Source organism: Thermogemmatispora tikiterensis, assembly GCF_003268475.1.
Classification (GTDB): domain Bacteria; phylum Chloroflexota; class Ktedonobacteria; order Ktedonobacterales; family Ktedonobacteraceae; genus Thermogemmatispora; species Thermogemmatispora tikiterensis.
In genome coordinates this window covers 1,704,417-1,819,759 of the sequence record NZ_MCIF01000002.1, presented here as the reverse complement: position 1 = coordinate 1,819,759, position 115,343 = coordinate 1,704,417, and the positions used below count along the sequence as shown (strand labels likewise).

Sequence of the window (115,343 nt, the reverse complement as noted above, 5' to 3'; positions counted from 1 at the left end):
CCAGAAAAGGCGCTCACCCTCGTAGCTCTCTAGAAAAGCCTGCTCACAGGCAGTCAGCGCAGCCCGAGCCGTACAATGCCCGTAGATGATGCGCGGCAGCAGGCTGTGATAGATGACGATCGTCTGAATGACCCCTTCGAGATGCTGCCGGAAAGCTGGCAACGAGAGCCGCTCCTCGCCCAGATAGAGACTGGCGCTGAAACGCACCTCACCATCTTCCAGATCCAGACCGAAGCGTCCGAGCGGCAGCGTATAGTTCAGGCTCATCAGCGCCTCCAGGCAGCTCCGGCGCCGCCGCTGCGGCAGAATACTGAGATGAGGCACAATAAAGAGCAGTCTTCTTCCCAGCGGTGGACCGGCCTGCAAGATGATCAGCAGTTGCCACTGCCCCAACTCGTCGTGAAAAACTAACTCAGCCACTCCCTGGCGCTCGTCCACGCTGGCGACGCGCAGTCCTAGCCGCGTGAGATAGCTCACCACATCGGTAATGCGAAAGTCTTCACTCACTGGTCTGCTCCTTCTCGTTCGCTGCCCACCTGTCGCCGCTCCTCTCCGCTTCACCTCAGAACAAGCAGGCTCTGTCTTTCTGTATGGAGTATAGCAACGCCCTGCATCGGTAGTTCTCACCTTCTCGCTATACTGGAAACGGAGAGCACCTCCTCACCGTCGTTTCCCAGAGACGTTACTCTCGCTGGAGCGGCGGCGTCTCTCTCTCCAGAGCATCCTGTGCACAGCCGCCAGACCGCCGCAGCGCGGCCTGTCCAGGAATGAGAGGAGGGACGGAGGTGGGTGAGAGAATCGGCGGCCTTCTCAGCGTTCTCTCTAGAGAGCGTAGAGACAGCAAGAAGAGTGTCGTGAGATTAGTGAAGGAAGAAGGCAGGAACGCAGAATCATGAGTCAGCAAGCGATCACCAATATCCAGAGCGACTCTAATTTCGAGGCACGGGTGCAGCGTGGAGCCGAGAATGCTCTTAATTGTATGGGGGTGGCGGCCACCGATCGGCTCTTTATCTTGACCGACTATGAACGCGGGGCGATCGCCCGCCGGGTGGCGGCGGCGGCTCTTGATCGTCATGCCGCTGTCAGCGTGCACTTTCTGGAGCACTACGGCAAACGGCCCCTGACAGGCTTTCCCGAGAGCCTGCGCCAGGACCTGCAACAGTTTCATCCCACTGTCACCTTCTACATTGCTACAACTCGCCCTGGCGAGATCGGTTTCCGCATTCCCTTGCTGCCCTTTTTGACCCAGGAGCTACGTGTCCGGCATGGTCACATGCCAGGCATCGATGAGCGTCTGATGGCCGAAGGCATGTGCGCCGACTACGATCAGGTCTATGAGATCACCAACAAGGTCTATGAGATCGTGCGCCAGGCCGAGCGCATCCACGTGACCTCAGCCAAAGGCAGCGATCTGAGCGCGACCTTCCATAAGCACTGGAAGTGGATTCCCTGTCACGGACGCTATCACGAGCAAGGGCAATGGGGCAACCTGCCCGAAGGTGAGGTCTTTACTGCCCCTGCCGATGTCAACGGCGTGGTGGTCTGCGACGTCCTCGGTGACTTCTTCTCCGCCAGGTATGGCGTCCTCAAGCATCCTGTGCGCATCACCATCAAAAATGGCTATGCCACCGAGGTCACCAGCGAAGATACCGCGGTTGCCAAGGAGCTGCGCGATTATCTCTTCTCCGTTCCCAACGGCAACCGCGTGGGGGAGTTCGCCATTGGCACCCTCATCAGCCTCAAGCAGCCGGTTGGCAATCTGCTCCAGGATGAGAAGATTCCCGGCTTGCATATTGCCTTTGGTAATCCGTATCCAGAGTATACCGGGGCTGACTGGGATGCCCGCATTCACGTCGATGTCGTGCCGACAACCTGCACCATCGAGGTCGATGGACGTCTGATTATGCGCGATGGTGAGTTCTGCCTCTAGAGGAGGCGACTCGCGTGCCCTGGTCTGGGGCCTGGGCTGGACTGCCTGGAGAATCTCAGCAGATCCGATCCAGGCCGCCCCCTGTCTTCCCGCTCTCGCCTTGCCACCTCGGCAGAGCTACTGGTCTAGCGAGCGAGAAGCGACAAAGACAGGTAAAAGCCCCAGGCATGACTTGCCCGCCTCGCGCCGATGGCCTGGCCGCCGCCAGCGAGGCAGTGGCGAAGAAAAGAGGTGCTGCGAAGTGTTGCACAGCAGGGGTCAGGAGCTACTCGGAAAGACCCTCGGGGGCTATGTGCTCGAAAAGCTGCTTGGCTACGGCGGAAGCAGCGCCGTGTATCTAGCTCGCTGCAATGACTCAACAACCCCTTCCACCCCCGTGGCCCTGAAAGTCTTTCTACCTCGCACCCATCTGACGAGGACGGCCTACCTCGAACTCCAGCGCCGCTTCCTGCAAGAAGCCCAGGCGGCCAGCCGCTTGCAGCACCCGCACATTGTGCCTATCTACGCCTGGGGCGAGGAGGCCGGCCTCGCCTATCTGGTCATGCCTTATCTGGCTGGCGGCACCCTGGCCCACTACGTACGTCGCCACGGCCCTCTCCCCCTAGAGGAGGCCGCCACCTATGTGGAACAGATCGCTTCCGCCCTGGACTACGCTCATCAGCACGGCTACATCCACTGCGACGTCAAGCCTGCGAACATTCTACTCAACGAGCAAGGGCGCGTCTTCCTCTGTGACTTCGGCATTGCTCGCCTGCTACAGGACGCGTTAGCGAACGAGGGCCAGGTTGAGGAATCGCCAGCCAGCGAGCAGGCTGCCGCCATGTCTATCCCTATGGGCACGCCGGATTACCTGGCCCCCGAGCAAGCCCTCAATGAGCCAGTTGATCACCGCGCTGACATCTATGCTCTTGGCGCTACCCTCTTCTATCTGCTGGCAGGACGTCCCCCTTTCCAGGCCGATTCCCCCATTGCACTGGCCTTGCTACACGTCCACGAGCCACCGCCAGCCCTATGCGAGCTTGATCCACGTATCCCGCCCCAGGTCGACTATGTGCTGCGTAAGGCCCTGGCCAAGTTCCCCGAGGAGCGCTTTGCCTCCGCCCGGCTCTTGAGCGAGGCCTTCCAGCAGGCGATTGCTGGCCCAGAGACACCTGCCCGTCTCCGCCTGAGCATACATGGCCTGCTCCTACCGGCCTGGCTCCCTTTCCCACTCGTTCGGCGCCTGGAAGCGCTGCCCATTCCCTCCAGCTTTAGCGGCAGATGGAAGATCCTGCTGCTGACCCTGCTTTTGCTGCTCCTGCTCTGCTCCAGCTCGCTTGCTTACGCCCTGCATGCCGCCCGCACAAGACCAGGCAACGGCGCCAGCGCCAGCCTGTCAACCTCTGACTTCTCTCCCCCTCAGCCCACGGTGGCCCTCACCGCTCCCGTCGACCAACTGCTGACTGGAGCCAGCGATTGGCCTCATAGCTCTAGCGCCTTCTTTGCCGATGGAGAGTATTATCTCCTCAATACCAGTCCGGGAACCAGCGCTCTTGCGCTCTACGCCCGCCATCATTTTGACGATTTTCACCTGGCCGTCAACGTGCGCCAGGTGCGTGGCTCCCACGACGACGCCGACTACTATGGCGTGGTCTTCCGAGCCAGTAGCGACCAGCAACGCTACTACGTTTTTGCCGTTGCCAGCTGGGGTGGTGGCTCATATGCCGTCTGGCGCTATAGCGGACGCTGGACGACGCTGGCTGAAGGGCCAGCTCCCAGCTTGCTGATCGGGCCGGGGACCGTCAATACCCTCGAGGTCGATGCTCATGGCCCCCTCTTACGCTTCTTCATCAACGGACAGGAACTCTCTTCTACACCGCTGCACGATTCTGCTCCTTCTGCCCCTGTCAACGGCAGCATTGGCCTCTACGTGGAAGAAGAGGGCAGCGAAATCGCCTGCTCACAACTCTATATTGGGCCTGCTCGATTCTAAACCCAGACTGGCCCCGACGCCGGTGGATGGCTCTGCTTGTATGCTCGGTTGCTGACCTGCCCGCTTCCCTTTCCGCGCCTGGCACAGGCAGTGCTCGCCCTCCCTCGCCTCGTCCCACGGACAAGGTGCTGCTCGTCGCATTCCAGACGGAAAATAGAGTATAATTCGAAAGGATCGTCTTGAAGGCGTTGCGTGTCGATGGAGCCACCTCTGCCGGACCTGTCGCTTTGAAGACCAAAGGATCACGTATGAAAGGTCGTTCAGCCCTTTATCGTCCCACTCTTGGCGTAGAGGAAGAATTTCAGCTTGTTGAGCGCTGTAGTGGTCAACTGTGCGGTGCCATCGAGCGCGTCCTGGAGCAAGGTCAAACCCTCTTTGGCGAGCAGATCAAGCCCGAAATGCATGCCTCAACGGTCGAGATTATCAGCCCGGTCTGTGCCGATATCGCCGCCGTCCGACAAGAGCTGTGCGAGTTGCGCCGGCGTCTCATCGAGGTTCTGGCCAAAGAAGACCTGGTACCCGTCAGCGCGGGCACCCATCCCACGGCTCGCTGGCAGGACCAGCAGCGTACCGAACGCGAGCGTTACATAGAGCTGGAAGAAGAGGAGCAGGACGTAGGCCGTTCGCTGCTCATCTTTGGCCTGCACATCCATGTCGGGATTCCCGACCGTGAGGTGGCCATTGCTGTCATGAACCAAGCTCGCCTCTGGCTGCCCCATCTGCTGGCGCTCTCCGCCAACTCGCCCTTCTGGGCAGGCAGACTGACTGGCATCAAATCTTACCGCTCCGTCGTCTGGAAACGCTGCAACCGCAGTGGCCTGCCTGAAGTCCTGCCCAGCCTGGCCCACTTTGAACGCTATGTCGACGACCTCATCGAAGTCGGTGCCATCGACAATGGCAAGCGCATCTGGTGGGACATCCGCCTCCATCCCTTCTTTGACACCCTTGAATTCCGCATCTGTGATATGCCAGCCACCCTGGAAGATACTATCGCCCTGGCCGCTCTCTGCCAGGCCCTCGTGGCCAAGCTCTACCTCCTCTACCTGCAGGGAGTCACCACTGTCGTCCTGCCGCGCCTCTACCTCGAAGAAAACAAATGGTTAGCCATGCGCGATGGACTGGACGCCACCTACTTCGATTTCCCCAATCACCGCCGCCTGAGCATGCGCGAGGCCATCAGCGAACTCCTTGACTTCGTCGCCGACGTGGCCGAGGAGCTGGGTAGCCAGCGGGAAATGGCCTATCTGCGTGCCCTCTTAGCTGATCCCCGTGGAACCGGCGCCGATCGCCAGATCGCCATCTATCGCCAGACCGGCTCCATTGACCAGGTCATCCGGCTCCTGATCGAACAAACCACCCAGGGCGTGCTCGAAGTGGCCTGAACCCACCCAGAGGCAGACAGCCGGTGAACGAGCAACCCAACCACTCGCTCGCTCACCGACTGTCTGCCCTGGCCCTCTCCCTGCCACGTACCATGAGGCCCAGAAATCCTATCCCAGCGGTATGGCCTACGAAGGCCGCTTAGGAAAGAGCGTCTGCAGCAGCATTTCCGCCGTCGGCTTCACCTCCACGTCTGGGAAGGCGTAGCTCAGCTCCTCCAGGCTTCGATAGCCAAAGAGCAGCTGCAGAAAAACCAGGGGTGGAAAGGCCGCCGCAGCCTGCTCGTAGTCGTAAGCCCGCTCCACCTGCCGCACCGCCTCCAGGCTGCCCGCCTGAAAATGCAGCAGCAGCTCATGACCATAGAAGTGCAGGCTCAAGCTGCCGCTGTAGCCAGCCAGTGGCGACTGAGCCAGCCGGCGCTCCAGCACCGGGGCCACTCGACGCAAAAAGGCCGCCAGATCGGCAACACGTACGTACCAGGCAAAGCTACGGCTGCTCCTCACCGCGAGCGGCTCGCCATAGCAATTGGTCAGGCGCAGCAGCGCTGCACGAATCGGGTGCTCTATGGGCAGATAGAGGCGCAGATAATCGATCTCTGCAGGAGCTCGTCGCACTGGCATCTGCTGGCCCCGTGCCAGAATCGCCCGCAGCACAGAGGGCAAGAGCTGAAACAGATCGACCCCAGACACCATCTCAAAGCAGTGCGTCACCGGCACCTCCGAGCGCCAGCGCATCGTCGGCATCACCAGGAAGCCCAGAAAACTCTCGCTCTCACTCTCTATGACCTGAATGTGCCAGTGCTCGCCCGTGCGGCAGCCCTGCTGATGCAGCACGTGATAGCGCCACCACGCCTCACCAATCGGCGTCGTCACCGCCAGCTCTCCCCGCTGCCGGTGAGCCTCATAGAGCGCCATAATCGCTGGCAGGTCCTCCAGCGTTGCATCGCGCAGCTGCACTGGCTCCCGCTCGTTTCCGGGTGCAGGCGGAATCAGCACCACCGGAAAGCTCAAGTAGCCTGCGAGATCCAGGGCATACTCGTAACCGAACTGGCGGTAGAAGTAGGGAATACCCGTAATGGCCTGCACCAGTGCGCCCTCGGCCTCGCTGCGTGCATGGAGTAGTCCAAACAGCGCGCGTATCAGACCACGATGGCGATAGGCAGGATCGGTCACCACCAGCTCAGGGCGTCCTACAAGCAAACGAGCACCCTCATAATCCCAGAACTGACGCCAGAGGCAGGCACAGGCCACCACGCGATCGCGGCTGCTCCGCGTGTCCTCTACCAGCGCAAAGTCGTGGCTGCCCATCAGCGGGTGTTCACCACTGAGTAGCTCGCGCACGTGCCAGGCCAGCGGCTGATTGAGCGGATCAGCCGGCCTGTTGAGAAAGACCTCGCATTCCAGGCGTGCCAGCTCCTCGGCATCCTCGGGGCGCGACCAGCGCAATCGCAGGCCATCGCCCAGGTCGCGCACATATTGCGGATCGGCGAGAGGTGAGTTGGTGAAAGGCATGAGCGAAGCTCCTTTCTCCGTTGAAGCGTAGTAGATGATCAAAAAAGACAAAAAAAGCCCTGCCTCTTGCGTTGGCCTTGGGAGCTGGGCCGCGACCAGCGCAGACCTTGCGTCTGCAGGCCGCTGGCGAAAGCGGTTGCTCTCCAGGAGAAAGAGAAAAGCAGACGCTGGACGGGTTCAACGATGAGGTGGACAGCAGGAAGCAGAGAAAGCGAGCAGCTTTGGCTGCCTGAGGGGGGAGAGAGCTGAGCTGGCCACCGTGGGATGAATCGCCTGCCTCTGAGCAGGTCGAAGCGAGGGCTGTCCCTTCATCACCAGGGGCCTCCTTTCAAGATCAAACAACGAGCAAGCCTACACCGGACCGGAGAAGTATAGTCAATGCAAGGCTCGTTGTCAAGCAAGCGGAGAAGACGCAACGGAGAGTAACTTCTCTGCCATCCAGGCAAAGCATCACTTAGGGTCTCTGTGGGTCGTAGCTCCAGCGAGCGAAGATGGCCGTTGACAGCAAGCGTTGAGCGCTCTCCTCCACCAGCACCATCTCGCCAGTTGTAATCGTGCCGCCATACCCACGCATCATCTCCGCCAGAGCGTAGTAGAGACTGAGGGCCGAAGCGCGGATCGCATACGTAGTCAGCACCACAAAGAGCGGTTCCTCGCTCAGCAGAGAGCGGCAGGTTGCCAACAGTGTTGGAAGCGACTCCTGGAGTTTCCAGACCTCGCCGCGTGGGCCACGACCGAACTTTGGCGGATCGATAATCACCCCATCGTAGCGCGAGCCGCGGCGCACCTCGCGCTGAACGAACTTCAACGCATCATCCACGATCCAGCGAATCGGGCGGGAACTCAAGCCAGAGAGGGCCTGATTGGCGCGGGCCCACTCCAGAACCTTCTTCGAGGCATCGACATGAGTCACGCTGGCCCCAGCGCTGGCGGCGGCCAGAGAAGCCAGACCCGTATAGCCGAAGAGATTCAGCACCCGTACCGGGCGCCGAGGGGCTACAGCGCGCACCAGGTCTGCCAGCCAATTCCAATGGCTGGCCTGCTCAGGAAAGACCCCCAGATGACGGAAGGGCGTCGGAGCGGCCCAGAAGCTCAGATCTTTATAGCGCACCATCCAGCGCGGCTCAAGAGGATGACGGAACTGCCAGCGCCCATGCTGCTCTTGCTCCTCTGACAGTGGGGCGCCGCTCACGAAAATAGCGTCGGCCTTTTCCCAGAGCTTGCGTGGCAAAGCAGGCTGCCAGAGGGCCTGTGGCTCAGGACGCACAAAGCGGTAGGGGCCAAGACGTTCCAGGCGGGCTCCTGCCCCGCTATCCAAGAGCGCATAATCCTGCCACTCTCCTGGGGTGAGCAAGAGCAGCGAAGGCCGCTCCGCAGGCCTTGAATTCAGCTGATCTAGAAGCTGACCCATGCCAATACTCTAAAGGATCACAGCCGTTTTGGCAAGATGTGAGTTGCGCCTCGTAAATCTCAACTGACCATAACCATCATTGTCTTCACCCGAAGCTTCGGGTTGGCTGTGCTCTGCTAGAGGGCTGCGGCGGCTCTGCCGTTGGTGAGCATTCTGGCTGCAGCGCGGGCAAACCCTCCTCTGCGCGCACTGCCCTCCACCCTGCAGGAAACGCACTGTGAGGCAGCTGTGAGAGAGAGCCAGACCAATGCTGCGAAGAGCGGCGCAGGCGCGGAAAAGCAGTGATCTGGAATTGACATCGAGTTGCCAACCTTCTATACTGAACTAGGCTACAATCGGTGCCTGTCCATTGAGCATAGCAATCGTCGGCAAAACAACGGCAGCCCTATGGGCAGGCTCAAAGCAACGACTGGAAAGTCAGACTTGTGGCGGCGCCGACCCCACACCGGGCGGTCCCATTGCCAGAGAGAGTCAGCAAAGCAACGAGGCGCCCGCGCTCTCTGAATGGACTGAGAAGCTCAGGGGGGCGCTGACCGCGAGCTCGAGAAGACACGCGGGGCCTGATTGCTTGCTTGCTGACTGCCAAACCTTCTTGCTGCGAGGAAGACGCATAGGCCCCGGCTTGGATCAAGCTCATCTCAGAGGAAAAGGAGGCGGCGCTGTTCCCCCTTCCTGCTTACAGGCCGAGCGTGCTATGGCGTAGGCAGGGGTTGATGCGCCGGAATGTTGGATGCCCTACGTGATCACTCAGCCGTGCATTGGCGTGAAGGATGCTTCTTGTGTTGATGTCTGCCCGGTAGATTGCATTCATCCAACACCGAACGAAGAGGGGTTTGAGGAGAGCGAGCAGCTCTACATCAATCCCGATGAGTGCATCGACTGCGGCGCCTGTGAGCCGGCATGCCCGGTCAACGCTATCTTTGAAGAGTCGGCGGTGCCTGACGAGTGGAGGCATTTTATCAAAATCAATGCCGAATTCTTCAAGAGGTAGAGGGGCCGAGCCGAGGAGGCAAAAGGAAGGAAGCGGAGCGTGCTGGTCGCCTGGCAACGTCAGGGGCGGGCAGACCATCGATCTGCTTGAGGGACTGAAAGGGCTGTGATATAATGCAGGTGCATGTATCATCGAGGAGAAAAGAACTTTTATTGAGGGAGCTGCCCCTATGCCAGTAACGAGGCGCAGACGCGCGAATCCACCAGAGCAACCGGAGAACGACAACCATAACCATGTGGCGGAGCAAGGAGAGGAGGTTGCAGCCGAGCCACTGACAACGGAGCAGGCTCCCATTGTACCGCTGGATGGTGAGCAGGCATCGGCAGCGCCTCCCCGCCAGGGAGCACAAGCTCCCACGCAGTCCGGAGAGGCTATCTCGCTGCCGTTCCCGCCCAGTGAAGCACTCGCCACACCCGCCGGCCCAGGAACTCCACCGGTGGCCAATGGTGAACGTCCGCCAAGCGAGCGGCAAGGCCCCGACTATCTCCCTGCCGTGCCTGCGGAAGGGGGCCGTCGTACGGCTCGTGAGTACTTCCGCCGACCGGCAGCGGCGATTCCCACCAGTGCCCCTGGTCCAGTGGCAACCTTCCAACAACCGTCACCTCCGGCCCCATCCCATGAGATTACCTTGCCGCTGGGCAACCTCTTGCATCTGGCCTATAATCCCAGCTATACCGGAGCCGAAGAGGCGCGCAGCCAGCTGCTGCGCCGCCTGGAAAGCGAAAGTAAGGCTGGTGGACGCGCCCGCTGTTGGAACTGCGGTTCCCTGGCTGTCGTCTACGATCGCTGGGAGACACGCAGCAAGGCCTTCGGCGAGGTTGGTGTGGCCTATTGCGAGATCTGTGGCGTCTGGAGTGTCATGTAAGCCAGTGAGTCGCCGCAGGTGGTGAGGTGGGCGCTGGCTGTCCCTGCCCTGCCCACCTTATCTTGTCTTACCCTGTGCCGCCGCGCCGGCCCAGGCCGATACTCCCGGCTGACCCTCACTGAAGGGGCACAGATCGGGCAGGCAAGTGTCTGGCCTGACTCTGTACTGAGGTGCTAACCAGCCAGCCAGCCAGCCAGTCGCGTATGGAGGTCAGCAGCTGGCTTTCCTCTGCTGTTTGGTAGAGCCGAGTGCGAATAAGAATGGATAGCCAGCTGATCAAAAGCGTAGACAGAGCGGAAGGAATCCCCCAGCTTGGTGAGAGATCACCTTGCCTGGAGCTTCGGCCTGGGGCAAGTTGTGTCAGCGCCATAGCAGTGATGGGTGAGCAAGAGGACAGACAGGCGGAACCAGAAAGGAGGGGTGGAAATAGGAGGGAAGGAAGAGCCTAACGCCCAATCCGTCGCCTGCCAGGCCATACGCTGGCCCTGGGCGAGCGCCCTGGCTTCACGGGGGGAGATGGGCGAGAGGAAGGAAGGATTGATGGATGGAACCGGTTCGGCTCAGCTGGCTTCTCCCGGCTGCTAGTCCGGCAGCTTATCGGTATACCTGCTTCCTCTCCCCTACAGTCAGGTGTTTTTCTCAGGCTCCTATTCCGCACTGATCTGAAGGAGTGAGGGATTTATGCCGACGAGTCAGGATCAGGAGAACGAGACACTGCGTCGCTGCCCTCGCTGTGGGGGTCTTCTCTACAAGCCTCTGGGTAGCAGTTTCTATTGGCATGCCGATAGTAACCATCCACCTTGCGATATCACCAATATCGCCGAATCCTCCTTCAAGCCGCGCAGTGCAGAGGCCGAGAACCCGGCAGAGGGGCGTGAGTCCTCGAAATAAATCCGCCCTGCCGGGCGTTTCCTTTTCTAGAAAAGATCCGCGCTGAGCCTGAAGACAAGGGAGAAGAAGGAGAAGGCAGAGAGCAAAGGAGGGAGGGAGTGTACAACTTCAGGCCCACGGCTGCGTAATATCTTGATGAAGGAGGAAGCAAGAAACGGCAGCGGCTCTGGCGAGCGCCGCGCAGCAAGACTGTGTCCCAGGCGCATCGCATCGGAGCCGAGTGGCAGCGGAAGCAGCTTGTTTCCCTGAGTGAGGTGAAGCATGTATAATCCACGCTATAATTCGCCGTTTGGTATGGGAGGAGAGCGCAATAACTGGCTTGGCTCCTATCCTTACCAGACGATTCCTTACGTCAATGAACGGGCGGGGAGCCTGGTTAGCAAGGTCATGTTGCTGCTGGCCATCTCCTTCCTGGTGGCCTGTATCGGTACCTTTGTCGGTATCTCCTTCTTTGCTCAGGTTGCCGGCTTGGGGGCCTACCTGCTAGTTGCCTTGGGTGGCCTGGTCGTCCTCTTTATCCTGCAGCTGGCGATCAATGTGCATGGGTTGAATCTCTTCCTGCTCTACCTGTTCACCTTCCTGGAAGGGATGTCATTGGCACCCCTGGTGATGGCCCTCACCGGGGCCGGTATGGGGAATATTCTCGGTGAGGCCTTCTTGATTACGGCGTTGTCCTCGTTGGGGCTAGCCGCCTATGCCTGGACCACGCGCCGTGACTTCTCTGGCCTGGGGAAGTACCTCTTCTTCGGCCTGATTCTCTTGCTGGTGGCGGGCATCATTGGCCTCTTCTTGCCCGGCCTCTTCGGCACGGGCCTGGGTGGCCTGCTGATTTCCATTGTCGGCATCGCGATCTTCGGCGGCTATGTGCTCTACTATGTACAGCGTGCCAAGTATCTGGCCGATACCCTACCTAACGCCATCATGCTCACCGTCGCCATCTTTGTGACGGTGATGAACCTCTTCCTCTACATCCTGCGCTTCCTCATGATCCTGCAAGGAGGAAGCCGCAGCAATCGCTAACAAAGACAGGAGGCGCAAAGACGGCCATGGCAAGCGCTTGCCTGGATGATAGATGAGGGTCGGGCAAAGCGAAGCAGGCCGACTGACTGGTGACGGTCGGGCAATGAGGCAAAACAAAGTCGATCCGACCCGGTTGACTGTGTCGAGGTGATGGCCCTATCTCGACCTGCTCACCAGGCGAGCAGTGAAACTGGGAAGATGGAAGGAGGGAGAGGAGCAGAAAGGAGATGGCTCTGGCTTGGCTCAGCTCAGCAGCCATCGGCTCGGTCAGTGCGGCAACAGGACTCTTGTCACAATCAAGGCCCTGGCTATTGCGAGAGCCTCACGCCGCTGAGTATAATCAAACGGTGGCCTGGCTCTCTGGAATAAGGGCAGTGCTGCCATTGTTGTTCTAACTGAAAGCCTTTGAGGCTATCTTTGCTTCCCTCAAAAGGCAAGAAAGAAACCCATTTCCATTCCAGGGAAAGAGAGTCACGCGAATGGCTGAGCGTTCCAATCTGTTTCATATCAGCGATAGCGACTTCGAGGCGCGGGTGCTTAAGTCTCCGACGCCGGTGATCGTCGATTTCTGGGCAACCTGGTGTCCCCCCTGTCGCGCCCTCGCTCCTACTTATGAGAAGTTGAGCGACGAGTATCAGGGGAAGCTGGCCTTTGCTAAGATGGATATCGACGAGAACCAGATCACACCCATGCGTCTGCAAATCCAGGCCGTCCCAACGCTGATTGTCTTCAAAGATGGTCGAGAGGTAGCCCGCTTGGTGGGTCCTCATCCGCTGCGCCTGAAGAGCGAGATCGATCGCATCCTGGCTCAGGTCAGCGTCGCCTGATCCTCTTGCTAAGCGGGTAAAGGGAGAAAGTAAGAGGCAGTGTCGAAGGAGAAGTGCGACGATGAAGGCTGTTTCAGAAACCGCCCGTCTGACTCGCACTTCTCCATGTATGTCCCCCTCTCGACGCTTTTCGGCTTTTATGATATATTCTTCTCATCATCCTGACTGCCTAAGAGGTAGAATCCTGTTGTCTGGACATAGGGGGGACTGTATATTATGCCAATGTTGGAACGTTCGAACCCGCTGCCGCTCTATTACCAGCTCAAAGAGGTGCTCAAGCAGCAGATCCGCGCCGGGCATCTAGCCCCACATACCGCTATCCCGTCCGAGCCGGAGCTGGTGGCGCGCTACCGCGTCAGTCGCGCAACGGTGCGGCAGGCTCTGACCGAACTCGTCCATGAGGGCCTGTTGTATCGTCAACATGGCAAAGGGACCTTTGTCTGTGAGCCGCGCGTGCAGCAGACGCTCAGTGAACTGACCAGCCTGAGCGAAGATATCCGCCGCCGTGGCAAGCGCCCTGGTGGATTGCTGCTCGTGAGCGAGCTGGTTCGCGGCTCTGAAACGGTGCGCGAGCGCCTGCGCCTCCTCGATGAAGAGCAGGCGATTCGTCTGGTGCGTGTACGGACTGCCGATGAGGTGCCGATCGCTTACGAGGTCGATTATCTGCCATATCCGCGGGCCACGGGCATCTACCAGCGGGCCAGGGAACTGGGTGAAGGCTCACTCTATAGTATGATGGCCTCAGAGGGCCTGACCCCCTATATCGCCGAGCAGAATGTGAAAGCCGCCCTGCCTTCGGCGCGTGAGGCCGAACTCCTTCGCATTCCCCCGGACGAACCCGGCTTGCGCGTCACGTGCACCACTTTCGATCAAACCGGCTCACCTATCGCCTATAGTGAAGTGTTCTATCCCGGATCGCGTTATGAATATATGGTAACATTGCGTGTCGCCAAGTCCTGAATGAGCTGTCGCTGGCTTTGGCGATCACCTGCCTGTGGAGGTGGTTGGTGAGCGAATTCTGCTGCAACTCTCGCATCTAGAGAGAGCGGGGCGAGCGCCCTGCTTTCCTCGCCTGCCTCGCTCGGTGCTGGCTAACGAAACAGCGCGCACCCGCTGTCAGCTGTCCTGTGTTGACTGCCTGACTACCCTGAAAGACGATCTGCACACAGAGCGGGCCGGCCTTGTCTGGCTGAGCGTACTGCATGGGCGTACTGCAGAGGAGCGTACTAGCTCCGGTGCCAGAAAGGCTGGCCTGCCTTGTTTAAGAAAGCCTGCTCCTTATCATCATATACACGTGTTGATCTGCTTTTGCTAAGATACTGCTGATTCTCCTGTCTGGACTTTCTTCTCTTCGCCTGGCCTCCAGGAACAGACTAGAAGAAGCCCTGGCAGCATGTTATACTAGGCCGGGACGTGCTTTTGCGTAGAGCCTTACGCTGTTGACCACTGTTAGTCAAGCACACTCTGATGAGCAATTAAGAAGGGTAGCTACTGATGGAAGACATACCAGAAAGAGAAGGGGCTGCTGAGTCGGGGGCTGCTGCTCAGAACGGCACGGCGGATGTTCGCCGTCGTGAGGAGCAGGAGTGGACCGATCGCGGCAACGAGGCGGCGCGCGCCGGCGACTATGAGCAGGCGGTGGCCGCTTTTGAGCGAGCGGTGGCGGCCAATCCCGACAGTGCCCGCTCGCGTTACAACCTTGCCTTAGCACAGCAATATCTCGGTGATCGAGAGCTGGCCATTGCTGGCTATCGACGCGCCATCGATCTTGATCCTGGTCTGATTGAGGCCTATGTTAACCTGGGCCATCTCTATAGCGAGCTGGGCCTCTATGAGGAGGCTATCGAGACCTTCCAGCAGGCTCTGGAGATCGATCCTGAGAACGATGAACTCTATGTCAGTCTGGGCGATGCCTACCGCCTCCAAAACCTCTATCAGGATGCGGTACAGGCCTATCGGCAGGCGCTCATCCTCAATCCTGATCATCCTCTGGCCTCTGCGAACCTGCGCGACGTACGTGGGCGCATCAATGACCAGCTACGTCGGCTCATGGCTCAGGAGGCGGAGATCGATGAGAACCCTGCTGATCCCGCGCGCTACGGTGAGCTGGCCTCCATCTACCTCGATATGCGGCGCTACGATGAGGCCCTCTCGGTCGCTAACCAGATGCTGGCCCTGGCACCCGACGATCGAGCGGCTTACGATGTGTTGGCCCAGGTCTATGAGCAGATGGGCGAGCGTGATCAAGCTGCCCAAACCTATGAGCGTATTGTGGGCCTGGCCCCAGAAGACGCTACTGCCTGGGAACGGCTTGCGTACTGGCGCTCACTGCAAGGGCAGACGGAGGCCGCGCTGCAGGCCTATCGTCGCGCCCTGGAACTTGATCCTCAGCTTCAGAGTGCCCGCTTCGGCCTGGCAGAGACCTGTATGGAAGCTGAGCGCTATGAGGAGGCTGCCAGCGCCTATCAGGAGCTGATCGCTGCCGCCGATAATCTGCAGGAGGAAGAGCTGGCAGCGGCCTATGCCGGCCTCGCCGATGCCTACAACGCTCTGGGCCGCTATGAAGAAGCCATCGCAACGGCCAGCGACCTTCTCCGGCGCTTCGAAGATGACGCAGAGGGATACTATCAGCTGGCTACTGCCTACGACGCCCTCGGACGCTATCAGGAGGCCATCGAGAACTACGAGAATGCCATCGAATCCGACCCCCTCAATGCCGACTACTACAACGATCTGGCTGATACCTATCGCGAAGTCAAACGCTACAATGAGGCGGTTGAGATGGCCCGACAGGCCATAGCTCTGGACCCCTCGCTGGTGCTGGCTTATGAGACCCTGGCTCAGATCTACCAGGAGATGGGGCGACCCGACGAGGCACGCGAAATCCTTGCCCAGGCAAGCGAGCTGCGTCAGGCCAGTGAGGCTCTCTAGCCCCTGGCTGGTCTCGTTCTTCCCTCACTCAGCACCATTCAGACAGGCAGGAAGGGAGAGAAGCGGCGCGATGCGGCACGGTGCAGCGCGGTGCAACGCGCCGCCCATTACAACGGACCCGTTCCCTGGGGAACGGGTGGCTCCGGTCTGCTGCGCCCGCGGTTCGCTGCGCTGCTATGGTTCCAGGCGACCTTTGATCGTCTCGGCGAAGCTCTCCAGGTCATCCAGGCGCTGTCGGATGTGGTCATAGAGCAGATCACGGTTCAGCGTGCTGGGATCGCGGATAAGGGCATCGCGCAGATTTGTCAGAACTTCCAGGCGATAGGCGAGCGTCTTGGGTATCAGCTGCTGGGCCGCCACGATGCTCAGTAGTTCATGGTAGTCCTCGGGTCGGCGCAGGCCGAAAGAGGCGACCAGGATGCTGCAGATCTGCAGGCAGGCTTCAATGGCAAGCTGAAGGTAGCGCTCTGCCAGGCCATAGATGCGGTAATCGCTGGTGAACTCCTCGCGCTGCGTCTCCCCCAGACCGCGCAAAATGCCGATAGCCTCGCTCAGCTGCTGCAGGTGACGCTGTACCAGGTCCTTATCTATCGGCAGCAGTTGCTGCTGCAAGCGGCGGCTCAGGGCCTGATTCTGAATTTCGTCGAAGCGCTTGAAGTCCAGATAGTCCATGACTGCCTTGGTCTCAAACATAATGCGCCGCTTCTCATCGCGGCTGTAGAGAACCTGGCCGTACTTGATCACTTGCAGCTTGAGCAGCAACGAGGCCTGATTCAGGATCATGACATCAATATTCTCGGTCTCCAGGCGCCGGGCCAGCTCGCTGAAAAAGTAAAGCTGATAGTCGAGGAACTGATCCGAGCGCACCTGGTCCATCAGGAGAATGGCAATATCGATATCGCTCAGTTCCCCAAAGGTCGTGCGTCCCTTCAGTACGCCTGTCAGATACGCGGCATTGACGGGATTCTGGGCGAAGAATTGGTGAAGCTGTGCCTGCTTCTCAAAGAGATTCATCAGCAGCCTCCGATCAAACTCCTTGAGGACTGTCGGGAGACAGTAGCAGAAGGCTTCAAGGAGTATCCCCCATCCGTTGAGAGACCGGGGGTGCTTTTCAGCCAGTCCTTTGCCTGCATGCAACAGTCTGGTCAGAAGAGAGGCGCTTTCCTCTCTCTTCTATTGTTATGTAATATTCTACCATAGAAATGAGCCTGGGATGGCCTCCTGACCTCTGCGCCCCTGCTCAGCTGACAGAGAAGAGAAACCGGCTTGCCCCACCCACTGATGGTGATGGGCTGCTCCTGATCTCGCCCTCCTCGACAGGAAGGAATGAAGGCGGAGTCGGTGGAGATGATCAGCAGCGCGAAAGGATCAGGAACATGCTTCCTGATTAGCTGACTGGTCTAAAACTGGTCTTGGAGCTGGTTATCCAGGCATGGAGCAGGATCACGCCCAGGCCAGCCTGGGCCAGCTCCCTCCGCTCTGGGCCTGTCGACGTGCACCGCCGTTCAACTCAGCTTAGCCTTCTACCCAGGCTTCTCCGTCGAGGCTGACCTCTTTCTTCCAGATTGGAACGGTGGTCTTGAGCGTGTCAATGATGTAGCGGCAGGCTTCAAAGGCTTCGGCGCGGTGTGGCGTTGCGACCACGATAATCACGCTGGCCTCGCCAATCTCTACCCGGCCAAGGCGGTGAGCGACTGCTACCCGCTCTGCCCCCCAGCGTTGGCGGGCCTCCTCCACAATGCGCCGAATCTGCTGCTCGGCCATCTCGGGGTAGGCATCGTACTCCAGATAGCGGATCTGTTTGCCGCGTGCGTGATTGCGCACCACTCCCTCAAAAATGACAATGCCGCCAACCTCGGGCGCGGCCACCGCGGCCAGCAGCGCCTCGCGATTCAGCGGCTCGCGCGTAATCTGAATCACCGGCTCCATAGGCCCATCCTGCCAGGTAGAAACTCTCCCCCTGTCCGGGGGTGGGTTGGCTGCTTGCTGGCAGCCTCAGGCTGCCCCACCCCCGAGCGGTGGAATAAAGACCAGCTCATCGTCTTCCTGCAGCACCCGGTCCGCGGGGACATATTCGCGATTCACTGCGCACAGCGAGCGCTCCAGGATTGGCTGCAAGCGGGAATGGCGAGCGCTAAGCAAGGCCCGTGCTCCAGCGACGTCCGTCCCCTCGGGCACCGTCAGAGTCTCGGCGTCCTGACCCACGATCTCGCGTAATCCCGCAAAGTAGCGTACACGAATCTTCATGCCAAGAGTATATCACGCTGTTCGCGCGACTGTACAGCCAGGCACAGCTGTTCAGCTCAGCTTTGAGCGGCGGCACGCCTCATGATGAATTCGGCCAGCGTTCGCACCGCGACCCCCGTGGCGCCCTTCTCTTGATAAGGCTTGGGGCTGTCCACAAAGCTCGTGCCGGCGATGTCCAGATGCGCCCAGGCCGCCGAACCGGCGAAGTGTTCCAAGACCTTGGCGGCAGTAATCGAGGAGGCGGGACGCCCCCCTGTCTGCTTGATATCTGCCACCTCACTCTTAATCTGCTCGCCGTACTCATCGTCCAGTGGGAGACGCCACAGCTTCTCTCCCACAGCCTCGCCCGCGGCAATGAGTTCTTCGCTCAAACGCGTATCATTGCTGAAGAGACCTGTGTAGACATGTCCCAGGGCCACCACGATACCGCCGGTGAGCGTTGCGACATCGATGATCGGGGTCAGTCCCTCGCGCGCAGCGTAGGACATGGCATCGGCCAGGATGAGCCTTCCCTCTGCGTCCGTGTTGACGATTTCAATGGTCTTGCCGTTCATGATGCGCAAGATATCGCCTGGCCGGTAAGAGTGCCCATCAGGCATATTTTCGCTGGTGGGAACGAGGACCGTCACATTCAGGGCTGGTTTAAGGCGAGCGATTGCCTGGATCGCCCCCAGCACGGCAGCGGCTCCGGCCATATCTCCCTTCATGGTCACCATACCGTCAGCGCTTTTCAAGGAGAGGCCGCCGCTATCGAAAGTGATCCCTTTACCGACCAGTGCCAGGCCACCAGCCTGCTCTGGCGCGCCGCGATAGCGCAGAATAGCCAGGTAGGGCGGTTCACTGCTCCCACGCGAGACAGCCAGCAAGCCCCCCATGCCCAGCTCTTCCATCTGGGGGCGCTCCAGCACCTCACAGGCCAGGCCCCATGTTTCGGCCATGCTGCGGGCGCGGCGCACCAGCTCGCCGGGCGTCAGAATATTGGGAGGCTCGTTAACCAGATCGCGCGCGAAGTTGGTCGCCTCGGCCAAAATGCGACCCCGCTGCAGGGCGGCCTCAAGCGTGCTGCTATCGTAAGCTGCCTGCGCTGGCCCAACCTGTAACAGCAGCTCGCGGATAGCCGGTTCATACTCGCTGCCTCCATTGCTACGATAGCGACTGAAGCGGTAGAGTCCGAGAAGGAAGCCTTCCACCTGGGCTTGCAGGGCCGCCAGCGTTGTCAATGCCTGTGGCGAGCCTGGTTCGGGCTGAAGGCTGATTACATCGATGGCCAGAACCACACGCCGCGCGCCTTTCTCCTGGAGCTGGCGAGCCAGGGTTGCGCAGGCTCGCCGCAGGGTACGCGTTGCATCGCGCTCCAGATCGCCAAGCCCGAGCACAATCACACGCCTGGCGGCTAACTTGCCCGGCGTATAGAAAGTCGTAATCTCCCCGCTGTGGCCTTTGATCTCGCCGCGGGCGCAGCTTTCCTGCAGCAGGCCCTCCAGGCGGGCATCCACCAGTTGGCCAGGGGCACTCAGGCGGGCCTGCTCGCTCCCACGGGGACGACCCGCACTGACCACGAGTGCCTCGCAGGCAATCTCTGTGACAGGCTCATTAGTCAGTCGAAGATCGAGTTCTACAGTCTCCACAATCTCACTGGCTCCTTTGCGCAAAAGTCATCATCTTATGAGGTCCAAGAACCTAGCAAGCGCTCAACCAGATCCAACAACTGACGCGGCTTAAAGGGCTTCAATAAGTACTCATCGTAGCCACCGGGACCCGAGCCGCGGGCCTCATCGGGAGGGTAGGCCGTGACAGCCACGATTGGCACTCTCTCCATGCCCGGGCGGGAGCGGATCAATTGAGCCGTGCGTTGCCCATCGAGGACGGGCATCAGCAGGTCCGTGAGGATCAAATCGACCTGCACCCGGTCCAGCAAGTCCAGCGCTTCGCGGCCATGCGTCACTGAAAGGCAGCGGTAGCCGCGGGAAGAGAGGACCTTCTCTAGCAGAAGGCGGTCAGAAGGATCGTTCTCGATAATCAGAATTGTGGCCTCACGTCCTGTGGAAGATGCACCGGTATCCATCGTCATCGACCGTCACTGTCATCCTAGATGCTTGTCTTGGAGAAACGAGAGGTGGCTGGCATGGGCAGAGCAGACAGCATTGACCTGACTGGCTCGTTCGGACTCATGAGCGGCTCTGGAGCTTCGGGCTAGCTGCCAGGGGAAGCACAAAGGAAAAAATCGAGCCACGCCCCGGCATACTTTCCACGAAGACCTCACCACCCTGCAGTTCGACGAGCTTGCGGGCAATTGTCAGGCCCAGGCCAGTGCCTCCAAACTTGCGCGCTGTGCTACTATCGGCTTGGCGGAATGCCTCGAAGATGTATTCCAGCGCTGCCGGCGAGATACCGATCCCGCTATCATGCACAGCAATACGCAGCATATCATAGCGTTCCAGGAGACTGCAACGGATGGTAATGCCACCGCGCTCGGTGAACTTAATGGCGTTGGAGACCATATTGACCAATACCTGGCGCAGACGGTAGCTATCGGCCAGAACTCGCGGCAACTCCTCGGGCAGCTCCAGCTGCAAGGTCAGGTCGCGAGCGAAAGCCAATGGCCTCAGTTGATCCACCACCTCGCGCAAGCAGCCCTCAATAGCCAATGGCTCAAGGCGCACCTCCAGGCGATCAGCCTCGATCTTTGAGAGATCAAGCATGTCATCGACCAGGTGCGACAGATCCTCGGCCCGGCGGATCATAAAGCGGATATGCTCTTCTTGCTCCGGCGTCAGCGCTCCCTCGACAAAGCCATCTACCAGCAATGAGCCATAGCTGATAATACTGTGCAGGGGAGCGCGTAGCTCATGGGTGACCGTGGCCAGGAACTGTGACTTCAACTGATTCGCGCGTTCCAGAGCGACATTCTTCTCCTTGACCTCGGCGAAGAGCAGGGCATCCTGGATGGCCATCGCTGCCTGGATGGCCGCCGTACTCAACAGGAAGGTATCGCGCTGAGTCAGTTGATAGGGGCGCTCGGAGTAGAGCATAATCGCCCCGATCGTCTCGTCTTGCAACAGGAGGGGTGTGGCGATCACCGCCCCATAGCCAGCCTCTAGCGCCAGCCGGGCCCAGCGCTCCTGACGCTCCTGGTAGATAGCCTGCACGTCCTCTCCATAGGCGATTTTCTGTTTCTGCATGGCCATACGAGCAAGCAACAGGTCCAGCTCACGGAGCGCCTCATGAGGGATGCGAGGATGAGGAGGCTCCACACGAGCAACGGCGGCCTGCAGGCGTGGTGGACGGATCACTCGCCGCCGGGGGGCTGGGGGCATCGGACGTGGTAGCGCCGCCATTTTCGTGGTAGCTGCCAGCGTGATATCAGCGCGTGGGTCTGTATAGACGCGTACCTGACCCTGGCGCGACGTCTCGCCAGTCAAAGGCTCGGTGCGCGGGGGGTCGTTGCTCCACAAAGCCACCGCCCACGGGGCAGGCTGATCCCGCCCATAGAGCAAGAGCGAGACCTGGCGCACCTGCATAATGACCCCGAGGCGAGAAACGATCTCGGCCAGGAGGTGCTCCAGGTTGAGCGTTGAAATCAGAGCATCGCTCATACTCAGCAGGTCGCTCAGCTGCCGTGTCAACAAGCGACTTTCAGCATCCTGATGCGCCAGGGCCGAGGCGAGCTGCTGAAAAGCCTGAGAGAGCGCTCCTAACTCGTCGCCCGGAGATAAAGTCGATGGAGGCCCTGACGACGTAGCGGAAGGTGTGCGGGGAGGCAGCGAGAGCGGCAGGCGCAGACTCTGCTCTACCCGGCTCAGCAGCTCAGAGAGGGGGCGATTGACGAGCTGGCGAACGGCAATGCTGAGGAGCAGGAAGCCAGGGGCGCAGGTAAAGAGCAGCAAAGAAGCAAGTGCCAGCCAGACATGGGGGAAAGCCGTCTGATGAGCTGAGAAATAAGAGAGCAGAGGCCAGCTCAGAGCCAGGAACAGGCTCAGGCAAAGGAGGCAGATCAACCCCGCCGCCAGAATCAGTTTAGCGCCCAAAGAATGCACCATTGCACGCATGCGAGCACAAGCCTCAGCAATAGATAAGGGGAGGGCGGGATCCGATTCGTCCTCCCCTCCACGTACCGCGCTGGCAAAAGAGCTGGTGCTGGCCTGGCCAACCCCAGCGACATGGGCAGCGCGGCGAGGTGGGCAGTCAGCTCCGCTGAAAGGAGGCTATAGCACCCCACGAATCAGAAGGACGTCCAGGCCGGCAAGGCCATGAGTGGCCTTGCTCTGCTTCTTTTGCTGACCGTCACTTGCGGGTGGACCTACCTGGCCACGCTCCGCCATCCTTTCAGGCTCCTTTATTATAACGGATGAGAGGGAGCCTGTGTTAGCGGGGTGACCGCTGTGCCAGCTCTGGCTGGGGCGGTATCATCCTCGATATGTTCCACATAGCCGCTGCGAAGCAAGCGAGCCACAGTACAGGCCACATCTTGCTCATCGCGGTGGACGAGACGAGCGATCTCGCTCAGGCTTCGTTTCCCATTCAGCAGCAGAAAGACCAGGCGTTCGCGGCGATCGAGCTGAGAAATAATTTCGGGCCTGGCCGCCTCGGGAAGCGCGCGAAAATAGACATCTGAATGCAGCTCACCTCGCATCGCCGTATCCGTGGCAGCGGTGCGCTCCAGCCTCGGGGAAGAAGCAGCGGCAGGCGAGGTCAGCAAGATCGGTGCGGCGCGTGTCGCGGCATGCTTCAAATATTTACTGAGACCCCAAGCTCGTAGCATGACATCCCTCCTAACCTATTCAGTTCGCACTGCGAATCCGCCCCTGGTTCTTGAGAAGTGCCTGGGACCCACCACTACTACATTATACTCGTGGCGCCTAAGAAGGTTGGTTGGCGCAGGTTGCAGCGGAGGACAGTGAGAAGAAGGAGGCAAGCGACGGAAAGAGAGGCGAGCGAGGGCTGCCGGTGATGCCGCAGGGCAGGATGACGCAGGGAAACAGGTGGACGAAGAGAGCATCCCGCCATGAATAGCGCCAACAGTGAGAGCAGCGGCAGGGCAGGGGATGCCAGCAATGGCCAAGGGGACAGAAAGGCGAAAACATCGTGTGGAGTGATGCGCCCTTCCCTGCCTGGCTGACAGTGCCGGATCATCACCTTCCTGCGGCGGAGTTACTTAGAGCCGGCCCCTCGCTCTAACGCCTTATAGTGTTCCCGGAACGACTGACGCGCGCGCGACAGATACATCTTCACACCGCTCTCGGCGATGTTGAGGGCCTGAGCGATCTCACTGTAGGAGAACCCTTCCTGAGTATAGAGCAGCAAGGCGGCCCGATATTGCTGGGGCATACGTCGCAGGGCGGCGCGCACCAGCTCGGTCGTCGTATAGACCTCCTGTGGATCAGCGCTCTCCACATCGGCTGGCTCGTGTTCGAGGTCCTGCCAGGGAAGCCAGGCGATCAGCTTCTTACGACGCAGGGCGTCATAAGCCGTGTTGGTCGCAATACGATAGAGCCAGGCCGACACCTTGAGATTGCTGTCCATCTTCGGCAGAGCGCGGAACGCCTTCAGGAAGGTATCCTGAGTCAGGTCATCTGCCTGCTCGCGATCGCCTACCAGATGGTACACATAATTATAAATAGATGTTTTATACTCGTCGTAGATCTGATCGAAAGACCAGGTCCTCTCTTTCGTTTCCGCCCTAGCCATGCGCGACATCCCTTCGATGTTGACTATAGCTAGAATCTCGTTGTCCCTCGCTCATAGCCAGAGCCTGCCAGGGCAGGGTCAAGCATGGGGGAGGAACGGGAAACCTACACCTTAGTAGCATTGCGCTATTCACACTGCTGCTCTCGTATGCTGTTTATCATGTTAGCATATTGAGCGGGTTCGTTGAAAACGGTTCTGTTTATGTTAGTACTATTTGGGGGGCGGCCTCTTTTGCCAGCGAGGGGCAATTATGATACCATAACAGCAGCAGGAATCAGCCATTGGAAGAGGGTCCAATCTCCACAAAGCTAGCTAACGAAGGAAGGAAGAGAAGAGAGCATGTCGACGGTTGCAGGGGGGCTGGAGCACGAATCTGAGCCGGTGCAGCGTGTCCGTCCTCTCTGGTGGCAGGAAGATGAGCGCGGCTGTGCCCTGATGTTACTGGACCAGACGCTCTTGCCGCAGCAGGTAGTGTACAGTCGCCTGGAAGATGAGCGGCAGGTAGCAGAGGCAATCAAAGCCTTGAAGGTGCGGGGCGCGCCTGCCATTGGCATGGCGGCGGCCTTTGGCCTGGTCTTAGCGTTCAGGCGTCTGCTGGCAGAGCGGGGGGACGAGGTCAGTCTCGCCGAGGTTCTGGCCAGACTTGAGGAGGCGGGAGTCTTGCTTGCTGCCACCCGTCCCACCGCGGTCAATCTCAGCTGGGCCATTCGCCGTTTGCTAGGATGTGCTCGGCAGCTGGCCGGGGCTGGGTGCCGTCCTGGGGATTTGGGGCGCCGGCTCTTGGAAGAGGCGCAGGCCATTGCAGCTGAAGACCGGGCGGCCTGTCTGCGCATGGGCCGCTATGGCGAGGCTCTGATTGCTGATGGAGATCAGCTGCTGACCCATTGTAACACGGGAATTCTGGCCACTGCGGGCTGGGGCACGGCTCTGGCGCCGATGTATCTGGCCCATCGGGCGGGCAAGCGCATTCATGTCTTTGTCGACGAAACGCGCCCGGTGCTCCAGGGGGCGCGCCTCACTGCCTGGGAGCTGCAGCAGGAAGGTGTGCCTTTCACACTGATCACCGACAATATGGCTGGCTATTTCATGCGTCGGGGCCGGATCGCCGCCGTCTTTGTGGGAGCTGACCGCATTGCAGCCAACGGCGATGTCGCCAATAAGATTGGAACCTACAGTCTGGCAGTACTGGCTCAAGCGCATGGTATTCCTTTCTACGTGGTCGCTCCTTGTTCTACGATCGATCTTGATTTGCCTTCCGGGGAGGAGATTCCTATCGAGCAGCGTGACCCGCGTGAGGTCACGGCCATCCGTGGGATCTCCATCGCTCCCGACGGTATCTCTGTAGCCAATCCGGCCTTTGATGTGACCCCTCATACATATATAAGTGCTATTATTACCGAGAGAGGGGTTGCGCGCGCTCCGTACAGCGTAGCCCTGCGCGGCCTCTGTGCAGATGACCATCATCCTATCGAGAAGCAGGCAGAGAGGTAATGGAGACAGACGTTGTGCAGGCTGTGGCCCAGCATGCTGAGGAGACGCTGGGCAAGGAAGGTTTTCGCTACGTCAGCGCCGTTGTGGCAAACTGTAAGATGCTTGCGCTAGATCTGGAGGCTCGGGGGGATGAGGAGGCCGCTCATTTGGATATGGAGGCGCTGACGATCGCCGCCTATCTGCATGATATCTCGACGGCCACCTATGGCTTTCAGGACCACCATATCAAGTCCGCTGAGCTGGCCGTCGATTTCTTGCGCGAGTTGGATGTCCCCGAGGAGCGCATTCGCAAGGTGGAACAGATCATTCTGGCCCATACAACGGTGGTGCCCGCCGAGCAGCGTCGCAAGGTTCCTCTGGAGACGCGCATCCTCTACGACGCCGATAAGCTGGGGCGCCTCAGTGGGCTGGCCGTGGTGACTTCGCTCATCGAGTTCGGCGCGCGCTATCCCAATCGAGCGGTGACCAGTGAGGTGCTGGCGGCGATCCTGCGCCACATTGAGGAGCGCTTTGTGGAGCTGTACCAGTCGCTCAATACGGCCCCGGCCCGCGAGCTGGCCCGTGATAAGTTCGGTAAGACCCTGGCCTTCCTGGATGGGGTCATTGAGCATCTGAGCGGGGCCACACCTGTCTGAGCGACGCTTGCCCGCTCTTTCTAATTGGGGCTGACTGGTGGACGAGCACCACAGCAGGTTTCTCTCTCCGCCGCTAGCTTGCCGGTGTACTCGTGCTCGTCAGCCAAAGACTGATTTCTTTCTCGCATGGAGGTTGTGAGGACGTGTCGTCGTCTATCCTCGTTGTCGGCTCGGTGGCCCTGGATACGGTTGAGACTCCCTTCGCCAGAGTCGAAGAGGTGCTCGGGGGGGCCGCTTCTTATTTCTCAACGGCGGCTTCCCTCTATAGCCCAGTCAACCTGGTGGCGGTCGTCGGCACTGATTTCCCCCAGGAATATTTGGAGTTTTTCCGCCGCCGGGCCATCAATCTCGCCGGCTTGCAGGTGCGCCAGGGTCGCACTTTCCGCTGGTTCGGTCGCTACCATCTCGATATGAACGTGCGCGACACGCTTGATACACAGCTTGGCGTGTACGCTGATTTCCATGCGGTCATTCCCCCTGAATACCGCGATAGCTCACTGCTCTTCCTGGCTAACATCCAGCCCGGCCTGCAGCAGGAGGTGCTGGATGCCATGCCGCGAGTCCGTCTCTCTGTCTTGGACTCGATGGATCTCTGGATCAATACGGCGCGTCCTCAGCTCACAGAAGTAATGAAGCGCGTCGATATCATGCTGATGAGCGAGGAGGAGTTGCGCCTCTACACCGGTTGCTCAAGCGTGGTGGCCGGAACCCGCCAGCTTTTCAGCCTGGGCCTGAAGTACGTGATTGTGAAGCAGGGCAGCTATGGCGCCTTACTTTTTGGTCAGGATGGTAGCTATTTTAGCGCCCCCGCCTATCCTCTGGAGGAGGTGGTAGATCCAACCGGTGCCGGCGACGCCTTCGCCGGGGGCTTGTTGGGCTACCTGTCAACGGTAGAGCCGGAGCCAGATGGCCACTATCGCTTTGAGGACCTGAAGCGCGCGGTGGTGCACGGCAATATCCTCGGTTCGTTTGTCTGCGAGGATTTCAGTATCCGTCGCCTGCAGCAGTTGACGCTGGCAGATATCGCCGCCCGCTATCAGACGCTGGTGGCCTGCTCGCACTTTGATCCCAACTGGTTACCTTCGCGCTCGTCGGAGACCTCCACCGCAGGCTGAGTAGAAGGCTATGCCCCGCCTGCAGGGGTGAGCCGTGGCCTGAGCTGACTAGAAGCTAGCTGCAGCTCGCAGGCGGCTGCAGGAGCGAAGAAGCAACTTTCACAAGATTACTAACTAAACTACAGGAGAAGAAGGGAAAGAGGGTCTATGACCACATCGACACAGGGAGATGTTAAGGACCGCTCGCTGGCCCCGCGCGGAAAGGAGCGCATCGAATGGGCCGCGAGGGATATGCCCGTGCTGCGCCTCATCCGCGAGCGCTTTAGCCGGGAGCAGCCGCTGAAAGGTATCCGCATGGCGGGCTGCCTGCATATCACCACAGAGACGGCCAATCTGGCCCTGACGCTGCAGGCTGGGGGGGCTGATCTGGTGCTCTGCGCCTCTAATCCGCTGTCGACGCAGGATGACGTGGCCGCGGCCCTAGTCTGCGAATATGGGATTCCGACCTTTGCCATTAAGGGCGAGGATGAGGAGACCTACTATCGTCATATCCATGCGGCTCTTGATCATCGCCCGCAATTGACGATGGACGATGGTTGCGACCTGGTCTCAACCCTCCATAGCAGCCGCCGCGAGCTGCTCGGGCAGGTCATTGGGGGAATGGAGGAGACGACGACCGGGGTGATCCGCCTGCGCAGTATGGAGAAGCAGGGAGTGCTCAAGTACCCGGTGCTGGCTGTCAACGAGTCGAATACGAAGCATCTCTTTGACAATCGCTACGGTACGGGGCAGAGCACGCTCGATGGCATCATTCGGGCGACCAATCTGCTCCTGGCCGGGCGGACGATTGTCGTCCTGGGTTACGGCTGGTGTGGGCGCGGCGTAGCTGCGCGTGCGCGCGGCCTGGGGGCCAACGTTGTAGTCACGGAGGTCGACCCAATTCGCGCGCTGGAGGCGGTAATGGATGGCTTCCGCGTGCTGCCCTCTCTGGAGGCGGCCACCATTGGCGATATCTTTATCACTGTGACGGGCAACCTCAATGTAATCGACCGTCCTCACCTCGAACGTCTCAAGGACGGGGCCGTGCTGGCCAATTCTGGTCATTTCAATGACGAGATCAATATTCCCGAGCTGGAGAAGCTGGCCGTGCGTAAGCGGCGTCTCCGCGATTTCGTCGATGAGTATACCTATGCCGACGGGCGCCAGGTCTATTTGCTTGGTGAAGGACGCCTGATCAATCTGGCTGCCGCTGAGGGCCATCCGGCCAGCGTCATGGATATGAGCTTTGCCAACCAGGCCCTGGGGGCCGAGTATATGCTCAAGCATGCCAGCGAGCTGCAGCCGCGGGTCTATACGCTGCCGTTGGAGATCGACCAGGATATCGCGCGCCTCAAGCTGAAAGCTATGAACGTCGCCATCGATACGCTGACGTCCGAGCAGCAATCGTATCTCAATTCCTGGGAGGCGGGTACCTAAGCCTGAGCCATTGGGGCGGGGCCTCGGGCCTTCTGGCCCGCTCTCTTGACAGTCAGCAGCATTCTTCGATATACTGAGAAAAACCCGACCTGTTCTGGACAGAAGGCATCAGCATCTGTGGTGCCTTGTCCAGCGTCCGCTTACTAGACAGCACACCTACAATTGAATACGTTCGCGTGAGATCTGCTCTCATCCAGAGAGGTGGAGGGAAACGGCCCGATGAAGCCCGGCAACCCATCTGCCGCCGTGGCCACTGCCCGCGCAGCAGGAAGGGTGCCAATTCCGGCGGAACGTTCCGCAAGATGAGGGGGATAAGCAAGGTGACGTTGCTAGACCCCTGCTTGCCAGGGGTCTTTTTGTGCCTTACGCACCGCTGCAACCACTGCATCGATCCCCACATCGCTTGTCTCCTTAAGGAAGTGTGTGTGCATGACCTGCTCGATTAGCAGGCAGATAAAGAGAAAAAGAAGCGGCAGAGAGTGCCAGTTTTCTCGTCAGGAGGAATGTGTTCGGTGAGCAATACCATGAGCAGCTTCATGAGCAGCCCAAAGTTGTTCTTTACCAGCGAATCGGTGACCGAGGGGCATCCCGACAAGCTGTGCGACCAGATTTCGGATGCCATCCTTGACGCCATTCTGGCCCAGGACCCTCTGGCCCGAGTCGCCTGCGAGGCGGCGACCACTACCGGTCTGGTCCTGATCGCCGGTGAGATCACGACCTCTGCCTGGGTTGATATGCCCGCAGTGGTGCGCAAGACGATCGAGCAGGTTGGCTATGTTAATGCCGAATATGGTTTTGACTATCGCACCTGTGGTGTGGTGACCTCCATTGGCAAGCAGTCCCCTGATATCGATCTGGGGGTAAGTCGTTCGGCTGAGGTCAAGAGCGGCCTGGTGTTGACCGATGATGAGCTGGAGCAGATTGGCGCCGGCGACCAGGGGATGATGATCGGCTTTGCCTGCAATGAGACGCCCGAGCTGATGCCGTTGCCGATCAGTCTGGCTCACAAGTTGACCCATCAGCTGGCGCAGGTGCGCCGACGCTCGTGGGCTGGTGATGGGCCGATGCCCTATCTACGGCCCGATGGCAAGAGCCAGGTCACTGTCCAGTATGCGTATGGACGTCCAGTTCGCGTTGATACGGTCGTGGTCTCGACTCAGCATGCTGAGTACGTCGATCAGGAGCAGATTCGCCAGGATGTCCTGGAGTATGTGATCAAGCCCGTCATTCCGTCTCATCTGCTCGATGAGCGGACGCGCATTCTGGTCAATCCTACGGGCCGTTTTGTGATTGGGGGACCGATGGGCGATGCTGGTCTGACGGGGCGCAAGATTATTGTCGATACATACGGCGGTATGGCGCGTCACGGTGGCGGCGCCTTCAGCGGTAAAGATCCCACTAAGGTTGATCGCTCTGCGGCCTACATGGCCCGCTATATTGCGAAAAATCTGGTAGCTGCCGGTCTGGCGGATCGTCTGGAACTGCAGATCTCCTATGCCATCGGGGTGGCGCGTCCCCTCTCGCTCTTTGTCGATACCTTTGGCACTGGGCGGGTCTCGAACGAGGAGTTGGTCCGGCTCATTAATGAGCATTTTGATCTTCGCCCGGCGGCTATTATTCAGAAGCTGAATCTGCGCCGTCCGATTTATCGCCCCACGGCGGCCTACGGGCACTTCGGACGTACCGATATCGACGCTCCCTGGGAGGCGCTCGATATGGTGCCAGCTTTGCGCCGGAGCGTAGGCGCCAGTGTCGAAGATGGATCGGCAGCCTCGCAGCAGCCGCCACAGTCGCGCGCTGGTGAGGCTGCGGAGATTAACTGAAGGCAGCCTTGTCACGGCTGATCTGGGTCTACAAGCTCACTTGTCTGGAGGGGGCGGTGCAGTGGGGCCTGTGGGGAGCAAGCTCGCGTGGCTCCGTCTTGTCCACCGGCTGTGGCAGCAGAGGAGAGGTCGCGAACGAGCAAGGGGAGGAACGCGCGTGCTTACTTTTCCCCACAATCTGCCTCGGCTGTGATTGCCCCCTTGCTTCTCTCTTCTGCCTGGTCTTCTTTCTCTCTCTCTCCTCTGGTCTGGCAGCTTGCTCCCCTGAGCCTGGGTGGCCTCACAAGCAGATGCTTGCCAGCAGGCTATCGCCTCCTGTCCTGCTTTGTGCTATGATGTATGCCACATGGCTTCTGGCCTGACCCTTTGGCAAATCATAGTAACCCTGAAAGGAAAGTGAGTCGCTGCGATGGACTTTTCGCTCAACGAGGAGCAGCTTGCCATTCGCCATACCTGTCGTGAGTTCGCCGAGCAGGAGATCAAGCCGCGTGCGGAAGAGATGGATCGCACGGGGGAGTTCCCCTACGACCTGATCCGTAAGATGGGCGAGCTGGGGCTGTTGGGGCTGCCGTTTCCCGAGGAATATGGTGGGGCAGGAGCTGATTTCCTCTCGTATTGTATTGCGATCGAGGAGATCGCCCGTGGCGATGCCGCAGTGGCGATTACTATGGAGGCCCACACCTCGCTGGGGGCCATGCCTTTCTATCTCTTTGGGACGAAAGAGCAGAAGGAGCGCTACCTGCCGCCGTTAGCGAGCGGTCAGCAGCTGTGGGCCTTTGGGATGACTGAGCCAGAAGCCGGCTCCGATGCCGGCAATCCCCGTACACGCGCTGTCCTGCGTGATGGCCACTGGCATATCAACGGCTCCAAGGCTTTCATTACCAACGCCGGCACCGACATCAGTGGCGGTGTGACCATTACGGCAGTTACTGGGACGCGGCCCGATGGTCGCAGTGAGATCACCAATCTCATTGTGCCGCGTGGTACCCCCGGCTACATCATTGGCAATCCCTATCGTAAAATGGGCTGGCGAGCCTCCGATACGCGTCCCCTCACCTTTGAAGATTGTCAGGTGCCCGAGGAAAATGTGCTGGGCCAGCGCGGCGAGGGTTTCAAGCAGTTCATGCAGATTCTCGATGGGGGCCGGGTGGCCATTGCGGCCCTCTCGGTCGGTCTGGCTCAAGCCTGCCTGGATGAGGCGCTTAGCTATGCCAAGCAGCGCCGGCAGTTTGGTCAGCCGATTAGCAAGTTTCAGGCCATTCAGATGAAGCTGGCCGACATGGCGATGGAGATTGAGCTGGCTCGGCTGATGTACTATAAGGCAGCCTGGTTACAGATGCAAGGGAAGCCCTATAGCGCTGAGGCCTCCATGGCCAAGCTCTTTGCTTCTGAGACCGCCAAGCGTGCGGCTGATCAGGCGGTGCAGATCCACGGTGGTTACGGCTTCATGGACGAGTACCCGGTTTCACGCTATTGGCGGAACGTCAAGGTCAACGAAATTGGAGAAGGGACCAGCGAGGTGCAACGCCTGATCATTGCCAAGCACCTCGGTTGCTGAGTCAACGAGGGAGGACCTGTCTCAGAGGAAGACGGCGCCTCCCTCACTTGCCGCGAGTCTCTGCAGACGCTTTCCGCTCGCTGTCAGCGTCGATCTGGCCAGGAGGACGGAGAACTACTCGTCTACTCAGGCTCTGATCGCCCGGTAGCCGGCTTTGTCTTGAATCTTCTCCTGTTCTGTCGCTCTGCTCAGACTCAGACAGGCTCACTCGTGGCCGCTGCCGCTGGCAGTGAGCGGCCAGTTGAACATGCGGATTGTGGCCAGTGGGCTTATAGACGCCGGTCCACGACTGGTTGATGGGTTAGGGGCATCGCTCCAGACAGCGCTGTTGCCATTGACGGCCACAAATGCGGCGCCGTTAAGCACCGACCCGACCTGGACAAAGGAGTTTGACTCGACGTCGAACATGCCATAGGTATTGTTGTCGTCCTGCCAGAGGACGAAGGTGGCACCGCCCTGCAGGGCCGAGACATGGCTGATGGTGTTCAGCTGACTAAAGGTGTCATCCGAGGCCGGCCCTAGCGAGAGCATATAGAGCGAGCCACTGATCAGGAAATCCAGCGAGGGCGGGTAGATGCTGGCGTTGGCCACCGGCGTGACACTGGAGTTGAGCGGCAGAGTTGAGGCCGTCGATTGTGAGGCCGGCTGCGGGCTGGGACTGGCCGCTGGTGTCGGTGTGGCCAGGGCGGAGGTGCCATCTAGCCCATCGTTTGTATTCAGCATGAAGAAGGTATGGCCTACTACCACGGGACGGAACGAGGTGCCATCAGCCCGGAAGAGCCAGGTCTGTGGCTGCGTGTGCGGCAGCCAGCGGCCCCGTGTGGGAGCACTTACTTCGATCTCTTGTCGCGTCCAGATGTTGCTGTGCAGGAGGCCGGCGCTGTCGAGCCACTCATCGGCCCAGAAGATGTCACTGCCATCAGCGGTGGCAGTCGGCGAGGTATAGATGTGCCCAGCTGGGGCGGAAGCCAGCTCGCTACGGCTGGCAACCTGACCGTTCTCCTGCAGGCTGTAGAGCCAGAGGTGAGAAAGCCCGTGCTGGTCAAGGGAGGCCACCAGCAGGCCGTTCTCCAGAAACCAGATGCCTGGTACCGGGGTGTGCACGATGCCCGCGGCCAGCGCAGGGTTAAAGATCCCGCTTAAGAGCTGCTGCGCGTGCAGCGACTCAGGGCCGGTTGCCGGGTCAACCACGGCGTAGAAGAGCTTCCAGGATCGCAGTCCCTCCGTTGCAGCATCGCGCGGCAAGCCGTTGTGCTGATTCTTCTTGGCCGAAGGTGCGACTGGCGTCTCTGCGGCTGGCGGATCATACTGGAGCCAGACGAGACGATTGTGGGAGCTGCCCAGGACGATCAGCGGACTGCTTTGGGCGCTGGGCAGCAACGGCTGACTGAGCTGAGTCTGGCGGTCCAGGCGCAAAAGCATCCAGCCAGCGGGCGTGCTATCGTTGAAAGCGCTATAGTAGACGGCGTTGCCATCGGCGGCAGCGCTGACGACATTATGGTAGATGGTAGCACTAGCGTAGCGCATCATCACCACATTCGTGGGATGATTGATGGCAGCCGGTGGGGGGATCGAGCCGGAAGAATGCTGAGCTAACAGTAGCACAGAGGTCAGGCCGCCGGTGAGTAGAGCCAGCAAGAAGGTAGCGGCCACAGCCAGAGCGGCTAGCTGAGGCATGGGCGGGCGCCGCTGCACTCGCGGCGCTGTCTGGATAACTGGCAGTGGGCCAGTTTTGGCCGTTGAGAGCGTTGCCAACGGGTCGCGCCCCGCCTCCTGCTCTAGTTGCTCCTGCATATAGGGTTTCAGGAAATCGGGGGGGGGGCGGCGTACCAGGCAGACCACGCCTCAGAAAACGTGCATGCTCAGCGGCCAAGGCCCGCATCAGCCGCTCACGCATCTCAGGGGGCGGCTCGATGGCAGGCAGACGCTGCAGGCGGGCGCCGACCAGTGTGAAGTCTGCCTGCGTCTGCCGGCAGTCTGGACAGGACTCCAGATGCTGCTCCAGCTCCTGTATGGTGGCCCACGTCTCTTCATTTTGAAGCAATGGCTGGGCCTTGGCTTCTTTCAAATCGCGATAAACCGCGAGAAGACCCCGCGCCTCTGTGCAGTTCACTCTTCCCCCACCTCTTGTCGATACAGGGTAATAAAGCGCTCTCTTGCACGCATCAGCCGCATTTTTACTGCTGAAGGACTGATATTGAGCATTTCTGCTATTTCTGCACATGAGAAGCCATGATATTCATAGAGCCAGAGGCAGACGGCGTACTTTGGAGGCAGTTGCCTCATCACGCGCTCGACCACCTCGTGCTCAGCGACGCGGCTTTCAAAGCGACCGCCATCATAGCTTCCCCGCTCATAGAGCATAGTAGCGGCGCCTGGGCGCCCCTCGCTGCCGTCCTCGCTGCCGGAGAAACCCTCACCCGTTGTACTGCCGGTCTCTGAGAGTACGCCGGCGCCGATGCCCCGGTCGTCGTTAAAGAGCGACAGAGGCAACCAGGAAATCAGGCGGCGGCGGCGGAGCGCATCGATGGCCGTATTTTCGGCGATATGATAGAGCCAGGAAGAGAGGGCGCCGGGGCGGACCACGGTGCCGGCCAGCAAGGCGCGGTAAGCTTTGACAAAGACGTCCTGGGCCAGATCGTAAGCCTGTTCCCGGTTCCCGATCATATGATAGATGAAATTCGTAATTGGCGTTTGATAGCGTTGAAAGATCGCCTCGAAGTCCGCCACATCCACGCTGCGGGCCTCGCCCTGGCTCGTCGTTGCTGCCTGGAGGGGGAGGGCCTGAGCGCTTGTCTCAGCCTCCTCGTCCGGCTCCGCCATATCCGTATCTTCCTCGGGTGAGTCGAGCTGAGTGGCCTGTTCCTCTTCAGGCAGGGCCATCTCTGGCTGATTCCCACGAGTGGCATCCAGGATAGAGCGCCAGCCACCGTTCGTAGTGTAGAGACGGATAGAGGTATCCATTGGTTACATCAACCTTAGTGTTTCAGGAGATCGTGCTGGATGCGCACATGTATCATACTGCTCTCTTGCGAATTCGAATACAGCATAGCATATAGTTGTCATCGCTGCTATGAGGTAGGTGACAGTCACTGGACGAATTTTCTCACGGCCTTCCTCGGCTCAACGAACAACGGTACAGCATACAGTATAGCATACTCAGGCGAACTGAAGCAGGATGGGTCATGGCAGCACTCGCAGAAGTGCGTGAAGGCTGTTCCGCCTTGCCTTGAGGCGCTCTTTCTGCTACGATAATAAAACCATGACTGTGACAGCTCTTGAGGCAGCCGCGCACGGTTGGGGGATCATCGGACATGAGCATGCCCTGGAGCGCCTGCGACGGGCCTTGGCCTCGCAGCAAGTGCGCCATGCCTATCTGTTTACTGGCCCTGATCAGATTGGGAAGACGCTCTTAGCACAGCGCTTTGCTCAAGCCTTGCTGTGTATGGGTGGCCCTGATCCGCGACAGGCCCCGCTCAATCCCTGTCAGCGTTGTCTGGCCTGCCGGAAGGTGCTGCATGGCAATCATCCCGATGTCCATGTAGTCGCTCGTCCTCCCGACAAGCAATTCATTCTCATTGATCAGATCCGCGCTCTGCAATCTGAGGCGGCCCGGCACGCTCTGGAGGGTCGCTATAAGATCTTCCTGATTTTGGGTGCACATGAGATGAATTCCCAGGCGGCCAACTGCCTACTGAAGACGTTGGAAGAGCCGGAGCCAGGGGTAGTCTTGTTGCTGACCGCTCCTGAGCGAGGCTTGCTCCTGCCGACCATCCTCTCGCGTGTGCAGCATATCCCGCTCCACCTGTTGAGCACTGCTCAGATCCGTCAGGCTCTGGAAAGCTACTGGGAGGTCGAGCCGGCGGAGGCTGAGCTGATTGCTGCCCTGGCTTCAGGGCGTATGGGCTGGGCCGTACGGGCTGTAGAAGATGAGCAGCTGCTCGTGGAGCGGCGTGAACAGCTGGAACTGCTGGCGCGCTTGCCCGGGCAGGGGCGGGCAGAGCGCTTTGCGATCGCCCAGCGACTGAGTGGGGAGCCTGAGCGGCTGCGCCAGCTGTTGGAGTTGTGGCTGCTCTGGTGGCGCGATGTCTTACTGATGGCCAGTGGGGGACAGGATCTGATTGTCAATGTTGATATGCGTGAGCTGCTCCAAAAGCAGACAGCTCTGCTTGGTGCTGCTGGCGCACGTCACATGATTTATGCAATCTTGCGAACTCTAGAGGCGCTCGACCAGAATGTGAACCCGCGGGCCGCGCTGGAGGTGCTTATGCTCGATCTCCCCTTGCTGAGTCGTGTCTGAGCGCCGCACCTACCTCAATTCGCGTGCTCTGCGAGCCTGTACAAGCTGACTGGTGACCTTAATCGGCAACGAGGCCTGTGCCCCTTGTTGAGGGAAGGAGCAAAGAAAGCCATGCAGAAGTCGTTCCAACATCTGCTTGTCGACCAGGCAGAGGGCGTGCTGACGATTGCTTTTAATCGTCCTGAAGTACGTAACGCTTTCAATGATCGCATGCTCGAAGAACTGGCTGCGGTCCTGGAGGAGGCTGCCGCCGATGCCGCTGTGCGCTGTGTCGTACTGACTGGGGCCGGAGGAGCTTTTGGTTCCGGTCAGGACCTGCGCGCCTTTGAAGCGCGGGCCGCGGGCGAGCGCCGAGGCCGTGTGAGCGAGCATCTACAGAAGTACCATCGTGTGATCCGCTGCATCCGCGAGATGCAGAAACCGGTGATTGCCGCTGTACGTGGTGTGGCGGCGGGGGCTTCTTGTAGTCTGGCGCTGGCTTGTGATCTGCGCATTGCCTCGGAAAATGCCCGCTTTCTGCAGGCCTTTGCGCGCATCGGCTTGATCCCTGATGCGGGGGGAGGCTTCTTCCTGACGCGCCTGGTTGGGCTTGGCAAGGCGCTGGAGCTGGCGATGCTGGCCGACGAGGTCGCTGGGCCTGAAGCTGAGCGCCTCGGGCTGGTCAATCGCTGTGTGCCCGATGCTGAGTTCGAGGAGGCCACGCGGGCCCTGGCCCGCCGGCTGGCGCAGGGGCCAACTCGGGCCTATGGGCTGATCAAGCAGCTGCTCAATACGGCGGCGAACAGCGATCTGGAGACGGTGCTGCGTCTGGAGGGCGAGCTGCAGGAGATCGCTATTGAGACCGCAGATCATCGTGAGGGCGTGGCGGCCTTCCGTGAGAAGCGCCCGCCGCGCTATAGCGGACAGTAGGCTCGCGGCCCGTACCGGGTGGGCTGTGGGGATAAATGTGAGGTCTTCTCGTTCGTTGGTCTGCTGTGCGTATCGATTCGCTACCTTACAATAATGCCCAAACACAGGGGCCCGCGCGCCGTCGCTGGCTGCAAGAGCATGCACCGCAGCACCTGGAGCAGTGTGCTACCCTGATGCTGGAAGCTCTGGGGCGACGCTCGCCGGCTCTTTCGCAGGGCATTGCCGTACTGGGGGCAGGAGCCTGCACCGAAGTCCCACTGGAGAAGCTCGCGCGCGCGGCGGATGAGGTGGTCCTTGTCGACCTGGATCGAACGGCTCTGCTGCAGGCGCGGGCTGGGTTGCCTGCTGCCTCCTTGCAAGCCCGGGTGCAGTTGCTGACCTGTGACCTGACTGGAGGCGTCAGCGCCCTGCTGCAGGAGCGGTTGCGCCTGCTCCCCTGGCGTAAATTGGTGCAGGGGGAGGCCTCAGCGCTCTGGGACCGTCTGGCTGCCGTTCTGGATGACTGTCCTGTGCCCGACCCGCCCCAGATTGAGGGCCTCCCGCGTGCGACCTTTGGTCTGGCCATCAGCTCGCTGGTGCTCTCCCAGCTCTTCAGTTATCCCTTGCTTGATCTCCTCGACACCGTGCAGCAGCGAGCCGCGCGCCATCTGGGAACGCAGGAGCGTCATCGCCGCTATCAGGAGGCTGCCCAGCACTTCCGCCTGCGGGTCATTGCGGCCCATTTGCACCTCTTGCGCGACCTGGTCGAGCCGGGTGGGCTGATCGTCCTGCTCAGCGACGTGCGGGGCTTCCTCTTTAAAGAGGGTGAGATGAGTCAAGGAGGGCCGGTACGGCGTGAGTTACCGCTGGTCCCCTACGCCTTCTTTGATCTGGTGCGCCAGACTTTTACGGTGCTGGCCGAACGGCGCTGGGAGTGGCTGAGTGATCTGCCGACCGCTGAGCGACCGGGCCGCGGCTACGAGGTGGTCGGCTATCTGGCCGTGGTCCCTGCAACTTGAGCGCTCCTGGTCTTCCCAGGAGCGCTACGCACAGCCAACAGCCGCCGGCGCGCTTCATGCCGGTGGCCGGTGAGGCTGCTGGCTGCGAGCAAAGGAGACGCAGTCAGGACAATCAGGACTGCGCGGCAACTCCGCGCTGAAGAGACACATCCTCGAGGGCGCGATCGAGGCGTTGGGCGGCCTCATCGATATCGGCTCGTGTTAAGATGAGTGGTGGCACCATACGCAGAGTGGCGTTCCCCAGGTTATTCAGCAGCAGACCATGCTTAAGAGCCTGATCGACGATCGCCGGCGCCAGATCGTATTTAACCTCCACGGCGCGCATCAGGCCGATGCCGCGCGGATTCGCAATAAAATCGTACTTCTGGCAGAGGGCCTGTAGTTTCTCGTGCCAGTACTCGCCCATGCGCGCGGCATTCTCGACCAGGCGCTCCTCCTGGATGGTCTTCAGTGTGGCTAAAGCGGCAGCACAGGCCAGGGGATTCCCCCCGAACGTCGAGCCGTGGTCACCGGGCACGAACAAATCAGTGCGGCGCCCGGTCAGCATGGCACCAATCGGCACGCCGCCGGCCAGGCCCTTAGCCAGCGTAATGATATCGGGCATCACGCCGTAGTGCTCGAAACCAAAGAACTTGCCCGTTCGTCCCATGCCTGCCTGGACCTCGTCGCAGATCATCACCAGATTCTGCTCGTCGCACCAGCGGCGTACACCCTGCAGAAACTCCCTGGTGGCTGGCCAGATCCCGCCCTCACCCTGGACCGACTCCAGCAAGATCCCGACCGTCTTCTCGCTGGTTGCTGCCTTGAGAGCATCGAGATCGTTGAAGGGGACCTGCTTAAAGCCATCTGGCAGGGGCTTCCAGGTCTCCTGATAATGGGCTTGGCCAGTGGCTGCCGTTGTGGCCAGCGTGCGCCCGTGAAAGCTGCGCTCCATGCTAATGATTTCATAGGCGCCGTTGCGATGCAGGCGGCCAAACTTCCGGGCCAGCTTGATAGCTCCCTCATTGGCCTCCGCGCCGCTGTTGCTAAAGAACGAGCGCATCCCGCCGCTGAGCAGAGCCAGCTGCTCGGCCAGCTCGATCTGACGCGTATTGTAGTACAGGTTAGAGACATGGATCAGTTGCGCTGCCTGCTCCTGGACGGCCTGCACCACCGCAGGATGGCAGTGCCCAAGGACATTCACCGCGATCCCAGCTACAAAGTCCAGATACTCGCGTCCCTCTGTATCCCAGACGCGAATGCCCTGGCCACGGATAAACGTTACCGGCTGGCGTTTGAAAGTGGCCTGGTAGTATTTCTGCTCAAGCGCGATCCAGTCGCGTTTCAACATAGGTGTCGTCATCGGTCAAGCTCCTTATTCTGCCGCGGACCTGCTGCTGTTGGCGAGCGAGCGGACGCGCTGGCGAGTTAACGCGTATAGAGTGTATTCTCATCAATATAACCGTGGGTCAGGTCGCAACCCCAGGCTGTGGCCTCTGCCTCTCCCAGGTGCAGATCAATCGTAATGGTTACCTCGCTGGCGGCCATCACGGAGCGGGCCGCCGCTTCATCGTAAGAGGCGGCTCCTCCCTGCTGCACCACCTGGACAGGACCGATAAAAATATCGAAACGATCGGGGTCAAGCGTACAGCCGCTGGCGCCGAGAGCGGCGACAATTCGCCCCCAGTTAGGGTCGCCTCCAGCCAGAGCGCACTGCCAGAGAGGAGAAAGCGTGATGCCGCGGGCCGCCTTGATCGCATCGGCTCGGTCGCGCGCGCCGCGCACGTGGACCGTCATCAGCTTGGTCGCGCCCTCCCCGTCACGGGCGATCTCACGGGCCAGATAGGTGGTCACGCGACGCAGCGCCTCGCGGAAGCGTCCAGCCTCGGGATGGGCCCCATTGAGCGGCGTGTTACCCGCCAGGCCATTGGCAAGGAGCAGACAGGTATCGTTCGTCGACATATCGCCGTCGACAGAGATCATATTGAACGAGTCCGCTACGGCGGCCCGCAGCTCTTCTTGTAACCAGGCTTGCTCGACAGCGACATCAGTTGTCAAATAGCAGAGCATGGTCGCCATATTTGGGTAGATCATCCCGGCGCCCTTGGTTGCTCCACCCAGACGCACGGTGTGGCCCTCGATCTCGAATTCCAGAGCGATGCGCTTGTGGCGTGTATCGGTCGTCAGAATGGCCTCGGCGAAATCGTTGCCGCTGTCGCTACTCAGCTCAATAGCCGTGATGCCCCGCTCAATCTTCTCCATAGGCAATTGCCGGCCAATGATACCCGTCGAAGAGCAGAGCACCAGCTCCTTCGGGATACCTAAGCGAGCGGCGGCCAGCTCGGACATGCGATAGGCATTGCGCAGACCCTGCTCGCCGGTGGCGCAGTTTGCATTGCCGCTGTTGACCACCACCGCCTGAGCCTTACCGCCGCGCAGATACTCCCGGCAGAGCAGCACAGGGGCGGCGGGGGTGCGGCTCGTTGTAAAGGTACCGGCGGCGACGCAAGGGACATCCGAGGCCAGGATCGCCAGGTCTTTGATCGCCGCATCGGATTTGATACCGCAGGCAACAGCTCCTGCGCGGAAGCCGCGCGGAGCAGTGACACAGAGGTCTACCTCACGGAATTGCTCAGTCAATGGTCGTCCCTCCTGATACAGCTAGAGCTGGCGGCTCGGCAGCTTGCTTGTTGCCAGAGTGAGCCGCCGCGCCTTTCCCCGGATAGGTAACGGGGCTGAGGGAGATGCGAAGGACCCTTTCCCTGCTGCTCTTCCCTCTAGCTAGACAACACTCCGCGTTCCCCCAGCAGGGGGAGACGTTCCTGCCCGGTTAATAGTGGTGAAAGAGGATCTTGAGCAAAAAAAGAAAACCGGCGGCAGCCAGACACCGGCTCTGGATAGAGGCCGCGCTTGTCGCACGCTGATCACCGCGGAGGCCAGCCTCCTGGCCGGCTTGCGCGAGGCCAGAGAGGAGCAAGTCGGGCCAGAGCTATCTATCTGGCTGGTGTCAGGCAGGCCAACCTGTGAGGCGCGCGGTGCGTGCCGCACGACCTTTGCTGAATAGTATAGTGCGGGGGGCAATCCTTGTAAAGCCTTGGTCCTGGTGCCGCTATCAGCGCAGTGGCTGGCTCTTATCAGTGAAGTGCTCGTGGCGGTATAATGAAGAACATAGGAGACTCTAGCTGGAAGGATAGCCTGACCGTGCAAAACCTGGAATTAAAAGTCCGCTGTCTCGGTGCCATGACGCTCCAGCAGGTAGAAGCACTGGCCTGCAGCGCCGGAGCGACCTATGTACGCACTGTGAAGCAGCGCGATACTTACTTCTTGGCAACCCATGCTCGCCTTAAGTTACGCGAGTGGTGGCGCGAAGACGAAATTGTGGCCACGGCCAGCGTAGTCGACGTGGCAATGAACAAAACTGCGGGGGAACGAGCGCGGGGTCAGGAAGCAGCCGAGGGAGGCCGTGAAGGCGGTAGAGAGGGAGCGCTCCTTATCTCCTCGCTCCGGCAGGAGCGGGCGGGGACGCGTACCTGCGAGTATTTGGTCTATCCTGTGAGCGAGCCAATCGTTCTCCGGGCCTTGCTTTCGTCGGCTCTGGGAGTCCTGGTAGTCGTTGAGAAGACGCGCCGCTTCTATCGCTATGGGCATACGCGCATCCATCTGGATGAAGTCAAAGATCTTGGTTCCTTTGTCGAACTAGAGACTGTCATCGACGAGAAGATCACACCCGGCGAGGCCAGCGCTGAGCATTCTGCGCTCATCTCGCTGCTAGAGCTGGATCGCCTACCAGTAGTACCCTACTCCTATAGCGATCTGCTCAGCGGGCACTGCGACTGATGTACGAGTCTACTACCTGCGGGTAGCGCAGAGCTACCAGATCCTGGTAGGGCGGAGAGATAAGGTGGCAAGCGCACTGGCCGGTCCAAGCCAGGCCGCAGTGGGGGCGGGCGCACAGGCAAGCTAGCCTGGCCCACCCACCGCTTGCCTGCAGTGCCCAGCCGACAGCCTCGGCCCCACCAGCAAGAGGAGAGCGGCCTGGGCTGTAAGGCTGGTTACGGCTCGCGGTTTCCCTCACCGTGAGATGAGGACTGGAAGCCCGAAGGTAGCGAAGGAAAGAGCGTATCAGGCAGGCGGCTTACGTCATCCCGCTTGCCGTTGAAGCGGGTATCGCGGACGTCTGGCGTGCCAGCGAGGATTGAGGGAGACTCGTACTCATCCTCTTGGATTGGTTGATTGAAGAGCGCTTCGAAGGTTGGCCCCTCCAGAGTCTCTTCCTTAATCAGACGTTCGCTGATCATGATCAGGCGCTTCTTATTCTGAGACAGCACCTGATAGGCCTTGTTGAAAGCCTCCTGGACGATCCGGCGCACCTCCATATCAATCTCGCGCGCCGTTTCCTCACTGTAGTTGCGCTGCTCATTGAAATCGCGACCGAGGAAGACCAGCTCCTCTTTATGGCCGAGGGCCACAGGGCCGATCAGGCTGCTCATGCCGTACTCGGTGACCATCGAGCGGGCGATCTTGGTCACGCGCTCGATGTCGTTAGAGGCGCCAGTCGTCACCTCGCCGAAGATAATCAACTCAGCGACATGGCCACCGAGGGCGTAGGCTAGCATATCCTCGAACTGCGACTTGCTCCACAGATAGCGGTCCTCTGTTGGTAGCAGCATTGTGAAGCCGCCGGCCTGGCCACGAGCCACAATTGAGACCTTATGCACCGGGTCAGTATTGGGCAGCATGCGCGCCACCAGGGCATGCCCGACCTCGTGGTAGGCTGTAATCGCCTTCTCGCGCTCACTAATAATGCGGCTCTTACGCGCTGGCCCTGCTACCACCCGGTCGATGGCCTCCTCCAGCTCCTTCATGCTGATAGTCCGACGGTTGCGTCGAGCAGCCAGAATGGCGGCCTCATTGAGCAGGTTGGCCAGATCTGCCCCAGAGAAGCCTGGAGTCTGGCGAGCAATCGTCTCCAGAGAGACATCTTTCTCCAGCGGCTTGCCGCGAGCGTGGACCTGCAGAATAGCCATGCGACCGCGGATGTCGGGGCGATCGAGCACCACCTGGCGATCGAAGCGACCGGGGCGAAGCAAGGCTGGATCAAGCACGTCCGGTCTGTTGGTGGCCGCAATCACAATCACATTGGTGCTCGAATCAAAGCCATCCATTTCCACCAGAATCTGGTTGAGCGTCTGCTCGCGCTCATCGTGCGAGCCGCCCAGACCAGCGCCGCGCTGGCGCCCCACCGCATCGATCTCATCGACGAAGACAATACAGGGACTGTTACGCTTCGCCTGCTCGAAGAGATCGCGCACCCGGCTCGCCCCCACACCGACGAACATCTCCACGAACTCCGAGCCGCTGATGCTGAAGAATGGCACGCCGGCCTCACCGGCTACGGCCCGAGCGATCAGGGTTTTCCCCGTGCCGGGCGGTCCCACCAGCAGCAGACCCTTGGGAATGCGGGCCCCGAGGGCGGCAAACTTATCAGGATACTTCAGAAACTCGACGATCTCTTGCAGCTCCTGCTTCGCCTCATCCACGCCGGCTACATCGGCGAAGGTCACCGTAGGCTTATTGCCCAGGAACATGCGCGCGCGGCTCTTGCCGAACGAGAGCGCCTGGTTATTGGTGCCCTGAGCCTGGCGTAGCAAGATAATGACGATCACAGCGATCAACACGAAGGGAATGAGGCCCCCGAGGAGATTCAACCACGCACCCAGCGAACTTGGCGCCTCGTACTGCAGGGTCAGCAAGCGATTGTTGGTGTAATCGATGTCATTATCCCGCAGCACGCGGGTAATATCGAACGAATCGTTGATATTAGCGACCTCGCGCTGAGCCGAAGAAGTGGCACCCCGCGTCAAGGTGAGGGTATTCGTTCCGACGTTTAACGTATCCTGAACCCCATTGTGCAAATCCGCCTTCAGATGGCTCAGGAGGGTGGAAACCGTCACTGTTTTAGCGCCGCTCTGGGGGCGGAAGAAGACAACGAGGATCAGGACAATGGCGATTGCCAGTAGCAGCCATAGCAGGCTGTTTCTGAGCCATTTCCCAGTACTTGGCATCAAGGCTCCTCTCTCTATCCTCTCCTGGAAACGGGCAATCTCGTATAGGAATGTAGGAGAGCTGTACTACGTATTACACTGTGTCAATGGAAGACTCATTCGAGGGGTATTATAACATAGTAGGCCCTGAATTCTCCACGGAATTCTGATGTAACGCTGAGTGCACCTAAAAACGTGCTGCGTCCTCTTAAAAAGCGCTGCCAGGCCATGTAAGAGGAATAGATCCCTCGGGATGAGAGGGAGCAGTGAACCCTCAGCAGGGCCGCTATTGTGATAGCTTTTGTTCAAAAAGGATCACTTCAGCCTCTGGACCTGGAGCGAAGGGGAAAGCTCACGCGAGCGAAAAGAAGCTCCCCGTTCACTGGGACTCCTGTTCGTGCGGCAGCGCGGTCGGCGCCCTGCTCTCGCCCTCGGTCAAAGCTCGCAACCAGGCCGGCAATTCATGGGCCTGGCGTGTCGCGCGCTGGGTATAAACATGCACACTCTCCCCGCGCGCCAGCGGCGTCAGAGAGCCATCGGCCTCCATTCGGGCAAAATCGTAACGCACTGTCAGACTCGTTCGTCCCAAACGCACCAGGGCTGTTGTCAGGCGCACGCGCTCATCAAGCGCCGCCGGCTCCCAGAAATCAAGCTGGCAATGGACCACCGGGAAGCCATAGCCCTCAGCGAACAGGGTGTGCAGCGGATGGCCCAGGGTTTTGAGCAGATGAAGAAAGCCACGATCCATCCAGATAGTGTAAGCAGTATAGTGGATGAAAAACGGGTCCATATCAACCAGGGAGACCTCGAATTCCTGTACGGCCTGCGCAAGCGGCCCGCCGTTGCGCTGATCCACGCTCTCTATACCTCCCTCGCAGCAGGTCAAACTATCCAAAGAAGCCGGCTATCCCAGCGAACTGGAATCCTTTCACAGTGACCGGCCCACTAGATCCATCCATACCCTCACTTCTGTCAACCACTGGCCTCGGTCCGGGCTCAGGCTGACCAAGGCGGTAGCCGAAAGCCGATAACCCTGTCTGCGGTCTGCGGCCTTCTATCATGTATGGTAGCATAGCCGACCGGGGCCAGGCGAATCGCAGGACCATCCTGGGCCTTCTGTCTATGATAACGTTATCGGAAAAATGCCGACGGAGCAGCCATATTTTTTTCAGCATTCGGCGCTTTCATCGCAAGAAGCCGAGATAATCAGTTGAAGATCACCCTTGACAGAAGGCTGATTCCCAGGTATGATTCAAGCAACCACTGTCGCGATAAGGTTACCGGTAATGAATACAAAGTCGAGGCAGAGCATGAATCGGCGACGCAGCACCATCGCCGAGATCGCGGCCCGCGCTGGGGTATCGATACCGACGGTCTCCCGCGTCCTGAACAACCGTCCGGATGTGGCTCCGGCTACTCGCGAGCGTGTCGAGCGTGTTATTCGTGAGGCTGGTTATGTGCGCAGCCGGGTAGCGAATGCCCTCAGACGAGGGAGCAGCGGGATCATTGACCTCGTGGTGCCGGATCTGGATAGCCCCTACTATTTCGAGATCATTCGCGGTGTGGAGGAGGTGCTGGAGCGCACCGAGCTGCGGATGGCTCTCTCGACGACACACGACGAGTCACGCCGTGAGCGGCAATGGCTGCGTCAGGTCATTGAGGGCGCGACCGATGGGGCCATTCTGGTGCTCGCGCAGGGCCAGTCAGAGCGCCTCGACGAATTGCGCCGGCATCGTATCCCCTTTGTGGTGGTTGACCATCGCGGCGAGCTGGGACCCGATGTTCCATCAGTGGGCGCTACGAATTGGGCTGGTGGGCGAGCGGCAACTGAGTATCTGCTCTCGTTGGGACATCGCCGCATCGCTATTATCGCCGGCTGGCCTAATCTCCGTTGCAGTCAGGATCGCATTGCCGGCTATCGCGCTGCTCTAGAGGAGGCAGGCTTGCCAATCGATCCGGAGCTGATCCGCCCCGGTGAGTTTCGCCAGCAGACGGGCTACGATCAGACCTGCGCGCTGCTGGCTTTGCCTCAGCCGCCAACGGCGATCTTCGCCGGCAGCGATTTGCAGGCGATGGGAGTCTACGCCGCCCTGCGGGCACATGGCCTGCGCGTGCCCGACGATATCAGTGTGGTCGGCTTTGACGATGTGCCTATCGCAACGATGGTCTCCCCAACGCTGACAACTATCCGCCAACCTCTGGCCGAAATGGGTCGCATGGCGACAACAATGTTGTTGCGTCTGATTGCAGGCGAACCGCTCGATAGCATGCGCATCGAGCTGGCGACTTCCTTGGTTGTGCGCGAATCCTGCGCGCCCCCACCTTCGCCTGATCGCTAGCGCTCGCCAGGGCGCCGATCATCGCAGGGAGGCGTGTGCTCATAGATTACTGGTGGAAAAACACATCAGTATGTATACACGTCTGGCTGTATACATGTAAGGATGGCAGGTCAGATCGGCCTACGCCTTGCAGGCCAAGCCATCAGAGCAGGTGGCGAAGGCAGCCGCAACAGTAGAAGCTGCAGAAAGGAGGCTATTCTCAGCGACGAGCGCCTGATCTATTGCTCTCAAGGCAGCCCTCTGGCGGCCAGCCCCGGTGCCGGCTCGCTTCGGTCTCTCTGTTCTTGTCTGGTCTGGCCCCCGTCCCGGGACGGCGACAGGGGCACGGCAAGCCAGAGGGCTGCCCTGTTCTACCGGCCAAGCAAGGATGTTTTCCGGGTCTGTCCATGTGCAGCACCATGCCACTGTCTGCGTGGGCCTCAATCATGACGGGCGAGCAAAGATGCCAGAGGAGATGGAACTATGCAGCAAAGGAGACTCTCTCGCCGCGACTTTCTCCAGACGACCGGCGCGGTCTCGCTGGCCGCGTTGCTCTCGGGCTGCTTTGGCGTGGGTGGCCAGAGCGGCGGAGGGGGCAGCGCTCAGTCGATTGTGGTCTGGGATATCAGCACTGGCAACGATCAGAAGCTGATCCAGGATATCACGGCGAAGTTTAACCAGACACACCCCTCGATTCACGCCACCGTCCAGTTCTTCCAGAATGACCCCTACAAGCAGAAGCTGCAGGTGGCGATGGGAGCGCACCAGCCCCCTGATATCTTCTTTGGTTGGGGCGGCGGCATCCTCAAATCCTATATCGATGCCGGCGATGTTTATGATCTGACTCCTGATCTCAACGCCGATCCGGCCTGGCGCGATCGCTTCCTGCCTTCCTCGCTGGGCGCTGCTACCTTCAACGGCCACATCTATGGTATCCCCAACGACGGGGTGCAGCCTGTGGTCTTCCTCTATAATAAGGATATCTTCGCGAAGTATAAGCTCTCGATCCCCCAGACCTGGGGCGACCTGCTCAATCTGGTGAAGACAGTGAGGCAACAGGGGCTGCAGCCGATTGCGTTGGGTGGAGCAAGTAAGTGGACCTATTTGATGTATGAGATGTACCTGGTCGACCGCCTTGGCGGTCCACAGGTCTTTGATGCCATCATGGCCAACCAGCCCAATGCCTGGTCAAACCCGGTCATTATCAAGGCCAATACGATGATTCAGGACCTGGTGGCCGCCGGGGCCTTCGGCAGCGGTTTCGCCTCGGTGAGCTATGATACCGGCCAGGCCAGCGCCCTGCTCTATACCGGCAAGGCCGCCATGCACTTGATGGGTACCTGGGACTTCGGCACCATTCTGAACGATGATCCCTCCTTTATCCAGCAGGGCAAGCTCGGCTGGTTCCCATTCCCGGCGGTCGAAGGCGGCATTGGCGATCCCTCCAATCTGACGGGTGTTCCTTGCAATTACTACTCGGTTGCCAAAACGTCGAAGGCCATTCAAGCCTGCGTGACCTATCTCAAGGACGCTGTCCTCAATGATGAGGCAGTCGATCGCCGCATTGCTCTGGGTGAGATTCCTCCAGTCCAGGGCATCGAGAATAAGTTGAGCAGCGCTCCGCATAGTGACTGGCTACTCTTCGTCTATCGCCTGGTGCAGAAGGCTGTCCACTTCCAATTGGCCTGGGATCAGGCTCTGCCACCGCAGCCAGCTCAGGCGCTGTTGGCCAATCTGGACCAGCTCTTCCTGCGCCAGATTTCGCCGCAGCAGTTCTCAGCTAATATGAATCAGACGATCGGTACCTGATGTAGCGCAAGCTAGCTACTGCAGCGGTAGTTGTATCGGGGCAGTGCGGTAGGTAGAGCAGGGTCTACGAGCGGGGAGGGACCCCTGTTCTACCTACCCACTTACTCAGTCACGCCCCTCTCTCGGAAGCTGCAATCCTGACACGTGCAACCAGATTGTTTACTTGAGTACTAAGTGCTGGCCCGCTTCTCCAGACCACTGATCGCTTGCTGGTGAGGCTATGAGATGCTGCTAGCACCCGCTGTTCTCCGCTGAGCTGAGGCTAAAACGATGAGTATGAGTGTGACCGTGCGCGTCGCTCCTATCCGAAGACGGCCCGCCTCCTGGCCGGCACTCCTGTGGACTGCTCCGGCCCTCTGTTTCTACGCCTTATTCGCGCTCTTCCCCCTGTTAGTGGCCGTCTATCTGAGTTTTACGAACTGGAATGGCATCGCCCAGGCGGTTTGGATCGGCCCGGCGAACTGGCTACATTTCTTCTCTGACCCCCTGACGCTGCACGCTATTGGCCTGACTGTGGAAATGATGATCCTGACTTGGGTGCTGCAGACCCCACTGAGTTTACTGCTTGGGGTCTTTATGGCAGGCCAGCAGCGTTATCGCGCTGTCCTGAGCGTCTTCTACTTTCTGCCCTTGCTCTTCTCAACAGTGGCTATCGGGATCACCTGGGTCTCGATCCTTGACCCCAACTTTGGCCTGATCAATGTCGCCTTGCGAGCCCTCGGCCTCTCTTCTTGGGCGCGTGGTTGGCTCGGCGATCCGGGCCTGGCTTTCTATGTAGTGGCTATCGTCATCGCCTGGCAGTTCATTCCCTTCCATTCTCTGCTTTATATGACTGGCGCACGTCAGATCCCCCGTGAGCTGTATGATGTAGCGGAAATCGATGGCGCCGGCAGGCTGCGCAAGTTCTTCGCGATCACGCTGCCGCAATTGAAGTACACCATCATCACTTCTTCGATCTTTATGCTGACCGGCTCGCTGACCTACTTCGACCTGATTTGGGTAATGACCGGCGGCGGGCCTGGCTACGCGACGCGCATTCTGCCGCTGCATATGTATATTACCGCCTTTATGGACGAGCAGGTCGGCTATGGCAGCGTCATTGCTCTGGTGCTGGCCATAAGCGGCATTGCGCTCTCTCTCTTGCTGCTGCGGGTAACCGGCTTCTTGCGCATGTCAAGCCAGCTTGAGGGGCTGTGAGCAGCCTGGTGACGAGAGAAGGAAGGGAGGAAGGAATGGAATGCCGAAGAGAAGGAGGAGAGGCGATGCGGCTGACCCGTGTCCTCTTGAGCGCGTTCTCTTTGGCTGGGGGGCGAAGCCTGCCAATGCAGGCCGAGGTTGCCCCGACAGCTCTCGGTGAGAAGAAACGGGCGGAGAAGCGCACGCCAGAAGAGCGGCTCTCGCGCCAGCGGCGGCCTTTCCGGGCCAGTCGGCTTATCGAGCTGATTCCGGCTTGCTGTGGCTTGCTGTGGTTCGTGGTGGCTTTCTATCCGCTGCTCTACATGTTTATGAGCAGCCTGCGCTCACAGGCCGGCTTCTATCTCGATAATCCCTGGCTGCCGCCATCGCAGCCGACGCTGGAAAACTATATCAGCGTCTGGGAAAATGGCTTCAGCCTCTATCTGCTGAACAGTCTCTTTGTGCTGGTGATCAGCGTGGCTCTGATCCTGCTGATCTCGGTCCCAGCGGCCTACGCGATCGCTCGCATGCGCAGCCGGCTGACGCGGACGATCTTTAACCTGTTCCTGCTGGGCCTGGCGATCCCCTTGCAGGCCGTGATCATTCCGATCTATGCCATCATCAGTAGCATGCACATCTATGATACGCTCTTTGCCCTGATTCTGCCCTATGTAGCCTTCGGGGTACCGTTGTCGGTGCTGGTACTGGTGACCTTCATTCGTGATATCCCTGCCGAGCTACATGAGGCGATGCGCCTGGATGGAGCCAGCCATCTGCAGATTCTCTGGCGGTTGGTCATTCCGCTCTCGCGCCCGGCCTTAATCACGGTGACCATTTACGAGTCGATCCAGGTCTGGAATGGATTCTTGTTCCCTCTGGTCTTGACTCAAAGCCCGGAGGTGCGTGTCTTGCCACTAGCCTTGTGGAGCTTCCAGGGACAGTATGCTGCCGACGTGCCAGCCATTATGGCGGCGGTCTTCCTCTCGGCAGTGCCAATGCTCTTACTCTATATCTTCGGTCGACGGCAGCTGTTAACGGGCTTGTTGGCCGGTTTCAGCCGCTGAGAGGGCCGATAGACAAAGGAGCGGAGACCGCAAGGTTGCGTTGCCGCTCCTGTGGAGCTGGTGTGATACTGGCTGCCATCTCGCTCACCGACATCGCTGTGGTCATGTCAGGGTGCAAGGCAAGGGGAGGCTACTGAGATAGACAGGCAGCTAGTACAACCCGGCTCGCCACCACCATGAGAATAGAACGAGAAAGGATAGCATGACATCGGGTATGCTCACTACGCAGGGGTCACAGATTGTCAACACTGAGGGCCAGCCCGTGATCTTGCGCGGCGTTGGCCTGGGTGGCTGGATGAACATGGAAAACTTCATTACCGGCTATCCGGCCAACGAGGAAGCGCAGCGTGAAGCCTTATACAAGGTGCTCGGCCCCGAGAAATATCGCTTCTTCTTCGATCGCTTCCTGGAGTACTTCTTTGGTCCGGATGACGCGCGCTTCCTCGCTTCGCTCGGGCTGAATCTCGTACGCATTCCGATCAACTATCGTCACTTTGAGTCAGATATGGAACCCTTTGTCATCAAAGAAGAGGGTTTCCGGCATCTGGACCGCGTCGTCAATCTCTGTGCGGAGCAGGGGATTTATACCATTCTCGATCTGCACGCTCTGCCGGGTTACCAAAACCAGGACTGGCATAGCGACAATCCAACGCATAAGGCACTGTTCTGGAAGCATCGCCATTTCCAGGACCGGGCGGTCCATCTCTGGCAGGCCCTTGCCGGCCACTATCGTGACCATCCCTGGGTGGCGGGCTACAATCCAATGAATGAGCCTGGTGATCCCACGGGCGAGCTGATTGAGCCGTTCTATCGCCGTCTTTACGAGGCCATTCGGGCGGTCGATCCTCACCATATCATCTTTTTCGATGGGAACCGCTATTCGCAAGATTTTCACATGTTCCATCAGGTCTGGCCCAATACGGTTTTTACGGCGCATGACTACGCCGAGCCTGGCTTCATCCACGGCGGCCCTTATCCAGGCTATACCGATGGCCAATACTTTGATGCCAGCGTCATTGAGGAGGTCTTTCTGAAGCGCACAGCTTTCATGCGCGAGAAGGGCAGCCCGATCTGGATCGGCGAGTTCGGTCCAGTCTATCGTGGCGAGCCGGAGGCTGATGCCATGCGCTATCAGTTGCTGCGCGATCAGCTGGAGATCTACCGACGCTATGGAGCGAGCTGGTCCATCTGGACCTATAAGGACATCGGTCTCCAGGGCCTGGTCTATACTGCCCCCGATTCTCCCTGGAACGAGCTGCTGCGCCCCTTCCTGGAGAAGAAGGCTCGTCTCGGCGTCGATACCTGGGGGACGCTGGATACTCACATCCGCCATATTATGCAACCTCTGGAGGAGATCTTTGCGCGTGAGTTCCCTGACTATGCTCCTTTCCCATTTGGGGCGAGCTGGCTGATTCGTCGGCTGGTGCGTCACATTCTGCTGGCGGAGCCGCTGCTGGAGGAGTTCGCCGCACTCTTTGCTGGTCTAAACGAGGCCGAGCTTGATCGCTTGCTGCAGTCGTTCCGCTTTGAACAGTGTATCCAGCGTGAGCCACTCAATGATATTCTCAGGGAGTATGCTTGTCGCTAAACAAGAAGGAGAAGCGCCGGTGGCCGCTGCTCGCTAAGCAGATTTCTTCCCTCTGAGCACCGCGGTACCCGACCCTGGCTCCCTTTCCTGGAGAGCCGTGAGGCTCTCGCTCTTACCTCCCTGTCCCCGGGAGGAAGAACGGGCGGCTGTGGCCTGTTATGCAGCTCACAGCCGCCCATCTTACTCTTCTGATTACTAGCTGGCCGCCTGATCCTGGCGGTAACCGGTGAGTGATCTGCTGCAGGTGAGCTATGGCTAGTCCGGTCAGTGGCTTGCGCTGCTGGCAGCGGCCAGCGCAGGTGTCGCCAGTGGCACGATCTCGACAAGAGCGTTGTAGTCGGGCATGCCAGCGGCAGTATCACAGACGCGCCGGCGCAGCAGCACATTGCATTCTGGCCAGAAGGCTTGCACGTTGCGCGGCTTGATCTCGTCAATGAAGATACGGCACTCCATGCTCTGGCCGTTGTCGCTCCGGACTAGCACGCGGTCGCCGTGCCGCAGGCCCAGGGCGGCAGCGTCTTCGGCAGAGATAAAGAGGCTATCGCGCGGGGCCCCGCTCATGGTGTCCTTCTTGCCGTAGATCAGGCTGTTGAACTGCTTGCCGCGACGGGTTGAGAGCATGAAGCGTCCCTCGGGCAGATTTAATTCAGGGGGGCGCAGTACAGAGAAATGGGCCTTGCCGTCGGCAGTCTTGAACTGGCCATCACGGTAGAGCACGCGCCCGCCATATTGCACCTGATCGCCAGGCTTGCGCAGACGCTCGATTCCCGCGTAAAGCGGCATCACCCGTGCAATCTCCTCACGGATCGCCTGAGCGTTGGGAAAAACAATGCGCTCGCGGCGCTCCGGATAGGCACGGGCGGCCACCTCCTGGAAGATTTCCCACTCGCAGCGCGCCTCACCGACGCGTGGCCCGGGAATCTCGGGGGTGAAGATAATGCGCCGCTCGGTGCTGGTCTCAGTGCCGCCTCCTGGCTGTTCATAGCGCGTTTGGGCGGGTAAGAGCACAACCGTATCCGCGGGATCAACCAGCATCTGACTGGTCACAAAGATGTCCTGGTGCACACGCAGCGGGATGCGCTCCAGAGCTTGGCGCACATAGTCTGGATCGGGCAACACCTCCAGGAAGTTGCCGCCGCTGCAGTAGAGCACATCGAGATCGCCGTCGTAGGCGGCGTCGATCATCTGCACGGCGCGCAGCCCGCTTCCTTCTGGTACCTCGAAGCCCCAGAGCTGGCTGAAGCGCTCGACATCAGCGGGATTGTTGACGGAGGCCCCGCCTGGCAGTAGGTCGGGCACAGCCCCAACCTCGGCTCCGCCCTGGACGCCGCTGTGACCGCGAATGGGCACCACGCCGCAATGCTCCTGGCCGACCCAGCCCTGCGAGAGAGCCAGATTGACCACGGCCTTGACGTTATCGACACCGAAGGTGTGCTGGGTCAGACCCATACTCCAGATAAGGATGCCGCGGCGTGCCTGGTGGATCAACTCGGCGAAGCGGCGCATCTCCTCCCGTGGCAGGCCGCTATAGCGCTCTAGCGTCTCCCAATCCTCTTGAGCCAGCTCGGCCTGCAACTCTGGCCAGCCCACCGTATGGCGGGCGATGAAGTCGCGATTGACCCAGTCTTGTTCAATCAGATACTTGAGAGTGCCGTTAAGGAAGGCGATATCGCCGCCCGTCGAGACCTGAAAGAAGTCGTCCATCAATCTGGTGCCCATCACGGCACTCTCGGGGACCGAGGGCACCCAGTAGCGCGTCAGGCCCGGCTCCTTGTAGGGGTTGATCACGACGATCCGCGTGCCAGCCTTTTTAGCGTAATAGAGATATTTGGTAGTCACAGGCTGGTTGTTAGCGATATCGCTGCCAAGTAGTATCAGCAGATCGGTGCCGATCCAGTCTTTGTAGGAGACCGAGGAGGCCCCAACCCCCAGCGTCTGCTTGAGAGCGACAGTGCTGGGAGAGTGACAGACGCGGGCGGCATTATCGATATTGTTGGTCCCCAGGAAGCGGGCCACCTTCTGGGCGACGTAGTAGACCTCGTTGGTGATGCCGCGCGAGGTCAGATAGAAGGCCAGGCGATCCGGGCGCGTGATACGGATGCGTTCGGCGATCAGATCGAGCGCTTCGTCCCAGGAGATACGCCGAAAGCCGTTTTCACCACGACGTCGCACCATTGGATAGGGAAGACGACCAAGCTGGCGCAATTGAGGGCTGGAGAGCTGCTTGAGGCTGTCTAAATCGTTGGTCAGCCGTTCCCAGGGCATGGCTCCCATTGTATTCAGCTGTAGCAGATTGAGGCGGATAGTGCACAGGTGGATGCCGTCCATCGTCCAGTCGTGCATGCCGTAGGTGCCAAGGGCACAGCCGTCGCAGCAGCCGCGTGTCAGAATGCGCCAGGCGTAGAGCGGATGGCGCCGATTCTGCCAGAAGGTGCGCGCGATCTCGGTGAAATGATGGGGCTTGCGCTCGCCCAGGCCAAAGGGCTTCCAACTGGCCCACAAATGCGGCGCGATGAGCTTGTTTGCAGCCATAGCCTCGCCCTTTCTCTTGTGAAAGTATCGTGACGCTCTCTTACTGCCGAGGATCGAAGTCTGTGCAGAAGCAGGGGTGATGAAACGTTCATCTTTGCAAAGCAGGGCCCAGGTCAGAAGCCTCGGCTTCTGACCGCGCTGGCCTGGCCTGGCCCTGGCCCTGGCCCTGGCTGGCAGGTAGGTCAGCTTATGCCGGCGCTGCCTCGCCCGCGGCCTCGATGCGCGGCGGGCGCGTGAAGAGAGGCAGCAGGAAGCTCAGGGCCATAATGATGGCCAGAGCCACAAGCGCCACGACGTAGCCACCGGTGCGATCCTTGACCTGGGCGATCAGAATCGGCCCGAGCACGCCGCCGGCGCTCCAGGCGGTCAGCATCAGACCGTAGATCGAGCCGGAGTGTTTAGGGCCGAAGTAGTCCGCCGTGAAGGCTGGCATGGTACCGAAGCCGCCGCCATAGCAGAGGGCCACCAGCAGAGCCGGCACTAGAATAACGGCGAACGACTTGATGAAGGCGGCCATTAGCAGGAAGAGGATGATCTGCAGCGCAAACATGATCATGAAGACCTGACGGCGCCCGATCAGGTCGGAGAACCAGGCCCAGACAAAGCGTCCGCAGGCATTGAAGATAGAAATGAGGCTGACAAAGAGCGTGGCCAGGGCATCGGGAGCACCGCCGCCAAGGGCGATCTGTTTGGCCTGAGAGATCATGGCGATGCCGGCAGTCACGTTAAGCGCCAGGATGCCCCAGAGCGCGTACCACTGCCAGCGCGTCAGCGCCTCGCCCGGAGTAAAGTCGCGGCTGGCCCGTTGGGAAATTACCTGGGCGCTGGGGACCCAGCCGGCGGGACGGTAGCCTGCCGGCGGATTGGCGTAGAACTGAGAGGCGAGGCCGATGAGGATCAGGTAAATAATGCCGAGGGTCATGAAGGCCGGACCGATGCCGTGGGCCTGGATGCCTCCACCGTAGGCGCTCATGAGGATAGGTCCTACTTGCGAGACGATCACTGCCCCGCCGCCGAAACCGAAGACAGCCAGGCCGGTCACCATGCCACGTTTATCAGGAAACCACTTGACCAGGGTCGCTACGGGCACAATATAGCCGAGTCCCATGCCCAGGCCCCCAAGCACTCCATAGGCCAGGCAGAGGAGCACTAGCTGATTGCCGGTAAAGCCAGCCAGGAAGACACCTAATCCGTAGCAGACAGCAGCGGTCGTGCCCACAATACGTGGCCCGACACGATCCATCCAGAAGCCTCCGATGGCCGCGGCAATGCCTAGAACAAGAATGGCGATCGTGAAAGGCAGCGTTGCCTGCGTGTTATCCCAGCCATAGAGTTTTTGCAATTGGGAAGAGAAGACGCTCCAGGCGTAGACGGAACCCAGCGCGAGCTGCATGACAATGGCAGCGATGACAATGATCCAGCGATTGCGTACCTGCGTCGTCGAGGTTGCGGTCGCCATAAGCTCATCCTTTCTGGCCGCTAGTCTCGCCTACTAGCAGCCTTGCTCTGCTCATCTGGCTGCGACGCCAGACCTGCTTGCTCACCGTTGCCGGTTGGCCGGTTGCTCATGACTATCAGTCAATACGGACCTGCAGGGGAATAGCGGCTTGCCGGCTGAGCTGACCGGGCACGAGAGTCGACGCCACCCAGTGGTGGGTGCAGCGTGTGCCAGGCCAACAGGTGGCTGCCCGGCAGAGCGCCAGGCATTTCGACCCATGGTTGACGGCTTCGTCGGTCAGAAAGGTCCTCCTCTGTGGCCTGTGGTCAGCCAGACCGCTGTGGCGAAGGAAAGGAACGGGCCCCAGGCTGCTTGCCAGGCGTCAGAACCGGTCTGCCATGCGCACGGATCGATGCGCTTGCTGAACACCAGCGCCAGGCCGGGGTAGATACCTTCTCTCCTCCCTCTTCTGCCAGCTCGCTCGCCTCACTCAGCTTATCGGGCAGAGACAGAGGTCTGCCCCTGGTGATGCCAAAAGCTTCAGAAGGATGGAAAGAAGTACCGATGCCTGGTCCGGGCTTGGCGCGTGTACGCTGCAGAGAAAGCCTCAGTGGCCCGTGCTAAGGCTCTCAGCGCCCGGTGCTTCGCCCTGGAAGCAGAGTACTGAGGATCTGTGATAGTATGTGATAAGTATACCAGACTTCGGTGAGCCAATCAAGTCCATCTCTGCTTAATCTTCAAAGATCTGCTGTAGTATTTAAACTAGTATTCCTCTCTAGAAAGAATCAATTGCCTGGCTGTCGGCCAGGCAACTGGCGGCCTCTCAGAGTTGCAGGGCCAGAAATCAAGGAGGGAGGGGTGACCATCGACAGGAGCAGGAATAGAGAGAGGAGCGAGGGCGAAAGCCGATCAAGTAGGAAAGCACGTCGTCTCCAGGCCGTCAGAGTGGGAAATCTGCGCGTCCTGGCTCTGGAGGGCGAGCATGAGCGGGAGCTACTCACGCATCAGCTGTGGCGTCAAGGCTGGAGCGTCCGACGAACGTTCCATTTTCTTCTCGCCTGGCGATCGAGGGAGTCAGAGAGGCCTGTTCCAGAGGAGCGGCTCCTGGCCCATTGGCTGAGCGAGGGGGAAAGCGACAATCGGCTCGTTGATTATCTTCAGCAGGAGCTGGTGAGTATTGGCTGGCTGCAGGACGAAGCCGACTTTAGTGCGGCCCTGAACGCTCTCGTCGTCTCCTTTGATCCGGCAAGGCCCTTGCGGGCCTGGCGCCTTTTTGCTCTCAATACCTTCACCCAACTCAGTGAGCGGATTGCTCAGGTCCCCGCGAGTGTAGCGACCAGCACTGAGACTACAGAAGACAGCGAGACCATCGCCTCCTTTGCGGCCATTTATCGTCGTCTATTCTCTCTGCTGCAGGGGAGTAGCTTGCTCGATGTTGGCTGTGCCTGTGCCTACTGGCCATTACTCGTGGCCAAAGGCGGTCACTGTCTGCCGGGGCCGATCGTCGCCGTCGATCGACGGGTTGAGGCCCTGCGCTTATCAGCGCTCCTGGCGGAGACTTTGGGACTGGCCGCTCAGCTGCGCTTTGAGCAGCAAGACCTTTGCCAGCCGGCCTTTCTCCATCTGGGACAGTTTGATACCGTCACCGCTATTCACCTTCTGGAGCATCTAGAAGAAAGCCAGCTGCCGCTAGCGCTAGATCAGCTGCTCCAGGTCACTTGTCGTCGTCTTCTGATTGTCGTTCCCTATGAGGAGCAGGCCCAGATCTGCTATGGGCACCGTCAAGTCTTTTCAACCGCGAAACTCCAGTTTTGGGGACAATGGTGTCTGGAGCGGCTTGAGGGGAGAGCCACCTACTGGTGCGAGGACCTCCTTGGGGGGCTTCTTGTGGTCGAGCGCCATCATCAGCCTTAGCGAACAGCGCTTGATGAGAGGCCAGCAGCTGGTCAAGAAGCGAGCTAAGAGAGAACGGAGCAGACTCAGGTAAGAGCCTGCTCCGTTAGGAGAGAGGAGTCCGCTTGGCGGAGCCAGACCACGGCACGGCCAGGTTCCGGCCAGGCGGACTGGTCATTGAAAGAAACGGAAGGCGCTAGACGATTGTACAGGCGGTTCCGTTCAGATAGAAAGCTGTTGGCGATGGATTGCTGCCGCTCCAGCTTCCATTGAAGCCCGGGTAGACCGACGAGCCTGGTGCAATCGAACCGTTGTAGCTGGCGTTCGTAATCGTCACCTGGCTCCCTTGCTGCGAGAAAACCCCATTCCAGCCCTGGGTCACCGTCTGGTTACCAGGGAAGGTAAAGGTCAATGTCCAGCCATTAATCGTTGTTGTCCCCGTATTGGTCACCGTCAGGTTGGCCGTGAAGCCACCTGGCCACTGATTAACGGCGTAGTGGACGCTACACTGCAGCCCGGCTACAGGCGTTGAGGTAGCGGTAGGAATCGGTGTTGGGGTAGGGGTAACTGCCGCAGTAGGAGTTGGCGTCACCGTCGGTGGCGGCGTTGGTGTTGGGGTCGGCGTTGGGCTGGCAGCTGCTGTTGGAGTAGGAGCAGCTGTCACCGTTGCTGTTGGGGTGGGCGTCGTCGCGGCTCCGGCGATATCGCCATAGACGATTCCGAAGCCATTCGTGCCCAGGTAGACGCGACCGTAGATACGCGGATCGCCGGTAATCGTCGTAATGTTACCGTATTGATGCTGACTATCGTTAATCAGCACCCAGGTATTGCCCCCATCGTCGGAGCGGAAGATGCCGCGTACATTGCCGACGATCCCACTGATATAGATTGCCGGGTAGCTCTGGCCGGGGGCGGGCATGCCGAAACCGATCTTATCGGCACCGGCCAGGCTGGTCAGCTTTGTAAAGGTCTGACCACCGTCAGTCGAATGCCAGAGGCCGTAGTCACTGGTCCAGGCATTGCCGCCGGCTACCCAGACATCTCCCTCGTGACCGGGCACTGCCTTGACCACCACCGAGTCGCCGGCCTGGGGCAGGCCCGTCGCCGATGATGCGGTGAAGGTGGCACCGCCATCCGTGCTGTACCAGAACTTCCCCTGGCCGTAGGCGTAGAACTTTTTCGGATTGACGCGATCCGAGGCCACGACAGCATTCTGGGGCACATTGGCTGAAGCCACCCAGCTATTGCCATTATCGGTCGAGTAGGAGACCGGGGCATTGACCGGGGCCCACAGCACACGGCTGGCATCAGCGGCGGCGGCCACCGTGCCACCGTTCTGCGAGACGCCGGGGATATCCTTATTGCCGGCGAACCAGGTAGCGCCACCATCGTAGCTGAAAGCCGTGCTCGTCACCGGCGGACTGGCGCTTGGATTCCCGTAGCCAACGCGCACCATAAAGTTCGGGTTCTGCTCGGCGTAGTCAATGGCAGCATACGAACCGGCATAGGGGATGTAGTACATCTCCGAGGGTGACTTTGTGAGATCATCGTGGCGGAAGCCGCTCACATCGGCCATTGTACTGTAAAGATGAGCATTGGCCGGTGGACTCACCAGATCGGTGACATACTCCTCCTCGATGCCAAGAGCAGTGCTCTTAAAGTTGACGATGCCGCCATTCTGGTAGTTATCCCAGGCCGTTAGATTGTTGGTGGAGTAGAGCGTAGCGCCGGTGCCATACATCAGGCGATCCGAATTGAAAGGATCGATGTTCATCCCCTCGATCATCCAGCCTAGCTTCACTGCTGGCACGGGCGGCACCGGGTTCTTGTTACCGAAGTCGAGCCAGGGAGCGTTAGAGACATCGATCGTATAGTAGAGGTTGCGGTTCGGATAGCTGGCCCAGGTCCAGATGGGTTCCCAGCTAGCGCCGCCATTAGTGGTGCGGAAGAGCTGGGCGTCGGGCCACCACGAATTGACACTGGCGACCACGATGGTGCCAGGATGCTGCCAGTCGACAGCCAGGCCGCCGTAGCCAAAGTAATCGTTGGCACTATCGGAGCCAGGCACGGGGCTGATCTTTGTCCAGGTCCCGCTGCTGGGTGTAAACTTCCAGACATCGCCGCGGCTCCCGTTATAGGGGCCTTCCCAGTCGCTGTAGGTGACATAGAGCGTCCCCTGCGAATCGACCTTGCCCTGATGGGGGAGATAGCCAGTAGAAGCGTCGCTGGTTGTACTCCAGGTAGCGCCGCCGGTGCAGGTCACCGTGGTACCACTGACATTGCAGGTTGGCTCTCCCGGGATCGGGGCCCAGGTAGCCCCAGCGTCGGTGCTGCGGTAGATATTGTAGGCCCCGCTGCGGTTATCGGCAACGCCGACATAGATGGTCTTGGTGGGGCTGCCCGGCGTGCCGGTCGAGGGATCGAAGGTCACCCAGACCACGCCCACAGGATCGCTGAGATAGCCGCTCGGATCGTTGGGATTCTCCGCAAAGGGGCCGGTGTCGGGGAAGTTGGTCACCTTGCTCCAAGTCACGCCGTAGTCGGTACTACGCCAGAGACCGTTGCCACTGCGGGCCCCGAAGTAGAGAATGGCGTCATCGTTGGGATCGACCGCCAGGCGCTCTCCCATGCCTCGCCCAGGCATGTTGCCGCCCATTTTAAAGGGCATCTGGGTGATCTGGAAGGTGTTACCGTAGTCGGTTGAGCGGAGGATGACCCCGTTCTGGTTAGTCCAGTTATTGGTATACATGCCGGCGGCGATATAGAGGCGATTGGGCTGCACGGGATCGGTGGCGATACTCTCAACGCCGGCCATATTCCAGTTGTCAGGGGTCACCCAGGCCATCAGTTGGGTCCAGGTGCCGGTTGAAGGGTTCCAGCGATAGGCTCCACCAATGTCTGTGCGCGCATAGATCAGATCCTTCTGTTTGGGATTAAAAACGACGTCGACGACAAAGCCGCCACCACCGCCAGTCACCACATTCTGCCAGGTGTAGGGCTGGGTCGCTGCCGGCGCGGCGCTGGCAGCGCGTGAATGTACACTGGCGAGAGTAATGGTGGGCAGAAGGATGGCGAAGAGGGCCAGCAGGGGCATGGCCCGCCGGGTCCATTTGGCCCATCTCGTCCACCTGCGGGGGGGTGAAACGTGTTCTACCATAGCAAGCACTCCTTTGCAGCGGTAGTCATAAAGAAACAGGCTGAGCGCTCAGGCGACACACAGGTATGGGGAACCTTGCTGCTCCGGCTGCTATTCGTGATGGTATCGCTCCCGGGAGCGATACCACAAGAGCAAGGGCTGAGCAGGTAGTAGGCAGGTGGGCAGCAGAACGCCTCCTGCTCGAGAGGCGACAGAGGAGGGAATCGGAGTGATTGAAATGCATGAATATACAATTGAGGTTCATTGGCGCGACTAGAGGTTGCTACTGGCGGGCGGTAATGCTACAATAGCAATCGTAAACGGTTCCGTAATCGGTTACATAACGAATGAAACTGTTGTGATCTGCATTGTTAGGAAGCATCTCTCATTGTACAGCGGCAGGGCGCGGTGAGAGTGTACAATCGAAAGAGTGAGCAATGCAGAGAGCAACGGGATGCTGTGAGGTTGCGATCAGCAAGCAAAGGCCGTCACAGAACTGTAGAGCAGGATGCTCTCAGCAGAGAAGCCAATGCTGCGAGGTCTTTGGAGGAGACACGCATGCCGACCCCAAATCGTCGCCTTAGGCAGGCACGCGAACTACGAGGTTGGTCCCAGGCCAAAGTTGCGGAGCAGATTGGTACCGATGCCACCACGGTCAGCCGTTGGGAGAGAGGGTTGTTTTCTCCGACCCCCTACTTTCGTGAGAAGCTCTGTCAGCTCTTTGGCAAGAACGCCGAGGAGCTAGGGCTGCTAGACAGTAGCAAGGAGCAGCCCGGGGGGAGCGATGTCACGGCGATGGCGCCGGCGCTGGTGGGGAAGGAAGTCGGAGAGAACAGCCATGTGCTGCCCTGGGGAGTGATGCCGCCCCAAGCGCCGTCATGGCAGCAACGCACGGACACCTTTGCCTATATTTTGCAGAGTGCGGTTCATGACGTGCAGGCGCATCTCCTCTGGGAAGAGGCTTATGTACGAGTGCTCCAGGGTCAGCGGGCGCAGGCTCAGCGCTCTGGGGAAGCCAGTTTGACTGCCTTCGAGCAAGTTGGGCACATGAACGCTGCCGTTCTGCGCGAGTGGTTGCAACAGCATGGGCTGCTGACCTCCTCATCATCCCCCTCCACTCCCTCTTCGGCTGGGGTGATCGATCCGCCCGCGTCTCAGCAGCACCAGCAATCGCCAACTGCCGTGTCAGCCCCAGGGTCTGGGTCTGGGGCCTCTGAGAGACCGGTCGGAGCCATTCGTCGTTTTGGCTATGGCCGGAGCCTGGGTTTCCTCCTGGTGCTCATGGTAGTGGCCGCCGTGGTTCTTTGTGGACTTTCGCTTGGCCAGCTGCAGCCTACCGTTCTTTCCTCGCCTCGCCTTGCTGGCTCAGGGCAGGATGCCCGCACCCTTGACGCTGTCCCCGCTTCTGCGACAACTACTCCGACGCTCACCACTCCGTCTGCGACGGTGGTTCCACCCACGAAGACGTCTCAGCCCACGCAGTCCCCTTCCTCCTCTACGCCTCTGGCCCAGGCCTCGCCGACCGTCGCTGTGTCCTCCGCTGCTCTGATGATTACAGTCACTCCGGATAAACTCACACCGCGGGACTGCGTCCTTGAGGCTCTTGGCTATCGTTGCACTATAACGCTGTGGCCTTTCACTGGCCAGGCCAACAAGCTCTCCTGGCAAGCGAGCAGCCGTGATCTCCCTGTCCGTTTCAATCCTCCAGGAGGCACCTGTACCCCGGGGCAGCCGTTTGAGGTCATCACCTACATTGTGAGCAGCCCTGGTCAGCAGGGTCATCTCTTCTTTACCTTCATGGTCCCATCCTCGGGCGCCACCTACACGCAGATTGTGCTCTGGCAGGACTAGCCGGCTGGGCCTGCTCGTTGGCACGCCTGGTTTATGTCCCTGAACCTCGCGTGTTGGTTGGTGTCCGGCGCCAGCCCAGCCACTGCGCTTTCGTTGGGGTCAGTAAAGGGTCCAGGCATCTTGGTGAGCGCAGCGGAGTGCGAGGGGGTTGTGGTCGCTCTCGCTCTCTGCTGCTCGCCAGGTGCCTAATGACTGTCTAGCGGATGTTCTTGTTGGCATAGAGCTGGTGGGATACAGTATCTTTCCACCAGCTCTATGGGGGAAGCCACGATCCGCTTCCTCGGGGGCTTGAGCGGTGGGGGGGGAGGGCGGCAGTTCATGTCATGAAGGGGGTGGTCGGCGTCGCAGCGCAGCCAGCCGATGGCTCATTCGCTGCTTACTCACTGCTCACTCGCCGCAGGCTTCATCCGGTTTGCTGGTGATGGGGACTGCGGTGACTGGTCCAGTTAACGGGTCTGGTCGAGTGTAGTGGGACGAGGCGAGTGGGGTAAAGGACATCTGCTATCGCTGCCTGCATCCTATGTCAGGGGGCTCCTGCTCATGTGTTTGTCTGTCTTTGGCTCTGTGGGCCACCTCAGAGTCTCTTCGTTCGGAGGGAGGCATCGCTCTCGCTCTGTGACAGCAGGAAGGAAGATCGCGAAAGGAATTGGAGACCAATGAGAACCTTCCACCTGGGGGTACTGGTCAGGAGCAGGCTCACGCTCTCAGCGGCAGCGCTGATCGTTCTGGGGACCTTGCTTCTGCTGACGACCTGGCTAGTCGGCCCTTTCCCTCGTCCAACCTCGGTGCGCGCGGCGCCGGCCTTTAACTATGGCGAGGCGTTGCAGAAAGCCATTTACTTTTACGAGGAGCAGTCATCTGGTCCAAAGCCTTCCTGGAACCGTGTGCCCTGGATCGGCGATTCGGCCACCAAAGATGGCTCCGATGTCGGCCTCGATCTGACCGGTGGCTGGTATGACGCCGGTGACCACGTCAAGTTCGGCCTGCCGATGGCCTACACGGTGACGATGCTCTCCTGGGGGGTCATTCAGTACCGCAATGCCTTCGTCCAGGATGGGCAGCTCCCCTACATCCTCAACAATATTCGCTGGGCCACGGACTACTTTATCAAGGCTCATCCTTCGCCTAATGTACTCTATGGGCAGGTAGGCGACCCCAGTACCGACCATGCCTTCTGGGGGCCGGCTGAGGTCATGCAAATGGCCCGTCCCGCCTACAAGATTGATCCGAGCTGCCCTGGTTCCGATCTGGCCGGGGAAACCGCTGCTGCGATGGCTGCCGCTTCAATCGTCTTCCAACCAACCGATCCCTCCTATGCGAGCACGCTGTTGACTCATGCCAAGCAGCTCTACACCTTTGCCGATACCTACCGGGGCAAGTATGATGCCTGCATTACCGCCGCCAGCGGCTACTATACTTCCTTCAGTGGCTACAACGATGAGCTGGTCTGGGGGGCGATCTGGCTCTATCTGGCCACTAACGATAGCAGCTATCTCACAAAAGCCGAGAATTACTACAATAACCTCAGCTACCAGTCGCAGACAAACGTCCACTCGTATCAGTGGACGATCAGCTGGGACGATGTCTCCTACGGCTGCTATGTCCTGATGGCCGAGATCACAGGTCAGCAGCAGTACAAAGATGATGCTCAGCGCTTTCTGGACTGGTGGACAGTCGGTGTGAACGGCTCGCGGGTGACCTATTCCCCGGGTGGTGAGGCGTTCCTGAATAGCTGGGGCTCGCTGCGCTACGCGGCCAATACGGCCTTCCTGGCCCTCGTCTATGCCGACTATCTTGGTGCGAGCAATCCTCTCTATGCCCGCTATCACGATTTTGCTGTCCAGCAGATTAACTACATTCTGGGGGCCAATCCGCGCAATTGCAGCTACATGGTAGGCTTCGGTTCCTGCTATCCCCAGACGCCACACCATCGCGAGGCGCACGATTCCTGGACAAACGATATTAACAACCCGACCTACGAGCGCCATATCCTCTACGGGGCGATGGTCGGCGGTCCCAGCTCGGCGGATGACCAGTTCAGCGATAATCGCCAGGACTATCAGACCAACGAGCCAGCTGACGATTATAACGCCGCGCTGGTAGGCGCCCTGGCCCGTCTTTACCAGGAGTACGGTGGCAGCCCTGTCTCTTCCTTGCCCGATAAGCCCAAGGATGATGATGAGATCTATGTGACAGCGGCGGTCAACGCTTCTGGCAGCAACTTTACCGAGATCAAGGCCATCTTCATTAACAAGACTGGCTGGCCGGCCCGCGTGACCAGTAATCTCTCGCTGCGCTACTACTTTACCCTAGAGCCGGGCGTGACGCCGAGCATGCTCACGCTGAACATGAACTACACTGAGTGCGGCAACCAGCTCTCTGGGCCAACTCAGTACTCGGGCAACATTTACTATGTGACGGTAAGCTGCGCCGGCGTGCTGATCTATCCAGGCGGGCAGAGCAATTATCAGAAGCAGGTCCAGTTCCGCATTACCAGCTCTGGGGCCTGGGACCCAACCAACGACTGGTCGTATCAGGGTGTGGCGACGCCCGCCGGGGCGACGCCGGTGAAGGTGACCAATATTGTGGTCTTTGATGGGAATACCCAGGTCTGGGGGACGCAGCCCAATGGCACCGCGCCGACGCCAACGCCGGCGCCAACGGCCACAGCGACAGTGACTCCTACTGCCACGCCGACCGCGATAGCGACCGGCACACCGAATCCTACACCAACACCCAGCCCGACCTCGCAGCCTACACCGACGCCGAGTCCGACTCCAAGTCCGACCCCGAGTCCGACTCCAAGTCCGACGCCAACGGCGGGCCTGAGCTGTCGGGTACAATATGTGATCACGGGCCAGTGGCCGGGCGGCTTTGGCGCGGTGATCAACATCACGAATACGGGGACGACGACGATCAACGGCTGGACGTTGCAGTTTAATTTCCCGAATGGGCAGACGGTGACGCAGGGCTGGAACGGGAGCTTTAGCCAGTCGGGGAGCAAGGTGACGGTGACGAACCTGTCCTACAACGGGACGATTCCGCCGGGGACGACGCTGAGCAATGCGCCGGGCTTCAACGGGACGTGGACGGGGACGAACTCGCCGCCGACCTCCTTTACGCTCAACGGCGTAACCTGCAGCACCTCCTGACTGGGTAGCCTGGTTGCTCTGCGAGTTTGGCCTGCTGAGAAGAGAGGCTCTGCTTGCCAGGTGGGCAGCAAGCCGGTCAGAAGGTTCAGGGGACTGAGCGGGTGAGCGCACCCAGCGAGTGGTGATGATAAGAGCAGATAAACCTCCTCTCTTCTATCCCGTCGCCTCTAGCTGCAAGGAAGGGGAAGAGTAGCCATCAGGCTCTCTTCCCCTTCTCTTTGTTTGGCTCGTTCGCAACGGCCTTTCCCTCAGGCTAACGCGGGCTGGAGCCTGCCTCTCTCGGCTGCAGAGAGAGCGGAGTCAGGGCCAGGTGAGAATCGGAAGAAGGGCGTGGGCTGTGGTAAGCAGCTCCTATAGCCTTTAAGCATTGTGGTCCTGACGCCCTCTGCCAGTGCCTCGCCCTTTCCTGGCCCTGCCCTGACGGTGCATCAGGGACAGAGCACGTGGATAAAAGCGTGGCCGCCGTTGCTGCGTGGAATACCAACGATCCAATACTGGCCATCGATCTGGGCAATCTGGTCAAGTTCGCCGGCGTTGTCCGCCGTATCCTGGAGCATCTGCCACTGATGCCCATCCCAGTGAGCAATGAATGGCTGGAAGGTATTGCTGCTCTCACGGACACGCCCGACGACCCAGACGCTGCCAGAGCTGCTGACGGCCACACTGGCCAGCCAGTTGCTGTTGTCAGGGGGTACAGCTGGGGTATCGACGATCTTCCAGCTCTGGCCGTCCCAATGCTCGCTCAGAAGGCGCTGGCTGGCGCTGCCCACTGCCCACAGGTTGCTGCTGTTGCTTCCATCGATCGCGTAAAGCATGCCTCCACCGGAGGGAGTCAGATCGGGGCTAGCCACTGGATTCCAGGTCTGGCCGTTCCAATGCTCAATCACAGGCTGATTCACACTCTTGCCGCCGCGGATGAGGCTGCCGTAACCTACCGCCCAGACATCGTTGCTCGCCAGCGCCTTGACGCTTGTGAACTGGAGACCGCTCACTGGCTCGGGATGCTTGACAATGGTCCAGCGCTTGCCGTCCCAGTGCTCAATCAGTGAGCTGAGCGGTCCTCGGGCAGGCACCTGGAACCCCACGGCCCAAATGTTATCGCTGGCGGTTCCCGAGACAGCTACCAGGGTATTCTTGCCGTCAGGGGCGCCGTCAGGGGCGGCTACGACGCTCCAGCTCTTGCCATCGTAGTGGACTGTTATGGCATGGGAGGCGAGGCCATTCGTCAATTGCTCGCCCACAGCCCAAATATTATCTGGGGCGATCTCGTCGATGCTGCGCAGGTCAAGCTGGGCCGAGAGCGGACGGAAGGAGACGCTCCACTTTTTACCGTCCCAGTGCATGATGCCTGCGCCGATGCTCCAGACATCATGCGTAGAGAGGCCTGTAATGCCAAAACCGGTGAAGTTGGTGGACAATCCTTGTGGAGAAGCGCACCATGGCCTGGCAGGTGCCTGAGCGGTGTTCTGCCCGCCAGATACGGAACCGGAGCTGTGCCAGCTCTGTAGCAGGAAGAAGGCGCCGCCAGCGAGGAGACAGACCACCAGAAACAAGACGGTGAGGAGCTTGATGCGGCCTCGCGAGTCGCGTCGTGGTGCTTGCTTTTCCTCTGTGGGCATCCTGTTATCTGGAGAAGGGGGAGGGGTATGAGGTGCATAGGACGGGTAAGGTGGTGTGTGTTGTTCTCCCATCATGCGTTGAACTCCTACGTTTCGAATGAATTGTTGACCTTAAAAAGGGATGAAGGCGGCGGAGCACTCCGCCGCCTTCACCTCACCGATCTTTGGCCTCAAGCAGGCTTATACAGCTGTAGCTCAACTGGTACTACAGGTTACGCCGTTGAGCGTAAAGGAGGTCGGCGGCGAGTTCGTCCCCGTCCACGTCCCGTTGAAGCCCGGCGCATTGCTCAGCGTCGTCCCCGGCGGAATCGTCCCGTTGTAGGACAGGTTCGTCACCGTCACCTTGCTCCCCGACTGGCTAAAGCTCCCGTTCCAGCCCTGCGTCACCGTCTGCCCATTCGGGAAATTAAACTGCAACGTCCAGCCGTTGATCGTCGTCGTCCCCGTGTTCGTGATGTTGATCATCGCGCCAAAGCCGCCCGGCCACTGGCCCGTGATCACATATTGCACCCGACAGCTCAGGCCCGCCGTTGGCGTCGGACTTGGAGTCGGACTTGGAGTCGGACTTGGAGTCGGACTCGGCGTCGGTGTAGGTGTTGGCGTGCTGGTGGCCGTCGCCGTTGGGGTCACTGTAGGACGCGGCGTCGGAGTGGCCGTTGGCGTGCTGGTAGCCGTCGGCGTCGCTCCTGGTGTACTGGTGGCCGTCGCGGTCGGCGTGGGCGTACCCGAAGAAGAGGGTGGGAAGAGGATATCCACGTCGGCCATGGCCATTGCGATATCGGCCTGCGCCCAGAAGCGATGGTAGTTGAACGTGGGAGCGGGGCCACCGTTCAGGTAAGCCTGCACCTTGGGCCAGTTCGGGTCCTGTGTATACTTCGGGCGCTCGGTCAAGAAGGTCGTCGACGAGTTCAACGTCGCGCCCTGAGCATTCTTGCCGGTCCAGCCAGCAGGAATGTATGCCGAAGCGTTGAAGTTGCTATAGTCAGTGCGAGTCTCGGGATTGGAGATACCGATGCTATCCGAGTAGTCGTTCCACATATCGTCCAGCAGCGTCTGGGCCAGTGTGCGCGAAGAGGTATCACCCGACTTCGCGGCGTAGAAGAGCAGGGTCTTGGCCAGCGCTGCCGTCACGCCCACGTCGGTAGTCGTATCGACCACGGTCACGTGGAGGTTCGTGTTGGGCACCGGCGTTGAGTTTGCGGTCCAGTTCTGGGAGGGCTGACCGCTCCAGTTCAGGGTCGAGGGGATCGAGTAGGTGCCGTTCGAGTTGACCGTTGTCACCGACTTGGCCCAGGCGACCCACTTGTCGAGGATCGACTTGGCCGTTGCGTCGCCGGTCACATAGTAGTATTCAGCCAGGCGCTCCATTGACCAGGCCTGGTAACCGAACCAGTTATTGCTGGGAGGATTATGATAGACCGGCTCCCAGTCGTAGGCCATGCCGTAGAATGTCGGATCACCGGCAGGTGGAGCGCTGTAATTGCCGTTCCAGCTGTTCGTCGCACCGCCCGCAATAGCGCCCTCAGCGGACTGGAGCCACTCGTAGAATTGCAGTTGTCGCTGCAGGCTAGTTGCCCAGTCGCTCGGGGCAGTCGGCGACTTTGGCTCAAGCGCAGGGACGTTGCTCAGTGCCCAGGCGGCCAGCGGGTTTTGATAGCCCTGGTGAGCGGAGCTGGAGCCGATACGCCAGGCCCAGTTACCAGCCGAGGGCAGGGCACCGCCCCAGGCATAGTACCAGCCAAGCAGATAAGTAGCGCTGTTCTTGCCAGTGCCTGCTGGGCAGCTTGGGCTCTGGCAGCCCATCGTCTTAAAGTACTTGTCGAAGAGGCTGTAGCGCAGATAGTCGCCCATCTTGGCAGCTTCGGCAATCTCTGGCGCGATTGTGCTCTCCTGGCCCTGCGCGCTGGCCCAGGTGTAGGCCCAGTAAGCGGCCTGCACAGTGCGTGCATCGGCGTCAGGCGCGTCAGTGTAGCGCCACTGTTGCTGATAACTGCCGCCAGGGGCTGGCTTATTGAAAAGACTCAGGAAGCCGGTACCGTCGTTGCTGCCCCAGGTGAAGGTCTCACACTCGGGGTGAACGACCGTGTTCCAAACCGACTCCGACGAGCCGCGCTGATAGGAGTTGATAAAGGAAGGCTTGGTTGTGCCATCACCGCAGTGACCGTAGCCGTACCAGTTATCGGTATCGAGCAACCAGGGCATACCATAGATGTCAGGCGTGCCGTAGGTCTGCTGCAGCTCGTTGAAGAGTGGATCCTGCCCAACTGGCACGCTCGGATCGAGCTGGGTCGGGTAATCTGTGATGTTGGGCGACTCCGGCGCATACTGAGCAGGGCTACTGGGATTGTAGCCACTGTTGGTCGGCTGGTCCGAATGCGCCGGAATCATATACTTATCCATTGTCTGCCAGGCGTTGATGAAAGGCTGCCAGTTGCCCGTCACCTCGCCGTAGGTCGCCTCCAGCCAGATCCAGAAGCTGAAGGTCTCAGAGGTCGTCTCGTGCCCATAGTCAGGGGCCTCAACGATCAGAGTCTCCACAGAGTGATAGGGAATTCCCAGCGAGCTGAAGTAACCGTTCGCCGGGTTCTTGATCTCGTTATAGAGCGTCAGAAAGCGTTGCGTGTAGACCGATGTGGCTTGGGCAGCACTGGCGCTCTGGTTGGCCGCTCGCGTGACTGATAACTGTTGCAAGCCCAGTACTCCTCCAGCCAGGAGGGCGAGCATCACCAGCGCCAGCGACGCGGTGCGCAAAATCCTTTTACGATTCACACTAACCTCCTTGCTATCAGACTGCGTCGGCAATCTTCAATGGCAGGTCTCCTTGCTGCCCTCTTGCTCGCAAGATACGGTGTGCAGCGCTGCCTTCTGCTCGTTCTCCCGGGACGGGAGCAGGGCCGTTCCCTTCGGAACAGCTCCGAGCAGCATACCTGCTCGCTCTCACCTCCTTTCGCTTTTCTGACGAGGCCAGTGGGCCTCTCTTTACCTCTCTGCTCTTCCGTCTCGTTTGCCTGTTCCTGCTCGCCGTCTCGCAACCGCTTACGTGACCGGTTACGGAAACGTTGCTTAAAAAAGGCAAACAATTCGAATGTCAACTGGTAGTACCCCTATTGTAGGGGGCAAGCCGGGTTGGAACAACGGCAGCTACTAGGCAGCCTGTGAACAGATAGTAAGCGCTCCGTCCGTGCGGCAAGGTCAGGATTGCCTGTGAGGGAAGAAAGAGACATCGTCTGCGCTGCTCCGGTCTGTTTAGTAGCTGTCTAGTAACTGCTCTGGCAAGGGGTCCACCTCTCAGGTATAGTACTCTCTGTTCCAGGGCTGTCATCGGTGAACGGAACGGCCCCTCCTCGCGGAGCTATTTTCTCTTGCAGTGCGGATAGTTAATATAGCAAGTAAAATGTTTCAAAAAGTAGACCAGCAACAGATGACCATTTGCCGGATATCTTGCTGGCGAACACTCAGGCTTGTGGTTGCCGTGCTGGCTCTGGGCCTCCTGCTCGTGACTGCGGCGTGTGATGATTCTGCTGGCCAGCAGGGTACGACCGCTTCGCAGGGGGTTATAGCCACCGCAACCGTCGGGGACGTCACCAGCACGGCGACCGCCGGTAGTGAGGCTACGGCCCCGCCAGCGCCGGTCTGGGATGGGGCTGATCTGCATGTGCCTGGCAACTTTGTACTGGTTCTTCCCTTACAGTTTACCCTTGCCCGGGGGGTCGTCATCAGCGACAGCGATGTCACTCCCCTTGATGAAGGGACCATTCGCGCTGAAATCACCGAGGAGTTGCGCCATCTGCTCTTCGTAATCGACAGTAACAGCAACATGAAGGTCTACAGCCCTGGTGTCTCGCCTGTCAGTGCCCATCTTGGGCGAGCAGCCAATGGGGGCGTGCAGATCACCTATAGCCAGAATGTTGATTCGCAGGCCGGGACCGTCTCCATTACCTTTGAGGGGACCTTGCTCAACGAGCAGTTCACTGTCCACTACGAGCAGTACTACAACCCTTCTGCTTTCATCAACGCCAATGCCAGTGATGTCGTTGTAACTTTCAATGCGCGCATCCGATGGATTGCAGCCTCAGAGATTCCTGCAGCCCCTAGAAACGGCAGCTATCATTTTGGGGCAGGCGGGGCCATTGTTTTGACCTGGCAGACTGGTCAACATGCGGTAGCCTATGAAGTCTATCGGCAAATCTCCGATGTCGATCAGCAATTTCAGTTGCTGGCCACGGTGAAAGGGACCTCTTACACTGACAGCTCCTCGCTCGCGCGCCAGAATCTCCATTCGATGAGGGGCATCACCTATGCGATTTTCTCTGTCGGACCAACGGGTGTCGAGAACCCGGGGGCCATTGTAGTGGCCATTCCTGGCCAGGCTAGCCAGGGATAGCCAGGACGAGGGCCTGCACTCTGCCCGCCCCTCTCTGAAGAAGCGCTGTCGTACAGGCTTCCAGCGTTGCCCCTGTCGTGCAGACGTCATCAATCAGCAGGATGGTGCTGCCTGAAAGCGGGAGGGCACTCCTCTGGGGTTGACACTGGAAGGCGCCAACCACGTTCTGCCGGCGCTCGCTGCTGGAGAGGCCGGCCTGAGCGGCAGTGGCCCGCACTCGTTGGAGCAGCGGATGGGCACAAGGAAGCCCTAGCTCATCTGCGCAAACGTCGGCCAGAAGGCGGGCATGGTTGTAGCCGCGCAGGCGCTCGCGCTCGGCGTGCAGCGGCACAGCGATTACGAGATCGGCGCGCAGATGGTAGCGGCGATAGCAAGCGGCAAGCATGCTTCCTAGAGGCTGGGCCAGGCGGGTGATCCCTCGATATTTCAGGTACTGGATACAGGTCCGCAGCGGCTCCTCGTAAAGAGCGACGGCCTGCAGGGCGAACAGACTGGAACTGGAGAAACGGCAACGCCGGCAGTCGGTGCCGCGACATGGCAGGGCACAACGCGCGCAGCGCTGCTCCTGTAAGCGAGCGATCGCGCGCAGGCAGGCGGGACAGAGCAGGCTGCCGCTACTGGCGCAGCCGGCGCAGCATGGAGGAAAGAGCAGATCGAGCAGATGCTCCGCCCAATGCGTAAAGCGCAGTCTTCTCTTCAGGGGAACCCCTCCTTTCTGGACGCAATGAGGCTGGTCTGGCTCATGGTTATCAAGGGCAGAGCCTGGCCCTGAGCCTGAAGCCAGCGGCTGGACCTGTTGACGATGGGCCATTCCCTCGAGTGCTGGCTGCTGGCTATGTGGCCCACCGGAGGGAGAATAACCTCTCGGGCTGGATTGCGCAAGAAACGGGCAGTGTAATGCGACGGTGTTGGTGCGGTGATATGGTATACTGAAACCAGCCATCATCACGCCTTATGGAAAGAGGGGTTTCTCGATGAGCGCACAGGAACAGCAGGCTGCCACCACAGGCGCTGGCACCCAGCCCGCGGGAACGACGGGGCAGCCAACGGAAGAGCGCCATGCCTTTGGCACGGCAAAGACGGAGAGCCTGCAAGATTCTGGCTGGTGGCGCATTGCCATTCCGGCCTTCGTTATTGTGGCCTCAGTAGCCCTTTTCTTGGTGCCTCTGGTACTCTTAATCACTCTGCTGGTGACAACTTCCTTTAATACCGAATCCGCGGCGGCTCACCAGGGGATTCCTCTGGCCTGGCTGTGGATCACGATGATTGTGATCGAGGTGGTGATCGCGGCCTTGATCGCCCGCGGGCTGCTAAAAATCTTCCTGACGGATAGCTGGAACTATCGCACCTGAGCCGCGCTGAGACAGAAGGGCGGGAGCACGCTCCCTTTCGCGCTGGCCGCGGAGGTCAGCAAAGCCTGGCGTGTTTCCCGCCTGGATGGGGCTGGACTGGGCACCTTTCTCTCCCTACCCACCGTATTGGACACTGGCTGAGGTAGGCAGAGAGCGGCGGACTGAACTGGCAGGATGGAAGGGAAAGAACGACGAAGAGGCTCTTGACTTTTAGTGGTCCTGTAGGTACACTCATTCTCAGACTTTTATGCTTATTTCTTAGTCCAGTGCAGGAACCATGCGCAGGAGTGACGCCTACGAGGAGGTCTACTCTACGGAAGACAACCCTCGTGAGGGTGCGACAATGATAAAGGTTCCCTCCTATCGACGACAGAGCCTGGCAGACCGAGAAGGTAGATGTCGGCTGCTGGCTTCCCCTGTGTCTTCTCCCGTTGTGTCTTCAGTTCTCCTCCAGGAAGGGAAGGATTCGCTGCTCTGATGATGTGAGGACGGTATGGGCCTGGCATTTACCATGCTGCACGATTCCTCTGCTCCGATTCTTACCAGGTTGGCTCTTTGTTCTGATCTGAAATGCACTCTGTACACAAGATGAAGCGGCCTGCGCTGACGGAGAGGTTTGCGCGTTGCAGGGATGTCACGCTGAGGCCTCTATCCGGTGGTGCCTGGTTCAATGCTGTGCCAATCCCGTGTAGAGAGGAGGTGAGAGCGTGCGAGGAAAGCTGCGTGACAAGCGCGTCGACATGAAGCGCTCCCGCTTCAAATTCAAGCGGGAACGCGAGCGCGAGCTTGAGGGGCGGCGTCGCCTCGTCAAGCGCGACTATCGCGACCTGGACGAGTGGCTTGACGAAGAAATGCTTGACCTGTCGGACGAAGAAGAGCAGTTCGACGAGGAGGAAGCCACGCGCTAAGGTCAACAAGGCGGCACATGTCGGGGGGCCTCGGGCCGGTCAGTTCGGGGCAACTGAGCGCTGGCCAGCTGATCCTGGACGAGGTGGGAGAGAAAGAAGGGACCCATGAGCACGAGGGAGGACGGTGGGCAATGCACTGGGGGAGAGCGCAAGAAGCTGCTCTCGCGGGTTCCCACCTTTCCAGACCAACCGCGGGCCAGGACGGGGGGCCGGATCGCCAGCATCGAAGGCTTTCGACAGTGCCGTTTTTTTGCCTGCTGCTGGCCACTGGAGCCGCACGACGGCGAGGGGAGGCGGGCGGGCAAGGCCGCTAGCTGATCAGCTATTCAGCAGCCCGAGACCCGCCTTCCTCCCTTCCTTTCCAGCTTCCTTACTAAGGAATATCGATGTTGGGGAAGAGGCGCCGGGCGATGACCAGGCGCTGAATCTGGGCAGTGCCCTCGAAGATATCGAAGACCTTAGCGTCGCGGAACCACTTCTGGATCAGCAATTTTCGCTCGCTCTCTTCGCCGGGAGCAGTGATGCGTACTGCTGTGGCAGTGGCTTTCATGACCAAAGCGCCGGCGTAAGCCTTGCTCATGGAAGCCTCTTTTGAGTTAGGAATGCGGCGGTCGGCCATCCAGGCGGCACGCCAGACCAGGAAACGGGCCATCTCGATCTCCTGGCCTAGCTCCTTTAGCTCCTCCTCCCAGGCGCGCCGCTTGTGTGGAGGATAGCCGGCGGGCAGCTCCTCGCGTAGCCACTCGCAAGCCGCCTCGTAGGCTGCGCGGGCGATGCCCACAGCCATGGCGCCCACCATCGGCCTGGTGGCGTCGAGTGTGCCCATTGCGGCTTTGAAGCCCTCTTTCTTCTCGCCGCGCCCGGCGAGCAAGTTCTCCTTGGGAATGCGGCAATTGTCAAAGATGAGTTCTGCCGTCTGGGAGGCGCGCAGACCCATCTTCTTCTCAATGCGACCCACGATCAGCCCCGGGGTACCTTTAGGGACCACGAAAGGGCGGATGCCTTCGCGTCCCAGCCGCTTATCGATCGTAGCGAAGGTCACGATCAGGTCGGCGCGGGCGCCATTGGTGATATAGTGTTTGTGGCCATTAATGACCCACTCATCGCCATCGAGCACGGCGGTGGTCGACATGCCGGCCACATCGGAGCCGATGCCTGGCTCGGTCAGAGCCAGGGCACCCCAGTGGAGCTGGCCGTCCATATAAATGCTCAGGAAGCGGGCCTGCTGCTCGGGCGTTCCCTGCGACAGAATCGGTGGGGCCGCCAGACCCGGCCCAGGAATGGCCGTTGCCAGAGCCGCATCCCCCCAGGCCATTTCTTCCTGGGAGATCACCGATAGCAGGTTCTCCTGTTTGACCCCCTCGTCCTGGCCGTAGGCCCGTGCCTGAGCTGCGGCGCCGCCCCAGTAGCGACGCTGCATATTCCAGAAAAACGACTCAGGAATCTCTTCGGTGCGGTCGCATTCCAGCGAGAGCGGACGCATCTCCTCCAGGGCCACCTGGTGGGCGTAGTCACGGGCCGCCTGTTGCGCTTTACTCAGAGAAAAATCGATCATGGGGCATCACTCCATCGCGGCAGCATCACGCATCCACATTTCGGCGGGGTGGTCCTGCATAAAGCCAGCTCCACCCATGACTTGAATCGCATCCGTTGTAGCCGCCTGAGCCATTTTGACAGCCTGCCGTTGGGCGCTTTCTGCCTCGTGGATCAGCGTCTCATCGGCCTCGCCGCGATCCCACGAGCAAGCGGCACGCCAGGTAAGGAGGCGAGCGGCATCGAGCTTCATGGCCATCTCGGCGATGATGAAGGCGATGCCCTGGTAAGAGACAATCGGGCGCCCGAAGGCGATGCGTTCGCGAGCGTAGGCCGAGCAATATTCGAAGGCGGCGCGCGCGGTGCCGCAGGCGATAGCGGCGCGCAGGATCTGATAGAGTGTCGCAGCGCGCACAACGCCGCTACTGCCTGTCTCCCCAAGCAGCGCCTCGGCTGGCAGCTGAACCTGGTTGAAGAGATAGGTGGCGCTGGGAGCAGCCTGCAATCCCAGCTTCTCCTCTTCGGCCTGAATGCTCAGTCCCTCCTGAGTGCCGGGGAGCACGAAGGCGCAGAGTTTGCCCTCAGGACCCTCGCTCTCATGCTCGGCTAGGCGTGCCAGGACCACGCGCAGATCAGCGCGCTGGCCATGCACAACGTCGCGCTTAGTGCCGTTAAGGAGATAGCCATCACTGGTACGACGCGCTTGCAAGTGGATATCTGCCAGGGTATAGCCACCGGTGCGCTCGGCGAAAGCCAGGCTGCCACGCTGCAAGTAGCCGCTGGTAGAATTGCCAAAGGGGGGCAGGTAGCGCTCCTGTTGCTCGCGACTGCCGGCCAGCCAGACCGTGAGCGGTCCCATCAGGGAACCGACAATATGGAGCGCCAGCCCCGGGTCGCCGTAGGCCAGCTCCTCGGCGATCAGGCTATAGGTCACAGCTTCCAGGGGGCCAGATCCGCCATATTCCTCGGGGAAGGGAGTCGTCAGGCCAGTTTGGGCCAGAGTCAGCCACAGCTCATTAGGGCTGTCATGTTCTATCTCGGCCTTGCGAGCATGGGGCCGCAGATGATCAAGGGCGATGCTCTGAGCGAGCTTGCGAATCTCCTCCTGCTCTTCGGTGGGGGCGAAATCGAGCATAGGCTAGATCCTTTCAATGATCGTGGCTGTCGCCATGCCGTGACCGATACACATGGTCTGCAGACCGTAGCGTCCGCCGCGACGCTGCAGCTCGTGGACGAGCGTTGTCATCAGGCGAGCGCCGCTAGCGCCCAGGGGATGACCCAGGGCGATGGCTCCGCCGTTGACATTGACGCGGCTCATATCGGGATCAAGCTCGCGGGCCCAGGCCAGCGGTACAGAAGCGAAGGCCTCATTGATTTCTACGAGATCGATATCGGCCAGACGGAGCCCGGCCTTCTTGAGGACCTTCTGGGTGGCGGGAATGGGGCCACTGAGCATCAGCACAGGATCGACGCCAGCTGTGGCCATCGCCACAATGCGCGCCAGGGGTTTGAGTCCCAACTCCTGGGCCTTGCTGTCGGACATCAAGAGGACAGCGGCAGCACCATCGCTGATCTGGCTGGAGTTACCCGCGGTAATGATCCCATCGGGCTTAAAGACGGTCTTAAGGGCAGCGAGTTGCTCCAGCGAAGTATTGGGGCGAATACCCTGGTCGCTGATCATGACTTCGCGGCTGCCGTCGGGCAGGGTCACCTCGATCGGCATAATCTCCGGCTTGAAGCGTCCTTCTGCTGTGGCAGCGGCTGCGCGGCGGTGGCTCTCTAACGAGAAGGCGTCGGCCTCTTCGCGTGTGATGTGCCACTTCTCTGCTACCAGCTCGGCAGAAATGCCCTGGGGTACCAGCGGGTAGCGCGCGATGAGCTTCTCGCTAAAGCTGGCGCCGGCCTTGTCTGAACCCATTGGAACGCGGCTCATGCTCTCAACGCCGGCGGCAATGGCGACGTCGATAGTGCCGGAGATAATGGCCTGGGCGGCAAAGTGAATAGCCTGCTCGCTGGAACCGCACATGCGATTCACACTGACACCGCAGGTCTCGACGGGAAAATCGGCGATGAGGGGAGCAACTCGCCCTATGTTGAGGCCTTGCTCTCCGATCTGGGTCACGCAGCCCATGATCACGTCCTCGACAAGCCCTTTCTCGATGCCGGCCCGGCGTACAACTTCGGCCAGAGTCATGGCGGCCAGCTCGTCGGGGCGGATGCCGGTGAGCTTCCCTCTGTCAGGCTTGCCGATGCCAATGGGTGTGCGAACCGCTGCAACAATGACAGCTTCCTGGTGCTTCATGGTCCTTGCTCCTTTGCTTGCTGCCTCGTCTCTCGCCCGCTGCCCGCTCGCGGGGCAGTCGTCTCTGACGGCGGCAGTCGGGACAGACAATCACGCCTCCACTGGAGTTATTGTACGTGATCGGTGCGAATTTTTACTAGTAGCCAGCTAACAACGGACTGAACCCTGTTCGGGGTAGTTAGCTACCTGACAGAGCGGGGCAGGCGAGGAGCCGTGCGCGAGTGCTGGGTCTCTCTTGCCGGAAAGGAAGAGGAGAGATAATAGACGCGAAAGAAGCAGAACACGTGTTCTGGCTGGCTGGCTGGCTGGCTGGCTGGCTCTGCATCCTCCCTGGCGTTGAGGAGAAGGATACAGAGCCAGTTTTGTCCTCCAGGTAAACTTCTGTCAGCAGGCGAGTCAGCTGGGTCAGGAGGCCGCCAGCAAAGGCGGACTAGCTGAATTCGATCACGCCTCGAATGTTCCGCCCGGCGAGCAGATCGTCGTAGGCTTCATTGATCTGGTCCAGCTTGTAGGTTCGCGTCACCAGTTCATCGAGCTTGATCTTACCGCTCTCGTACATGCGCAGCAGCATAGGAATGTCGTTGCGCGGCTGCGAATCGCCGAAGAGGGTACCCATGAGGGTCTTCTGGTAGAGGACCAGATTGAGCGGAGAGATGGGAATGGCCTGGGCCAGGAAAGGCGAGAGGCCAGCCACTACCACGGTCCCATTCTTGGCGGTGGCGTTGAAAGCCTGGGCAATGGTCTCCGGTGTGGCGATCGCTTCGAAGGCATAGTCGACGCCGACGCCCCAGGTCAATTCCAGGGCCTTATTGACGGGATCTTCCTGGCTGGAGTTGATAGTGTGGGTGGCGCCGAACTCTTTGGCCTTCTCCAGCTTGAAATCATGGATGTCAACGGCGATGATCATGCGCGCCCCGGCGATGGCTGCTCCCTGCACAATGTTCATGCCGATGCCGCCGCAGCCGATGACCATAACGGTGCTGCCGGGGGTGACGCGGGCCCGATGGATGACAGAGCCGACCCCGGTGGGGACGCCACAGCTCACGAGCACGGCCCGGTTCAGGGGATAGTAATCGGCGATCTTGACCACCGACATGGCAGGCACGACGGTGTATTCGCTGAAGCTACCGATGTAGCAAAATTGGCCAATATCGCCTTTTTCGCCATGCATGCGAAAGGTGCCGTCCAGCAAAGGACCGCTCAGCGTGCCCGCCCCCTTGTCGCAGAGGTTGCTGTGCCCGGAAACACAGGAGGGACAGCTGCCACAGGCGGGAATGAAGCTCATGAGAACGTGGTCGCCTGGCTTCAGGTCGCTGACGCCAGGACCGACCTGCTCGACGATGCCAGCCCCTTCATGTCCGAGAGCCATTGGTAAGTAGGCTGGCAGGTCTCCTTTGACTACGTGGTAATCGGAATGGCAGACGCCGGCGGCTACCATGCGTACGAGCACTTCCTGCTCTTTGGGCGTGTCAAGTTCGATCTCTTCAACGCGGATGGGGGTACCAGGTTCGTAGATGACGGCGGTTCTGGTTTTCATCGTTGAAGTCCTCTCTTCTCTTGCGAACGCTGAGAGCCCCGGGCCGACGCGGCGCCCGGACTGGCTGCCCAAGTCAGCGACAAATACGATCATCCATAAGTATACTGGAAAGGATGCTTGTTCTACAATGTCGCTCTGGTGCAATAAAATGGCCGCTCTTTGTCTACCCACAACAAACCCGGCGGTCAACCCCGTGATAAGCTCGATCTGCTAGCCTTGCGCCCAGCCCTTCCATGTTGTATACTGTCATGTTCCTCTCTTACTTTTTGTAAGTAAGGGAGAAGAGGAGGGCAGCCATGAGGAAGAGCGTAGGGAAGGACCCTTTCTACACGCTGATGATGGCCCCTGTGTAGACAGCGGGTGTAGTAGTGTAGTCGGTCAGCAAGGAAAGGAGGGCACGGCGCAGCAGCTTAGGGCCGTGCAGCAGCGATGAAAGAGCAGCAAGAGAACACCCCTATCAATGCAGCAGATATGCTGCCCGCCACCACGCACATCGGCCTGGTTGCCCTGACGGTAGCCGATCTGGAGCGGGAACGGCGTTTCTACGAAGAGGTCCTTGGTTTTCAGCTGATTGACCGAAGTGAGCGGCAGATCTGGCTAGGAGCGGCTGATCTGGCGGGTCAGACAGAAGAACCAATCATGAAGAAGCAGCCGCTGCTGCTCTTGATTGAGCAGGCTGAGGCCCCGCGACCGCCGTCCTGGAGCACTGGCCTCTACCACTTCGCTATTCTGGTCCCCTCACGACCCGCCTTGGCGCGCTCGCTGGCTCAACTAGCGGCCAGTCGTTACCCCCTGGGGGGCTATGCAGACCACCTTGTCAGTGAGGCGCTCTATCTCTCCGATCCTGAAGGCAACGGTATCGAAATCTATCGTGATCGTCCTCGCGAAACCTGGCGTTGGCAGAGCGGGCAGGTGGCGATGGCCACTGATCCCATTGATGTGAGGGCCATGCTTACTGAAGGGCGAGCAGAGTTAGAGAGGCAGCCCTGGAGAGGACTGCCGGCGGGCACCACCATTGGTCATGTCCACCTGCGGGTGGCTGACCTGCGCCAGGCGGAGCACTTCTATCATCAACTCCTCGGTTTTGCGATTACCGCGCGCATGCCAGGAGCGCTCTTCGTCTCGGCGGGCGGCTATCATCATCACCTTGGCCTGAACACCTGGGAGAGCCGTGGTGCGTCTGCACCACCTGAAGGTAGCCTTGGCTTGCGCCTCTTCTCTATCGAGCTGCCCACGCGGGCGGAGATCGAGAGAGTAGCTGAGCGCCTGGAAAGGGAACGTTGGCCGATCGAGCGCCACGGTGAGATCATTGCTGTACGTGATCCCTGGCACCATCTCGTGCTGCTCACGCCCGAAGGGAAGCGCCAGCCCGACGACCTGGCGACCTGGCTTGCGTAGCGGTGCTTTGCCTTGCCAGGCTTAGAAAGCCGGCGCGGCGTGCAGGAATCCCCTTACCCGCCCTCGCCAGCGAACTTCGACCCAACACATGGTAGTGCGCACTGTGCTGTTCGCGGTGCCCCTGTGCGCGGTCCGGGCGTGACAGTGCACAAGAGCCTGCCTTGGGGCTTCCACAAGGGGATGCAACGCTTCAGGCCGTTGCCGCCTTTGTGTTCGCTGTCGAAATTCGCTCGCTACCAGCTTGCAAAGCAAGCCATCCTGCGCGCCGCGCTCAAGACGCAGCATTTCCTTCTGAGCGTCTCTCGCCAACGCTAGAGGCACCTGCCGCGATTAGGAAGGATGCTGGCTAGACGCTCTCGCTCACTCCTGCAGATCGGTGGCCCAGTTTGTGGCCTGGATAAGTGTATCCAGCTCGCGGCGCTGACGGGCGATGCGATCAAGCTGCCGGTAGAGGGCGGCGGCCTCCACCGTTGGCAGGCGGCGGATCTCCGCCCGTCCATAGCGATCGAAACGCTCGCTGGCTGCAGCTGCCAGATCGCTGATAATGCTATGATGCAGATCAAGAACATCTCGCTCGGCCAGAGCCTCGGTCAGGGTCCGGCCATCTGGTAGCCTGCTTTCCAGGTTAGTCCGATTGATACGGACCATGAGCTGGCGATACTGCCTGAGAAGCTCCTCGACCTCACGCAACAAAATCTCGGGGTTCTCGGGCGGTTGATCCCCTTCCTGAACGATTGCGCTCCTCTTGAGGCGATTACGCAGTTGGGCGAGCTGCTTTTTCATATCGGAGCGTAGCACGAGTGCTTCTGCTAGCTTCATAACGCTTCCTTTCCAGTTGTGGCAATACCGCAGACCAGACTGCCTGATAACCTGGAAAATGACTTTCTACTACCTGCCTCTCCGCGGATACATTGCTATGGTAATATACATCTCTATATTTGTCAATGCATAAAGTCGGAAGATGAAGTGATCTCCTGTAGGACTGGCGAGAAAGTAGATTTGCCGATCTCTCTTGTTAAGCTTGTCAAGTCGAGATGAGAGAAACCTTTAAGCCGAAACAGGTCGCTAAAGAAAAAAAGGAGGAACAAAAGAAAGAGGGGATCGCTCTAACGGGTCAAATAGCCGGCGTCAACGGGCAGAGCGCAGCCTGTCAAGTGTCGTGCCTCGTCGGAGGCCAGCCAGAGCACAACGGCGCTCACGTCCTCGGGTGGCAGCAGGTTGCGATCGCTGAAAAGATTCATTCGATTCATCTGGCTCACCATATGCTCGTAGGTAGCTTGAGGGCCGGGGCCGCCGGCGAAGAGGTCATAGAGGGCCTGGTTGAGACACATCGTGGTAGCCACGCTGGTGGGGCAGACGGCATTGACATTAATATTGTAGGGGGCCAGCTCGCGAGCCAGCGTCTTCACCAGGCCGATCACCCCGTGCTTCGCGGCCACGTAGTGGGCCAGGTGATCCATGCCTCTGAAGCTGGCCGTAGAGCCGATGCAGATAATTTTCCCCTGGCGCCGCTCCAGCATCTGAGGAATAGCCACCTTGCAGGTGATCCAGACGCCTTTGAGATCGACGTTGATGGTCTCGTCCCACTGCTCTTCGGTCATCTGCCAGCTCAGAGCAAAGGAGTAGAGGCCGGCGTTGGCCACCACCACATCGATCGGTCCCAGCTCGCGGCGGGTGCGTTCAGCCAGGGCCTCCATAGCCGGGAGGTCGGTTACATCCACCTGAGCGGCGATCACCGGGCGTTCCAGGGCCTCAATCTCCCTGGCCACAGCTGTCAGCTCCTCGGGGCTGGCCAGCGGATAAGGGACGGTGCGGTATTGGCGGCAGGCATCGCAGATCACCAGGCGTGCCCCTTCGCGGGCAAAAGCCAGAGCATGCGCACGACCCTGGCCGCGCGCTGCACCGGTGATCAGAACGACGCGATCGGCAAAGCGCCCTTCAGCCGCCGGGCTAGTAGACTCCGCAGATGCCATCGATGGTGAAGTCCTCGATAATCAGCTCCTCTTCAAACTCCTCCTCGTCCTCGGCTCCTGTCGTCTGCTCATCCACCAGCGAGGAGGGCAGCACTGGCTCTGTCTGACTGTAGGCAGACTGTTCTTCTGCTTCTGGGAAGTACCGATTGTGCTCAAAGAGGGACTCCATACCTGCTATTGCTCCTTCTTGGACTCGCCTGGCGAGGTACCAGGTAACGGCCTCGCTAAGGCTTCCCGGTTGCCTCATGCCTGTCTTCTTCAAGGATACCATCCCTGGGAGAGGCTGACAAGGCCAGGCAGACAAGCCAGGCGGGGTCTGCCCGGAGAGAATCCTCGGTCGATAAAGAAAGAGGCTCCACGTCTGGTCAGGAGGATCAGCATCCTGCCAGGCGCAGAGCCTGAAGCCGGTAAGATCTAAGCCATGACTAGGTCCACAGGCCATGCTGTGTGCAGTACGGCACCGAGGAATCGGCGGGGGCCGGTTGCTGCAGTTTCAACACGCTGGTGTAAATGTCGTTATACATCGCTGCCACAGCTGGACCATTGACGTTGGCGCCCTCGCCAGCATTCTCGCGCATGCTTACAATAGTCAAGCGCGGGTCCTGGTAAGGAGCCTGGGTCATCAGCCAGCCGTGGGCGGCCTTGCCGCCACCGACCTGACCGGTGCCGGTCTTCGCGATAATATTCCAGGGGGAGTTATAGAGTTCGGGAATCACCGATCCCGAGCCGCAGCGCACCACACCGTACATTGCTTCACGGGCGGAGGCGGCTGTCTGCTCTGAAATCGGCGTGCTCAGCGTCTGAGGCGACATCGACTTGATGATGGTGCCATCTGGCGCCTGAATGCGTGAGACCAGCATCGGGCGCATCAGCTCACCGTTGTTGGCGATTGCGTCATCAATCAATGAAATGAGCATCGGCGTCACAAGATCCACGCCCTGACCAAAAGAGTTCTCGGCCAGCAGATTTGGGGGTAGTTGCCCGTTAGGTGGAAGGACTGAGCTCCGCGCAACTGGTAAGTCGAAGGGGATATCCTGGCCTACATAGAAGCGTTTATTGTATTCCAGCCAGGTATCTGCCCCCAGCTTAGAGCCGATAAAGGCGAACATCACGTTATCCGAGTGAGAGAAACCCATATTCATACTCACCGGGAACGTGCGCGCATAGCTGGCGTGGTAGATGTTGCTCATCTGAGGGGCGAAGACCTCGCCACCGATCGTCACCGGTCCGACTGCATGCTGGTAGTCAAACGAAGGCGTATTCAACTGATAGGTGCCGGTGTCCAGCGCTGCCAGCAAGGTCATCGCTTTGTAGACCGAACCAGGCACATACTGACCCTGGACGGGACGCTCTAGTAGCGGCGCATCTGGATTGCGCAAGAGCTGGTTATAGTATGCCAGGTCACCAGCGGCCACGCGATTGCTATCGTATGTCGGACGCGTCACCATGGCCAGAATCTCCCCCGTATGAGGATCGGTGACGATCACCGCGCCACGGTTGGTGGCAAAAACGTTATCGTTATCGATCTTAAGTTCTGGCACGGGTGGGTTGTAGCTTGGCGCATACTTGTCAAAATCGCGCTCGACAATCTTCTGAATGCGCGTATCGATCGTCAGGTAGATATTATCACCCACGGGAGGGCGGTGGAGGATCAGGTTAAGGTTGTTGGTCAGTTCCGTTAAACCGGCCCGCCCGCTCAAATAGTCGTCAAAAGCGTGCTCGATTCCTGTCGAGTTAAAGAGGGGACTGATATAGAAGCCAATCAAATTGGCGAGCGAGGGCATGCCATCCAGATAGTAATGGCGCTGGTAGCCGCAAAGGACCCCTTTAAAAGGGTTGTTGGGATCAATCGGCTTGGACTCGGCCAGCAGTACCCCGTTGCGGTCATAGATCTTGCCACGTACCGGGGCATGGTCTTTCATGCACTGGCGAATATTATGAATATTCGCAGTGACCTGTTGCGCGACCGCCACTTGCCAGTAGACAAGCCCAAGACTCAGCCCTAGGAAGAGCACGATGAAGATCTGGTTGAGACGGCGTATGGCCGAATTAATATTCATGACGTTCGATCCTTGCGTCTGTCTCGGAACAGTTTTTTGTGCTCTCTTGCCTGTTGTGTCGCTTCTATCGATCTTGCTTGCTGTAGGTAAGATCCAGGCAAGTGTAGCACGCGGTGTCTTGTCTGCCAAGTGTTCTAGCTAACAAGGGGGAGCTGTGGACGGGGTCTTGCCCTCTCTCCCCTACAGTATCTAACGCTTCAGGCTGGTGACCTTGACTCTGGGATAGATCTCTGAGTATGCTTCCTCTGTATACCGTTCTCGCTGCGTCCGCTCGCGCAGTAAGCGAGCTGGCTTTAGAGTTGGGACGCTAGGGGTCACCAGGCCCCTGCCTTCGCAGTAGACAGGCTGCCTATCTGCCTGACCACCAGGTAGAAAGAAGGACTGCTATGACCATGACAGCACATGCGGCGGGCTACCGCTATCGTCTGCTACCGGAGGTCAAGATTCGGCGCGAGGCCTTTGGCGGCATCCTCTATAAGTATGGCTGTGCTGATCGAGGAATGCTCTCATTCGTCAATTCTCCGCGTCTGATTGATCTGCTCCTCTTAGCGCGAGAGCAGTTTGCAGGCGATCTCAGTGCGGCCATTGAACAGCAAGTCTCCTCCGCAGGAGCCAGGGCTCGCCTCTTGGCGGCGCTCGATGAGCTGCGGAAACGCGGCTATTTAGAGGCCGAGGTGATAGCCGGGTTGGCGCCTGAGGAGACGGCGGCTGAGTAGAGTGAGCAATGCCCGACAGTTGTCTAGGACCCGACCTCGCTACGGCGGGCCAGGACGGCCATGAGCCGCCAAGCGGAGCACTCGTAGAAGAAGGAGCAGAAAGGCATGATCCAATTCGTACAGTTTCATGGACGTCGCCACCAGTGGACGGGAAGCCAGAGGCGGGCGGAGCCTGGCGCTCTTCATCCTCTGGCCAGAGCTGCCTTTGCCGAGACTGGTGACCCGCTCTTGCCTGCACAGACCAGCGGCTCGCAGCGTTTCCTACGAGGGGGACTCTCGGCGCCAATCACGGTCACCTGGGAGATCACGGCTGCCTGCAATCTGACCTGCGTGCATTGCCTCTCCTCCTCGGGGAAGCGCCGTCCGCGTGAGCTGACGACAGAGCAGGCCCTGGCCGTGGTCGATGAGCTGGCCGAGATGCAGGTCTTCCAGATCCACTTTGGGGGCGGCGAGCCGTTCATGTATCCGGGCATCTGGCGCGTGCTGGAGCGCTGCCGCGAGCGTGACCTGGTGATGTGCGTCAGCACGAATGGCACGCTGATCACTCCTGAGCGCGCTCAACGCCTGGCTGCTCTGGAGCCGATTTATTTTCAGGTCAGTCTGGACGGTGCCACCCCTGAGACCAATGATCGCATTCGTGGGCAAGGTGCGTTTCGGCGAGCCATGCGTGGCCTGGAGCGTCTGGCTGCCGAGGGCCTGAGTTTAACCGTCAATAGTGTCCTGACGCGTTATAGCTTCCCCGAATTGGATCGTCTCTATGCGATTGCTGGCAACTTTGGTGCCAAATTGCGCGTGACGCGCCTGCGCCCATCTGGTCGTGGGCGTGCCGTGTGGGAAGAGCTACATCCCACGCGTGAGCAGTATCGCAGCTTCGTGGCCTGGCTGCGGGAGCATCCCGATGTGCTGACTGCCGATTCGTTTTTCCATTTGAATGCTTTCGGCGAGCGTCTGGCAGGGCTGGATATGTGTGGTGCGGCGACGGCTACCTGCTGTATCTGCCCCGAAGGCGAGGTCTATCCCTGTGCCTTTTTCCAGGCGCCCGAGTTCGAGGCCGGCAACCTGCATGAACAGAGTTTTCGGGAAATCTGGCAGCACTCGCCGGTCTTTGCCTTCTACCGCCAAATGGGGACTGGCTCCTGTGGCGGCTGTGTGCGCTATGACCTCTGTCACGGCGGTTGCCCGGCCACCAAGTGGTTCGTCCAGCGCAGCCTGCAAGTGCGTGACCCCGAGTGCGTGCTCGCTGGTAGTTCTGTTGATCCGTTGCCCGCTTCGCATGAGGCCCCGTGCTCGTCGGCGGCCATGTGGGGGAGCGCTCTCCCGCGGCAAGCATAGGCAAAAGGTAATAACAGCGCTACAGTAGCCAGAAGATGGTGAGGAAACGAGCGCGAGGGCCGGGACATTCAAGAAACATTGCCAGGAGGCAGCGGCGGTCAGGTCAGGTCAGGTCGAGCACTGCTCTGAGGAGGTGGTGCTCGACAGGTGTGTGCAGCATGCAGTGCGGGATGGGGGACATCTCGCTGTCCTGTTGTCGTGTCGCTGCTGGCCCTGCCGCCTGCCTACCTAGCGACGCTCCAGACTGTGTAGAAATGTCAACACGGCTCGGTTGAAGGTCTCGGGGCGTTCGAGGTTCAGCATATGGCGCGCGCCGCGGATAACCACCTTCCTGGCATCGATGATGCCGGCTTCAAGTAGCTCGGCCTGGGCCTGCATCTCCAGCGAGTCTGCGTCTCCGATCAGAATCAAGGTCGGCTGGCGGATCTCTGCCAGACGCTGCAGGGCAGGTGGCCTGAGCTGCTCGCTGGGCACTGGATTCAGGTAGTGCACAAAGCTGTAGTCACGCAATAGCTCGCGGTAGCGCTGTGCTGCTTCTGGATATTCGTCCTCGTGCGGCATCGCCGGATCAGTGGCCCACAGCTCATAGAGCTGCTCCTTATCCTGCGCCCGGGCAGCGGCGGCGATGCGCTTCCCGCGCTCCAGCGTTTCTGGCATATAGTTATCGTAGCCGCTGATGTTGGCGGCGGCCAGAATCAAGGCATCGACCATCTCGGGATAGCTCAGGGCGAAATCGATAGCTAGTCTGCCGCCCCTTGACAGGCCCAGCAAGTAAGCACGGTCGATGGCCAGATCGTTGAGTACATCGTAAAGATCGCGGACATCCGAGTACTCGACGTTCCCCATCGCTGAGCGACCGAAGCCGCGTCGATCGTAGCGTACAACCTCGTAGTAGCGAGCGAACTCCATGAACTGTGGGTCCCAGGAGCGATGATCGAGCAAGCCGCTGTGGAGCAGGACCAGCGGATGGCCGCGTCCAGCGACTTCGTAGTAGAGTCGCGTACCGCGAGCTTCAATAAAACCCCATTCAGGTTCCAGTCTTCCTGCCATCGTCTGTCTGCGTCACCTCCTTTCAACGCTATCGTTGGTCACGTGAAGGTAGAGAGGGTGGGCCTGGCTCGGATGGTTGAGCAAGTTGGGTAACTGTGGCATTCTTCCATTCTATCACGGCTAGCAATGGCCGCCAGGTGCGCTGCCTCCAGCAGCCGAGCAGCAGGCCGAGAGCATAGGCGCAATCCTCTAGCAGAGAGTAGAGAGCGAATGCGGGCAGACTCAGGCGCGGACGCAGGCGCGCGTAATCAACGCCTACCACCACGGCTTGAAGTAGGCCGACCAGCACCAAAAGCGGCGGAAAGAGCAGGCCCGCGGCTAGTAGCGCGAGCGTATAGTAGCGGGTCAGATGGCGGCAAAGGTGGTAGGTGTAGGCCAGGTAACTGCGTAGCGTGGCCTGCCAGATTTGCCAGGCTGTCAGCGGCAGGCGAGCAAGTCGGGCAGCCTGATGGCGACGCCAGGTGCTGGCTCCAGGCAGCAGCAGAGCCGGAAACGCCAGTAGGAGGGAGAGGCGCGCCTGTCCTGTCCTGCTTGGGCGCTGTCGACCCTGTGACCTGGTCCACAAAAGGCTACCCAAGGGGAGAGCGGTGATGAGCTGCCAGAGGCTGCCGAGGGTCAGGGCGGCAAAACTTGCTTCCCAAGGTGGAAGCAGCAGTATCCGGCGCTGTTGCGGGTGAAGTTGTTGGAGCACAGCCTCGGCAGAGGCATAGCGCACGCGCGTCCCCAGGAACGTCCCAAGGCGGGTGCGGTAGTCATGGTAGACCACGCTCTCGGGAGCGGGCCAATAGCGGATGCGCCAGCCCTGAGCGAGCAGCCGGTAGCAGAAATCAACATCCTCGCCGCAGCTCAGAGGAGCAAAACCGTCCAGAGCCTGCCAGGCTTCGCGACGCACGAGTAAGCAGGCGGTGGGAAGGTAGGTGAGCGGCCCACTCAAGCGCACCTCCTGGGGCTGCAGGCCCATGAAGAGCGAGGAACGGACGTCCTCGTAACGCCCCAGCGCGCTGCCGGTTTCGTAGGCGCGGATTTGACCGCCGACGGCGGCCACGCTGGTCTCGCTGAAGAGTGGTACCAGGGTGGTGAGCCAGTCTGGTGTTACCACGCAGTCATCATCGACGAAGGCCAGGAGATCGTAGCGAGCGGCGGCGGCGCCACTGTTGCGGGCGCCTGCGGCTCCCTGACGCCGGGCGTGGCGCAGACAATGCAGTCTCACTCCACGACTGGCGAAGGCTGGAGCGAAGCGGGTGAGCAGAGTCGGCGTCTGATCGCGAGAAGCATCATCGGCCACGATGATTTCCAGTGCCTGTGATGGATAGCGCAACTCAAGGATAGCCTGCAGGCAGCGCTCAAGCTGGCGGACACGGTTGCAGGTGGGCACGATCACGGAGACACCTGGCCACGACCTCGGTGGTAGTGGAGGGCCGGCCTCCAATAGCCCTTTGGCACTGAGCTGCTGGCAGAGCGTGGCCACCCGCGCGGGGGCAAGTCCGCTCAGGCGAACCAACTCCTCGCTGCTGCGCTCTTGGCGACACAGGTTGAGTAACCGCCAGGCTTGCTGGCCAAGGCGCAAGACGCGCAGCGGGTAGGAAGCGATAACCAGTCCCCCTGGCCGCCCGTCTATCTCTTCTAGCAGGCACAGGCCAGGAGCCAGGCGGTAGCAACCAGGCGATGGATAATAGTAGCTCTGAGGACTCATCACGATTCTGCTCCCCCTGCTCCTTGTTGGGCAATGAGCTGTAGAAGCTGACCCGGGGTCACCGGATAAGCGATCTCACGCAGTTCCTGCAATGCCTCCCAGAGGGCGCTGGGCGTCAGACGCCAGGCCAGCACATAGAGCTGGAGGAAGAGCGGGCGCCGACGATGCGTGGCTTGCAGTCCCCTGACGAGGTGCACCAGCTGAGACCTGCTGCTGACAAGCCCCAGATTGTGATAGACGGGCATGCCCATGATTTTCTTATAGCTTAGGGTGAGGCCACTGGCACCTGTGAGCAGGCCGCGCAGCCCAGCGGGCCGGAGGGCCTCGATAAAGGCGTGCTGCTCCTCAACATTAGACAGGCGCATGCTAGCCGGGAGCGGCAGGCCCAGCCGCTGACGCCAGTCGCCATCGAGCACCTGCAGGAGAGAGAGGCCCATCCCTGAGAGCAGGCGCTGGCTATGCTCCAGGAAGGCTGGCCGCTGGGCAGCTGGCCAGCTCGATGGGAACATGTAGGCGGCGCCGCTGGGGCCGGCGATCAGCTCATCCTGGGGGCTGGCTGTCTCCAGGTAATAGGCTGCCAGGGCGGGAGCGGCCTCCAGGAGCGCTGGGGCGATCGTCCAGCCAAGTGGGAATCTGCCACGGGCCGAATCGCGCCACAGATGCAGCATACGATGCTGCACGTATTGCAGGTTATCTCCGTCACTGATCGTCAAAGACAGATAGACGCGTGGTTCCAGGGCCGGCAAAGGGCGCTCATCCTGCTGGCGGTGATAGCGCTGAGCCAGGGCCTGGAGGCGTTCGATCAGCTCTGGGGGCTGCAGGGCAGTCCAGACCTCTAGATTGCTGCAATGGTCGCTTGCCAGAACTGCCACGGCCCGCTCGGAAGCCAGCGTTACCCCGCTTCCCTCATCCGGGAACCAGCCCAGATGGATGCTGCCAGGGAGAAGCTCAGCGAGCAGTTCCTCCAGGAGAAGGCGCTGCTGGCCTGCGGAGGGCTGCCAGGGGCGCGAATCGAGCCAGTGGACGAAGGTGCGCGTAGCTACCAGGAAGGAGCGCAAGCCGCTGGCGATCTCTGGATTCATACCGGCCAGGGACCGTCGCGATCTCTGGGTCTGGCTGGTCTCTCTTGCCCAGCGATAGGCCAGGCTCTCGCTCTCCCAGCCCTGAAGGCGCAGGTCCCTCAACACTGGCTTCCTCCCAGCTGCTTGTAGCAGCGGCAGCAACTCGGGGGCTGCCACTACGCCCGCCTGGATACCGGCCAGCGTAGTCGCCACATTGATGCTGGCCGGGCGCTGTGGATCATAGACAATGAAGCCAGCAATGCGCGCCTGAAAGCGGGCGATCAGCTCTCTGAGCAGGGTCTCCCCTTGCGCTTCCAGTCTTTCCAGCTGCACGGGCCAGGGGGCGATGGCGCTTTGCAGCCAGAAAAGATCATCGTCGTAGGTTGCCAGGTAGAGCTGTGGCTGTGGCACGTTCACCAGGCCAGCCAGCGTGCTAGCTGCCAGCTTAACAGCGAAGGAGGCATTGCGTAGATCAGCCACTGCCAGGTTGTGAGGCACTTGCAGCTGTGGAAAAAAGGCGTTCACTGGCCAATCAAGAGAGAACGAGGCCGCGCCTCGCTCGGCATCCATAGGGGGGGACAGGTCCTTTCTGGACGGGAGCCGGCGCCAGGTGCTGCCTGCGGCCTCACCGGGCACTGGCTGACATCGCTTTCTTTGAGAGGATTATAGGGTGTCAAGCTGCCCTCGTCAAGGGAAGGAAGCTTATCCTCACCTGCTGATAATTCGAAATGTATGAAACCAGAACGAATGCTGTATTGACCAGCTCGTATGTCTGGAGTATGCTACTATACAAGCCTGCGAAAGCAGCGAAGCTGAGCAGAACCTGGCTACCGCGTCGCTTCAATACCCGGTAGCTTTTTTCACCTGCTGTTACTGCTTGCAAGAGAATCTGCATTCTGCATTGCAGTTGAGACCCAGGGCCGGGTCGAGAAAGGATTGAAGCATGCCAGAGAAAATGTTTGCTCCCGAGTTGTTCAGACCTCCCGTCGAGTTCCCAGAAGTCCCCTATGATCACCTGCTGCGCAGAGCGGCGGAGCGTAACCCCGATGGGCGGGCTATCATTTACCATGACCTCAGCCTGACCTATCGAGAGGTTGTCTCGATGGTGAACTGCATTGCCAACGGACTGTACAATCTGGGACTGCGCAAGGGCGAGCGGCTCTGCATATTTACCCTCAATCGGCCAGAATATACCATCACCTTCATCGCAGCGGCCTCCATCGGCCTGGTTGTGACCCCGATGAATCCCTCCTATAAAGAGCGCGAGATTGCCTATCAACTGGAGAACTCGGAGGCCAGTGCCATCCTGGTACAACGCGAGTTACTGCCGCTGCTGCAGGCTGTGCTGGCGCAGAAGTCGCTGCCCAATCTGAGGCATGTCATCGTTACCGGGAGCCATGTACCCGAGGGCCTGCCCCAGGCGATCCCTTTCGGGCGCCTGCTGCGCGAGTCCTCGCCGAAGGCGCCACCGACGGTCCCGATCGATCCTGATGACCTGCTGGCGCTTCCCTATTCCTCGGGCACGACTGGTCTGCCCAAGGGAACAATGCTCACACACCGCAATCTGGTCTCCAATAACCTGCAATTTACCACGGCGCTCCAGACAACCTTCACCGATGTGGCTCTGCTCTTCCTGCCTTTCTACCACATCTATGGTGTCATGCTGACTGGTGGTTTCCTGGCCTGTGGAGCCACGCAGATCGTTATGGAACGCTTTGATATGCTCCAGTCCCTGGAGCTGTGTGAGAAATACAATGTAACCTACTACTTTGCAGTTCCTCCAATTATCCTGGCACTGGCCAATGCTCCCATTGATCTGAGCAAGCTCAAGAGCGTCAAATACATCTTCTCTGGAGCGGCCCCGCTGGCACCGGAGCCGGCGCGCAAGGTGCAGGAAAAGACAGGCATTCAGGTGGTCCAGGGTTATGGCCTGACCGAAGCCTCGCCGCTCACCCATGCTCAGCCAAAGGACCCGGCTCTCGTGCGGCTGGAGAGCGTCGGCCTGCCCGTGCACAATACCGAGCAGAAGATTGTCGACCTCGAGACCGGCACGCGTGAGCTGCCAGTGGGTGAGGATGGGGAGATCATCATTCGCGGTCCCCAGGTCATGAAAGGCTACTGGAAGGCGCCCGAGGAGACGGCTCAGACGCTGCGCGACGGCTGGCTCTATACAGGTGACATCGGCCATGTCGACGAAGACGGCTACACCTACATTGTTGATCGCAAGAAGGAGATGATCAAGTACAAGGGCTTCGGCATTGCCCCCGCCGAGATCGAGGCCCTGCTCCTGGAGCATCCCGCGGTCATGGATGCGGCGGTGATCCCCGTGCCTGATCCCGAGGCCGGCGAGGTGCCCAAGGGCTTTGTCGTCCTGCGTCCAGGTCAGAGTGTGACGCCCGATGATCTGATCGCCTTTGTCAATGGGCGCCTGGCTGGTTACAAGCGCCTGGGCTTTGTGGAATTCATTGATTCCATTCCCAAGGTAGCTTCTGGCAAGATTCTCCGTCGCGAGCTGAAGGAGCGCGAGCGTGCGCGACGCGCTGCCGAGCAGCAAGCCCTCTAGCCAGAGCGCCAGGCCGAAAAAACAGGCCGTGCGCTGAAGCCATCCGGCCTTCTTGCTTGTTTGGCTGTCCAGTGCCCTGATCAGCGGCCTGCTTCAAGCAAGCTGCGGATAGGGTTCGTTTCAGGGAAAGAGGGTCAACGCCGGGTCTGTTAGAGACCTTGAGTACAGAAACAGGGTGAGAGTTCTGGCATCTATCTGCCTGGATGCCACTCTCACCCTGTCTTGTGAGGCACCCGCGATCTGGTGACTTCCTTACAGGCTTGTGCTCGATCTGGACGATTCGTGGCGCGACAGGCCCCGCCAGCCGTGCCCTAAAGCGTGCTCAGGAACATGCCGCGGGCCAAAACCTCACCTGCCAGCGTCATGACGACGATCAGATAGAGCATACCCGTGGCCGATTGAAAAGAGCGTTCACGCGCCAGCTTCCAGGTGAGAGCGCCCAGGACGAGCGGGAAGGCGAAACCGAGCAGAATGCGCAACCAGCCAAGAACGTCCATACTCAAAGGACTGACCGTGGGAGCGCCGGCTGGCTTGACGGCTGCAGAAGCGCTTGAGACGGCGGGTGCAGGCGTCGGACTCGTAGCTATGGCTGTCGCCGTGACCTGAGCTGAGTGTGTGGCGGCGGTTGAGGTCGCAGGGCTGGCTACAGTAGAGCTGGCCAGCGTCAGGAGAATCTGAAGCACAATGGCGATCAGGACCACCGCCGTGCTGAACAGGAGCGGGCGCTCGCTCAGAGCTGGCGTGACAAGATACCAGTGGCCGAGCCACATCGAGGTCATCACGCCGCCGACAGCCAGGGCCGCTATGAAGAAGCTCAGAACGGTGAGGGCTTCCCCGAGCGGCGAGGGCGCGAGCGGACGGTAAATCATGCCCAGTACAAAGAGCATGAGCAAACCAGCCGCTGAAGCCAGGCCGCCGCTTACCAGTCGCAGAACCCGTATCACAGAAAATTGCCCTTCCCCGGCTTGAGCAGCTTTCTCTTTACCGTCTACTCCGGCTTTCCGGTCCAGGATCAGGAAGAGCAAATAGGGCAGCAGTAGCAGGAGAAAGGCCAGCAGCACCGGGCTGGTATAGCCAGTCCACTGCTTGTCGAGTCGCTCAAAGCTATCCAGCAATGGCTGGGAGGCGAAGCTCTGCTGGAAAAGATAGGTGAGAGCGGTGAAGAGGAGATAGATAATGGTGAAAAAGAGTAGAAAGCTCCGCCGCACCTCACTACGCCAGTCCAGCACGTAGAGCAGCAAGAACGAGCCGATGGCCAGCTCGCTCATGACAATCGAAAGCACCAGTGGGAGTGTCTGTATCATGCCGGAAACATATCCTTTTAGCTCGCGTCTTCCTTTGGGGTGATGCCGACAGTCTAGCCAAACAGGGGGCAGCAGCGGCCCTCACCCTGACAGATTATACTCCTCCTCCGCCAGCCGGGACAATCTGGCTGTGAGCCGGGGCAGATCTTTTCTCATCGACCTCTGCTTTGCTTGATTGCCTGTTCTTCTGCTCTGCCTAGTCACTGTTCTGGGAAGACAGTCTACCGCTCTACTGGCTTTGCAACTTTTCTCCCAGCCTCACGTATTCGCTACAGCAGTGGCAGAGACGAGGAACCCTGGAAGAGAGGGTCAGCGATCTGAAGTTGCTCTCCTTTGTGGGTGCTGTGGCGTCGGGAGACCTACCGCTAGGAGACAGGAGGGCGACCGCCTGCTTCCCAGGTACCGGGTGGGTAGTCGGGAGGGGAGAAGAGTAGGCGCTCTGGCCGTTGGTGACCGGGGGTCAGGACGGATGGGGGGTGACTGCCTTCTCCCTGGCCTGGTCAAGTGCCCTGGCCCCTCAACGGGCTGGAAGCGACGGTCAGGGGGCTGAGGCTGTCCCTGTTGGCGAAGAAAGGAAGTAAAAAGAGGAGAAGAAGACGGAAGCTAGGGGGAGAAACCAGCCATGAGCCAGCAGCAAATGATGTTTCCGCCGGCTGAGGGGCCAAAGCCGGAAGGTGAAGAGCAAGGGCAGGCCCAAGCTGAGGGGGAGCCGCGCTATCCTGCGCCTTCCTTTTTTGAGGCGAGCTATGCAGCCCACGAGGCTTTTGGAAAAGTGCAACCAGGCTCTTCTTCTCTTCCGGCCTGGCAGCTTGCCCTGATCATAGTCGTTTTGGTAATTATCGGCAGTCTCTTTGTCAGCTATCTCAACAGTCTACTTGGCCTGGTGCTGGCCCTGGCTGCCCTCATTGTACTGGGGGGTGTTGTGGTCCTCTGGGGCTTTAGACGGGTAATCACTCTACCCCCCCGCTGCTTCGAGGTCACGGGGCGTCCGACCCTCATCGTTCGCAATCCGGCTGGCCCCATTTCCATTCATCGTGGAGGAAGTCACACTAACACGGTTGAGATCCTGGCGACGAAGTACCTGAGTGGTCTCTGGGGCGGGCGCGATGAGCTGACCGTCGATTGTCAGCAGCGGGAGAACACGGTCAGTGTCGCGGTTTCGAACCTCTACCAGCATCCCTTTTCGTTGACGAACCTGGGCTATGTTCGGCTGGATATCAGCGTACCTGCTGTCTGTGACCTGCAGATCGAGGGCAATGCTGGCTCTGTCCAGATCCTGGGCGGGCAGGGACGGTTGACGGTCAAAACGAATGCGGGTACGATTACTGTGTTACAGGCGACACTTGAAGATCGGTCGAGTCTGGAGACTGATGCCGGGACCATCACTGTGCAGCAGAGTCGGCTCTGTGGACAGGTTTACTGTCATACGAATGCCGGAGCCATCTCTTTTGGCGGTGCCTTGGAACCCGGAGGTCACTATCAGATGACGACCAACGCGGGTACGATAGATGTCAGCTTGCCACCCGACACATCGCTGCTGCTGGCTGCTTCCTCCAACCTGGGCAGCGTTACCAATGAGTTTGGGCAAACGCTTGTCGGTGAACCACCTCGTGCCAATCTCCAGCTCCATACCAATCTTGGCACCGTGACAGTCCGCCGCACTGGTCTGTCTATGCACTGAAAAGCCTCAAGGCCCTTATCCCGTCTGGTGTTTTTCTTAATCAACAGAAAAAATTATCTTTCATAGGTTAAAGGGGAAGTAAGAAAGTATATGGAACTTCAGGAGCGTCAGATCGTTTCCTCTGGTTCACCCTATGAGCCAGTGATCGGCTTTGCGCGGGCGGTCCGTCTTGGAAATATGATCGCCGTCTCGGGTACTGCGCCGCTTGGCCCGGACGGCAAGACCGTGGCCCCTGGCGATGCCGCAGCTCAGACTCGACGTTGTCTGGAGATTATGCAGGCAGCGCTGAATCAGCTTGGGGCCGATCTCTCGACAGTGATTCGCACCCGTATCTTTCTGGTGCATGCCGAAGACTGGGAACAGGTGGGCCGCGTTCATGGTGAGTTCTTTGGCGCGGTGCGTCCGGCCTCTACGATGGTCCAGGTGGCACGCTTGCTTGATCCACAGTGGCTGGTAGAGATTGAGGCCGATGCTTTGCTTCCGACAGGCGCTCCGTAGAAGGAGACCGTCGCAAGGCGCTGCCCGGGCCCGAATGGTAGCATGACCCCGAGCGTACAAGCTGAGCAAGCAATTGACAGCGAAACAATAACTCCTCTAGACTAGAGCGCGAGAAGCGGGCGAGATAGGCGATCTACCTGCCCTCGCGCTTGACCTGCATACCTGCAACAAGGGTCGTGATCGCTCGCCTGGTGCGCGCGGCCTGTGTTGGGAGGAACCCCTGATGCTTCGTTGTCCGAATCCGCGTTGTCAGGCCAGCTATCCTGACGGCACCTTCCAGTGCAGCAAGCCCTTCTGTCAGTGTTTGCTCCCTGGGGCGGTCGTTGCCGGTCGCTACACGATTGAGCAGCTACTCGGTCTGGGAGGTATGGGAGCGGTCTATCGGGCCAGAGATGGTTTTGATGAGCAGGAGGTTGCGCTCAAAATCCTCTCGCTCCACATTGCGAATATGGATATTTCCACAGCAGTGGAGCGATTCAAGCGTGAGGCTCGCTATGCCCATCAGCTGCGACATAAGAACATTGTGCCGGTGCTCAACTTTGGTCAGGACGGGCGCCTGCTCTACCTGGCCATGCCCCTTGTCACGGGGGGAACGCTCAAAGCCTTACTCAAGGATGAAAAGCCGCTGTCGCTGGAGCTGGCTCTGCGCTATCTTGACGATCTCGCCGAAGCAGTAGATGCGGTGCATGCCCATCCGCAGCGTATCGTCCATCGTGATATCAAACCCTCAAATCTTCTCATTCACCAGGATGATGGGCGGCTGGTCCTGACAGACTTTGGTATTGCGCGCGCCATGGAGAAGGAGGTGCCGCTAACGCAGCGTGGTTGGGCCCTGGGTACCCAACACTATATCGCCCCCGAGCAAGAGAAGGGGAGTGCTGAGCCAGCAAGCGATATTTACTCAATGGGGGTAGTGGTCTATCAAATGTTCACGGGCCTGCTCCCCTTCCAGGCCATCGTGCGCAGCCACTCAGCTGAGCTGCCACCGCCGAGCCAGCTCAACCCGGCCCTCAATCCTGGAGTCGATGCGGCTATTCTACGGGCCATGCATATTGATCCAGCGCAGCGCTGGCCGAGTGCCCGCGCCTTCGCCGACGCTGTGAAAGCAGCCCTTGCTGAAGCCCCCACCGTGATTGTGCCACCACCTGAGCGCAGCAGCCCTCTACGTAGCAGCGCTAATTTGTTGGTGCGTACCCTCATTCCAGAGAATCCTTGTGGGGCCTGTGGACGAGAAAATCGTCCTGGCTCGCGCTACTGTCGTCACTGTGGCCACGCTCTCAATGGAACCTCACCGCTCGTGATTGACGTCTGTCAGGTCGGCTATATAAGCGATGTGGGACGGCGCTACGTAGCGCAAGACAACGAAGACATGCTCCTCATTGTCCAGGGTCTTGGTCTGGGTCTCGGGCTGCCACCACGTCCGTTTGGCCTGTTCGGCGTTGCCGATGGGCTGCGTGGCCCTGGAGGGCGCTCGATCGGTGGACATGAGGCCAGTCATCTGGCTATTGTCACTGTAGCTGATGTTCTCATTCCGCGCCTGACTGCTTTGCCGCCTCGGTCGCCGAATGCAGCCGGCTCGCGAGCCGCGCAGCAAGCCGAGTCCTGGCTACGAGAGAGCGTCCTGCGTGCCAATCAGGTCATCTACCACTCTAATGCTGACTACAACACAGCAATGGCCAGTACGCTAACCGTGGCCATTCTTCATTGCCACCACCTCTATGTGGCCAGCGTTGGCGATAGTCGGGCCTATCACTTCGTCCCCGGCAGAGGACTGGAGCGCATCACCCGCGATCATTCGCTGGCCGCCGACCTGGTCGAAGCAGAGCTCCTGGCGCCCGACGATCTCTATAAGAGTGCCCGGCGCCATCGTCTCTACCGTTATTTGGGCCAGGCGCCCCACCTGCAGATGGACTTTTTCAGCCGTCAAGTAGCGGTGGGTGACCTGATCCTGCTCTGTACCGATGGACTCTGGCATATGCTTCGTGACGAGCGTCTCAGCGAGCTGCTGGCACGCGGCGGTGACCTCCAACAGCTGGCGCGCTCGCTGGTTGATGAGGCTAATCGCGCCGGTGGCGAAGGGAACATCAGCGTTATTCTGGTGCGCGTGCAATAGAGCGCCTGGAGAACCGGCCTTGCTTGCTCGCCGCTCGTGCTGCCCCGTGTCCTCCCCCAGCGGAGGTGGTCAGTGCTGGCCGAACAGGAAGTGGAGGGCAAAAAAAAACAAGGCTGACAAACCTGGGTAACGCAAAGAGACCTACCCGCCAGACTGGCGCCATACCCTACAAGGTATGGCTCTCACCGGAAGCACACGCTCGATGCGTTGCGACTGACGGGTCAGCCGCCCACAGGACCGGCTCAGCTGCCAGCTAACCGGCGTCACTTTCCACGCGGTCCTCCTGCATGCCTTTACCTTCCCTGTGCCGCTTCCGGTGAGAGCGCATAACACGGGCGGAGGAGTAGCCCGCTATCCAATCCGCCGCGTGTAAGCGGCCCTCACGCCTCAGCGGGTGCTAGCGGCTGCCAGCTCCTTTTGAGGCTCGGGCTGACCGGCTGTGATCGCGATGCGCTTTGGCCGGCTGGCCTCGCTCACCGGGATCGTGATCGTCAGCAGACCATGCTCGTAGTGCGTCTCGATCTGATCGGCCACAATCGGCTTAGCAAAGGTGATGCTGCGCACACACTCGCCAGAACCGATCTCGTGCAACAGCCAGTTCACCTGCTTCCCCTCATCCACCAGGGCCGGATAGCGCGCCTTGATTGTCAGGGTGTTCTCCTGGACCGTCAGATCGATGTCCTCCGGCTTAACGCCCGGCAACAGCGCCTGCACCTGATAGCCCTGATCCGTCTCATAGACGTTCACGGGCACGCTCGGGCTCAGGGGCGTGCCGAAGAACGGACGCACAAAGGTCTGCTCGAACAGCCGGTCCATCGCCTCGCGCAGGCTCATCATCTCACGCCAGGGATCGAAGCGAACCATCGTCGTCATGGTCCGTCACCTCCTTCGTGACATGATTACCTAGTCACGCAGCGATGTCAGGCCACAAGAATATCGGCTTCTCTTGGAGCGCGCAAGAGCGGGATTCTTCGCGCACTCCCCTGCCAGCCAGCCAGTCTACCTGGCGAGCCAACTCACACTGGCGGTGGTTGGCGGGCCAGTCATACGCTACACTGGCTGGCCTCCTTCTGGCCTTTCCACCCTCTAGAAACAATGACCAGGGGAACTTTATTCCCATCAGGGCAGGGAGATACGCGTTCAGATTCTCCCGACTGTCTACTCGGTGACCAGCGTCCAACAGCGCAGCACCTCGGCCACGCTCCAGGCCTGGGCAAAGCAGCCAGCAGGTGTGAAAGGAGGCTCCGGCTCGGCCACCTCGCTAATTGTTCCCAGGCAGGCATCCCAGAGGTGGCGCACCAGAGGCTCCAGCAAGGGCAAAAGGGCCTGGTTGTCCTTGTAGACATGGAGGTAGGCATCGATATAGGCGCCGATGAGCCAAGGCCAGACTGTCCCCTGGTGATAGGCGTTATCTCGCTGGCGTTGATCGCCATTGAAGCGAGAGCGATAGTGAGGATCGCGAGGACTGAGTGTACGCAGCCCGAGGGGTGTCAGCAGCTCGGCTCTCACCCGTTCGACAATGCTGCGCGCCTGCTCATCGCTCAGCAAACGACGTGGTAAAGCCACTGCGAAGAGCTGGTTAGGACGCAGAGCGCTGTCGTTCTTGCCCGTCTCTCCATCGACGTCCACCACATCGTAGAGATACCCTCCCTCGGAGTACCAGAAGCGTTCGGCGAAATGTTTGCGCACCTGGATGCGTAACTGACTGTAGCGCGTAGCGTCAACAGCCAGACGCACTGCCCAGCTCTCCATGCAAGCCAGGGCATTGTACCAGAGCGCATTGATCTCCACAGGCTTGCCGCGACGCGGCGTCACCGGGCAGCCGTCAACGCGCGCATCCATCCAGGTCAGCTGCAGATCGCTGGTTCCCAGCCCTACAAACAGCAGGCCGTCGCGCTGATCCATGCCAATACCGAAGCGCGTCCCGCGCATATACCATTGTAAGATCTCCTCAAGAGCGGGAAACAACTCCTTAAGCAAGGTCCAGTCACCGGTGGCGGCCAGATAGCGATCGAGTGCGCGGAAAAGCCAGAGTGAAGCATCGGCGGTATTATACTCCGGAGCCGCTGCGTTCTCGGGAAGGCGATTCGGCAGTAAGCCCTGATTGGCGGAAGAGGCGAAAGCCTTGAGCAGCCCTCGGGCCTCGCTATAGCGACCGGTGCTCAGGAGCAGACCGGGCAGAGCGATCATGGCGTCGCGCCCCCAGACCTCGAACCACGGATAGCCGGCGATAATCGTCTTATGATCAGGCGAGAGCTGCAAATAGCGCTTCCCCGTAGGCGTGAGCACGTACTGCGGACGAGCCACGATAAACTGATCAGCGGCCACTACCAGGCGGGCGCGGACAGGATCGCTCTGCGCCAGATCCTCAACACTACGGTCTGCCACAGCAAGAAGCTGCTTGAGGCGGCGACGATGATGGGCATAAGCCTGGGCGACCTGCTCCTCATGCTGCGGGCCGCCCAGGGTGGCAGGCGGTTCCTGCTCTGCACTCAATACAAGCGTCACCCGGTCGCCGGGCATCAGCGGGAGATGGAAGATGCCAGGCAGATAGACATCCTCCTCACAGGGCAGGCCACGCTCGCGATCGTGACGGTGGAGGACCCGCCAATACCACAGTCCCCGTGGCTCAAAGCGAGCTGAGGGACCGACGATCAGCTGATAGACAGGGGTGTCAGCGCTGGCACGGATGCGGTAGCGGTTCCCATCCTGCTCGACCTGAAAATGCCAGCCGGGATCTCCACGCAGCGTGCTGTGATGGCTGCGCGCGACACAGAAAGGCAGGAGCGTCAGCAGCGATGGCTCCCGCTCCTGCTCACCGCCTTCGTCATAGCTACCGTGCAGGGCATACTGGACATAAGTGGTATTCTGCCCGTATTCCATCCAGATGCGCTTCTCTAAGATGAGAGCGGTTCCCAGGCGATAACGAAAGCAGGGAATGTCGCCTTCGAGGCAGACGCTGTCGAGGTACGACATTCCCTGCGGGTCAAGCGTGCCATCGTGGTACTCGTTGACTCCCAGTTTCAGGACCGGGCCCTGGGGGAGGCGAAGCTCTTCATCGACCTTCGTCACGAGTACCCAACGCTCAATCGGCGGGCGAAGGGCGGCGACCAGCAGGCCGTGATAGCTGCGCGTAGTGGCTCCAAGAAGCGAGCCAGCGGCGTAGCCGCCGAGGCCGTTCGTGACCAGCCATTCGCGCTCCAGGCCCGCCTGAACGTCGCCGCAGATGGCGCGACCAAGCGAGAGATTCCATGCGTTCAGTGAAGTGCGCTTCATTGCGCTTGTCTCAGACTGTTGCATCATGGCCCTCGTTCCCCTGGCGCTAAAATGGAGGCGTGAGCGCCGCCGGAGTGCTCCCGAGCAAGCTCCGCTGCTGGTGCGCGCCTGCCTCCCCGATCCTGCTCTTGATCTCTCCATCCATCGCTATTGTCGCTGCACAAGCGTTGGCCAAGCGAGGCCGCGTCTAAAAGGAAGCATCAACCTGCGGACGGTACGCCCGACCGCCTGCTCCCGGTGAGAATCTCAGGGGCGTGGTAGTTCGCGCAGAGCGGTCTTCATCCGCTGTAGCGCGGCCTCGATGCGCTCCTCGGGGGCTGTCATAGAGATGCGCAGGTAGCCCTCGCCAGCGGCGCCGAAGTTTGACCCGGGAGTCAGCAGCACCCCGGTCTGATCAAAGAGCCAGCTTGCGAAATCGCGGGCCTTGAAGCCCTCCGGCACCGCGGCCCAGACGTAGAGGCCAGCCTGCGTCTGGCGAGCGCGCAGCCCCAGGGAGTTGCAGCCTGCCACAAGCAGGTCACGGCGACGGCGGTAGACAGCGTTGCGCTCCTGTATCCAGGAATCGGGCAATTGCAGAGCCGCGATGGCCGCGTGCTGGATCGGACGGAACATACCGCTATCGATGTTGCTCTTGAGCCGTCCCACCGCGTCCACTACCTCGCGATTGCCAACGAGCCAGCCGACGCGGAACCCGGCCATATTATAGGTCTTACTCAGCGAGTGCAGTTCAACAGCTACCTCGCGCGCCCCCGGGATCTCCAAAATACTTGGTGGGCGCTGTTCGAAATAGACCTCAGCGTAAGCCATGTCGTGTACGATGAGCAGGTCGTGCCGGCGAGCGAAAGCGACGGCGCGTTCAAAAAAAGCCTGGTCGGCGCAGGCGGCGGTCGGATTGTTTGGATAGTTCAGCCAAAGAAGGCGGGCCTGTTGAAGCACCGGGGAAGGAATGCTTTCCAGATCGGGCAGATAATCATGGCTTTCGCGCAGCGGCAGCAAATAGGGGTGAGCGCCGATGCTGGTTGTACCTGTCACGTAGACGGTATAGTTGGGATCGGGCACAAGGGCCACATCGCCCGGGTTGAGCACTGCCGCCGCCACGTAGGCTAATCCCTCTTTTGATCCCAGGAGGGGCAACGTCTCCTCCTCCGGAGTCAACGTCACTCCGAAACGCCGCTGGAACCAGGCCACAAAGGCCTCGTGGAGGGCACGCAAGCCGCGATACTCAGGATAGCGGTGGTTCTCTGGATCGTGGGCCGCCTGACAGAGGCGCTCAATAACGGTGGAGGGCGCGGGTAGATCGGGATCGCCCATCGACAGGTTGATCACATCAACCCCTGCCGCCTGGCGGGCGGCCAGCTTCTTCTGTGTTTCGGCAAAGTGATATGGGGGTAGACTCTGAACAAGACGTGATAGCTGCACAGATGGCTCTCCTTTTGCGTTCGCAAGCGAGATCATACCGCCAGCATTCCTATGGCGGCAGCGACTCAACGGGGCGCCGGCGGGCTACTCAGCGGGAGCAGCCTCGTACCAGTTTCGCCCCACTTTGGTTTCCACCTTAAGCGGGACCTTCTCCGTGATCTCTGGAATGTCTTCCATGATGGTCCGCACCAGGCGGCGGGTTGTCTCCAGCTCCTCTACTGGTACCTCAAAGACCAGCTCGTCATGCACCTGAAGGATCATGCGTGCCTTCAAGCCACGCTCCTGTAGCGCGTGGTGGATACGGATCATGGCGATCTTGATCACGTCCGCATTGGTGCCCTGGATGGGCATGTTGATCGCCTCACGCTCCAGAGCCTGGCGCTCCGGTCCACTGAGAGTTCGCAAGTCTGGCAGGAAGCGCTTGCGCCCGAAGAGCGTATTCACATAGCCCTGCTTGTAGGCCTGGTTCAAGGTCGCATCCACGTAGCGCCGCACCTCGGGGAAGGTCTCGTGATAGCGCTTGATGAACTCGCTGGCCTCAGCGTTGCTCATGCCGGTCACCTGAGCCAATCCGAATGCTGACTGACCATAGAGAATGGCATAGACCACAGTTTTGGCCAGGCGGCGCTGCTCGGGCGTAACCTGGCTCACCGGCACATGGAAGAGAGAGGCGGCAGTGATCGTATGAATGTCTTCGCCCCGCTGGAAAGCCTCCACCAGACGCTTCTCCCCCGTAATGCGCGCCAGAATGCGTAGTTCGATCTGAGAATAGTCGGCAGTGAGCAGGAGGTAACTCGGGTCAGCAATGAAGGCGCGCCGAATCTGGCGCCCGGTCTCCGTCCGCACAGGGATATTCTGCAGATTGGGGTTACTAGACGACAGCCGCCCGCTGGAGGTCACCGCCTGATTGAACGAGGTATGCACGCGCCCGGTCACGGGGTCCATTAGGGTTAGCAAGCCATCGACGTAAGTAGATTTCAGTTTAGTGAGCTGGCGGTATTCCAGCAAGGCATCAACCACCGGATGAAGGCCCTTGAGACTCTCGATGACCTCGGCGCTCACAGAATAGCCGGTACGCGTTTTGCGCCCTGTGGGCAGCTTCAGCTCCCTGAAGAGGACCTCGGCCAGCTGCCGTGTTGAATTGATGTTAAAACGATGTCCGACAGCGTCGTAGATCTTCTGCTCCAGGGTGCGAATCTGCTCGTTGAGGCGCTCGCCGAAATCGTGCAGGAAGTCGGCATCCAGGGCCACACCGTGCAACTCCATCTGAACCAGCACCTCCACAAGTGGCACCTCTATACGCTCGAAGAGCTTCCACAGGCCGTGCCGCTGCAGGTCGCGTCGCAAGGGGGCTACCAGACGCAGCGTCATGTCTGCATCGGCCCCGGCATACTCGGCGGCACGCCTTGCCGAAACCTGGGCCATGCTGATGGCCTTGCTACCGCTGCCGATGAGCTGAGAGATAGGGGTCATCACATAGCCCAGGCGCTGGAAAACTTGCTCTTTCAGTCCCAGGCCGCGTCGGCCAGGGTCCAGCAGATAGGCCGCCAGTAGCGTGTCAAAGGTTAATCCCTGGATGCGTACACCGTAGCGCGCCATCACCAGCAGATCGTACTTCGCATTATGCATATATTTAGCAATACGGGCATCTTCCAGCACCGGGCGCAACCGCTCCAGGACGAGCGGTAAAGGAAGCTGGGCCGGTGGCTCTTCGCCGTCGAGCGTCTGCTGATGGCCAATAGGGACATAGTAAGCCTCGCCGGGGGCCATACTAAAAGCCAGCCCGACCAGTTCGGCCCGCCACTGGTCTTCAGAGGAAGTCTCGATGTCAAAGGCAAAGGCTCCTGCCTGGTGCAGGCTGTGCACCAGAACCGTCAGTGCCTCCTCGCTGGTGATCAGCAGCGTGTTGGTTGTTTTCTCACTGGCCGGCTCAAGGAGAGGGAGACTATCCTCAATGGCAGGCAGGCGGAGATGGCGCACCTCTGCCTGGGCTGGCAACTCGAAGAGTGCCAGTTGCTCCACCTGGGCGTGATCTCTGGGCTGAGACGGCGACTGGCTGGCGGCCTCCTGGGAAGTCAGGGGGAGTTCCGCGGCTAGCGCGGGCTCACCGGTCTGAGTGAGCTGTGTTGGTGGAGGGGGAGGCTCCAGGATAGGCACGATACCCAGAGGAGCGGACTGCCCTGCGTGGGCTTCCTCCCCGCTCGGGGCCTTCGTGGACTGCTCAGCAAAATCAGGCCCTGGCTGCCCTGCATCGGGAACCAAGATCTGCCCCTGGCCGCTCGCCTGGCCGCCGCCTCTCGTATCACCGAAGGTACCGTCGGGACCGGGCAGCCGATCAACCAGCGAATGAAACTCCAACCTGCGGAAGAGAGCCAGCGTCTTCTCGCGATTGAAGCGCCTGATATCGCAGGCGGCCAGATCAAGCTGCACCGGGGCATTGCGTACGATCGTGGCCAGGTACTTACTCTGAAGGGCCTGCTCGCGTGCTTCGCTGAGGGCCTTCTGCTCCCTTGGTTTCAGCTCGGCCAGGTGTTCCAGCACTGCCTCAAGGCTGCCGTAGGTGGCGATCAGCCGACTGGCGGTCTTCTCTCCAATCCCAGGCACGCCGGGGATATTATCCGACGGGTCACCGACCAGTCCCTTAAAATCCGGTAGCTGGCCCGGTTCAATGCCATAGCGCGCTTGTACCGCGGCCCGATCGTAGACTGTCACCTCGCTAATGCCGCGTTTGGCCACCATGACGCGGACACAGTCATCGACCAGCTGTAGCGTGTCCATATCGCCGGTCAGAATAATGGTCTCCAGACCCTGCTCCGTTGCCTGACGCGCCAGTGTTCCGAGCAGGTCGTCTGCCTCAAAGCCGTCCAGCTCATAGACGGGAAAGTTGAAAGCATGAACCAGCTCACGGATACGCTCAAACTGCGAGCGCATCACTGGTGGTAGCGAGGGACGCTGCGCCTTGTAAGTGGGAAGCGCCTCATGACGGAAGGTAGGCACTGAGCGATCGAAGGTCACGGCCACATAGTCCGGACGCACCTCCGCCAGTGCCTTCAGCAGCATGCTGGCGAAGCCAAGAACCGCGTTCACCGCTTCGCCGCTGCTCGTCGTCAGCATCTCGGGCAGCGCATGGAAGGCTCGGTGGATCAAGGCATGCCCGTCGACCAGGAGCAGCTTTTTACCACTCTCACCACACCGAGACTTCCCCGGTGCTCTGGAAATGTCACTCTCACTCATACCTGCTACTCAACCCTTCAGGCCCCAGCTTTCTCTCACGACTTGTATGCTTATTGCTGGCTTCCGTCACCATCTCATCCTACCCGCACTACTCTCAGAAGGTGGCTGTTACCAGGACCCGGTAAGCTGGCTGAGAACGAACTTCCCAGGCGCAAAGGCTGGCCGTAGCCTGGACCCCGTCATCGCTGGCGCGGATCAGCGCGAACGTATACTGTGTCACCTCGCGCAGCGGCGAAGTGGTCGGCGTCGGTGGCCAATCTGGGGAGCGCAGCCAGGCTAAGGTCGCGGGCGTGATCTCCTCCGGTGCAGGCCGCGCCAGGCGCCGCGTCCATGTGCCCGTATTCAGATAGGACTGGCGGCTCTTGGCTAGCGACTCTACGAGCCACGAATGAGTATGGCCGGCCAGGGCATAGCGCAGGCGAGGCTCACGCTGCAGTAGGGCCTGCATACCAGCGCCGGTTGGGCCTGCCCGGCGCGCCGCTGGCCTTCCAAAGATGCGGGCCACGGCCTCCAGCAGCGTCCTCTCCGTCGCTGTCGGCTCGCTCGCCTGGGCCAGCGCCTCCCGCAAAAGCGTATATTCCTCCAGCGTAGCTGCCGTAGCCCGCTGCTCATCCCAACCTGGCACCGGCTGCCAGTCGCTTTTCTGACGCTCCATATCGCGCTGGAAGGCGGCCAGATCCTGCATCGCCTCCTCGAAGAGGCGCAGGGCCACGTGCTCCTCGCCTCGGCTCAAGCCAGCCAAAGGCTGACGTGGACGGCTCATCAGCCCGACGAGGTTCGTCACCACTTCGCACAGCAGCTCGGGAGCAAAGAGACTCAGCAGCGCCATCTGGCGCGGATAGCTGAGCGATGGCTCCAGGTGGTCGAAATACGGAAAACGGCGATGGATCAACGCCCCTGCCTCTTGATAATACCACGAACCCGCGGAGAGAAGAATCTCTTCCGGGGGAGGCAGTGGCTCGCCACTGGCAGCCCACAACCCGGCACTGCGATGATTCCAGAAATCATACAGATTGCCATGTTCTATAGCGATCGTCGACAGCGGCTCATAGCGCGCGCGGGGCCAGAAGCGAAGCCGCTCCTCTGAGGCCGCGGGCCAACCCACCGCCTGGCGCAGGCGCTGCTGGACTGCCGGGAAGAGCAGTTCAATATCGTGATTGCCGGGCACAAAGGTCACACGCCGTTGGGGCTGCCTCAAAAACTGGGCCAGCGCCTCAAAGAACGCTCCATGAGCGGCAATGATCTGCTCTAGCTTCTCCAAAGCCTGAGCTACCGTCCGAGTGCGATCATGCCGCAGGGGAGCAGCCGCCAAAAAATCAAAGCAGTCGCCATTGATCACCAGCTCAACCGTCTCATCTGCCCGCTCCTCGACCAGTGTGCCTCCAGGAGAGGCCGCCTGCAGAAACTCCTCCCAGGCACGCTGTTGCTGCTCGGTAAAGCCCTCAAAAGGTTGTTGACCATGCGCAAGGTGAAGATCACTGACGACCAGAATGGTCACAGACATCAAAAAAGGCCCTTTCCAGTCCTTTGGACCGCTCGCAAGTCGATCGCTCGCCTGTCTCCCTCTCTCCTCAGAGAACATTCTGCCTGACGCAATCCAATCTGGCAGTCGAAGCGACCGCTCGCTTCCAGCGGGAGAAGGTAGACGCCAACCTGACATCTGCTCCATTTTAGTACGTTTGTGCGTAGTTGTATAGTGTAGTTAACTGGCAGACAGCGTTCAACTGTTCTGGCCTCACGGGAGGATGCTACCCCCAGGGATATACTCTCGTATAGAGGGACCGAAAAAACGTCTGCTCGTGAATCGCCAGATGGCACCCCTTCCCGGCTTGACCGGAAGGCGACGCAGCTCTCTCCGCTCAACGAGGGGAGGGCGGCGCGCCAGGGGTGTCAGAGGAACGCTGGTGATCGCGCCTGTTACGAGCTAATCCCAAAGAGTAGGAGAGACTGCTATGGCTGAGGATCTGGAAGAACTGCTCACGGTACGTGAAGTTGCGCGCCGTCTGCGCGTGGACGATACAACGGTGCGTCGTTGGATCAAGAGCGGAGCCTTGGAGGCGATCACCCTCCCCCACCGTGGCAAGCGTCAGGCTTACCGTATCAAGAAGTCCACGCTGGATGCGCTCATGAGAGGTACAACCCCTGCCTCATAGAGGACCAGCCGCCGCCGGTTAGCGAGACAAGCGCTGTGGCCTGGCGGCGGCTGGCACAGTGAGCGGAACCTGAGCTTTACGACCTGCGCCGTCCCCCCCGCCGGCGCAGCTCCTCTCACTGCGGCGGGCCAACGTCAGTCTAGATTATCTCCCGTCTTCTCTGAGACGGCAATGCAAGAAGCATAGCAGGCGGACAGCCGGCCCAGCGATTACAGGCTAGCTGCCTGTGGATTGCCAGCATTGCCAGCCCTGCCCGACACAACCCACTCTATCTTACCTCTGGCCTTTCTCTTACAGAAGCAGGTCGATCAACTGTCCTCATCGTGGCCAGCCGTCGTCGCTCTTTGTCATTCTGGCCATTGAAAAACTGCTATATACGATCATATCGCTTTTTGTCGTATAGATACATATATATCTATATAATAGAGATCAGCGCTACACTAGAGATAGCAGAGAGCCACCGATCGAGACAGCGGCAAGCCAAGCAAGGACAGAAGGGAGAGACACACTTGGTCAAGATCGCCATCACTGGCGGAGCTGGGTTTATTGGGGCGCACTTGACTCGCGCCTGTCTGGATGCTGGCCATCAGGTCATAGTCATTGACTCACTGGCCAGTGGCGCACGGGAGCGCCTTGATCCACGCGCGCGCTTCTACCAGCTAGACATTCGAGACCCGCGGCTACACGCAGTGCTCCAGATGGAGCGTCCCGAGATTGTCAGCCATCATGCGGCCTGTCGTTCGGCGCTACTGCCTGGCCAGCGCCCGCTAACCGATGCTGACGTCAATTTGCATGGCCTGCTCAACCTGCTTGATGGCTGCATAGCGGCCAACGTTGGTCGCATTATCTTTGCCTCTGGCGGCAACGACCTCTATGCTGGAGAAGGCCAGGCCCTTCCTCTCAGCGAGGAGGCCCCGCTCTGCCCACGGCGTCCTCTCGACATTAGCAAACTTGCCGGAGAATGGTATATTCGCTACTATAGCCGCTACTATGGAATAGAGCATGTTATTCTGCGCTATGCTGATGTCTATGGAGAAACCGACAGACAAACCGCTCAACATCCCTTAACCGAATTCATCTACAGCCTGCTAGAGCAGAGGCGGGTAGTCATTCGCGCCCCGCAGGGGGAGAGGCGGGACCATATCTACATCGCCGATGTAGTTCAGGCTCACCTGCTGGCTCTCGAGCGCGGCGGCAACCAGACCATTCACATCAGCAGTGGCAGCGGCCTCAGCCTTGAAGAATTCTATCAGCGGACCGCCGCCCTACTGGCCAGCGAAGTCCCACCCCTCTATCTGAGCGAGCGTGGACGAACTGGAGCAGCCATCGCTCTCGATAACAGCCGTGCGCGGCAACTCCTTGGCTGGCAGCCGAGCGTCGATCTGGAAGAGGGGATACGGCGTACCGCCCAGAGCATCTGCGCCAGCCTGGGTCACAACCTGCCACCTGTACCGCTCCAGCCTGTCCTGGCGCGGTCCGTAGAAGCGGCGTCGGCCTCGCGTCTGGCTGCCTCGGCCTCGGCCTAGCGCGTGAACCAGGCCAGGGCGCGGCTGTTCGCCAGATGCCAGTACAGCCTGTCCTCTGGCTAAGAGGGTGGCGGCCAGAGAGTGGGAGGGCCGCTCCGGCAACTGGAAGACAGCAACCTCTTTCCCACGCTGGTGCAGCGACAGCGGCGGCACTGGACCGGACACCGAACTCATCAGCCCCGTTGCGTCCATTCCCTCCACCGCAACGGGGCCTGTTGTTTCAAGCTGGGGGAACCGAAGAGAAAAAGCGAAAATAGAAGGTCGGAGCGTTCCCCCTTGTGCTGCATCTCTGGCCGGCTTGCAGATAGCGGGAGCTGCCGGGCGGGTAGGGAGCTACTGCTGCAAGCCGCTTACCACGCGGGCATACTTCTCAGCCAGAGCCTGGGCCTGTTCGCTTGACTCCGATTCCGCCACCACGTGGAAGAGAGGCCGATCGGCATCTGGCAGCACCAGTACCCACTCCTTGCTTCCCAGGTCGATCTTAATCCCATCGATCGGCTTGGCACGTCGCTCGCGATACTGCTCGCTCAGGATACGCATGACCTTGCCCTTATGCTCCCAGGGGCAGGCCACGCGCGTACGGCTCAAGTAGTAGCTCGGCAGATCATCCACCACCTCAGAGAGCTTCGCCTCAAAGTAAGCCAGCAGCTCCAGCAGCTTTGCCACAGCCATCATACCATCGAATGCGGGCAGGAACTCCGGGAAGATGAAGCCGCCCTCGCCGTCACCGACCAGCACCACTCCCTCGCGGCTTGCCGTTGCCATCAGGGCTTGAGGTAGAACGCGCGTATGCAGGATATGGCCGTCGTAGCGCTTAGCAATATGCTGGAGGGCACTGGGGGCTGTCACCGGGGCCGCCACCGTCGCCTGATGGAAGCGGCGCAACATCAGGCTCGTCATCACCGCCAGCATCTTCATCCCGTCCAGGATGCGCCCGCGGTCATCCACCACTGCGATCCGCTCACCAGCCGGATCGATGCGGATACCCAGATCGGTATGGAGGGCTGCCGTAATCGTGGCCAGGCGCTGCAGATCGCGCTCCACCTCATCCTTCGTGCGCGTGACCAGCGACTCATCGGCGCTTGTATTCAAGATAATGACATCCACACCGAGGCGGTTAAAGATGCCGGGCAGCAACTGAGTCGTACTTCCATGCGCATAGTCCATCACGATCTGGAACTTGCGCTGACGGATCAGCCCTTCATCGACCACCTTGTGGAAGCCCTCCAGATAGAGATTGAGCACGCGCTCATTCTCCTGGACCTCGATCGACCCCAGGTCGTCGATGTAGACGCGGCGGAAGTCCTCGCGGAAGTAGAGGTTCTCCACCTTGCGCTCGGTCGCCTTATTGATATCGAGGCCGTACTGGTCAAAGAACTTGATGTCGACAATGCGCGGGTCGTGAGGAGAGAGGCGCACATGAATACCGCCGACGGCCTCGGTATTGCGCACATAGTAGCGAGCCACCGGAATCGGGACCTGATTAATATCGTGGACGTTGATGCCAGCCGAGGGGAGGCCGGCCACGATCGCCCGCTTAATCATTCGTGAGGTGCGATGTGATGAATCGCGATTGACAGCAATGATGCTGCCCTTGGGAAGAATGGCTCCGTAAGCTGCGCCAAGGCTGGCGGCGAACTCGGGAGTCAGATCAATATTGACCAGACCCGTTACCCCGTAGCGCCCAAAGAGGCCGCGTCTGCCCTGCGAGCCCCAGATAATGCTGTTATTGACCACAGCGCCGGTCTCGATCTCCTTATCGGGCCAGATCTTCACATTGGGCTGGATAATGGCGCCCTCCTGGACGATCGAGTTATCGCCGATCACCGAGCCTTCGAACATCACCGCCTTGCTCTTGATGCTCGTCGACGAGCCGACGAGAGCGCCGCGCAGCTCAGCTCGCTCGCCGATATAAGAGTTATTCCAGATGATGCTCCGGTCGACCTGGGCCCGCTCATCGATGATCGTATAGTGGCCGATGATGCTCGGCCCGTGGATGATGGCGCCCGACTTAATCTTGCAGTCGTGTCCCAGGTAGACCGGGCCATAGAGCTGAGCATCCTCAGCGATCTCCACGCCCTCTTCGCACCAGATGCTGTTACCAATATGGCGGCCAGGAATCTCGATCTGAACCCGTCCCTGCAAAGCATCGGCGTTGGCGCGCATATACTCACTCAGGTTTCCCACATCGCACCAGTAGCCGCTGGCGATATAGCCATAGATGGGGTCACCCTTTTTGAGCATCAACGGAAAGAGATCCTGGCTGAAGTCGAAGGGCTTATTCTTCTCGAAGTAGGTCAGCACGCGGGGATCGAGCACATAGATGCCCGTATTGATCGTATCGCTGAAGACCTCGCCCCAGCTAGGCTTCTCCAGAAACTGCGTGATATGGCCATCTTCGTTCGTGATAATGACCCCGTACTCGAGTGGATTATGGACGTGAGCGAGCGTCAACGTTGCCAGCGCTTGCTTTTCCTGATGAAAGCGGATGATATCGCTCAGATTATAGTCGGTGAGCGCATCGCCGCTGATCACGAGGAACGGCTCGGTCAGGTGCTCCTCAGCGTTTTTCACGCTGCCGGCGGTGCCCAGAGGGACATCCTCGCGAGAGTAAGTGATGCGCATGCCGAACTGCGAGCCGTTGCCGAAGTAGTCCTCGATATTGCTCGCCAGGTACTGAACGGTGACGATGACCTCGGTGATGCCATGTCGCTTCAGGAGGTTCAGGATATGCTCCATGACGGGCTTGCCCACGATCGGCACCATTGGCTTGGGGCGCTTGATGGTCAGGGGACGTAGGCGAGATCCTTCCCCTCCGGCCATAACAACCGCTTTCATGACTTTTCTCTCCTTGGCGCGGGGTTGCTCATCTGGTCATGGAAACTGCAACGGCGCAGCAGGGGGCTGCGCCGTAGTCTACTGCCTGCCTCATTGCTATTGTACCTCACAGCAGAAGGCAGCTACAAGGATTTCGTCCCTTGCCTGCCTGGCTTGCCCGCTAGAGATAATCGCTCAGGTGGCCATATTCGATCAGCCAGGACATGAAACGCTGATAGGGTATCTCCTCGCGGGCAAGCTGCTCTTCGTATGCCTCGCGCAGTTCGATCAGGCGATTGGCCTCCTCGACCGTGAATCCCTCATCCAGGAGGGCATCGATCAGCAGATCGCTGTATTGCTGCATCTATCAGGTCCTCCTTTCTTGCTTCTCTTCCAAGTCTTCCTCACAGGACTCGTGAGCGCGACTGAGCGGACGGGTACATTGAGGAGCTAAGGCGCTGTTCTGCCGCCGTCTGAGCGTGGACGGGTGCAGGACAAGCGAGAAGCCAAGGCCGCGCTGACTGGCTCGCTCTGGCTAATGAGGGCACAGCAGCCTCGACTGCAAGAGGAAAGAGCTGTGCCGGCGAGTGTCGAAGCGTCGGCGTCGGCCTTCGAAACCAGGACAGGGACAGGTGTGCGGTCGTGCGATGAAGGGCAAGAACAGCCCTGCGGGCAGTGGCGAAGAGGAGGAAAGAGCTACCCTACGCCACTCACCTTTAGTTCAACCAGGCTGACTTTCGCCAGTATACTATGTAACAGTATAGCGCGTGAAGCAGCGGTGTGGCTAGACCAGCCGCAATGAACATCCCGCCCCGGCTGTGATCTCGCTCACCATCGCCTGGCAAAAGCCTGGCAGGCACAAAATAGAGGGTGCCGGAGTCGGACAGGCACCAGCGTCAATCAACGGCAAGCGCAGGGAAGTCAACAGCCAGGGGGCCGTCTCTCAGTCGCCTTCCCAGGACTGATTGCGAATATAGTGCTCGATTTCCTCTTCGTTGTCGTAAAAATAGCTGATGGCATCGTAGACCTGAGCCAGGCTCAGACGATGGATGCGCGCAATCTCTTCAGGATCTTTGCCCGACTGGAAGAGCAGGATCACATGGCGCACGCCAGTGCGCGTGCCTTCGATGATCGGTTCTCCGCCGTAGATGGCGGAGTCACGAACAATGTAAGGATGGGCAGTACGCTCGATGGCCATAGCAGAACTCCTCCTTTCCTGGACCAATCTTATTGTATATTATTTCAAGCATTGAGAACCTGCGCATGGGCATGAAAGAACTCTTAAAATCCGCACGGTTGATCGTTCCTGTTGACATTGGCCTTCTGGTCGAAAAGCTCAAGGAAAAGGTGTTCAAGTAAATTTCAACGAAAAGCTTGACAGCACCTGAAATGCGATGTTACAATTAGCGCAATGAAAGGAGGTGGTGTGCACATGCCTGAACGACAGTGCCACACAGGTGGCGAGTTAACCAGCCACACCAATCGGGAAGAGAGGGGTGCCTCCTAAGTGTGGCCCTCAGCCGGAAGGTGGGAAACAACCAGGCCCGCTTGGAAAGTCGGTTAGCTCCCGCCTGTATGGTTTTACCGCAGGACCTGTGCCGGTCGGTAGTGTTATCACATTCTTCGCTTCCGATGCATGCCAGAAAGAGCGTGTAGAAGTCGTTGGATTGTCGCTACCAGCCGGCCTGGTGCCCGCGGGTGTCTTTTTACAGGGCGCCTGAGTCAGGCAGGCCGGGATGAGCTGGTTTATTCAGAACGGCAACGGCGGCGCAAAGTGGAATGGAGGGGGGGGGGAAGTGAGCCAGAGTTATTGCATAGAGTGTCGGAGGGGAGAGGGGGCTGCCGGGACGTCGGCGGGAGGTCCAGGTTCTCAGGTAAAGGGGAGGAGGGGTATGGTAGCGAGGTGAGCAGGGGTGTACAAGGGCAGATGGCTAACAGCGCACGATTGCATC

At 59.8% G+C, this 115,343-nt stretch carries 84 protein-coding genes and 1 riboswitch (1 of these 85 only partly in view); of the genes, 41 read left to right on the top strand and 43 right to left on the bottom strand.

Going from position 1 to position 115,343, the window contains the following annotated elements; translation table 11 throughout:
* On the bottom strand, positions 1 to 507 hold the 5' portion of the coding sequence (locus A4R35_RS07310) for a type III secretion system chaperone family protein (RefSeq protein WP_112427971.1). 159 nt of this gene lie to the left of the window's left edge; only the first 507 of its 666 coding nucleotides appear in the window; the start codon lies at positions 505 to 507; the stop codon falls past the left edge of the window.
* A 385-nt stretch (positions 508 to 892) separates the two neighbouring features.
* On the opposite strand from A4R35_RS07310, the gene A4R35_RS07305 reads away from it, so the two are divergent.
* The 3 genes from A4R35_RS07305 (at position 893) to A4R35_RS07295 (ending at position 5,284) form a co-directional block, all read left to right on the top strand.
* On the top strand, positions 893 to 1,930 hold the full coding sequence (locus A4R35_RS07305) for an aminopeptidase (RefSeq protein WP_112427969.1): 1,038 nt from the start codon (positions 893 to 895) through the stop codon (positions 1,928 to 1,930).
* Between the two features lie 241 nt (positions 1,931 to 2,171).
* The gene (locus tag A4R35_RS07300; RefSeq protein ID WP_189361462.1) at positions 2,172 to 3,902 is read left to right on the top strand and encodes a serine/threonine-protein kinase; all 1,731 of its coding nucleotides are present in this window, start codon (positions 2,172 to 2,174) and stop codon (positions 3,900 to 3,902) included.
* A gap of 248 nt (positions 3,903 to 4,150) precedes the next feature.
* Entirely contained in the window at positions 4,151 to 5,284 is a 1,134-nt protein-coding gene (locus A4R35_RS07295) for a carboxylate-amine ligase (RefSeq protein ID WP_112427965.1), read from the top strand.
* Positions 5,285 to 5,410: 126 nt separating this feature from the next.
* Here the strand turns inward: A4R35_RS07295 and A4R35_RS07290 are convergent, their stop codons facing one another.
* Both A4R35_RS07290 and A4R35_RS07285 read right to left on the bottom strand, forming a co-directional pair.
* Positions 5,411 to 6,793: a GNAT family N-acetyltransferase gene (locus A4R35_RS07290; RefSeq protein ID WP_112427963.1), complete on the bottom strand. Its 1,383-nt coding sequence runs from the start codon at positions 6,791 to 6,793 to the stop codon at positions 5,411 to 5,413.
* A 454-nt stretch (positions 6,794 to 7,247) separates the two neighbouring features.
* Positions 7,248 to 8,111 carry a class I SAM-dependent methyltransferase gene (locus A4R35_RS07285; RefSeq protein ID WP_223258244.1) on the bottom strand — a complete coding sequence of 288 codons (864 nt, stop codon included), beginning with the start codon at positions 8,109 to 8,111 and terminating at the stop codon, positions 7,248 to 7,250.
* A gap of 823 nt (positions 8,112 to 8,934) precedes the next feature.
* On the opposite strand from A4R35_RS07285, the gene A4R35_RS07280 reads away from it, so the two are divergent.
* The 7 genes from A4R35_RS07280 to A4R35_RS07245 all read left to right on the top strand — a co-directional run bounded on the left by A4R35_RS07280 (position 8,935) and on the right by A4R35_RS07245 (position 15,729).
* Positions 8,935 to 9,195 carry a 4Fe-4S dicluster domain-containing protein gene (locus tag A4R35_RS07280; protein ID WP_112427959.1) on the top strand — a complete coding sequence of 87 codons (261 nt, stop codon included), beginning with the start codon at positions 8,935 to 8,937 and terminating at the stop codon, positions 9,193 to 9,195.
* A 169-nt stretch (positions 9,196 to 9,364) separates the two neighbouring features.
* The gene (locus tag A4R35_RS07275; RefSeq protein ID WP_112427957.1) at positions 9,365 to 10,060 is read left to right on the top strand and encodes a hypothetical protein; all 696 of its coding nucleotides are present in this window, start codon (positions 9,365 to 9,367) and stop codon (positions 10,058 to 10,060) included.
* Between the two features lie 681 nt (positions 10,061 to 10,741).
* Positions 10,742 to 10,951, top strand: coding sequence for a hypothetical protein (locus tag A4R35_RS07270; protein WP_112427955.1), 210 nt, complete (start codon positions 10,742 to 10,744; stop codon positions 10,949 to 10,951).
* 261 nt (positions 10,952 to 11,212) lie between these two features.
* Positions 11,213 to 11,971, top strand: a complete 759-nt coding sequence (locus tag A4R35_RS07260) for a Bax inhibitor-1/YccA family protein (RefSeq protein ID WP_112427951.1) — start codon at positions 11,213 to 11,215, stop codon at positions 11,969 to 11,971.
* 479 nt (positions 11,972 to 12,450) lie between these two features.
* The gene (gene trxA / locus A4R35_RS07255) at positions 12,451 to 12,798 is read left to right on the top strand and encodes a thioredoxin (protein WP_112427948.1); all 348 of its coding nucleotides are present in this window, start codon (positions 12,451 to 12,453) and stop codon (positions 12,796 to 12,798) included.
* Between the two features lie 216 nt (positions 12,799 to 13,014).
* Complete coding sequence (locus A4R35_RS07250) at positions 13,015 to 13,758, top strand: GntR family transcriptional regulator (RefSeq protein ID WP_112427946.1); 744 nt, start codon at positions 13,015 to 13,017, stop codon at positions 13,756 to 13,758.
* A gap of 534 nt (positions 13,759 to 14,292) precedes the next feature.
* Positions 14,293 to 15,729, top strand: coding sequence for a tetratricopeptide repeat protein (locus A4R35_RS07245; protein ID WP_112427944.1), 1,437 nt, complete (start codon positions 14,293 to 14,295; stop codon positions 15,727 to 15,729).
* 174 nt (positions 15,730 to 15,903) lie between these two features.
* On the opposite strand, the gene hepT is transcribed toward A4R35_RS07245, so the two are convergent.
* The 8 genes from hepT to A4R35_RS07205 form a co-directional block, all read right to left on the bottom strand.
* Positions 15,904 to 16,743 carry a type VII toxin-antitoxin system HepT family RNase toxin gene (gene hepT, locus A4R35_RS07240; RefSeq protein ID WP_112427942.1) on the bottom strand — a complete coding sequence of 280 codons (840 nt, stop codon included), beginning with the start codon at positions 16,741 to 16,743 and terminating at the stop codon, positions 15,904 to 15,906.
* A 501-nt stretch (positions 16,744 to 17,244) separates the two neighbouring features.
* Positions 17,245 to 17,658 carry a molybdenum cofactor biosynthesis protein MoaE gene (locus A4R35_RS07235; RefSeq protein ID WP_112427940.1) on the bottom strand — a complete coding sequence of 138 codons (414 nt, stop codon included), beginning with the start codon at positions 17,656 to 17,658 and terminating at the stop codon, positions 17,245 to 17,247.
* 66 nt (positions 17,659 to 17,724) lie between these two features.
* Positions 17,725 to 17,976, bottom strand: a complete 252-nt coding sequence (gene moaD / locus A4R35_RS07230) for a molybdopterin converting factor subunit 1 (protein ID WP_112427938.1) — start codon at positions 17,974 to 17,976, stop codon at positions 17,725 to 17,727.
* A 56-nt stretch (positions 17,977 to 18,032) separates the two neighbouring features.
* Positions 18,033 to 19,604, bottom strand: coding sequence for a leucyl aminopeptidase (locus tag A4R35_RS07225; protein ID WP_189361460.1), 1,572 nt, complete (start codon positions 19,602 to 19,604; stop codon positions 18,033 to 18,035).
* A gap of 35 nt (positions 19,605 to 19,639) precedes the next feature.
* A complete protein-coding gene (locus tag A4R35_RS07220; RefSeq protein ID WP_112427934.1) occupies positions 19,640 to 20,047 on the bottom strand; it encodes a response regulator in 408 nt (135 codons plus the stop codon).
* Positions 20,048 to 20,144: 97 nt separating this feature from the next.
* Positions 20,145 to 22,004: a sensor histidine kinase gene (locus tag A4R35_RS07215; RefSeq protein WP_189361459.1), complete on the bottom strand. Its 1,860-nt coding sequence runs from the start codon at positions 22,002 to 22,004 to the stop codon at positions 20,145 to 20,147.
* 311 nt (positions 22,005 to 22,315) lie between these two features.
* A complete protein-coding gene (locus A4R35_RS07210) occupies positions 22,316 to 22,738 on the bottom strand; it encodes a hypothetical protein (protein ID WP_112427930.1) in 423 nt (140 codons plus the stop codon).
* Positions 22,739 to 23,127: 389 nt separating this feature from the next.
* A complete protein-coding gene (locus tag A4R35_RS07205; protein ID WP_189361457.1) occupies positions 23,128 to 23,664 on the bottom strand; it encodes an RNA polymerase sigma factor in 537 nt (178 codons plus the stop codon).
* A 339-nt stretch (positions 23,665 to 24,003) separates the two neighbouring features.
* On the opposite strand from A4R35_RS07205, the gene mtnA reads away from it, so the two are divergent.
* The 6 genes from mtnA (at position 24,004) to A4R35_RS07175 (ending at position 31,702) form a co-directional block, all read left to right on the top strand.
* A complete protein-coding gene (gene mtnA, locus A4R35_RS07200; RefSeq protein ID WP_112427926.1) occupies positions 24,004 to 25,155 on the top strand; it encodes an S-methyl-5-thioribose-1-phosphate isomerase in 1,152 nt (383 codons plus the stop codon).
* The gene (locus tag A4R35_RS07195) at positions 25,155 to 25,790 is read left to right on the top strand and encodes an HD domain-containing protein (RefSeq protein ID WP_112427924.1); all 636 of its coding nucleotides are present in this window, start codon (positions 25,155 to 25,157) and stop codon (positions 25,788 to 25,790) included. The genes mtnA and A4R35_RS07195 overlap by 1 nt, the downstream gene beginning before the upstream one ends.
* A 143-nt stretch (positions 25,791 to 25,933) precedes the next feature.
* The gene (locus A4R35_RS07190) at positions 25,934 to 26,905 is read left to right on the top strand and encodes a PfkB family carbohydrate kinase (RefSeq protein ID WP_112427922.1); all 972 of its coding nucleotides are present in this window, start codon (positions 25,934 to 25,936) and stop codon (positions 26,903 to 26,905) included.
* A 147-nt stretch (positions 26,906 to 27,052) separates the two neighbouring features.
* Positions 27,053 to 28,321: an adenosylhomocysteinase gene (ahcY, locus tag A4R35_RS07185; RefSeq protein WP_112427920.1), complete on the top strand. Its 1,269-nt coding sequence runs from the start codon at positions 27,053 to 27,055 to the stop codon at positions 28,319 to 28,321.
* Between the two features lie 186 nt (positions 28,322 to 28,507).
* A riboswitch (SAM riboswitch) is annotated at positions 28,508 to 28,630 on the top strand.
* A gap of 215 nt (positions 28,631 to 28,845) precedes the next feature.
* Positions 28,846 to 30,144, top strand: a complete 1,299-nt coding sequence (gene metK, locus A4R35_RS07180; protein ID WP_317616015.1) for a methionine adenosyltransferase — start codon at positions 28,846 to 28,848, stop codon at positions 30,142 to 30,144.
* A gap of 409 nt (positions 30,145 to 30,553) precedes the next feature.
* Positions 30,554 to 31,702: an acyl-CoA dehydrogenase gene (locus tag A4R35_RS07175; RefSeq protein WP_112427918.1), complete on the top strand. Its 1,149-nt coding sequence runs from the start codon at positions 30,554 to 30,556 to the stop codon at positions 31,700 to 31,702.
* Positions 31,703 to 31,906: 204 nt separating this feature from the next.
* Here A4R35_RS07175 and A4R35_RS24630 read toward each other — a convergent pair whose 3' ends face one another.
* Both A4R35_RS24630 and A4R35_RS07160 read right to left on the bottom strand, forming a co-directional pair.
* Complete coding sequence (locus tag A4R35_RS24630; protein WP_223258520.1) at positions 31,907 to 33,496, bottom strand: hypothetical protein; 1,590 nt, start codon at positions 33,494 to 33,496, stop codon at positions 31,907 to 31,909.
* A gap of 315 nt (positions 33,497 to 33,811) precedes the next feature.
* Positions 33,812 to 34,666, bottom strand: coding sequence for an RNA polymerase sigma factor (locus A4R35_RS07160; protein WP_112427912.1), 855 nt, complete (start codon positions 34,664 to 34,666; stop codon positions 33,812 to 33,814).
* A gap of 298 nt (positions 34,667 to 34,964) precedes the next feature.
* Here A4R35_RS07160 and holB point away from each other — a divergent pair, with 298 nt between their 5' ends.
* From holB to A4R35_RS07145, 3 genes are all read left to right on the top strand, one after another.
* Positions 34,965 to 36,002 carry a DNA polymerase III subunit delta' gene (gene holB / locus A4R35_RS07155; protein ID WP_146747136.1) on the top strand — a complete coding sequence of 346 codons (1,038 nt, stop codon included), beginning with the start codon at positions 34,965 to 34,967 and terminating at the stop codon, positions 36,000 to 36,002.
* Positions 36,003 to 36,113: 111 nt separating this feature from the next.
* A complete protein-coding gene (locus tag A4R35_RS07150; RefSeq protein ID WP_112427908.1) occupies positions 36,114 to 36,911 on the top strand; it encodes an enoyl-CoA hydratase-related protein in 798 nt (265 codons plus the stop codon).
* A 173-nt stretch (positions 36,912 to 37,084) separates the two neighbouring features.
* Positions 37,085 to 37,909: a hypothetical protein gene (locus tag A4R35_RS07145; RefSeq protein ID WP_112427906.1), complete on the top strand. Its 825-nt coding sequence runs from the start codon at positions 37,085 to 37,087 to the stop codon at positions 37,907 to 37,909.
* A gap of 112 nt (positions 37,910 to 38,021) precedes the next feature.
* Here the strand turns inward: A4R35_RS07145 and A4R35_RS07140 are convergent, their stop codons facing one another.
* Together A4R35_RS07140 and argJ are read right to left on the bottom strand one after the other, a co-directional pair.
* On the bottom strand, positions 38,022 to 39,251 hold the full coding sequence (locus tag A4R35_RS07140) for an acetylornithine transaminase (protein ID WP_112427904.1): 1,230 nt from the start codon (positions 39,249 to 39,251) through the stop codon (positions 38,022 to 38,024).
* Positions 39,252 to 39,316: 65 nt separating this feature from the next.
* Positions 39,317 to 40,528, bottom strand: coding sequence for a bifunctional glutamate N-acetyltransferase/amino-acid acetyltransferase ArgJ (gene argJ, locus A4R35_RS07135; protein WP_112427902.1), 1,212 nt, complete (start codon positions 40,526 to 40,528; stop codon positions 39,317 to 39,319).
* A gap of 561 nt (positions 40,529 to 41,089) precedes the next feature.
* Between argJ and A4R35_RS07125 the strand changes: the two genes are divergently transcribed.
* Entirely contained in the window at positions 41,090 to 41,725 is a 636-nt protein-coding gene (locus A4R35_RS07125) for a class IV adenylate cyclase (protein WP_189361453.1), read from the top strand.
* Between the two features lie 215 nt (positions 41,726 to 41,940).
* Here the strand turns inward: A4R35_RS07125 and ftsH are convergent, their stop codons facing one another.
* Entirely contained in the window at positions 41,941 to 43,953 is a 2,013-nt protein-coding gene (gene ftsH / locus A4R35_RS07120) for an ATP-dependent zinc metalloprotease FtsH (protein WP_112427896.1), read from the bottom strand.
* Between the two features lie 358 nt (positions 43,954 to 44,311).
* Positions 44,312 to 44,788: an acyl-CoA thioesterase gene (locus tag A4R35_RS07115; protein ID WP_112427894.1), complete on the bottom strand. Its 477-nt coding sequence runs from the start codon at positions 44,786 to 44,788 to the stop codon at positions 44,312 to 44,314.
* Positions 44,789 to 45,218: 430 nt separating this feature from the next.
* Here A4R35_RS07115 and A4R35_RS07110 point away from each other — a divergent pair, with 430 nt between their 5' ends.
* From A4R35_RS07110 to A4R35_RS07090, 5 genes are all read left to right on the top strand, one after another.
* On the top strand, positions 45,219 to 46,271 hold the full coding sequence (locus tag A4R35_RS07110; protein WP_189361450.1) for a LacI family DNA-binding transcriptional regulator: 1,053 nt from the start codon (positions 45,219 to 45,221) through the stop codon (positions 46,269 to 46,271).
* A 462-nt stretch (positions 46,272 to 46,733) separates the two neighbouring features.
* Entirely contained in the window at positions 46,734 to 48,059 is a 1,326-nt protein-coding gene (locus A4R35_RS07105; RefSeq protein ID WP_112427890.1) for a substrate-binding domain-containing protein, read from the top strand.
* Positions 48,060 to 48,329: 270 nt separating this feature from the next.
* Entirely contained in the window at positions 48,330 to 49,256 is a 927-nt protein-coding gene (locus A4R35_RS07100) for a carbohydrate ABC transporter permease (protein WP_112427888.1), read from the top strand.
* A gap of 125 nt (positions 49,257 to 49,381) precedes the next feature.
* Positions 49,382 to 50,299, top strand: a complete 918-nt coding sequence (locus A4R35_RS07095) for a carbohydrate ABC transporter permease (protein ID WP_112434066.1) — start codon at positions 49,382 to 49,384, stop codon at positions 50,297 to 50,299.
* Positions 50,300 to 50,501: 202 nt separating this feature from the next.
* Positions 50,502 to 51,887: a glycoside hydrolase family 5 protein gene (locus tag A4R35_RS07090; RefSeq protein WP_223258241.1), complete on the top strand. Its 1,386-nt coding sequence runs from the start codon at positions 50,502 to 50,504 to the stop codon at positions 51,885 to 51,887.
* Between the two features lie 264 nt (positions 51,888 to 52,151).
* Here A4R35_RS07090 and A4R35_RS07085 read toward each other — a convergent pair whose 3' ends face one another.
* Positions 52,152 to 54,419 (bottom strand): FdhF/YdeP family oxidoreductase, encoded by a 2,268-nt coding sequence (locus A4R35_RS07085; RefSeq protein ID WP_112427884.1) that lies wholly within the window; start codon positions 54,417 to 54,419, stop codon positions 52,152 to 52,154.
* Positions 54,420 to 54,606: 187 nt separating this feature from the next.
* Positions 54,607 to 55,878 carry an L-lactate MFS transporter gene (locus A4R35_RS07080; protein ID WP_112427882.1) on the bottom strand — a complete coding sequence of 424 codons (1,272 nt, stop codon included), beginning with the start codon at positions 55,876 to 55,878 and terminating at the stop codon, positions 54,607 to 54,609.
* Between the two features lie 837 nt (positions 55,879 to 56,715).
* Here A4R35_RS07080 and A4R35_RS07075 point away from each other — a divergent pair.
* On the top strand, positions 56,716 to 57,771 hold the full coding sequence (locus tag A4R35_RS07075) for a class I SAM-dependent methyltransferase (RefSeq protein WP_189361448.1): 1,056 nt from the start codon (positions 56,716 to 56,718) through the stop codon (positions 57,769 to 57,771).
* A gap of 175 nt (positions 57,772 to 57,946) precedes the next feature.
* On the opposite strand, the gene A4R35_RS07070 is transcribed toward A4R35_RS07075, so the two are convergent.
* Complete coding sequence (locus tag A4R35_RS07070; protein ID WP_223258240.1) at positions 57,947 to 60,907, bottom strand: cellulose binding domain-containing protein; 2,961 nt, start codon at positions 60,905 to 60,907, stop codon at positions 57,947 to 57,949.
* A gap of 537 nt (positions 60,908 to 61,444) precedes the next feature.
* Between A4R35_RS07070 and A4R35_RS07065 the strand changes: the two genes are divergently transcribed.
* Together A4R35_RS07065 and A4R35_RS07060 are read left to right on the top strand one after the other, a co-directional pair.
* Positions 61,445 to 62,737 (top strand): helix-turn-helix domain-containing protein, encoded by a 1,293-nt coding sequence (locus tag A4R35_RS07065; protein WP_112427876.1) that lies wholly within the window; start codon positions 61,445 to 61,447, stop codon positions 62,735 to 62,737.
* A 656-nt stretch (positions 62,738 to 63,393) separates the two neighbouring features.
* Positions 63,394 to 65,889 carry a glycoside hydrolase family 9 protein gene (locus A4R35_RS07060; RefSeq protein WP_112427874.1) on the top strand — a complete coding sequence of 832 codons (2,496 nt, stop codon included), beginning with the start codon at positions 63,394 to 63,396 and terminating at the stop codon, positions 65,887 to 65,889.
* A 428-nt stretch (positions 65,890 to 66,317) separates the two neighbouring features.
* Here A4R35_RS07060 and A4R35_RS07055 read toward each other — a convergent pair whose 3' ends face one another.
* Positions 66,318 to 67,232 carry a hypothetical protein gene (locus A4R35_RS07055; RefSeq protein WP_146747135.1) on the bottom strand — a complete coding sequence of 305 codons (915 nt, stop codon included), beginning with the start codon at positions 67,230 to 67,232 and terminating at the stop codon, positions 66,318 to 66,320.
* Between the two features lie 471 nt (positions 67,233 to 67,703).
* A complete protein-coding gene (locus tag A4R35_RS07050) occupies positions 67,704 to 70,277 on the bottom strand; it encodes a glycoside hydrolase family 48 protein (RefSeq protein ID WP_112427870.1) in 2,574 nt (857 codons plus the stop codon).
* Between the two features lie 694 nt (positions 70,278 to 70,971).
* Here A4R35_RS07050 and A4R35_RS07045 point away from each other — a divergent pair.
* A complete protein-coding gene (locus A4R35_RS07045) occupies positions 70,972 to 71,892 on the top strand; it encodes a fibronectin type III domain-containing protein (RefSeq protein WP_112427868.1) in 921 nt (306 codons plus the stop codon).
* Here the strand turns inward: A4R35_RS07045 and A4R35_RS07040 are convergent.
* The gene (locus tag A4R35_RS07040) at positions 71,879 to 72,703 is read right to left on the bottom strand and encodes a ComF family protein (protein WP_189361446.1); all 825 of its coding nucleotides are present in this window, start codon (positions 72,701 to 72,703) and stop codon (positions 71,879 to 71,881) included. The two genes, A4R35_RS07045 and A4R35_RS07040, sit on opposite strands and share 14 nt — an antisense overlap.
* Positions 72,704 to 72,866: 163 nt before the next feature.
* On the opposite strand from A4R35_RS07040, the gene A4R35_RS07035 reads away from it, so the two are divergent.
* The 3 genes from A4R35_RS07035 (at position 72,867) to A4R35_RS07025 (ending at position 74,470) form a co-directional block, all read left to right on the top strand.
* Positions 72,867 to 73,244 (top strand): hypothetical protein, encoded by a 378-nt coding sequence (locus A4R35_RS07035; protein WP_112427864.1) that lies wholly within the window; start codon positions 72,867 to 72,869, stop codon positions 73,242 to 73,244.
* 707 nt (positions 73,245 to 73,951) lie between these two features.
* Complete coding sequence (locus A4R35_RS07030) at positions 73,952 to 74,152, top strand: hypothetical protein (RefSeq protein WP_112427862.1); 201 nt, start codon at positions 73,952 to 73,954, stop codon at positions 74,150 to 74,152.
* Positions 74,153 to 74,257: 105 nt separating this feature from the next.
* On the top strand, positions 74,258 to 74,470 hold the full coding sequence (locus tag A4R35_RS07025) for a hypothetical protein (RefSeq protein ID WP_146747134.1): 213 nt from the start codon (positions 74,258 to 74,260) through the stop codon (positions 74,468 to 74,470).
* Between the two features lie 55 nt (positions 74,471 to 74,525).
* Here A4R35_RS07025 and A4R35_RS07020 read toward each other — a convergent pair whose 3' ends face one another.
* From A4R35_RS07020 to A4R35_RS07005, 4 genes are all read right to left on the bottom strand, one after another.
* Entirely contained in the window at positions 74,526 to 75,707 is a 1,182-nt protein-coding gene (locus tag A4R35_RS07020) for an acyl-CoA dehydrogenase family protein (protein WP_112427857.1), read from the bottom strand.
* Positions 75,708 to 75,713: 6 nt separating this feature from the next.
* Positions 75,714 to 76,820: an acyl-CoA dehydrogenase family protein gene (locus tag A4R35_RS07015; RefSeq protein WP_112427855.1), complete on the bottom strand. Its 1,107-nt coding sequence runs from the start codon at positions 76,818 to 76,820 to the stop codon at positions 75,714 to 75,716.
* Between the two features lie 3 nt (positions 76,821 to 76,823).
* Positions 76,824 to 77,987, bottom strand: coding sequence for a thiolase family protein (locus A4R35_RS07010; RefSeq protein WP_112427853.1), 1,164 nt, complete (start codon positions 77,985 to 77,987; stop codon positions 76,824 to 76,826).
* Between the two features lie 430 nt (positions 77,988 to 78,417).
* The gene (locus tag A4R35_RS07005; RefSeq protein ID WP_112427851.1) at positions 78,418 to 79,524 is read right to left on the bottom strand and encodes a Zn-dependent alcohol dehydrogenase; all 1,107 of its coding nucleotides are present in this window, start codon (positions 79,522 to 79,524) and stop codon (positions 78,418 to 78,420) included.
* A gap of 429 nt (positions 79,525 to 79,953) precedes the next feature.
* Here A4R35_RS07005 and A4R35_RS07000 point away from each other — a divergent pair, with 429 nt between their 5' ends.
* Complete coding sequence (locus tag A4R35_RS07000) at positions 79,954 to 80,922, top strand: VOC family protein (RefSeq protein ID WP_223258239.1); 969 nt, start codon at positions 79,954 to 79,956, stop codon at positions 80,920 to 80,922.
* A gap of 360 nt (positions 80,923 to 81,282) precedes the next feature.
* Here the strand turns inward: A4R35_RS07000 and A4R35_RS06995 are convergent, their stop codons facing one another.
* From A4R35_RS06995 to A4R35_RS06980, 4 genes are all read right to left on the bottom strand, one after another.
* Entirely contained in the window at positions 81,283 to 81,741 is a 459-nt protein-coding gene (locus tag A4R35_RS06995; protein WP_112427840.1) for a DIP1984 family protein, read from the bottom strand.
* A gap of 287 nt (positions 81,742 to 82,028) precedes the next feature.
* Complete coding sequence (locus tag A4R35_RS06990) at positions 82,029 to 82,895, bottom strand: mycofactocin-coupled SDR family oxidoreductase (protein WP_112427838.1); 867 nt, start codon at positions 82,893 to 82,895, stop codon at positions 82,029 to 82,031.
* The gene (mftA, locus tag A4R35_RS24195) at positions 82,873 to 83,064 is read right to left on the bottom strand and encodes a mycofactocin precursor MftA (RefSeq protein WP_189361445.1); all 192 of its coding nucleotides are present in this window, start codon (positions 83,062 to 83,064) and stop codon (positions 82,873 to 82,875) included. Before mftA ends, A4R35_RS06990 begins: the two co-directional genes overlap by 23 nt.
* A 256-nt stretch (positions 83,065 to 83,320) precedes the next feature.
* Complete coding sequence (locus A4R35_RS06980) at positions 83,321 to 84,955, bottom strand: peptidoglycan D,D-transpeptidase FtsI family protein (RefSeq protein WP_112427834.1); 1,635 nt, start codon at positions 84,953 to 84,955, stop codon at positions 83,321 to 83,323.
* Between the two features lie 386 nt (positions 84,956 to 85,341).
* On the opposite strand from A4R35_RS06980, the gene mftB reads away from it, so the two are divergent.
* Together mftB and mftC are read left to right on the top strand one after the other, a co-directional pair.
* Positions 85,342 to 85,671, top strand: coding sequence for a mycofactocin biosynthesis chaperone MftB (gene mftB, locus A4R35_RS06975; RefSeq protein WP_112427832.1), 330 nt, complete (start codon positions 85,342 to 85,344; stop codon positions 85,669 to 85,671).
* 105 nt (positions 85,672 to 85,776) lie between these two features.
* Positions 85,777 to 87,003 (top strand): mycofactocin radical SAM maturase, encoded by a 1,227-nt coding sequence (mftC, locus tag A4R35_RS06970; RefSeq protein WP_112427830.1) that lies wholly within the window; start codon positions 85,777 to 85,779, stop codon positions 87,001 to 87,003.
* 228 nt (positions 87,004 to 87,231) lie between these two features.
* Here mftC and A4R35_RS06965 read toward each other — a convergent pair whose 3' ends face one another.
* From A4R35_RS06965 to A4R35_RS06955, 3 genes are read right to left on the bottom strand one after another with little or no spacing between them, the layout of a single operon-like run.
* Entirely contained in the window at positions 87,232 to 88,053 is an 822-nt protein-coding gene (locus A4R35_RS06965) for an alpha/beta fold hydrolase (protein ID WP_112427828.1), read from the bottom strand.
* Between the two features lie 28 nt (positions 88,054 to 88,081).
* Positions 88,082 to 89,746: a mycofactocin biosynthesis glycosyltransferase MftF gene (gene mftF, locus A4R35_RS06960; protein WP_112427827.1), complete on the bottom strand. Its 1,665-nt coding sequence runs from the start codon at positions 89,744 to 89,746 to the stop codon at positions 88,082 to 88,084.
* Positions 89,746 to 91,377: a GxGYxYP domain-containing protein gene (locus A4R35_RS06955; RefSeq protein WP_112427825.1), complete on the bottom strand. Its 1,632-nt coding sequence runs from the start codon at positions 91,375 to 91,377 to the stop codon at positions 89,746 to 89,748. Before A4R35_RS06955 ends, mftF begins: the two co-directional genes overlap by 1 nt.
* A gap of 373 nt (positions 91,378 to 91,750) precedes the next feature.
* On the opposite strand from A4R35_RS06955, the gene A4R35_RS06950 reads away from it, so the two are divergent.
* Positions 91,751 to 93,370 (top strand): AMP-binding protein, encoded by a 1,620-nt coding sequence (locus tag A4R35_RS06950; protein WP_112427823.1) that lies wholly within the window; start codon positions 91,751 to 91,753, stop codon positions 93,368 to 93,370.
* A 311-nt stretch (positions 93,371 to 93,681) separates the two neighbouring features.
* Here A4R35_RS06950 and A4R35_RS06945 read toward each other — a convergent pair whose 3' ends face one another.
* A complete protein-coding gene (locus tag A4R35_RS06945) occupies positions 93,682 to 94,674 on the bottom strand; it encodes a hypothetical protein (protein WP_112427820.1) in 993 nt (330 codons plus the stop codon).
* 622 nt (positions 94,675 to 95,296) lie between these two features.
* On the opposite strand from A4R35_RS06945, the gene A4R35_RS06940 reads away from it, so the two are divergent.
* The 3 genes from A4R35_RS06940 (at position 95,297) to A4R35_RS06930 (ending at position 98,966) form a co-directional block, all read left to right on the top strand.
* The gene (locus A4R35_RS06940; RefSeq protein WP_112427817.1) at positions 95,297 to 96,355 is read left to right on the top strand and encodes a DUF4097 family beta strand repeat-containing protein; all 1,059 of its coding nucleotides are present in this window, start codon (positions 95,297 to 95,299) and stop codon (positions 96,353 to 96,355) included.
* Between the two features lie 90 nt (positions 96,356 to 96,445).
* Positions 96,446 to 96,853 (top strand): RidA family protein, encoded by a 408-nt coding sequence (locus A4R35_RS06935; RefSeq protein ID WP_112427815.1) that lies wholly within the window; start codon positions 96,446 to 96,448, stop codon positions 96,851 to 96,853.
* Between the two features lie 223 nt (positions 96,854 to 97,076).
* Positions 97,077 to 98,966: a protein kinase domain-containing protein gene (locus A4R35_RS06930; RefSeq protein ID WP_112427813.1), complete on the top strand. Its 1,890-nt coding sequence runs from the start codon at positions 97,077 to 97,079 to the stop codon at positions 98,964 to 98,966.
* 387 nt (positions 98,967 to 99,353) lie between these two features.
* On the opposite strand, the gene A4R35_RS06925 is transcribed toward A4R35_RS06930, so the two are convergent.
* The 5 genes from A4R35_RS06925 to A4R35_RS06905 all read right to left on the bottom strand — a co-directional run bounded on the left by A4R35_RS06925 (position 99,354) and on the right by A4R35_RS06905 (position 108,399).
* Positions 99,354 to 99,839 (bottom strand): Hsp20/alpha crystallin family protein, encoded by a 486-nt coding sequence (locus A4R35_RS06925; protein ID WP_112427811.1) that lies wholly within the window; start codon positions 99,837 to 99,839, stop codon positions 99,354 to 99,356.
* A gap of 285 nt (positions 99,840 to 100,124) precedes the next feature.
* The gene (locus tag A4R35_RS06920; protein ID WP_189361437.1) at positions 100,125 to 102,269 is read right to left on the bottom strand and encodes an amylo-alpha-1,6-glucosidase; all 2,145 of its coding nucleotides are present in this window, start codon (positions 102,267 to 102,269) and stop codon (positions 100,125 to 100,127) included.
* Positions 102,270 to 102,488: 219 nt separating this feature from the next.
* Positions 102,489 to 103,661, bottom strand: coding sequence for an LL-diaminopimelate aminotransferase (locus A4R35_RS06915; RefSeq protein WP_223258238.1), 1,173 nt, complete (start codon positions 103,659 to 103,661; stop codon positions 102,489 to 102,491).
* A gap of 84 nt (positions 103,662 to 103,745) precedes the next feature.
* Positions 103,746 to 106,895: a DNA polymerase I gene (gene polA, locus A4R35_RS06910; RefSeq protein ID WP_112427805.1), complete on the bottom strand. Its 3,150-nt coding sequence runs from the start codon at positions 106,893 to 106,895 to the stop codon at positions 103,746 to 103,748.
* Between the two features lie 94 nt (positions 106,896 to 106,989).
* Complete coding sequence (locus A4R35_RS06905) at positions 106,990 to 108,399, bottom strand: metallophosphoesterase (protein WP_189361435.1); 1,410 nt, start codon at positions 108,397 to 108,399, stop codon at positions 106,990 to 106,992.
* A 448-nt stretch (positions 108,400 to 108,847) separates the two neighbouring features.
* Between A4R35_RS06905 and A4R35_RS06900 the strand changes: the two genes are divergently transcribed.
* On the top strand, positions 108,848 to 109,048 hold the full coding sequence (locus tag A4R35_RS06900) for a helix-turn-helix domain-containing protein (protein WP_052888497.1): 201 nt from the start codon (positions 108,848 to 108,850) through the stop codon (positions 109,046 to 109,048).
* Positions 109,049 to 109,557: 509 nt separating this feature from the next.
* Complete coding sequence (locus A4R35_RS06895; RefSeq protein ID WP_189361433.1) at positions 109,558 to 110,574, top strand: NAD-dependent epimerase/dehydratase family protein; 1,017 nt, start codon at positions 109,558 to 109,560, stop codon at positions 110,572 to 110,574.
* Positions 110,575 to 110,907: 333 nt separating this feature from the next.
* Here the strand turns inward: A4R35_RS06895 and A4R35_RS06890 are convergent, their stop codons facing one another.
* The 3 genes from A4R35_RS06890 to A4R35_RS06880 all read right to left on the bottom strand — a co-directional run bounded on the left by A4R35_RS06890 (position 110,908) and on the right by A4R35_RS06880 (position 114,589).
* Entirely contained in the window at positions 110,908 to 113,412 is a 2,505-nt protein-coding gene (locus A4R35_RS06890) for a mannose-1-phosphate guanyltransferase (RefSeq protein WP_112427799.1), read from the bottom strand.
* Positions 113,413 to 113,572: 160 nt separating this feature from the next.
* The gene (locus A4R35_RS06885) at positions 113,573 to 113,755 is read right to left on the bottom strand and encodes a hypothetical protein (protein ID WP_112427796.1); all 183 of its coding nucleotides are present in this window, start codon (positions 113,753 to 113,755) and stop codon (positions 113,573 to 113,575) included.
* Positions 113,756 to 114,334: 579 nt separating this feature from the next.
* On the bottom strand, positions 114,335 to 114,589 hold the full coding sequence (locus A4R35_RS06880) for a DUF433 domain-containing protein (protein WP_112427794.1): 255 nt from the start codon (positions 114,587 to 114,589) through the stop codon (positions 114,335 to 114,337).
* Positions 114,590 to 115,343: the final 754 nt, after the last annotated feature.

What these genes read in the sequence shown, in the direction of transcription:
- mftF (WP_112427827.1), bottom strand. Translation starts at nt 89,746, where the DNA reads ATGAGTCCTCAGAGCTACTATTATCCATCGCCTGGTTGCTACCGCCTG.
- A4R35_RS06930 (WP_112427813.1), top strand. Translation starts at nt 97,077, where the DNA reads ATGCTTCGTTGTCCGAATCCGCGTTGTCAGGCCAGCTATCCTGACGGC.
- A4R35_RS07105 (WP_112427890.1), top strand. Translation starts at nt 46,734, where the DNA reads ATGCAGCAAAGGAGACTCTCTCGCCGCGACTTTCTCCAGACGACCGGC.
- A4R35_RS07295 (WP_112427965.1), top strand. Translation starts at nt 4,151, where the DNA reads ATGAAAGGTCGTTCAGCCCTTTATCGTCCCACTCTTGGCGTAGAGGAA.
- A4R35_RS07110 (WP_189361450.1), top strand. Translation starts at nt 45,219, where the DNA reads ATGAATACAAAGTCGAGGCAGAGCATGAATCGGCGACGCAGCACCATC.
- A4R35_RS07160 (WP_112427912.1), bottom strand. Translation starts at nt 34,666, where the DNA reads ATGGATACCTCTATCCGTCTCTACACTACGAACGGTGGCTGGCGCTCT.
- A4R35_RS07150 (WP_112427908.1), top strand. Translation starts at nt 36,114, where the DNA reads ATGCAGAAGTCGTTCCAACATCTGCTTGTCGACCAGGCAGAGGGCGTG.
- ahcY (WP_112427920.1), top strand. Translation starts at nt 27,053, where the DNA reads ATGACCACATCGACACAGGGAGATGTTAAGGACCGCTCGCTGGCCCCG.
- A4R35_RS06935 (WP_112427815.1), top strand. Translation starts at nt 96,446, where the DNA reads ATGGAACTTCAGGAGCGTCAGATCGTTTCCTCTGGTTCACCCTATGAG.
- A4R35_RS07080 (WP_112427882.1), bottom strand. Translation starts at nt 55,878, where the DNA reads ATGGCGACCGCAACCTCGACGACGCAGGTACGCAATCGCTGGATCATT.
- mftA (WP_189361445.1), bottom strand. Translation starts at nt 83,064, where the DNA reads ATGGAGTCCCTCTTTGAGCACAATCGGTACTTCCCAGAAGCAGAAGAA.
- A4R35_RS07025 (WP_146747134.1), top strand. Translation starts at nt 74,258, where the DNA reads ATGAGCACGAGGGAGGACGGTGGGCAATGCACTGGGGGAGAGCGCAAG.
- A4R35_RS07275 (WP_112427957.1), top strand. Translation starts at nt 9,365, where the DNA reads ATGCCAGTAACGAGGCGCAGACGCGCGAATCCACCAGAGCAACCGGAG.
- A4R35_RS07040 (WP_189361446.1), bottom strand. Translation starts at nt 72,703, where the DNA reads ATGGCCCATCGTCAACAGGTCCAGCCGCTGGCTTCAGGCTCAGGGCCA.
- A4R35_RS07210 (WP_112427930.1), bottom strand. Translation starts at nt 22,738, where the DNA reads ATGCTACGAGCTTGGGGTCTCAGTAAATATTTGAAGCATGCCGCGACA.
- A4R35_RS07220 (WP_112427934.1), bottom strand. Translation starts at nt 20,047, where the DNA reads ATGACGATGGATACCGGTGCATCTTCCACAGGACGTGAGGCCACAATT.
- A4R35_RS07100 (WP_112427888.1), top strand. Translation starts at nt 48,330, where the DNA reads ATGAGTATGAGTGTGACCGTGCGCGTCGCTCCTATCCGAAGACGGCCC.
- A4R35_RS07090 (WP_223258241.1), top strand. Translation starts at nt 50,502, where the DNA reads ATGACATCGGGTATGCTCACTACGCAGGGGTCACAGATTGTCAACACT.
- A4R35_RS07245 (WP_112427944.1), top strand. Translation starts at nt 14,293, where the DNA reads ATGGAAGACATACCAGAAAGAGAAGGGGCTGCTGAGTCGGGGGCTGCT.
- A4R35_RS07095 (WP_112434066.1), top strand. Translation starts at nt 49,382, where the DNA reads ATGCAGGCCGAGGTTGCCCCGACAGCTCTCGGTGAGAAGAAACGGGCG.
- A4R35_RS07010 (WP_112427853.1), bottom strand. Translation starts at nt 77,987, where the DNA reads ATGAAGCACCAGGAAGCTGTCATTGTTGCAGCGGTTCGCACACCCATT.
- mtnA (WP_112427926.1), top strand. Translation starts at nt 24,004, where the DNA reads ATGTCGACGGTTGCAGGGGGGCTGGAGCACGAATCTGAGCCGGTGCAG.
- A4R35_RS06885 (WP_112427796.1), bottom strand. Translation starts at nt 113,755, where the DNA reads ATGCAGCAATACAGCGATCTGCTGATCGATGCCCTCCTGGATGAGGGA.
- A4R35_RS06980 (WP_112427834.1), bottom strand. Translation starts at nt 84,955, where the DNA reads ATGAATATTAATTCGGCCATACGCCGTCTCAACCAGATCTTCATCGTG.
- moaD (WP_112427938.1), bottom strand. Translation starts at nt 17,976, where the DNA reads ATGAAGATTCGTGTACGCTACTTTGCGGGATTACGCGAGATCGTGGGT.
- A4R35_RS07035 (WP_112427864.1), top strand. Translation starts at nt 72,867, where the DNA reads ATGAGCGCACAGGAACAGCAGGCTGCCACCACAGGCGCTGGCACCCAG.
- mftB (WP_112427832.1), top strand. Translation starts at nt 85,342, where the DNA reads ATGACCATGACAGCACATGCGGCGGGCTACCGCTATCGTCTGCTACCG.
- A4R35_RS07060 (WP_112427874.1), top strand. Translation starts at nt 63,394, where the DNA reads ATGAGAACCTTCCACCTGGGGGTACTGGTCAGGAGCAGGCTCACGCTC.
- trxA (WP_112427948.1), top strand. Translation starts at nt 12,451, where the DNA reads ATGGCTGAGCGTTCCAATCTGTTTCATATCAGCGATAGCGACTTCGAG.
- A4R35_RS07085 (WP_112427884.1), bottom strand. Translation starts at nt 54,419, where the DNA reads ATGGCTGCAAACAAGCTCATCGCGCCGCATTTGTGGGCCAGTTGGAAG.
- A4R35_RS07020 (WP_112427857.1), bottom strand. Translation starts at nt 75,707, where the DNA reads ATGATCGATTTTTCTCTGAGTAAAGCGCAACAGGCGGCCCGTGACTAC.
- polA (WP_112427805.1), bottom strand. Translation starts at nt 106,895, where the DNA reads ATGAGTGAGAGTGACATTTCCAGAGCACCGGGGAAGTCTCGGTGTGGT.
- A4R35_RS06890 (WP_112427799.1), bottom strand. Translation starts at nt 113,412, where the DNA reads ATGAAAGCGGTTGTTATGGCCGGAGGGGAAGGATCTCGCCTACGTCCC.
- A4R35_RS07005 (WP_112427851.1), bottom strand. Translation starts at nt 79,524, where the DNA reads ATGAAAACCAGAACCGCCGTCATCTACGAACCTGGTACCCCCATCCGC.
- A4R35_RS07065 (WP_112427876.1), top strand. Translation starts at nt 61,445, where the DNA reads ATGCCGACCCCAAATCGTCGCCTTAGGCAGGCACGCGAACTACGAGGT.
- A4R35_RS06920 (WP_189361437.1), bottom strand. Translation starts at nt 102,269, where the DNA reads ATGATGCAACAGTCTGAGACAAGCGCAATGAAGCGCACTTCACTGAAC.
- A4R35_RS06905 (WP_189361435.1), bottom strand. Translation starts at nt 108,399, where the DNA reads ATGTCTGTGACCATTCTGGTCGTCAGTGATCTTCACCTTGCGCATGGT.
- A4R35_RS24630 (WP_223258520.1), bottom strand. Translation starts at nt 33,496, where the DNA reads ATGCAGGAGCAACTAGAGCAGGAGGCGGGGCGCGACCCGTTGGCAACG.
- mftC (WP_112427830.1), top strand. Translation starts at nt 85,777, where the DNA reads ATGATCCAATTCGTACAGTTTCATGGACGTCGCCACCAGTGGACGGGA.
- A4R35_RS07280 (WP_112427959.1), top strand. Translation starts at nt 8,935, where the DNA reads ATGCCCTACGTGATCACTCAGCCGTGCATTGGCGTGAAGGATGCTTCT.
- A4R35_RS07235 (WP_112427940.1), bottom strand. Translation starts at nt 17,658, where the DNA reads ATGGAGCCGGTGATTCAGATTACGCGCGAGCCGCTGAATCGCGAGGCG.
- metK (WP_317616015.1), top strand. Translation starts at nt 28,846, where the DNA reads ATGAGCAGCTTCATGAGCAGCCCAAAGTTGTTCTTTACCAGCGAATCG.
- ftsH (WP_112427896.1), bottom strand. Translation starts at nt 43,953, where the DNA reads ATGCCAAGTACTGGGAAATGGCTCAGAAACAGCCTGCTATGGCTGCTA.
- A4R35_RS06880 (WP_112427794.1), bottom strand. Translation starts at nt 114,589, where the DNA reads ATGGCCATCGAGCGTACTGCCCATCCTTACATTGTTCGTGACTCCGCC.
- A4R35_RS06995 (WP_112427840.1), bottom strand. Translation starts at nt 81,741, where the DNA reads ATGAAGCTAGCAGAAGCACTCGTGCTACGCTCCGATATGAAAAAGCAG.
- A4R35_RS07070 (WP_223258240.1), bottom strand. Translation starts at nt 60,907, where the DNA reads ATGGTAGAACACGTTTCACCCCCCCGCAGGTGGACGAGATGGGCCAAA.
- A4R35_RS07205 (WP_189361457.1), bottom strand. Translation starts at nt 23,664, where the DNA reads ATGGCTAGGGCGGAAACGAAAGAGAGGACCTGGTCTTTCGATCAGATC.
- A4R35_RS07055 (WP_146747135.1), bottom strand. Translation starts at nt 67,232, where the DNA reads ATGCACTGGGACGGTAAAAAGTGGAGCGTCTCCTTCCGTCCGCTCTCG.
- A4R35_RS07145 (WP_112427906.1), top strand. Translation starts at nt 37,085, where the DNA reads ATGCTGGAAGCTCTGGGGCGACGCTCGCCGGCTCTTTCGCAGGGCATT.
- hepT (WP_112427942.1), bottom strand. Translation starts at nt 16,743, where the DNA reads ATGAATCTCTTTGAGAAGCAGGCACAGCTTCACCAATTCTTCGCCCAG.
- A4R35_RS07290 (WP_112427963.1), bottom strand. Translation starts at nt 6,793, where the DNA reads ATGCCTTTCACCAACTCACCTCTCGCCGATCCGCAATATGTGCGCGAC.
- A4R35_RS07140 (WP_112427904.1), bottom strand. Translation starts at nt 39,251, where the DNA reads ATGACGACACCTATGTTGAAACGCGACTGGATCGCGCTTGAGCAGAAA.
- A4R35_RS07305 (WP_112427969.1), top strand. Translation starts at nt 893, where the DNA reads ATGAGTCAGCAAGCGATCACCAATATCCAGAGCGACTCTAATTTCGAG.
- A4R35_RS07000 (WP_223258239.1), top strand. Translation starts at nt 79,954, where the DNA reads ATGAAAGAGCAGCAAGAGAACACCCCTATCAATGCAGCAGATATGCTG.
- holB (WP_146747136.1), top strand. Translation starts at nt 34,965, where the DNA reads ATGACTGTGACAGCTCTTGAGGCAGCCGCGCACGGTTGGGGGATCATC.
- A4R35_RS07195 (WP_112427924.1), top strand. Translation starts at nt 25,155, where the DNA reads ATGGAGACAGACGTTGTGCAGGCTGTGGCCCAGCATGCTGAGGAGACG.
- A4R35_RS06900 (WP_052888497.1), top strand. Translation starts at nt 108,848, where the DNA reads ATGGCTGAGGATCTGGAAGAACTGCTCACGGTACGTGAAGTTGCGCGC.
- A4R35_RS07175 (WP_112427918.1), top strand. Translation starts at nt 30,554, where the DNA reads ATGGACTTTTCGCTCAACGAGGAGCAGCTTGCCATTCGCCATACCTGT.
- A4R35_RS07260 (WP_112427951.1), top strand. Translation starts at nt 11,213, where the DNA reads ATGTATAATCCACGCTATAATTCGCCGTTTGGTATGGGAGGAGAGCGC.
- A4R35_RS07015 (WP_112427855.1), bottom strand. Translation starts at nt 76,820, where the DNA reads ATGCTCGATTTCGCCCCCACCGAAGAGCAGGAGGAGATTCGCAAGCTC.
- A4R35_RS06950 (WP_112427823.1), top strand. Translation starts at nt 91,751, where the DNA reads ATGCCAGAGAAAATGTTTGCTCCCGAGTTGTTCAGACCTCCCGTCGAG.
- A4R35_RS07270 (WP_112427955.1), top strand. Translation starts at nt 10,742, where the DNA reads ATGCCGACGAGTCAGGATCAGGAGAACGAGACACTGCGTCGCTGCCCT.
- A4R35_RS06955 (WP_112427825.1), bottom strand. Translation starts at nt 91,377, where the DNA reads ATGGATGCCGAGCGAGGCGCGGCCTCGTTCTCTCTTGATTGGCCAGTG.
- A4R35_RS06990 (WP_112427838.1), bottom strand. Translation starts at nt 82,895, where the DNA reads ATGGCATCTGCGGAGTCTACTAGCCCGGCGGCTGAAGGGCGCTTTGCC.
- A4R35_RS06965 (WP_112427828.1), bottom strand. Translation starts at nt 88,053, where the DNA reads ATGGCAGGAAGACTGGAACCTGAATGGGGTTTTATTGAAGCTCGCGGT.
- A4R35_RS06925 (WP_112427811.1), bottom strand. Translation starts at nt 99,839, where the DNA reads ATGACGACGATGGTTCGCTTCGATCCCTGGCGTGAGATGATGAGCCTG.
- A4R35_RS06940 (WP_112427817.1), top strand. Translation starts at nt 95,297, where the DNA reads ATGAGCCAGCAGCAAATGATGTTTCCGCCGGCTGAGGGGCCAAAGCCG.
- A4R35_RS06945 (WP_112427820.1), bottom strand. Translation starts at nt 94,674, where the DNA reads ATGATACAGACACTCCCACTGGTGCTTTCGATTGTCATGAGCGAGCTG.
- A4R35_RS07250 (WP_112427946.1), top strand. Translation starts at nt 13,015, where the DNA reads ATGCCAATGTTGGAACGTTCGAACCCGCTGCCGCTCTATTACCAGCTC.